The 112,631-nt window shown below is 48.5% G+C and carries 114 protein-coding genes and 2 tRNA genes (1 of these 116 only partly in view); 34 read left to right on the forward strand and 82 right to left on the reverse strand.

Translation table 11 applies throughout. From position 1 onward, the window contains the following. Together ICT70_RS01005 and ICT70_RS01010 are read left to right on the forward strand one after the other, a co-directional pair. Positions 1 to 162, forward strand: partial view of a 7-carboxy-7-deazaguanine synthase QueE gene (locus tag ICT70_RS01005; RefSeq protein ID WP_191153516.1) — the 3' end only. It extends 588 nt beyond the left edge of the window; 162 of the gene's 750 nt are visible here — the last part of the coding sequence; its start codon lies off the left edge, out of view; the stop codon is at positions 160 to 162. Between the two features lie 36 nt (positions 163 to 198). Beyond that, a complete protein-coding gene (locus ICT70_RS01010; RefSeq protein WP_191153517.1) occupies positions 199 to 918 on the forward strand; it encodes a creatininase family protein in 720 nt (239 codons plus the stop codon). Positions 919 to 1,014: 96 nt separating this feature from the next. Here the strand turns inward: ICT70_RS01010 and coaD are convergent, their stop codons facing one another. After that, a complete protein-coding gene (coaD, locus tag ICT70_RS01015; RefSeq protein ID WP_191153518.1) occupies positions 1,015 to 1,503 on the reverse strand; it encodes a pantetheine-phosphate adenylyltransferase in 489 nt (162 codons plus the stop codon). Positions 1,504 to 1,512: 9 nt separating this feature from the next. Beyond that, positions 1,513 to 2,067, reverse strand: a complete 555-nt coding sequence (gene rsmD / locus ICT70_RS01020; RefSeq protein ID WP_191153519.1) for a 16S rRNA (guanine(966)-N(2))-methyltransferase RsmD — start codon at positions 2,065 to 2,067, stop codon at positions 1,513 to 1,515. Positions 2,068 to 2,412: 345 nt separating this feature from the next. Here rsmD and ICT70_RS01025 point away from each other — a divergent pair, with 345 nt between their 5' ends. Beyond that, a complete protein-coding gene (locus ICT70_RS01025; protein WP_191153520.1) occupies positions 2,413 to 3,546 on the forward strand; it encodes a deoxyguanosinetriphosphate triphosphohydrolase in 1,134 nt (377 codons plus the stop codon). 21 nt (positions 3,547 to 3,567) lie between these two features. Here the strand turns inward: ICT70_RS01025 and ICT70_RS01030 are convergent, their stop codons facing one another. The 10 genes from ICT70_RS01030 to ICT70_RS01075 form a co-directional block, all read right to left on the reverse strand. Beyond that, positions 3,568 to 5,610 carry a M1 family metallopeptidase gene (locus ICT70_RS01030; RefSeq protein ID WP_191153521.1) on the reverse strand — a complete coding sequence of 681 codons (2,043 nt, stop codon included), beginning with the start codon at positions 5,608 to 5,610 and terminating at the stop codon, positions 3,568 to 3,570. Positions 5,611 to 5,695: 85 nt separating this feature from the next. Continuing rightward, entirely contained in the window at positions 5,696 to 6,343 is a 648-nt protein-coding gene (locus ICT70_RS01035; protein WP_191153522.1) for a hypothetical protein, read from the reverse strand. A gap of 94 nt (positions 6,344 to 6,437) precedes the next feature. After that, positions 6,438 to 7,526: a KamA family radical SAM protein gene (locus ICT70_RS01040; protein ID WP_191153523.1), complete on the reverse strand. Its 1,089-nt coding sequence runs from the start codon at positions 7,524 to 7,526 to the stop codon at positions 6,438 to 6,440. Positions 7,527 to 7,531: 5 nt separating this feature from the next. Beyond that, entirely contained in the window at positions 7,532 to 8,008 is a 477-nt protein-coding gene (locus tag ICT70_RS01045) for a GNAT family N-acetyltransferase (protein WP_191153524.1), read from the reverse strand. After that, entirely contained in the window at positions 8,001 to 9,008 is a 1,008-nt protein-coding gene (locus ICT70_RS01050; protein WP_191153525.1) for a D-alanine--D-alanine ligase family protein, read from the reverse strand. The genes ICT70_RS01045 and ICT70_RS01050 overlap by 8 nt, the downstream gene beginning before the upstream one ends. Then, on the reverse strand, positions 8,986 to 10,053 hold the full coding sequence (locus tag ICT70_RS01055) for a D-alanine--D-alanine ligase family protein (protein ID WP_191153526.1): 1,068 nt from the start codon (positions 10,051 to 10,053) through the stop codon (positions 8,986 to 8,988). Before ICT70_RS01055 ends, ICT70_RS01050 begins: the two co-directional genes overlap by 23 nt. A 264-nt stretch (positions 10,054 to 10,317) precedes the next feature. Beyond that, positions 10,318 to 10,617, reverse strand: coding sequence for a ribosome assembly RNA-binding protein YhbY (gene yhbY / locus ICT70_RS01060; RefSeq protein WP_191153527.1), 300 nt, complete (start codon positions 10,615 to 10,617; stop codon positions 10,318 to 10,320). 21 nt (positions 10,618 to 10,638) lie between these two features. Further along, complete coding sequence (locus ICT70_RS01065; protein ID WP_191153528.1) at positions 10,639 to 10,962, reverse strand: AzlD domain-containing protein; 324 nt, start codon at positions 10,960 to 10,962, stop codon at positions 10,639 to 10,641. After that, a complete protein-coding gene (locus ICT70_RS01070; RefSeq protein ID WP_191153529.1) occupies positions 10,959 to 11,660 on the reverse strand; it encodes an AzlC family ABC transporter permease in 702 nt (233 codons plus the stop codon). Before ICT70_RS01070 ends, ICT70_RS01065 begins: the two co-directional genes overlap by 4 nt. Positions 11,661 to 11,719: 59 nt before the next feature. Then, on the reverse strand, positions 11,720 to 11,884 hold the full coding sequence (locus ICT70_RS01075; protein WP_191153530.1) for a hypothetical protein: 165 nt from the start codon (positions 11,882 to 11,884) through the stop codon (positions 11,720 to 11,722). A gap of 162 nt (positions 11,885 to 12,046) precedes the next feature. Between ICT70_RS01075 and ICT70_RS01080 the strand changes: the two genes are divergently transcribed. Continuing rightward, positions 12,047 to 13,009 (forward strand): LysR family transcriptional regulator, encoded by a 963-nt coding sequence (locus ICT70_RS01080; RefSeq protein WP_191153531.1) that lies wholly within the window; start codon positions 12,047 to 12,049, stop codon positions 13,007 to 13,009. 24 nt (positions 13,010 to 13,033) lie between these two features. On the opposite strand, the gene ICT70_RS01085 is transcribed toward ICT70_RS01080, so the two are convergent. Further along, complete coding sequence (locus tag ICT70_RS01085; protein ID WP_191153532.1) at positions 13,034 to 14,692, reverse strand: Na/Pi cotransporter family protein; 1,659 nt, start codon at positions 14,690 to 14,692, stop codon at positions 13,034 to 13,036. 300 nt (positions 14,693 to 14,992) lie between these two features. Between ICT70_RS01085 and pfkA the strand changes: the two genes are divergently transcribed. Next, complete coding sequence (gene pfkA / locus ICT70_RS01090) at positions 14,993 to 15,958, forward strand: 6-phosphofructokinase (protein ID WP_191153533.1); 966 nt, start codon at positions 14,993 to 14,995, stop codon at positions 15,956 to 15,958. A gap of 251 nt (positions 15,959 to 16,209) precedes the next feature. Further along, entirely contained in the window at positions 16,210 to 16,503 is a 294-nt protein-coding gene (locus ICT70_RS01095; protein ID WP_191153534.1) for a rhodanese-like domain-containing protein, read from the forward strand. Between the two features lie 147 nt (positions 16,504 to 16,650). Here ICT70_RS01095 and ICT70_RS01100 read toward each other — a convergent pair whose 3' ends face one another. The 3 genes from ICT70_RS01100 to ICT70_RS01110 form a co-directional block, all read right to left on the reverse strand. After that, positions 16,651 to 17,334, reverse strand: a complete 684-nt coding sequence (locus ICT70_RS01100; RefSeq protein WP_475597473.1) for an ATP-binding cassette domain-containing protein — start codon at positions 17,332 to 17,334, stop codon at positions 16,651 to 16,653. Positions 17,335 to 17,377: 43 nt separating this feature from the next. Then, positions 17,378 to 18,337, reverse strand: coding sequence for an amino acid ABC transporter permease (locus tag ICT70_RS01105; RefSeq protein WP_337906491.1), 960 nt, complete (start codon positions 18,335 to 18,337; stop codon positions 17,378 to 17,380). A gap of 94 nt (positions 18,338 to 18,431) precedes the next feature. Continuing rightward, complete coding sequence (locus ICT70_RS01110; RefSeq protein ID WP_191153537.1) at positions 18,432 to 19,235, reverse strand: transporter substrate-binding domain-containing protein; 804 nt, start codon at positions 19,233 to 19,235, stop codon at positions 18,432 to 18,434. A gap of 409 nt (positions 19,236 to 19,644) precedes the next feature. Here ICT70_RS01110 and ICT70_RS01115 point away from each other — a divergent pair, with 409 nt between their 5' ends. From ICT70_RS01115 to recG, 12 genes are all read left to right on the forward strand, one after another. Further along, positions 19,645 to 20,577 (forward strand): DMT family transporter, encoded by a 933-nt coding sequence (locus tag ICT70_RS01115; protein ID WP_191153538.1) that lies wholly within the window; start codon positions 19,645 to 19,647, stop codon positions 20,575 to 20,577. Between the two features lie 95 nt (positions 20,578 to 20,672). After that, positions 20,673 to 22,472, forward strand: a complete 1,800-nt coding sequence (lepA, locus tag ICT70_RS01120; protein ID WP_191153539.1) for a translation elongation factor 4 — start codon at positions 20,673 to 20,675, stop codon at positions 22,470 to 22,472. Next, on the forward strand, positions 22,473 to 23,153 hold the full coding sequence (gene lepB / locus ICT70_RS01125) for a signal peptidase I (protein WP_420488569.1): 681 nt from the start codon (positions 22,473 to 22,475) through the stop codon (positions 23,151 to 23,153). Between the two features lie 206 nt (positions 23,154 to 23,359). Beyond that, positions 23,360 to 23,893 carry a bifunctional pyr operon transcriptional regulator/uracil phosphoribosyltransferase PyrR gene (gene pyrR / locus ICT70_RS01130; RefSeq protein ID WP_337906516.1) on the forward strand — a complete coding sequence of 178 codons (534 nt, stop codon included), beginning with the start codon at positions 23,360 to 23,362 and terminating at the stop codon, positions 23,891 to 23,893. A gap of 15 nt (positions 23,894 to 23,908) precedes the next feature. After that, on the forward strand, positions 23,909 to 24,844 hold the full coding sequence (locus ICT70_RS01135; RefSeq protein ID WP_191153541.1) for an aspartate carbamoyltransferase catalytic subunit: 936 nt from the start codon (positions 23,909 to 23,911) through the stop codon (positions 24,842 to 24,844). Between the two features lie 21 nt (positions 24,845 to 24,865). Then, positions 24,866 to 26,137, forward strand: coding sequence for a dihydroorotase (locus ICT70_RS01140; RefSeq protein ID WP_191153542.1), 1,272 nt, complete (start codon positions 24,866 to 24,868; stop codon positions 26,135 to 26,137). A 28-nt stretch (positions 26,138 to 26,165) separates the two neighbouring features. Beyond that, positions 26,166 to 27,290, forward strand: coding sequence for a glutamine-hydrolyzing carbamoyl-phosphate synthase small subunit (carA, locus tag ICT70_RS01145; protein ID WP_191153543.1), 1,125 nt, complete (start codon positions 26,166 to 26,168; stop codon positions 27,288 to 27,290). 20 nt (positions 27,291 to 27,310) lie between these two features. Continuing rightward, positions 27,311 to 30,508, forward strand: coding sequence for a carbamoyl-phosphate synthase large subunit (carB, locus tag ICT70_RS01150; RefSeq protein ID WP_191153544.1), 3,198 nt, complete (start codon positions 27,311 to 27,313; stop codon positions 30,506 to 30,508). Between the two features lie 103 nt (positions 30,509 to 30,611). After that, positions 30,612 to 33,869 (forward strand): carbamoyl-phosphate synthase large subunit, encoded by a 3,258-nt coding sequence (carB, locus tag ICT70_RS01155; protein WP_191153545.1) that lies wholly within the window; start codon positions 30,612 to 30,614, stop codon positions 33,867 to 33,869. Between the two features lie 73 nt (positions 33,870 to 33,942). Next, entirely contained in the window at positions 33,943 to 34,419 is a 477-nt protein-coding gene (gene greA / locus ICT70_RS01160; protein ID WP_191153546.1) for a transcription elongation factor GreA, read from the forward strand. Positions 34,420 to 34,531: 112 nt separating this feature from the next. Next, entirely contained in the window at positions 34,532 to 34,732 is a 201-nt protein-coding gene (locus ICT70_RS01165) for a DUF1858 domain-containing protein (protein ID WP_191153547.1), read from the forward strand. Positions 34,733 to 34,744: 12 nt separating this feature from the next. Then, positions 34,745 to 36,892 carry an ATP-dependent DNA helicase RecG gene (recG, locus tag ICT70_RS01170; protein ID WP_191153548.1) on the forward strand — a complete coding sequence of 716 codons (2,148 nt, stop codon included), beginning with the start codon at positions 34,745 to 34,747 and terminating at the stop codon, positions 36,890 to 36,892. A gap of 120 nt (positions 36,893 to 37,012) precedes the next feature. Here recG and ICT70_RS01175 read toward each other — a convergent pair whose 3' ends face one another. The 14 genes from ICT70_RS01175 to ICT70_RS01240 form a co-directional block, all read right to left on the reverse strand. Continuing rightward, the gene (locus tag ICT70_RS01175) at positions 37,013 to 37,483 is read right to left on the reverse strand and encodes a hypothetical protein (RefSeq protein ID WP_191153549.1); all 471 of its coding nucleotides are present in this window, start codon (positions 37,481 to 37,483) and stop codon (positions 37,013 to 37,015) included. A gap of 222 nt (positions 37,484 to 37,705) precedes the next feature. Further along, a tRNA-Pro gene (locus ICT70_RS01180) sits at positions 37,706 to 37,782 on the reverse strand. A gap of 72 nt (positions 37,783 to 37,854) precedes the next feature. Beyond that, a complete protein-coding gene (locus tag ICT70_RS01185; protein WP_191153550.1) occupies positions 37,855 to 39,168 on the reverse strand; it encodes a phenylacetate--CoA ligase family protein in 1,314 nt (437 codons plus the stop codon). A gap of 40 nt (positions 39,169 to 39,208) precedes the next feature. Further along, positions 39,209 to 39,640, reverse strand: a complete 432-nt coding sequence (locus tag ICT70_RS01190; protein WP_191153551.1) for an ACT domain-containing protein — start codon at positions 39,638 to 39,640, stop codon at positions 39,209 to 39,211. A 14-nt stretch (positions 39,641 to 39,654) separates the two neighbouring features. Further along, positions 39,655 to 40,965 carry a phenylacetate--CoA ligase family protein gene (locus ICT70_RS01195; protein ID WP_191153552.1) on the reverse strand — a complete coding sequence of 437 codons (1,311 nt, stop codon included), beginning with the start codon at positions 40,963 to 40,965 and terminating at the stop codon, positions 39,655 to 39,657. 24 nt (positions 40,966 to 40,989) lie between these two features. After that, positions 40,990 to 41,568, reverse strand: a complete 579-nt coding sequence (locus ICT70_RS01200) for an indolepyruvate oxidoreductase subunit beta (RefSeq protein WP_191153553.1) — start codon at positions 41,566 to 41,568, stop codon at positions 40,990 to 40,992. 4 nt (positions 41,569 to 41,572) lie between these two features. Next, a complete protein-coding gene (iorA, locus tag ICT70_RS01205; RefSeq protein WP_191153554.1) occupies positions 41,573 to 43,324 on the reverse strand; it encodes an indolepyruvate ferredoxin oxidoreductase subunit alpha in 1,752 nt (583 codons plus the stop codon). 81 nt (positions 43,325 to 43,405) lie between these two features. Continuing rightward, positions 43,406 to 44,308 carry a Ppx/GppA phosphatase family protein gene (locus tag ICT70_RS01210; RefSeq protein ID WP_191153555.1) on the reverse strand — a complete coding sequence of 301 codons (903 nt, stop codon included), beginning with the start codon at positions 44,306 to 44,308 and terminating at the stop codon, positions 43,406 to 43,408. After that, positions 44,308 to 45,996 (reverse strand): Na/Pi cotransporter family protein, encoded by a 1,689-nt coding sequence (locus ICT70_RS01215; RefSeq protein WP_191153556.1) that lies wholly within the window; start codon positions 45,994 to 45,996, stop codon positions 44,308 to 44,310. Before ICT70_RS01215 ends, ICT70_RS01210 begins: the two co-directional genes overlap by 1 nt. A 102-nt stretch (positions 45,997 to 46,098) precedes the next feature. Beyond that, on the reverse strand, positions 46,099 to 46,569 hold the full coding sequence (locus ICT70_RS01220; protein ID WP_191153557.1) for a cyclic nucleotide-binding domain-containing protein: 471 nt from the start codon (positions 46,567 to 46,569) through the stop codon (positions 46,099 to 46,101). A 50-nt stretch (positions 46,570 to 46,619) separates the two neighbouring features. After that, positions 46,620 to 47,126 carry a gamma carbonic anhydrase family protein gene (locus ICT70_RS01225; RefSeq protein WP_191153558.1) on the reverse strand — a complete coding sequence of 169 codons (507 nt, stop codon included), beginning with the start codon at positions 47,124 to 47,126 and terminating at the stop codon, positions 46,620 to 46,622. A gap of 114 nt (positions 47,127 to 47,240) precedes the next feature. Continuing rightward, positions 47,241 to 47,516, reverse strand: a complete 276-nt coding sequence (locus tag ICT70_RS01230) for an HU family DNA-binding protein (protein ID WP_191153559.1) — start codon at positions 47,514 to 47,516, stop codon at positions 47,241 to 47,243. Between the two features lie 97 nt (positions 47,517 to 47,613). After that, positions 47,614 to 48,180, reverse strand: a complete 567-nt coding sequence (locus ICT70_RS01235; RefSeq protein WP_191153560.1) for a helix-turn-helix domain-containing protein — start codon at positions 48,178 to 48,180, stop codon at positions 47,614 to 47,616. Positions 48,181 to 48,202: 22 nt separating this feature from the next. After that, positions 48,203 to 48,763 carry a helix-turn-helix domain-containing protein gene (locus ICT70_RS01240; protein WP_191153561.1) on the reverse strand — a complete coding sequence of 187 codons (561 nt, stop codon included), beginning with the start codon at positions 48,761 to 48,763 and terminating at the stop codon, positions 48,203 to 48,205. Positions 48,764 to 48,972: 209 nt separating this feature from the next. Here ICT70_RS01240 and secG point away from each other — a divergent pair, with 209 nt between their 5' ends. After that, on the forward strand, positions 48,973 to 49,290 hold the full coding sequence (secG, locus tag ICT70_RS01245) for a preprotein translocase subunit SecG (RefSeq protein ID WP_191153562.1): 318 nt from the start codon (positions 48,973 to 48,975) through the stop codon (positions 49,288 to 49,290). A gap of 63 nt (positions 49,291 to 49,353) precedes the next feature. Beyond that, positions 49,354 to 49,440 (forward strand) — tRNA-Leu (locus ICT70_RS01250). Positions 49,441 to 49,554: 114 nt separating this feature from the next. Here ICT70_RS01250 and ICT70_RS01255 read toward each other — a convergent pair. The 23 genes from ICT70_RS01255 to ICT70_RS01365 all read right to left on the reverse strand — a co-directional run bounded on the left by ICT70_RS01255 (position 49,555) and on the right by ICT70_RS01365 (position 70,997). After that, positions 49,555 to 50,163: an L-threonylcarbamoyladenylate synthase gene (locus ICT70_RS01255; RefSeq protein ID WP_191153563.1), complete on the reverse strand. Its 609-nt coding sequence runs from the start codon at positions 50,161 to 50,163 to the stop codon at positions 49,555 to 49,557. Positions 50,164 to 50,179: 16 nt separating this feature from the next. Continuing rightward, the gene (locus ICT70_RS01260; protein ID WP_191153564.1) at positions 50,180 to 50,452 is read right to left on the reverse strand and encodes an HP0495 family protein; all 273 of its coding nucleotides are present in this window, start codon (positions 50,450 to 50,452) and stop codon (positions 50,180 to 50,182) included. Continuing rightward, positions 50,452 to 50,910, reverse strand: coding sequence for a dUTP diphosphatase (dut, locus tag ICT70_RS01265; protein WP_191153565.1), 459 nt, complete (start codon positions 50,908 to 50,910; stop codon positions 50,452 to 50,454). The genes ICT70_RS01260 and dut overlap by 1 nt, the downstream gene beginning before the upstream one ends. Before the next feature lie 92 nt (positions 50,911 to 51,002). Then, positions 51,003 to 53,102, reverse strand: a complete 2,100-nt coding sequence (gene pnp / locus ICT70_RS01270) for a polyribonucleotide nucleotidyltransferase (protein WP_191153566.1) — start codon at positions 53,100 to 53,102, stop codon at positions 51,003 to 51,005. A gap of 178 nt (positions 53,103 to 53,280) precedes the next feature. After that, positions 53,281 to 53,547, reverse strand: coding sequence for a 30S ribosomal protein S15 (gene rpsO, locus ICT70_RS01275; RefSeq protein ID WP_191153567.1), 267 nt, complete (start codon positions 53,545 to 53,547; stop codon positions 53,281 to 53,283). A 224-nt stretch (positions 53,548 to 53,771) separates the two neighbouring features. Then, positions 53,772 to 54,671: a tRNA pseudouridine(55) synthase TruB gene (gene truB / locus ICT70_RS01280; RefSeq protein ID WP_191153568.1), complete on the reverse strand. Its 900-nt coding sequence runs from the start codon at positions 54,669 to 54,671 to the stop codon at positions 53,772 to 53,774. A 7-nt stretch (positions 54,672 to 54,678) separates the two neighbouring features. Further along, a complete protein-coding gene (locus ICT70_RS01285) occupies positions 54,679 to 55,632 on the reverse strand; it encodes a DHH family phosphoesterase (protein WP_224746723.1) in 954 nt (317 codons plus the stop codon). After that, on the reverse strand, positions 55,619 to 55,975 hold the full coding sequence (gene rbfA, locus ICT70_RS01290; protein ID WP_191153569.1) for a 30S ribosome-binding factor RbfA: 357 nt from the start codon (positions 55,973 to 55,975) through the stop codon (positions 55,619 to 55,621). The genes ICT70_RS01285 and rbfA overlap by 14 nt, the downstream gene beginning before the upstream one ends. After that, a complete protein-coding gene (locus ICT70_RS01295; protein WP_191153570.1) occupies positions 55,972 to 56,274 on the reverse strand; it encodes a DUF503 domain-containing protein in 303 nt (100 codons plus the stop codon). The genes rbfA and ICT70_RS01295 overlap by 4 nt, the downstream gene beginning before the upstream one ends. 15 nt (positions 56,275 to 56,289) lie before the next feature. Continuing rightward, a complete protein-coding gene (infB, locus tag ICT70_RS01300; protein WP_191153571.1) occupies positions 56,290 to 59,058 on the reverse strand; it encodes a translation initiation factor IF-2 in 2,769 nt (922 codons plus the stop codon). Next, positions 59,058 to 59,645, reverse strand: coding sequence for a DUF448 domain-containing protein (locus ICT70_RS01305; protein ID WP_191153572.1), 588 nt, complete (start codon positions 59,643 to 59,645; stop codon positions 59,058 to 59,060). Before ICT70_RS01305 ends, infB begins: the two co-directional genes overlap by 1 nt. Before the next feature lie 9 nt (positions 59,646 to 59,654). After that, complete coding sequence (gene nusA, locus ICT70_RS01310) at positions 59,655 to 60,851, reverse strand: transcription termination factor NusA (RefSeq protein ID WP_191153573.1); 1,197 nt, start codon at positions 60,849 to 60,851, stop codon at positions 59,655 to 59,657. Between the two features lie 211 nt (positions 60,852 to 61,062). After that, positions 61,063 to 61,539: a ribosome maturation factor RimP gene (gene rimP, locus ICT70_RS15060; RefSeq protein ID WP_191153574.1), complete on the reverse strand. Its 477-nt coding sequence runs from the start codon at positions 61,537 to 61,539 to the stop codon at positions 61,063 to 61,065. A 189-nt stretch (positions 61,540 to 61,728) separates the two neighbouring features. Next, positions 61,729 to 62,493 (reverse strand): RNA methyltransferase, encoded by a 765-nt coding sequence (locus tag ICT70_RS01320; RefSeq protein ID WP_191153575.1) that lies wholly within the window; start codon positions 62,491 to 62,493, stop codon positions 61,729 to 61,731. A gap of 27 nt (positions 62,494 to 62,520) precedes the next feature. After that, positions 62,521 to 62,904, reverse strand: coding sequence for a RidA family protein (locus ICT70_RS01325; RefSeq protein ID WP_191153576.1), 384 nt, complete (start codon positions 62,902 to 62,904; stop codon positions 62,521 to 62,523). Positions 62,905 to 62,922: 18 nt separating this feature from the next. Next, positions 62,923 to 65,073 carry a RelA/SpoT family protein gene (locus ICT70_RS01330; protein WP_191153577.1) on the reverse strand — a complete coding sequence of 717 codons (2,151 nt, stop codon included), beginning with the start codon at positions 65,071 to 65,073 and terminating at the stop codon, positions 62,923 to 62,925. A 95-nt stretch (positions 65,074 to 65,168) separates the two neighbouring features. After that, complete coding sequence (rpoZ, locus tag ICT70_RS01335) at positions 65,169 to 65,375, reverse strand: DNA-directed RNA polymerase subunit omega (protein WP_191153578.1); 207 nt, start codon at positions 65,373 to 65,375, stop codon at positions 65,169 to 65,171. A gap of 175 nt (positions 65,376 to 65,550) precedes the next feature. Beyond that, on the reverse strand, positions 65,551 to 66,186 hold the full coding sequence (gmk, locus tag ICT70_RS01340; protein ID WP_224746724.1) for a guanylate kinase: 636 nt from the start codon (positions 66,184 to 66,186) through the stop codon (positions 65,551 to 65,553). Then, positions 66,179 to 67,057, reverse strand: a complete 879-nt coding sequence (locus ICT70_RS01345) for a YicC/YloC family endoribonuclease (RefSeq protein WP_191153579.1) — start codon at positions 67,055 to 67,057, stop codon at positions 66,179 to 66,181. Before ICT70_RS01345 ends, gmk begins: the two co-directional genes overlap by 8 nt. A gap of 66 nt (positions 67,058 to 67,123) precedes the next feature. Then, on the reverse strand, positions 67,124 to 68,461 hold the full coding sequence (locus ICT70_RS01350) for a UDP-glucose dehydrogenase family protein (protein WP_191153580.1): 1,338 nt from the start codon (positions 68,459 to 68,461) through the stop codon (positions 67,124 to 67,126). 270 nt (positions 68,462 to 68,731) lie between these two features. Further along, the gene (locus ICT70_RS01355) at positions 68,732 to 70,099 is read right to left on the reverse strand and encodes an MBL fold metallo-hydrolase RNA specificity domain-containing protein (protein WP_191153581.1); all 1,368 of its coding nucleotides are present in this window, start codon (positions 70,097 to 70,099) and stop codon (positions 68,732 to 68,734) included. Between the two features lie 257 nt (positions 70,100 to 70,356). Further along, entirely contained in the window at positions 70,357 to 70,779 is a 423-nt protein-coding gene (locus ICT70_RS01360) for a putative toxin-antitoxin system toxin component, PIN family (RefSeq protein ID WP_191153582.1), read from the reverse strand. Beyond that, entirely contained in the window at positions 70,776 to 70,997 is a 222-nt protein-coding gene (locus ICT70_RS01365; RefSeq protein ID WP_191153583.1) for an AbrB/MazE/SpoVT family DNA-binding domain-containing protein, read from the reverse strand. Before ICT70_RS01365 ends, ICT70_RS01360 begins: the two co-directional genes overlap by 4 nt. Before the next feature lie 434 nt (positions 70,998 to 71,431). On the opposite strand from ICT70_RS01365, the gene ICT70_RS01370 reads away from it, so the two are divergent. The 6 genes from ICT70_RS01370 (at position 71,432) to ICT70_RS01395 (ending at position 73,904) form a co-directional block, all read left to right on the forward strand. Then, positions 71,432 to 71,656 (forward strand): type II toxin-antitoxin system Phd/YefM family antitoxin, encoded by a 225-nt coding sequence (locus ICT70_RS01370; protein ID WP_191153584.1) that lies wholly within the window; start codon positions 71,432 to 71,434, stop codon positions 71,654 to 71,656. Further along, a complete protein-coding gene (locus ICT70_RS01375; RefSeq protein WP_191153585.1) occupies positions 71,644 to 72,042 on the forward strand; it encodes a type II toxin-antitoxin system VapC family toxin in 399 nt (132 codons plus the stop codon). The genes ICT70_RS01370 and ICT70_RS01375 overlap by 13 nt, the downstream gene beginning before the upstream one ends. A 390-nt stretch (positions 72,043 to 72,432) precedes the next feature. Then, positions 72,433 to 72,669, forward strand: a complete 237-nt coding sequence (locus ICT70_RS01380) for a DUF6364 family protein (protein ID WP_224746725.1) — start codon at positions 72,433 to 72,435, stop codon at positions 72,667 to 72,669. After that, the gene (locus ICT70_RS01385) at positions 72,666 to 73,070 is read left to right on the forward strand and encodes a PIN domain-containing protein (protein WP_337906499.1); all 405 of its coding nucleotides are present in this window, start codon (positions 72,666 to 72,668) and stop codon (positions 73,068 to 73,070) included. Before ICT70_RS01380 ends, ICT70_RS01385 begins: the two co-directional genes overlap by 4 nt. Positions 73,071 to 73,342: 272 nt before the next feature. Beyond that, positions 73,343 to 73,573, forward strand: coding sequence for an AbrB/MazE/SpoVT family DNA-binding domain-containing protein (locus ICT70_RS01390; protein ID WP_191153587.1), 231 nt, complete (start codon positions 73,343 to 73,345; stop codon positions 73,571 to 73,573). Then, positions 73,563 to 73,904, forward strand: a complete 342-nt coding sequence (locus ICT70_RS01395; protein WP_337906501.1) for a type II toxin-antitoxin system PemK/MazF family toxin — start codon at positions 73,563 to 73,565, stop codon at positions 73,902 to 73,904. The genes ICT70_RS01390 and ICT70_RS01395 overlap by 11 nt, the downstream gene beginning before the upstream one ends. A 261-nt stretch (positions 73,905 to 74,165) precedes the next feature. Here ICT70_RS01395 and ICT70_RS01400 read toward each other — a convergent pair whose 3' ends face one another. Both ICT70_RS01400 and ICT70_RS01405 read right to left on the reverse strand, forming a co-directional pair. After that, positions 74,166 to 74,444: an addiction module antidote protein gene (locus tag ICT70_RS01400; protein WP_191153589.1), complete on the reverse strand. Its 279-nt coding sequence runs from the start codon at positions 74,442 to 74,444 to the stop codon at positions 74,166 to 74,168. 3 nt (positions 74,445 to 74,447) lie between these two features. Then, complete coding sequence (locus tag ICT70_RS01405; RefSeq protein WP_191153590.1) at positions 74,448 to 74,747, reverse strand: type II toxin-antitoxin system RelE/ParE family toxin; 300 nt, start codon at positions 74,745 to 74,747, stop codon at positions 74,448 to 74,450. A 528-nt stretch (positions 74,748 to 75,275) separates the two neighbouring features. Between ICT70_RS01405 and ICT70_RS01410 the strand changes: the two genes are divergently transcribed. Together ICT70_RS01410 and ICT70_RS15215 are read left to right on the forward strand one after the other, a co-directional pair. Next, positions 75,276 to 75,536, forward strand: a complete 261-nt coding sequence (locus ICT70_RS01410; protein ID WP_191153591.1) for a type II toxin-antitoxin system Phd/YefM family antitoxin — start codon at positions 75,276 to 75,278, stop codon at positions 75,534 to 75,536. Next, on the forward strand, positions 75,536 to 75,853 hold the full coding sequence (locus ICT70_RS15215) for a type II toxin-antitoxin system RelE/ParE family toxin (RefSeq protein WP_191153639.1): 318 nt from the start codon (positions 75,536 to 75,538) through the stop codon (positions 75,851 to 75,853). The genes ICT70_RS01410 and ICT70_RS15215 overlap by 1 nt, the downstream gene beginning before the upstream one ends. Before the next feature lie 299 nt (positions 75,854 to 76,152). On the opposite strand, the gene ICT70_RS01420 is transcribed toward ICT70_RS15215, so the two are convergent. From ICT70_RS01420 to ICT70_RS01440, 5 genes are all read right to left on the reverse strand, one after another. Next, entirely contained in the window at positions 76,153 to 76,431 is a 279-nt protein-coding gene (locus ICT70_RS01420) for a type II toxin-antitoxin system RelE/ParE family toxin (RefSeq protein WP_191153592.1), read from the reverse strand. Continuing rightward, positions 76,428 to 76,685: a type II toxin-antitoxin system Phd/YefM family antitoxin gene (locus ICT70_RS01425; protein ID WP_191153593.1), complete on the reverse strand. Its 258-nt coding sequence runs from the start codon at positions 76,683 to 76,685 to the stop codon at positions 76,428 to 76,430. The genes ICT70_RS01420 and ICT70_RS01425 overlap by 4 nt, the downstream gene beginning before the upstream one ends. Positions 76,686 to 77,267: 582 nt before the next feature. Further along, positions 77,268 to 78,791: an exosortase C-terminal domain/associated protein EpsI gene (locus ICT70_RS01430; protein WP_191153594.1), complete on the reverse strand. Its 1,524-nt coding sequence runs from the start codon at positions 78,789 to 78,791 to the stop codon at positions 77,268 to 77,270. 357 nt (positions 78,792 to 79,148) lie between these two features. After that, on the reverse strand, positions 79,149 to 79,766 hold the full coding sequence (locus tag ICT70_RS01435) for an ElyC/SanA/YdcF family protein (RefSeq protein ID WP_191153595.1): 618 nt from the start codon (positions 79,764 to 79,766) through the stop codon (positions 79,149 to 79,151). Beyond that, positions 79,745 to 80,872 carry a glycosyltransferase family 2 protein gene (locus ICT70_RS01440; protein WP_191153596.1) on the reverse strand — a complete coding sequence of 376 codons (1,128 nt, stop codon included), beginning with the start codon at positions 80,870 to 80,872 and terminating at the stop codon, positions 79,745 to 79,747. The genes ICT70_RS01435 and ICT70_RS01440 overlap by 22 nt, the downstream gene beginning before the upstream one ends. 138 nt (positions 80,873 to 81,010) lie before the next feature. On the opposite strand from ICT70_RS01440, the gene ICT70_RS01445 reads away from it, so the two are divergent. Beyond that, entirely contained in the window at positions 81,011 to 82,405 is a 1,395-nt protein-coding gene (locus tag ICT70_RS01445) for a phenylacetate--CoA ligase family protein (protein ID WP_191153597.1), read from the forward strand. 6 nt (positions 82,406 to 82,411) lie between these two features. Here the strand turns inward: ICT70_RS01445 and ICT70_RS01450 are convergent, their stop codons facing one another. The 4 genes from ICT70_RS01450 to ICT70_RS01460 all read right to left on the reverse strand — a co-directional run bounded on the left by ICT70_RS01450 (position 82,412) and on the right by ICT70_RS01460 (position 85,464). Beyond that, complete coding sequence (locus ICT70_RS01450) at positions 82,412 to 83,770, reverse strand: DUF362 domain-containing protein (protein WP_191153598.1); 1,359 nt, start codon at positions 83,768 to 83,770, stop codon at positions 82,412 to 82,414. Beyond that, positions 83,767 to 84,753: a glycosyltransferase family 2 protein gene (locus ICT70_RS01455; RefSeq protein ID WP_191153599.1), complete on the reverse strand. Its 987-nt coding sequence runs from the start codon at positions 84,751 to 84,753 to the stop codon at positions 83,767 to 83,769. Before ICT70_RS01455 ends, ICT70_RS01450 begins: the two co-directional genes overlap by 4 nt. A gap of 22 nt (positions 84,754 to 84,775) precedes the next feature. Further along, positions 84,776 to 84,910: a hypothetical protein gene (locus ICT70_RS15065; protein WP_272977221.1), complete on the reverse strand. Its 135-nt coding sequence runs from the start codon at positions 84,908 to 84,910 to the stop codon at positions 84,776 to 84,778. Between the two features lie 176 nt (positions 84,911 to 85,086). Further along, positions 85,087 to 85,464: a GxxExxY protein gene (locus ICT70_RS01460; RefSeq protein ID WP_191153600.1), complete on the reverse strand. Its 378-nt coding sequence runs from the start codon at positions 85,462 to 85,464 to the stop codon at positions 85,087 to 85,089. A 397-nt stretch (positions 85,465 to 85,861) separates the two neighbouring features. On the opposite strand from ICT70_RS01460, the gene ICT70_RS01465 reads away from it, so the two are divergent. Then, on the forward strand, positions 85,862 to 86,137 hold the full coding sequence (locus ICT70_RS01465) for a type II toxin-antitoxin system RelE/ParE family toxin (protein WP_191153601.1): 276 nt from the start codon (positions 85,862 to 85,864) through the stop codon (positions 86,135 to 86,137). A 12-nt stretch (positions 86,138 to 86,149) separates the two neighbouring features. Beyond that, positions 86,150 to 86,443, forward strand: coding sequence for a HigA family addiction module antitoxin (locus tag ICT70_RS01470; protein WP_191153602.1), 294 nt, complete (start codon positions 86,150 to 86,152; stop codon positions 86,441 to 86,443). Positions 86,444 to 86,782: 339 nt separating this feature from the next. Here ICT70_RS01470 and ICT70_RS01475 read toward each other — a convergent pair whose 3' ends face one another. Then, positions 86,783 to 87,151, reverse strand: coding sequence for a GxxExxY protein (locus tag ICT70_RS01475; protein ID WP_191153603.1), 369 nt, complete (start codon positions 87,149 to 87,151; stop codon positions 86,783 to 86,785). Between the two features lie 362 nt (positions 87,152 to 87,513). On the opposite strand from ICT70_RS01475, the gene ICT70_RS01480 reads away from it, so the two are divergent. After that, a complete protein-coding gene (locus ICT70_RS01480) occupies positions 87,514 to 87,795 on the forward strand; it encodes a nucleotidyltransferase family protein (protein ID WP_191153604.1) in 282 nt (93 codons plus the stop codon). Continuing rightward, positions 87,792 to 88,136 carry a HepT-like ribonuclease domain-containing protein gene (locus ICT70_RS01485; RefSeq protein WP_191153605.1) on the forward strand — a complete coding sequence of 115 codons (345 nt, stop codon included), beginning with the start codon at positions 87,792 to 87,794 and terminating at the stop codon, positions 88,134 to 88,136. The genes ICT70_RS01480 and ICT70_RS01485 overlap by 4 nt, the downstream gene beginning before the upstream one ends. A gap of 351 nt (positions 88,137 to 88,487) precedes the next feature. On the opposite strand, the gene ICT70_RS01490 is transcribed toward ICT70_RS01485, so the two are convergent. Then, on the reverse strand, positions 88,488 to 89,504 hold the full coding sequence (locus ICT70_RS01490; RefSeq protein ID WP_191153606.1) for an NAD-dependent epimerase/dehydratase family protein: 1,017 nt from the start codon (positions 89,502 to 89,504) through the stop codon (positions 88,488 to 88,490). Positions 89,505 to 89,911: 407 nt separating this feature from the next. On the opposite strand from ICT70_RS01490, the gene ICT70_RS01495 reads away from it, so the two are divergent. Next, positions 89,912 to 90,121, forward strand: a complete 210-nt coding sequence (locus ICT70_RS01495; protein ID WP_191153607.1) for a hypothetical protein — start codon at positions 89,912 to 89,914, stop codon at positions 90,119 to 90,121. Between the two features lie 423 nt (positions 90,122 to 90,544). Here the strand turns inward: ICT70_RS01495 and ICT70_RS15150 are convergent, their stop codons facing one another. From ICT70_RS15150 to ICT70_RS01575, 16 genes are all read right to left on the reverse strand, one after another. Further along, the gene (locus ICT70_RS15150; protein WP_191153608.1) at positions 90,545 to 91,990 is read right to left on the reverse strand and encodes a GMC oxidoreductase; all 1,446 of its coding nucleotides are present in this window, start codon (positions 91,988 to 91,990) and stop codon (positions 90,545 to 90,547) included. Between the two features lie 202 nt (positions 91,991 to 92,192). Next, positions 92,193 to 93,737: a hypothetical protein gene (locus tag ICT70_RS01505; protein WP_191153609.1), complete on the reverse strand. Its 1,545-nt coding sequence runs from the start codon at positions 93,735 to 93,737 to the stop codon at positions 92,193 to 92,195. A 272-nt stretch (positions 93,738 to 94,009) separates the two neighbouring features. Continuing rightward, a complete protein-coding gene (locus ICT70_RS01510; RefSeq protein ID WP_191153610.1) occupies positions 94,010 to 95,890 on the reverse strand; it encodes a hypothetical protein in 1,881 nt (626 codons plus the stop codon). A 453-nt stretch (positions 95,891 to 96,343) separates the two neighbouring features. Beyond that, a complete protein-coding gene (locus ICT70_RS01515; protein WP_191153611.1) occupies positions 96,344 to 97,612 on the reverse strand; it encodes a hypothetical protein in 1,269 nt (422 codons plus the stop codon). A 58-nt stretch (positions 97,613 to 97,670) separates the two neighbouring features. After that, positions 97,671 to 98,756 carry a lipid II:glycine glycyltransferase FemX gene (locus ICT70_RS01520; RefSeq protein WP_191153612.1) on the reverse strand — a complete coding sequence of 362 codons (1,086 nt, stop codon included), beginning with the start codon at positions 98,754 to 98,756 and terminating at the stop codon, positions 97,671 to 97,673. Positions 98,757 to 98,770: 14 nt separating this feature from the next. Further along, complete coding sequence (locus tag ICT70_RS01525; RefSeq protein WP_191153613.1) at positions 98,771 to 99,967, reverse strand: carboxylate--amine ligase; 1,197 nt, start codon at positions 99,965 to 99,967, stop codon at positions 98,771 to 98,773. A gap of 22 nt (positions 99,968 to 99,989) precedes the next feature. Continuing rightward, entirely contained in the window at positions 99,990 to 101,153 is a 1,164-nt protein-coding gene (locus ICT70_RS01530) for a polysaccharide deacetylase family protein (protein ID WP_191153614.1), read from the reverse strand. Between the two features lie 5 nt (positions 101,154 to 101,158). Then, complete coding sequence (locus ICT70_RS01535) at positions 101,159 to 102,493, reverse strand: phenylacetate--CoA ligase family protein (protein WP_191153615.1); 1,335 nt, start codon at positions 102,491 to 102,493, stop codon at positions 101,159 to 101,161. Further along, positions 102,474 to 103,598, reverse strand: coding sequence for a glycosyltransferase (locus ICT70_RS01540; RefSeq protein ID WP_191153616.1), 1,125 nt, complete (start codon positions 103,596 to 103,598; stop codon positions 102,474 to 102,476). Before ICT70_RS01540 ends, ICT70_RS01535 begins: the two co-directional genes overlap by 20 nt. Further along, positions 103,591 to 104,763: a glycosyltransferase family 4 protein gene (locus ICT70_RS01545; protein WP_191153617.1), complete on the reverse strand. Its 1,173-nt coding sequence runs from the start codon at positions 104,761 to 104,763 to the stop codon at positions 103,591 to 103,593. The genes ICT70_RS01540 and ICT70_RS01545 overlap by 8 nt, the downstream gene beginning before the upstream one ends. 4 nt (positions 104,764 to 104,767) lie before the next feature. After that, positions 104,768 to 105,997, reverse strand: a complete 1,230-nt coding sequence (locus tag ICT70_RS01550; RefSeq protein ID WP_191153618.1) for an O-antigen ligase family protein — start codon at positions 105,995 to 105,997, stop codon at positions 104,768 to 104,770. 4 nt (positions 105,998 to 106,001) lie between these two features. Further along, complete coding sequence (locus ICT70_RS01555; RefSeq protein WP_191153619.1) at positions 106,002 to 107,717, reverse strand: asparagine synthase-related protein; 1,716 nt, start codon at positions 107,715 to 107,717, stop codon at positions 106,002 to 106,004. 13 nt (positions 107,718 to 107,730) lie between these two features. Continuing rightward, the gene (locus tag ICT70_RS01560; RefSeq protein WP_191153620.1) at positions 107,731 to 109,161 is read right to left on the reverse strand and encodes a lipopolysaccharide biosynthesis protein; all 1,431 of its coding nucleotides are present in this window, start codon (positions 109,159 to 109,161) and stop codon (positions 107,731 to 107,733) included. Positions 109,162 to 109,218: 57 nt separating this feature from the next. After that, positions 109,219 to 110,565, reverse strand: a complete 1,347-nt coding sequence (locus ICT70_RS01565) for a glycosyltransferase (RefSeq protein WP_191153621.1) — start codon at positions 110,563 to 110,565, stop codon at positions 109,219 to 109,221. Then, entirely contained in the window at positions 110,559 to 111,767 is a 1,209-nt protein-coding gene (locus ICT70_RS01570; protein WP_191153622.1) for a polysaccharide deacetylase family protein, read from the reverse strand. Before ICT70_RS01570 ends, ICT70_RS01565 begins: the two co-directional genes overlap by 7 nt. A gap of 225 nt (positions 111,768 to 111,992) precedes the next feature. Continuing rightward, positions 111,993 to 112,385, reverse strand: a complete 393-nt coding sequence (locus tag ICT70_RS01575; RefSeq protein ID WP_337906512.1) for a GNAT family N-acetyltransferase — start codon at positions 112,383 to 112,385, stop codon at positions 111,993 to 111,995. Positions 112,386 to 112,631: the final 246 nt, after the last annotated feature.

The following is a 112,631-nucleotide window of genomic DNA, read 5'->3' on the forward strand; positions in this document are numbered from 1 at the left end:
GACCTCTGCGCTGCGACCCCGATTATTCTGCAACCGGTCACCCGCGATAACAAGGTCGCTGTTTCGGTACGGCGCTTACTGGCACTGCAGGCGCTGGTTTCAGCAACCCATTCAGAAACCTTTGTCGTTCCACAAACTCATATATTTATGGGGGTTAGATAGACCTACCTCGAATTAAGATGATATTTTGGAGTATCCATGATAATGGAAGAAATGACCATGGTGGACTTTGCTGCGGGCTTGCAGCTCACCCGAACGGTTATTATCCCCCTTGGTTCGACTGAGCAGCACGGCAATCATCTCCCTCTCGCCACCGATACCCTCCAGGCCATCGATATCGCCCGAGTCGTTGCTCAAAGACGTCCGCTGTTTGTTGCCCCGCCGGTGCATTATGGTGTGTGCCGCTCTACCGCGCAGCATCCCGGTACCATCGGCATTTCTACTGCCGCCTTAAAGCTGCTGATTACCGATCTGGTCTCTTCCCTCTATGCCCAGGGGCTGCGATATGTTGTTCTGCTCAGTGGCCACGCCGGAACTACCCATATGGCGACCCTGGTCGATGCCGGAGAAGAACTGCTCGGGCATTTTGATGATATCCAGATTGCGGTGATCAAAGAATATGACCTGGCTCTCGCGGCAGGACACAGTCTACTCGAAACTCCAGGGGATTCCCATGCCGGGGAGATCGAAACCTCGCGCCTGCTGCATTCACATCCTGATCTGGTAAGGGGCACATCGCCGGCAGAATATCCATCGTTTCCAATGGGGATTCTGGTGCGCGACAAGCAAAAATACTGGCCGGGCGGGGTTTGGGGCGATCCGTCAAAAGCTCGTGCTGCCAAAGGTGAGCTACTGCAACAGCGAATGGCGGATAAGCTTTGTGAGGTGATTGCTGAGCTGGAAAGAATGGAGACTTGAGACTTGGGGACACAGAGAAAATCCGATGTTGAACAATTTCTCTGTGCCTCTTGTGACTCTGTGGTAAAGACAGAGGTAATAAAACATCTCCTTTGGTCAGCGATGGCCGAACTTATCTATCAGTTTTTCGGCCACCAGTGGCGGCACAAATTTACTGATATCCCCCTTAAGGCGGCCAACCTCCTTGACAATGGATGAGCTTAAATATGCGCACTCGGGGGAGGTCATCATAAAGAGGGTTTCAACTTGCTCACACACGGTACGATTCATCTGCGCCAACTGGAACTCAAATTCGAAGTCGGTAACTGCTCGCAACCCGCGCAGAATGACCCGGGCCTTTTTGCTGACCACATAATCCACCAGCAACCCACTGAAGGTTTCAACCTGGATGCGCGGATTGTCAGCAACCAGTTGATTAATCATATCGATACGCTCAGTGATTGAAAATAGACCCTTTTTTTCATTGTTGCAGGCCACAGCAACAACAACCGTATCGAATATCTCCAGGCCGCGACTGATAATATCAAGATGACCATTGGTTAACGGGTCGAATGAGCCGGGATAGATGGCAATATGTCGATTCATGATGTTTCCTTAAGGTAAACCAAATAAGTGGATTGCGGTTGAGCCATAGTAGCGACGGTCAAGCAGGGTCAAGGTGCCTTGAGGCGGTGGCAGTTCACTGCGTTGTGTCTCGACGCAGATTATTCCACCTTCGGCTAAAAGATTCAATGATGCGACCTTTGTCATGACCAGATCCGTTAAGCCGGCATGGTAGGGTGGATCAAGAAGGATCAGGTCAAATGGTGCATACCGGCATACTTGATCAAGACAAGCTGGAAGCTCACCGATGATCAATCTCACTTGATCCTCATACCCGCAAGCCGCAGTGTTGTCCTTGATCAGCTTGATCGCATAGGGACTATGATCGATCATCACGGCCTTTGCTGCCCCGCGGCTTAAAGCTTCGAGGGACTGGGCGCCGGTCCCGGCAAAGAGTTCCAGCACCGTCAGCCCATTGAGTCCACCAAAGCGACTGGTCAGCATGCTGAACAGGGCTTCACGTACACGGTCCGGGGTGGGACGAATCTGCCTGCCGTCAAAGGCAGCCAGTTTTTTCCCGCGGGCTGAGCCGGCGATAATGCGCATGGCTGATCAAGGCTCCTGTTCATTGTCAAAAATCTTTATCAGATCGGTTTTTTAACAGTCGCAGAGGACTCAGTGCAAGGTTAAATTTGTTGAAACTGTTCAGCACTGGGTCGGAAATCCTATGTCAAGGGACGCGATTGTTTCCCGTTGGGTCATCCATGACCGCTTTTTGTCGCCGTCCATGGCGACAAAAAACCTTGCCACAGGATCCAAAGGCCCAGTGCAAGGATAGAGCTGAAAAGATACAATTTTTTTAATCTTCATACGGCACTCAGTGTGACTTTGATTGTCTTACTTGTTATTTATTCTGCAAATAATCCATTTATTTGCCAGGGGAGGAACGTTATGCATGAAGAGTATTTAGCTGAATATGCTACCAGAAGTGAAACCAGCCGCGGGCGTAAACATGTTGAGGCCTTCAAGGATGACCGCTTACCGTTCGAACGGGACCGGGACCGGATCATCCACTGCGCTGCTTTCCGTCGGCTGGAGTATAAAACCCAGGTATTTGTTAATCACGAAGGGGACTATTACCGCACGCGACTGACCCACTCTCTGGAAGTGGCCCAGATCGCCCGTGGTATTGCCCGCAAATTGAGACTTAATGAAGATCTGGTCGAAGCTCTGGCCCTTTCCCATGACCTGGGTCATACCCCGTTTGGTCATACCGGCGAGCATGTGCTCGACCGCCTGATGAAAGATCATGGCGGGTTTGAACATAATCAGCAATCGCTGCGCATTGTTGAGGTGTTGGAGCAACGCTACCCTGATTTTGACGGCTTGAATTTAAGCTACGAAACCCGCGAAGGGATTATCAAACACACTACGTCCTACGATCAAACGGGCGTCTCTGCTGTCACTCATTATTGTCCGGCCGAACAGCCGACCCTCGAAGCTCAGATCATTGATCTCGCTGATGAAATTGCCTACAACAATCACGATATTGATGATGGACTCAAGGCCGGATACATTCACCTGGACGACCTGGCCGGAGTAGAACTCTGGCAACGTACCTGGGCTGATATCAGGCGTCGATTTCCCGGGATCAGCGAAAAGCGCCAGATCCTCCAGACGGTCAGCCGTTTAATCGGCGAACTGATTCAGGATCTGGTCATCACAACCTCAGCTCAGCTGCAGAACCACAGGATTACCAACCTGGACAATGTTCGTAGTCAGCCAGGCAGGCTGGTGACTTTCAGTAGTGCTATGAAAGAACGCAACAAGGAGCTTAAAGCCTTCTTATTCAGAAAACTGTATCGGCATCACAAAGTCGAGCGGATGCGGGTCAAGGCCGAACGCTTTTTAACCTTGCTGTTTGAAAATTATATGGATAATCCCTTGCTGTTGCCGGAAAAGTACCAGCGTCGCTACGAGCAGCACGGTCGCGAGCGGGTCATTTGCGACTATATCGCCAGCATGACTGACCGCTATGCCCAGGACGAATACAAGCGTTTGTATGAGCCATTTGAGCGCGCCTGAACAGATTGGGTTACAAGGGTACTAGTTGTCTTGAGTCAAGGTTTTCTGCAGGGGGGATGTTGTTGGCAGATTAAGTTCTTTGAGCTGATTATTGCCATCACTGAAAAAAAGCTGTCCATAACGCCCATAGTGGGGGATTCTGCGGGCCACGGAAGCAACATATTCTGATCCATCACTGACAAACCAGGCAGCATGCCGCTCGGGTTGGTAGGGGTTGCGGGTGACGATAACCCCCGCGCTTTCTGTCGTCAAGGCGGTCCCGGCGGACTGAAGGCCTAGCAGTTTAGTGAGGCTCTCGCCCGTGTTGACGGTCGGCATCAACCAATCGTTAACGCCAAAAATCAACAAATCGTGGCGGGACAGTTGTTCCGTGGTTACCTGATCAGCAGCAACTACCGGGATGTCGGCCTGGCGTAGTCCAGCAAGTAGAGTCCGGCGCGCTGCCGGTACGGGTGACAAGCGATCAGCGATAACGGCCATCAGCTTCGTGCTGCCACGGATGGAGGCAACGGTTGACGGAATCTCCGCAGGATCCATCAGGCGAAACAGGTCGATATTCGGATCAATGGTGATATGTTCCGGTCGCCATGGAGTGGTGATGGAGAAATTGTGTTGCTCGCTGGTGATACGGATGGTCTGGCGGTGTTGTTCCTGATGGTTTTCCAGACGGATAGTGATCAGCAGTTGGTAGGGTTCGGCATTTTGCTGTAATACGCCGCGGGTGAGCCAGCCATTGTCGGTTTGTTCCAGCGTTACCTGGGCAAGCTGCAGGTGCAGATCGTCGGTTCTACTGATCCATTGGTCAAAGAAGGGGCGTAGATCACGCCCGGTTGCAATGCTGAAATACTTTGCAAAATGACCCCATCCAATGCGGGAAAACATGTGCTTTTCCGACATCTTGGCCAACACCTGCCAAAAGATTTCATCCCCCACCTCATGGCGCAACATGTGAAAAATCATCATCGCCTTACCATAGCCAATAGCTTGCCCCGGCCGATCGCTGCGATACAGGAAGTTTTTCACGGCAAAGCGATTGGTCGGATTGGTGAGGTTGGCGTAGGTCATCAAGTGGTTAAGGCGATAGCTGCGTGCCTGTTCACTGTTGTTATATTCTTCATAGAGGTGATCCGCGATATAGGTGACCAGCCCTTCAGACCAGTTGCCCTGCTTGAAATCTACCCAGACACCGTTTCCCCACCAGGAGTGGGCAATTTCATGACCAAGGCTGGTGGTAACAACAAAAGGCAGGCGGATAACGGTACTGCCCAGCAAGGTCCAGCCCGGCAGGCCGTAGCCGGTGGGGAAAAAGTTTTCGACAATGGCAAAATGAGCAAAGGGATAGGGGCCAAACAAACGTTCATAGAGATCGAGATAACGACGTGATTCCTTGAGATAGGTTGGTGCCAACTCGGCTGATTCTTCATAGAAATAGGCAAAGATCGGAACGGAGCCGCTGATATCTTCAACCACCTGATAAGGCCCTGCTGAAAGAGTCAGTCCACGCAACGGAGTGTCAATTTTCCAGGCCGAGGTACTGAAGGAACCATCATGATGACGATAAAGCCGTTCACCGGAGGTCACCGCTTCGGTGTTGCCGGGGGCGCTGATGCGCAGATGGTAACTGATATCAGACTCATTGAGTTGTGGATACCAGGCCGTTGAGGCCGAGAGGTAGCTGCCGGCTGGGCTGATTGTCGCTGAAATGCCAAAGCTCGGATCTTCAGTATGAACTGCAGTGGCAGGGACGGGATCATTGAAGGTGGCGGAATAATCAATTTTAACCGGATCCTCGCTGACAAGAAACAGGGTTAAACGGCCATTATTGAACTGATAGTTGATAACCCGTTGACCTTGTCGAACCTGATGAACGCTTGCCTCAGGGGAAAGACGCAGCTGCAGTTGCTGCCCGTCAAACTCTTTGATGCGGATCGTTGCCGTTCCATCCAGCTGGTGCTGAGCTGGATGGAGATGCAGGTCAAGATGATACTCGACAGCCGCCCAGGACGGATGTGAAAGAGTGAACAGGATCGTTGTCAGCACAAACAGCAGAAATCGTTTCATCATCACCCTTACCAGACGAATTCCTTTTCAGTGTAACCTCTGTCGCAAGACAGATTCAAGATGCCGGCAGAAGCTCTCTGTTCACTGTTCACCGCTCACCGTTCATTTGCTGTTGATGCCAGTCGCGCATGGCAAATAGTTCACCATAGGTCAGGCGGGGGCGAAGATTGCGTGATGCCTGTTCACGGTAATGCCGTAAGTCCGGATAGCGTTGGCAGAAAAAGTTGACCTCCTCAACCACCGGGTCATCATCCGGGATTGACGTTAACTGCTCGATAGCAAACATGATCTTTTTCAGCTCACGCCCTAAAATAGTACCGGAGGTGACGATGGTAGCGGCAAGCAGACCGGCAATCATGCTTGCGCCCCAGGGCTGATTCATCGAGATGGCGAGCAGCAGGGTTGAGGCTGCCGCTGTGGTGATAATGGTGACAGCAATGGCAATCAGATCGCTGAACAACAATGATTCACGGGTCGAGGTGGCAAGAATAATGGCAATGACCAGGCTCAAGGCAATCAGCACCAGGATGGCAGGACCGCTGAGGAAATGACCAAAATATAGTAACAACAGCAGCAAAATATGGATTCCGTCGGAAAGACAGGAACGGAACATCAATTTCCGGCGATGTTGCTTCAGCTCGGACATGACACTGTCAAGTTCCTTGCCGGTAGGTGGATCAAGGGTCAAATCAAAGGGATACATGGGAGGAAACCAGTAATGAGTTAGTGGCTGCATTGTTCTACCTGCGTCCATCATTCCTGTTTTGCGGCGGGAAAGCAACCCCTTCTGCCTGCTGAGGGCAAAAGGGGTTGCTCGATTGTTCGCTTGCTTAGTAGCTACGGTTAACCTCTTGTTCAAGGGGCTCATCCAGTTCACGTTCTGCAGCGTTGGCGTAGTGAAATTCTTTTCCCTGGTAATTTTTCAATACAACATCAGCGCCAAGTGACTGCAGATAATCTGGTAGCAGTGGAATTTTACCTCCACCGCCCGGCGCATCAATAACGTAAGCCGGTACCGCCATGCCACTGGTGTGACCGCGCAAAGCCTTGATAATCTCCAGTCCTTCTTCCACCGTGGTACGAAAGTGATCGGTACCCTGTACCATATCAGCCTGATAGATATAGTAGGGACGTACGCGGATCTGCAATAATTTATGCATCAGTTGTTTCATCACCTGAGGGTCGTCATTCACTCCACGTAGCAGTACACACTGATTGCCTAAAGGGATCCCGACGTTAGCCAGGCGTTCACAAGCCTTGGCTGATTGGCTGGTGATCTCGGCCGGATGATTAAAGTGGGTATTCAAATACAAGGGGTGATGCTTGCGCAGCACCCGGATCAGCCCGGAAGTAATCCGCATCGGCAACACCACCGGTACCCTGGTACCGATCCGGATAATCTGGACATGAGGGATAGCACGCACGCGCGTCAGAATGTCATCAAGCTTCTCATCACTGAGCAACAACGGATCGCCACCGGAAACAATGACATCGCGAATTTCGGGGTGGGCAGCAATGTACTCAATCCCGGCACTGATGGTGCTGGCGGTTATCTGCATATCGGCCCCACCAACCTTACGTTTGCGGGTACAGAACCGGCAGTACATGGCACATTCTGAACAGACCAGAAACAGCACCCGGTCGGGATAGCGGTGGACCAGATGGGGCACCGGGCTTTGATTGTCCTCGTCCAGCGGGTCTTCAACGCAGACACTGTCATGACATTCGCGCTCATCCGGAACCGCCTGATTCCAGATCGGATCACCGACATATTTGATCAGGTCGCGGTAATAGGGGGTCACACGCATCGGATATTTTGCAGCAACAGCTTCAAGTGGTGCCGGATCAATACCGTAAGCGCGGGTCAGTTTTTGTGGGTCGGTAATGCTTGCCTGCAACTGTTTTTGCCAGATTTCCATCGTGTTCACCTAGAATCAAAGAAACGTTTAACATAGGTAATGCGGTCATCACCCGGGCGATAAAAGTCACGAATGCGCGCTTCTTCCTGGTAGCCACCCTGCACGTAAAAATGGCGGGTACGCTGATAAAATTCCTGGGACGAGGTTTCCAGACACAGCATCCGGGCTCCCCGCGCCCGTAGGCGTCTTTCAGTCTCTTCCATCAATTGACGCCCGAATCCTTTGCCGTGCAGTTCCGGATCAGTAGCAATCCAGTAGAGATCATAATTCCCTTGGGTCAGGGGGACTGCTCCGAACAACACATAACCCGCGACCCGGCTCTGAGCTTCGGCAATAATGACTTCGTAATCCTGCTGATCCGGGTCAGTCAAAACATTGTCCAGCAGTTCCAGCGCGCAGGCGACCTCGGCACTGGTAAAAGCATTGCAGCCGATCAGGATTTTTTCGAGTTCAGGCCGATCGCCGGGCTGTAAGTTACGCATGACTATCTCCTTTGCGTGCCAGGGCCATATTAAGAATGCGCTGAATCAGAGCCGGGTACTCATGTCCGGCGACGCCAGCTGAACCTGCAAAACCGGCATCGGGACAAATATCGGGATTGGCATTGATTTCCAGGATATAGGGGGTATCGCCCTGCAGGCGGATGTCTACCCGGGCATAATCGCGACAACCAAACAGCCGACAAGCGTCGATGGCAATCTGTTCAATTTTTTTACGGAGTTTTTCGTCAATTACTGCCGGACACTGAGGTGTCGTACCCTGGTAGTCTGCCGATGTTGTCTCCCATTTGCCGGCATAACTGACAATCGGAGCCTTAAGGTGTTTGGCAAAGACAATCTCGGAAAGAGGCAGGGCAGCTGTGGGAGGGTTACCGAGCACTGCAACATTGAATTCACGCCCAAAAATGAAACGTTCAACCAAGGCATCCTGGCAATAGCGATCATGGATATAGCGAACCCGCTTTTTCAGGGCCGTTTCGTTGTGGACAATACTGTCGGGGCCGATGCTTAGGGAGGCATCTTCACTACAGGGTTTAACGATCAGGGGATAACCGATGGTCAACCTGGGAACCGCGTCATTGCGCTTAACACAATAATATTCCGGGGTCGGCAGGCCATGACGTACCAGAATATCCTTAGTCAATCGTTTATTCTGGGTCAGAGCCAGACACAGGGACGGTGAGCCGGTATAGGGGATATCCAATAACTCGTAAAGAGCGGCAACGTGCATCTCTTTCGCACTGTCACCGCGAAATCCTTCACACAGGTTGAAAATAACCGCCGGACGGAGCAGCTGAAGTTTGCCAATAAAGGAAACGACTTCTGATCCCAGCGGGACCATAGCGGCAACATGACCTAAATGTCGCAGAGCCTCTGCAACCGCCTGGGCTTCTACTTCGGCCCCCGCTTCGGAGATCAGGTCCTGACGCTCGCCACGGATCGGCGCTGGTGCAACAAGGTTATAACAGATTGCGACTTTCATCCCTGAACTCCTGAACAAGATTGTAGCGTTGTGATGCGATATCAACCACCTGCAGGATCATCTCGGTATAGGATAATCCTGCCGCTCGAGCTGCTTTGGGGAAGCAGCTGTTCTGTTCGGGCCGAGGAAGAATTCCCGGCAACGGGTTCAGTTCAATAACCTGTGGGCGCCCTAACACATCCAGACGTAGATCAACGCGACACCAGTCACGGCAAGCAAGAGCGCGAAATGCCTTGCGACACAGCTGTTCAATCTGTTGCTGGAGGAAGGGGTCGAGCTTCGCCGGGCAATTAAAAATCTGCAGAGGAGACGCTTCTGTATCCCACACCCACTTGGCTTCATAGGAATAAATCGGGTTACAACCTGCCGGTAAGCTGGAAAAATTGATCTCAACAATCGGCAGAACCTCGATATCGGCGCCATTACCAAGCAAGGCGACAGTGAATTCGCGACCAGGGAGGAATTCTTCGATGATGGCTTTTTGCGCATAGGTCGCGGTAATCCACTCCAGCTGATGGACAAGTTCCTTGCGATTGTAGACCAGGGCATTGTTGGTAACCCCCTTGCTGGAACCTTCCAGACAGGGTTTGACCATTAAAGGGTAACGCAGGTTGCGCGGGATTTCGAGAGGGTTTGCGACAATCCAGAAACGCGGAGAGGGGACCCGATGCTGTTTCAAGATTTCTTTGGTCCGTTGTTTGTCCAGACACAACCCAAGGGTTATAGGATCGCTGCCGGTGTAAGGGATCTGCAGCATCTCCAGCAGCGCAGGAATCTGTGCTTCACGACTCGCGCCATGCAGGCCTTCGGCGATATTGAAAACAAGGTCGGGTTTTAATTCACGTAGTTTGTTGAAAGCATCCAGATCAGCATTGATCAGGGTCACCTGATGGCGTGTCGACAAGGCGGCTTCGACCGCCGCAATGGTATTGATATCATCCCATTCGGCATAGATGTCGTCGGTATTTTCGCTGGGAGGTTGCGAGGGAGGCTCGTCGTCGTTGACGGACTCCTCGCGCAGATTAAAGACAAGCGCAACGTTCATGATAACCCCTTTTTACGTAGCCTGAAAAAATGGAACTCTTGACCAAATGACAGCAAATTCCAGATTCGGGTGCCTGGCGGCAATGGCTATAAAAAGGGGTTACTTTTTAAGCTTGGGTCGTTACGCATTTCCGAACATGAATGCTGTTTTATTTAGCATATACGCTCATGATCGAGCTTCGTCAATAAAAAAAGTATGTCCTCTTAATTAAAAGGAAAAGCGTATACGTCTTAGCATGTTAGAGCTATGTTCGGGGAAGAGCACTCAGGGTTTTGGTAAGGAAATTTGAGGGTTTTCCGGGTGTCTACGATAGAGCAGAAAAGTACGGCCGAGGACCTGGGCGACGCTGGAAGAGGTTGCCTGGGCCAGTTCACTGGCAATCTCGCGGCGGTCGCTGAGGCAACCATCCTGCAACTTCACCTTGATCAACTCGTGGCTGGTCAAGGCTTCGTCGGTAGCGGCAACCACTCTGTCAGTCAATTCATCTTTACCAATCATCACAATCGCCTGCAGATGGTGACCGAGGCCACGTAAATATCTTGCTTGCTTACCTGTCAATTTCATTGTTAATTCCATGGAGAGTGCTTATAAAAAAATGCCGGCCAACCAGTAAAAGAACATCCCGACCAGCACGGTGCCGCCAAGACTACGGGTTTTTACGGCAAAGATCAATGTCGGAATGGCGACCAGAAATTCCAGTTTGCCAAAGGTGATAGCTGCACTGGTGGTATCGATAAAAAGAATCGGGGCCAGTAATGCGCCAAGGACAGCGACCGGAATGTAACCAAGCCAGTCAATCAACCCTTGCGGCATCTTTTTATGGGACAGATAGAGCAAGGGCAGGGCGCGGGGCAGGTAGGTGACCAGCCCCATGCCGATAAAAAGAAACAGATATTCAGCAGTACTCATGAGCTTTTATCGCGTTTTATTTGAAACAGATAGCCGCAGGTTGCCGCACAGACAGCTCCGCCGACAATATAGGAATCGCCTGGAATCAACCAGGCCCAAAGGACAGCGACAATGGCAGCAATAAGCGCGGTGATGACATAGAGTCGGCCATGAAGCTGAAAGACCAACAAACAGATAAACATGCCGACCAGAGCATAGTCGATACCAAAGGCCCCGGCAGGGACAAGCTGTCCGATCAAGACCCCACTGACAGTAGCCAGGATCCAGACGCTGTTGGCCAGATGATTAACGATCAGGGCCTGAAAGCGTGTCCAGCCACCGGCGCGAAATCGCGCCATGTTGACGGCAAAACTCTCATCCGTAATCCCATAGGCAAATAACGACAGAAATGAGCGCCTGACACCATGGAGATAAACGGCCAGGGCAGAGCTCATCAACAGGTGGCGCAAATTCACGATAAAGGTCGTGCCGATGATCGCTCCCAGTGAACTACCGGCGGCAATCATAGCAACGCAGATGAACTGCGCACTACCGGCAAACACCAGTACTGACATCATCGCCATCGCCCACCAGGGGATAGCCGCTTGCTCGGCAAGAACACCAAGGGCCAGACCGATAGGAACGTACCCGAGACAGATCGGCCAGGCGGCATAGATTGCCGACTTAATCGCAGCGGATGAAGGTAGTTGATGATCCATGGAGGGAGGGTTTATCACTAACAGCGAAACAGTTCAAGAACAGGTTTTTTTTGGCCGGATCAATAGCCGGCACCCCAGCGGCTCATCAGGTGAAGACGTTCCTCTTCCGTGATCCAGTTACCGTTAACGACGCGCCCGTGATGCTCCCACACTTTGAGACGGACTGAGCCGATAATCGTCAGCACTGCAACAACCACAAAAATGGTCAAAATCAGATATGTCATGATGGACTCCTGTTAGCCTTGGTCTGGTCGATTATTCATCTCATCCTCAACCAAACACCCCATTTTTTGAAGGTTTACCAGAAAAAGTATTCTGTATGGCTGGATTATTCCATCATCATGATGTATAAGTAAATTACTTAAATATGAACTACAGGATAAGTCATGATTAACCTGCCAGATATGAATCGTTTAAAGATATTTTACTTTGTTTATAAGCTTGGTAGCAGCGTAGCTGCATCTCAGAAATTAAATCTGACCCAGCCGGCGGTCAGTCAACAGCTGAAAAAACTTGAGGAAGAATTAAAAACACCGCTGTTTATTCGAATGCATAAACAATTGGTGCCGACAGCCGCTGCCCAACATCTCTATCGCTTGGTTGCACCACTGATCGAGAGGCTGATCAGTGAAATTGAAGCGATACGCTTGCCCCATGACCGGCCGGCCGGTAAATTGCGCATCGGGGCTCCGCGAGAATTCGGCAAGGAGTATTTGCCGCGTTTTTGTCAGCGATTTCGAATGATTTATCCGGATGTTAGCTTTGAGCTGAAACTCAAGGAAGCCGTACCCCTTTTATCCATGCTGCAAAAAGGTGAACTCGATTTTGCTCTGGTCGATGTCTATTACGAACCGGGGGAATTGCCCGGGTTTCCGGCTGTTTTCAGTATGGAGCCGTTATTGCGGGAAGAAATGATGCTGGTGTCATCGCGAGGTTACTATTATCAGGAGATTTGCGGTGATCACAGTCTGACCAATCTGGTTGGCAAGGATTTTGTTACCGATGAGGATGATCCGTCGATCCTTGATCTCTGGTTTCGTCATCATTTTAACAAACGTCCAGAAAGCTTGGCGGTGGTCATGACGCTGGATACGCATGAGGCCCTGCTGAACAGTTTGCGATTGGGAATGGGGCTGGGGGTTGCCACCGCCCATCTGATCTGGGAGGAAATTCAGCGCGGAGATATTGTTCCGATTACCACGGCGAAAAACAACATGGTCAATATGATTTCCCTGGTGCAGCTACTGGATAAAATTCCCACCTTGACGGAGAAAGTCTTCCGCGAATTTCTCCTGCAGGAAGTTCAGCAACATGAAGTGACAGGGCGTTTTCAGTGTATATCAGGATGATTGCTGCGCGCCGTTTTGCTTGCCTCATTCGTCTTCTTCAGCCAGGGCTTCGTAGAGGTTAACAGTATGGTTTTTGATGCGGCGCATAGCGACCGCCATGTCGCTGAAGGTTAAAGCGGGCAGGGCATTGCAGGATCCGGCCTTCATCCGGTCAAGATGGGCCCTACGGATAGAATCTGCCAGGTCGTTAAGGCGTTTTGCCTCATTGCGAATAAGGCTTTTATTGATTTCAGCCTCGCTATGAAAAACCTTGCAGACCAGGTTATAAAAAGCGAAGAGTTCATGATGAAAATTGTGCAGATCATTCCAGGCATCAGCACTGTAGTCGAGATCGTTCTTTTCCAGGCGGCGCATATAGGAGCATAAAGAAAGGGCATAATCGGCAATGGATTCCAGTTCGTCCGCCGCACGAACATAGGCATAGGCACGATCGGATTGTTCCTTGGTGGATTTGCCCCCTTGCATCAGTGCAACCGTAAATGTCGTAATTTCGTGTTGAATAATATCTGTCTGTTCCTCAATTGCCTTCACCTTACGGTAAAACTTTTCGTGTCCCTTAAGGTCACGCTGGAGAAAACTGCCGGCATGTCGTAGAGCTTTATGGACTCGCCCCTGCATTTTTTTCAACTCCTCAAAAACCATACCGACACCAATAGCGATGGGCATGGAACCCGGAGCACCGACATACTTAAAGGAACCTTTGGGGCCACCTTCCTTATCCGGAACCATGTTAATGACCAGCTTGGCTAATAGTCCGAGAAACGGTAAGACAATAAGAGTAGCCGTGATATTGAACATGCTGTGGGCAAAAGCAATGTGGGCGGCAATATAAGGTCGATCACCGACTTCGTTGGCAAAATTGGCAGTGCCGGGGACCAGTGACTCAACCAGAGCGACGAAGGGGGAGAAGATGATGACGATAATGCATACCCCCACGACATTAAATACACTATGAGCCATTGCCGTGCGTCGCGCAGCGACCGAGCCACCGATAGCTGCTAATTGGGCGGTGATGGTTGTGCCGATATTTTCCCCCATAACCAGCGCGACAGCGGTATGGAAGGGGATAGCGCCGGTTGCCGCCAGAGCAATGGTGATGCCGAGCATGGCCGAGCTGCTCTGAACCGCCATAGTGAGGAGACAACCGATGAAAACACAACCGAGAATGCTGATCAAGGACTGAGCGTCAAGAAGCAGCATCAGGTTCATAAAACGTTCGTCGCTTCGGAGTGGCCGAAACGCATCGCTCATGATTTCCAGTCCAAAAAAAATCAGGCCCAGGGCAACAATGACTCGGGCCGTCGCGGTGATCCGATCATTTTTTGAAAAGAGCATGGGGAAAATGCCGAGGCCGACAAGAAGCAGTCCGTATTTGCCAATTTTTATGGCCAGGATCCAGCCGGTAACCGTGGTGCCGATGTTGGCACCGAGAATAAAACCGATAGCCTGGGTTAACTGCATCAGGCCGGCGTTGACCAGACCAACCACCATGACGGTTGAAATGGTCGATGACTGGACAAATGCTGTTACCGAAATGCCGACAAGAACTGCCAAAAAACGATTACTGGTCAGTGATGAGATGACCTTGCGGATAACACCGCCCGACAGCAACTGCAGGCTGTCAGAGAGAAACTTCATACCAAGAATAAAGATGCCAAGGCCACCGATTGCGGTGTAGGCCATTGTGAAGGGATCAATCATATAGTTTTGTTCAGCTCGTTGGTAGTCTGATAGAGTATGATAGCTGTCGGCAATTTAGAACCCTTTTTTTTTACAGTCAAGGATAACGACCATAGAAAATTTATTTTTTTTGTGAGCTGGAAAAACCTCTTTAAGCTATTACTATCTATGTGAAACAAATGAGAGCAACGCAGCAGTTGGCGAGTTTTTGCGACGCTATCTTCATTGCTAACGTGGGCAAATGCTATTTATATCTTTTATGGTTAACCATCTGGCATTATTTCAACGTGAAAGGGAAACATCATGCTTAAACGAATAGCTGTATTGACCAGCGGTGGCGACTCATCCGGAATGAATGCCGCAGTCAGAGCCGTGGTGCGCGCCGGTCTGGTATCCGGTATCGAGGTCTTCGGTGTGCAAAAGGGGTATCAGGGACTGATCGACCGGCTGTACGAAAAATTGACGACGAAATCGGTCAGCGGTGTGTTGCAACGCGGCGGCACCTTCCTGCAAAGTGCCCGGTGCAAGGAAATGCGCACCGAGGCCGGTCTGCGCCTGGCCTGCGACAACTTGAAGGGGCTCGGGGTCGAGGGATTGGTGGTCATTGGCGGTGATGGCTCTTTGGCTGGGGGGCTGGCTATTCACCAGCAGGGTATTCCGGTCGTCGGCATCCCAGCGTCAATTGATAACGATATACCATATACCGATCTCTCTCTGGGAGTTGATACCGCACTGAACAATATCGTCCGGGCGGTTGACAACCTTAAGGACACGGCATCCTCCCATACCCGCGCCTTTGTCGTTGAAATCATGGGGCGTAATTGCGGCTATCTGACGGTAGCTTCAACTATTGCCAGCGGTGCCGAGTTCAGTCTGATTCCTGAAGAACCTTACGACCTGGGACAAATTTGTAAGGACTTGCGCAAGCGTTATCAGGAAGGGCGTAATAACAGTATCATCATGGTGGCCGAGGGTGCAGGCCGCGCCGAGGATATCGCGGCTCAAATCAAAGACAGTATCGGCTTTGAAACCAGGGTTATTGTTCTTGGCCACTATCAGCGTGGTGGTTCCCCTTCGGCCTTTGACCGTCTGCTGGGGGCACGTTTCGGCCGTGCGGCGGTTGATGGACTGATTCAGGGTCACACCGGTACCATGACTGGTTTGAAAGGTACGGCTATTGCGTTAACAGATCTAAAAAAAGTGACACAGGCCGGAATTCGACCGATTAATCCCATGTTCCCCTATCTGGCCAATAGCCTTTCTGTTTAAACTCTTTGTATCTGTTCAGCACCGGATCGGGGGTCCTGTGTCAAGGGGCGCAAGGATAGAGCTGAATAGTTACCAACTCATTTTGTTGAAACACCTGTTGCGAGTGGTACCTTTTTGGCGCAATCTCTGATATGTTTTGCAAATGGGTAGGACCGGCCCAGTTTGAGGATCGGCCACTTTTTTTTGGCGTATTTGAAAGAAAACTTACAATTAGCCCAACTATCACTCAAAGAATCAAGGAGCAGGTGAAGATGTTACGGAAAACAATTCATGTTATTTTTGTCCTGGGCCTGGTCTTTTCCTCATCAGCTGCACTGGCTGCAATACCAACTCATCCTGATCAGGTTCAGCGGATCAATGTTATCGATCTTCTCGCCCTGCAACGTCAGCACTCAGTGATATTTGTTGATACGCGAACGCCCGGTCAGTGGCAGCAGGCTGTTGATAAGATTCCCGGCGCGCTGCGTATCACATCACAAGCTGAATTTGACGAGTTTAAGCGCACGGTGCCGAGCGATTCGGTCGTTGTCACTTATTGTACCTGACCGAATGAGTCCTCCAGCGCCGGTCTGGCGCTGATTCTTGCCAATAATGGCTACGCACGGGTCTATGCACTCTTAGGTGGGTATGCTGCCTGGCAGGCAATGAAACTGCCGGTGGAGATCAAATAGAAAGGTTGAATCAGGAAAAACCTAAAGCACCTGCTTTAGAAAGAGCTGTGCACGTTCTTCCTGCGGATTGGTGAAAAAATGCTCCGGCGTGCCTTCTTCGACCAGTTTACCGTGGTCCATAAACAGTACCCGATCAGCAACCTCACGGGCAAAACCCATCTCATGGGTGACGACCACCATGGTCATTCCTTCGCGCGCCAGCTGTTTCATGACCTCAAGGACCTCACCCACCATTTCCGGGTCAAGAGCACTGGTTGGTTCATCAAACAGCATGACTTTCGGATCCATCGCCAAAGCTCTGGCGATGGCGACCCGTTGCTGCTGCCCCCCTGACAGTCGAATCGGGTATTCCATCTCCTTCTCGGCTATCCCGACCTTTTTCAACAGTCCCCGCGCTTTTTCTGCCGCAGCGACTTTTTTCCTTTTGCGCACAACCGTTTGCGCCAGAACAAGATTCTCCAGCACGGTTTTGTGTGGAAAAAGGTTGAACTGCTGGAAGACCATCCCAACTTCGCGACGCACCTTGTTCATGTCGGTTTTACGATCCGCCAGGTCGACCCCATCTATATAAATATGCCCGCAAGTCAGTTCTTCAAGGCCGTTTAAACAGCGTAGATAGGTTGATTTTCCTGATCCTGAGGGACCGATGACAACAACTACTTCGCCGGCCTTAATATGAGTAGTAATGCCGTCAACGGCGTGCACGACCTGCCCACGGCCATGAAAAGTTTTCTTCAGATCGATGGTCTTAATCACTGACTGCTAGCCTCCGTTCAACCCAGGCAATCACCTGAGAAAGGACCGACGTGAGGGTAAGATAAAGGAATGCGACAACAAACCAGATTTCAAAGGTGGCAAAGGTCGAGGTGATAACTTCGCGACCGGCTTTGGTCAAGTCGGTGATGGCAATGACCGACACCAGTGACGAGTCTTTGATCAGGCTGATAAACTGACCGGCCAAGGGAGGGAGCGTTCGTTTGAAAGCCTGAGGCAGAATGATGTGGACCATTGCCTGAGGTGTGTTCATGCCCAGAGAGCGGGCGGCCTCCATCTGACCTTTGGGAATCGACTGAATCCCTGCACGGATGATTTCCGCAACATAAGCACCGGCAAAGATGGATAACGCCGCTATGCCCGCAGCCATACGATCAATGTTAAGCACCGTGCCGAAAAAGAAGTAAACAATGAAAATCTGCACCAGTAAAGGTGTTCCGCGGATAATTTCAATATAAATAATCGATAATTGCCGCAGCGTAACGTTTTTGGCCAAGCGACAGAGGCCGGTAATCAGGCCGATGATGAGACCAATGATGCTGGAAATGGCGGATATCCATAGGGTGACCCCGAGGCCGTACAATAATGGGCCTATTTCCCACTTAAACGTCGAGCCGATAAGATCCCCGGCAAAAATATTTTCATCGGGAAAAACCTTTAACGTATCAGAATCGATGACAAAGGACTCCACCTCATCAAATTGATTGCGGATGGTTACGGTGGTTGAGTCACCGATAGCTTCAATCTCGATAACACGACTGTCGTAATGTGCCCGCTTGACGAATTCATGATGGTAAACGAAATATTGGGGAACACGGTTCCAGCGCCAGGCATAATTGACTTTACTGGTTGCGACCCAGAGCCCAGCGCCAATGGTACCCAGGATTAATATCGTCAATAACCGCCAATGCCAGTCTTTACGATAGCTGTTCACGTGAATGTTCACCCTTTTTGGTACGTTAAAAGATGGGAAAGAGCGGACATCCATTGTCAGCGTCGATCAGGATGCCCGCCCCTTAAGGAAAAAATCAGTTCTGGATCTGCTTCAACCACTCATCACTGACGAACCACTTGTTGTAGATCTGCTCATAGGTGCCGTCGCTTTTAATCTGGTTGAGGAAGTTGTTGAGCCAGTTAAGAAAATCGTAATTGCCGCGGCGGATTGCCCAGGCCAGGGGCTCATGGGTGAAAGGCTCATCAAGAAACACCAGACTACCATCATTACGCTGAGCGTTAGTAATAGAGAGCAGCGGAAGGTCATAAACAACCGCGTGAACCTTGCCGTTGAGCATGTCGAGTACTGCTTCCTGCTCGGTTTCAAAAGAAACGTACTGAGCGCGCGGGATCATCCGCTGAACCGCTTGCTCGCCGGTCGTGCCGAGTTTTGACGAGACCTTGTATTTGGGATCGTTCAGATCGCGGTACGACTTGACCTCATCAGCGATTTCCTTACGGATCAGCACAGTCTGGCCGACAACGATGTAGGGATCGGCAAAGTTAACCGACAGGTTACGCTGCTGGGTCAGGGTCATGCCGCTCATGATGATATCAAACTTGTCGGTCAGCAGGGCGGGAATGATACCATCCCAGGCGGTGCTGACCAATTCCAGCTTGACCCCCATGGCATTGGCCATGCGGCGGGCGATATCCACATCGAAGCCGATAATCTCACCACGCTGGTTGGTTAATTCAAACGGCATGTACCCGGGTTCCATGCCGACCCGCAACACGCCGCGCTTTACTATCTCGTCAAGGACGTCGGCAGTAGCGAGGGCAGGAGCCAGTAAACTGACAGACAACAGACAAGCCAGCATGATTTTTACAATGTTCATCGATCATCCTCCATACTTAATCTAATGTTATGTCAGAAGCGTCCTGGACCTCATCTGACGACGAAAAACTCCGTAAGGTATTCAATAGGATTTGCCTTCATCGAGAAGTTCAGATATAGACATGCGGATTCCACACTGTGGGCACAGAGGCAGGTCTTCAACGGGTAGATAGATGATCTCAGTATAACGGCAGCGCGGGCAGACAACCTCGACGGGTTCCCGTTTTGATCGATCCTGGTGGTTCATCAAGGATCCCTTCTAGGTCAAGTAAGCCTGCCGCTTATTAAAGGTTGGTGGTATGAATGTGTTTTGATGGATTTTCGGCAGTCATTGTACATCGTTCTTTTTTTTCTTATATCATGTGAATTTCAATATAAACAAGCCCCTTCCGTTAACGAAGTACAATTTCATGTCACTTTTTGATCCAGCTAAAATCAATCGGCGCCAACTGAACGCTGAATTGATGTTAATTTCAGTGACCCTGTTCTGGGGGGCCACTTTCCCCATTGTTAAGGATGCGATTACCGAAGTACCGGTTTTGTGCTTTTTGTGGGTTCGTTTTGCTATAGCCGCCTTGTTGCTTGCACCACTGGCGGGGCGATCAGGCTTTACTACCCTCGATCGGCGCGGCTGGTTGGCAGGACTTATCCTCGGGGGATTGTTGTTCTTGTCCTATTTGTTTCAAACCTACGGTCTGGCCCTGACCAGTTCTTCAAACGCCGGATTTCTAACTGGCCTCAATGTTATCTGGGTGCCGCTGTTGACCGGCCCGCTACTGAAAAAACCGGCAGCAACCGGTTCTAAAATCGGCGTTGTTCTGGCAATTATTGGACTGTTCATGCTGACCTGGCGATCTCCCTGGAGTGTTAATCCCGGCGATCTGCTGGTGTTGATCTGTTCGCTGTTTATTGCCCTGCATATCCTCGGTCTGGATGTGTTTACCCGTGGCTATGATGGCCGTGCTTTAACCTGTGTCCAGATTGGGACAATGGCCCTTCTGGCAGGGGCAGGCAGTCTGGTATTTGAACCGGTGTCCTGGCCACGAACCTGGACCCTTTCCTTGTTGTCCGCGCTGATGATAACCGCGGTGTTTGCGACAGCCTATGCTTTTTGGGCCATGACCACCTTTCAGAACCGCACGACACCAACGCGCGCGGCTCTTATTTATACCCTTGAACCGGTCTTTGCGGCAATTTTTTCCATCTGGCTGGCAGGTGACCGATTATCAACCTTAGCCTGGTTCGGCGGTGCCCTGATCCTCGCGGGAATGATAGTTGCGGAAGGGTGGAGTCTGACGGCTCGCCATCGCCGCCAACGACGCTCCCCTAACAGCAGTCCATAACAATGGTGTAGGGCTTTTTCGTTTATTCTTTACAAGCAGAACATTACTGCTTAGGATGATAAACTTTTTAAATTTTAACTATTAATCGAGCCAACATGGACCTTACTAAAATTCGCAATTTTTCCATCATTGCCCACATTGATCATGGTAAATCCACCCTTGCTGACCGTCTGCTGGAAGCAACCGGCGCTCTGACTGATCGAGAAAAATCAGACCAGTATCTGGATAAAATGGAGCTGGAAAAAGAACGCGGGATTACCATTAAAGCTCAGGCAGTAAGGCTGACTTATAAGGCTCAGGACGGTCAGACCTATATCCTCAACCTGATTGATACCCCGGGGCATGTTGATTTTTCCTATGAAGTTAGTCGCTCCCTCTCTGCCTGCGAAGGCGCTCTACTGGTGGTTGATGCGGCCCAGGGGGTCGAGGCCCAGACCCTGGCCAATGTGTATATGGCTATTGACCAGAATCTGGAAGTTTTTCCGGTACTGAACAAGGTCGATCTGCCCAGCGCAGATCCGCACCGCGTCTGTGAAGAGATCGAAGAAATCATTGGTATCGATACCAGTGACGCTATTTTTGCCAGCGCCAAAGAAGGGAAGGGGATTCCCGAAATTCTTGAGGCCCTGGTGAAAAAAATTCCGCCACCGAAAGGAAACCCGCAGGGTTTGCTGCAGGGGTTGATCTTCGACTCCTGGTATGATTCCTATCAGGGCGTTATTATCCTGGTGCGCATTTTTGAAGGTACCGTAAAAAAGGGGGACAAAATCCGCCTGATGCAAACCGGCGGCATCTATGAGGTGAACAAGGTCGGGGCCTTCAGTCCGCATCCAGTCGAATTACAGGATCTTGCAGCCGGCGAGGTGGGGTTCGTTATCGCCGGTATCAAGGTGGTAGAAGATGCCAAGGTCGGTGATACCCTGACCCACCACCATCAGCCGGCGGCAAAAGCTCTTCCTGGTTATCAGGTGGTCAAGCCCATGGTCTTTTCGGGTCTTTATCCCATCGACAGTGGTGAGTATGACGCCCTGCGTGATGCGCTGGAAAAGCTACGCCTGAATGATTCTGCTTTTTCCTTTGAACCGGAAAACTCTCTCGCCTTGGGTTTTGGTTTCCGTTGCGGTTTCCTCGGTCTGCTCCACATGGAGATCATCCAGGAACGCCTGGAACGTGAATTCAATGTTGAACTGATAACCACAGCACCTACGGTTGTTTACCGGGTGACTACGGTCAAAGGGGAGGTGTTAAACGTTGAAAGCGCCAACATGCTCCCTGATGTCCAGATGATCCAGCAGATTGAAGAACCCTTTGTGCTGGCTTCGATCCACGTTCCCAATGAATTTGTCGGAGCGGTGTTGGGACTGTGTATTGAGAAGCGCGGTATTCAGCGTGAAATCAAATATCTGACAGCTAATCGCGTGATGATTGTGTTTGAATTGCCGCTGAACGAGATCGTCCTCGATTTCTTTGATCGACTCAAATCCATCAGTCGCGGCTATGCCTCGCTTGATTATGACCATCTGGACTTCCGAACCAGTCGTCTGGTGCGCCTGAATGTTCTGATCAATGGCGACGTTGTCGATGCCCTATCGTTGATTGTTCACAATGACAAAGCCCAATACCGTGGACGTGATCTGGTGGCAACAATGAAGGAATTTATCCCCCGACAGCAATACGAGGTTGCAATTCAGGCGGCAATCGGCAATAAGGTTATAGCCCGTTCAACTGTCAAGGCGCTGCGCAAGGATGTGACCGCTAAATGTTATGGTGGCGATATTACCCGAAAACGCAAATTGCTGGAAAAGCAGAAGGCGGGAAAAAAACGGATGAAACAGGTAGGTAGTGTCGAGTTGCCGCAGGAGGCATTTCTGGCAATCCTCAAAATCAAAGAGTAAATGAGTAAATACATGGCCTTTTTCCGTAAGAAAAAAAAACAGGTTGAATCAAATAAACCCTGGTATCGCGAATGGTCTGAAGCCCTGATTATCGCTGTCGTTCTGGCACTGATTATTCGCACCTTCGTTTTTCAGGCGTTCAAAATTCCTTCCGGCTCAATGCTCGATACCCTGCTGATTGGCGATCATCTACTGGTCAACAAGTTTATTTATGGCACCAAATTGCCCTTTAGTAATAAGCGCCATCTGGCTTTGCGCAGTCCGGAACGTGGTGATGTCATCGTCTTTGAATTCCCCGAGGATGAAGGGAAATCGTACTTTCAGCGCCGTGATTTCATCAAACGCTTAATTGGCTTGCCTGGCGATGTGGTCGAAATTCGCGCCAAGCAGGTTTTTGTCAATGGCGAATTGCTGCAGTTTGAGCAGGAAATCTATCGGGACAGCCAGGTGCTGCCGGCTGCTGTCGGCCCACGCGACTACATGGCCCCATTCAAGGTGCCTGAAAATCAGTATTTTGTTTTAGGAGATAATCGCGATTTTTCCTTTGATGGTCGCTTCTGGGGGTTCGTTGACAATTCCAAGGTCAAGGGGCTGGCCTTTATTAAATACTGGTCTTGGGATGCCGAGGCGAGCCTGCCAGGCAAAATTCGCTTTAATCGTATTGGCCGTCCTATTCATTAAATAAAACTCGTCGTTTGCCCTATTGACAAGATATTAGCAGCATTGTAGCTTTCAAAAATTACTTCACTTTTACCCTTTAAACTGATCCGAGAGGTCGGCAAGGGAGAACCCATGTTTTACAATTCCCAAAAAAGATCCCGAACGCCTGTGCACATCAGCTGTACAGGTGTTTTTTTATGTCCTTTTTGTGGCAGGAGGTACTTGTGGTGACTGTAGCTGTTGAAATACTCGATCAGGACGGAGTGAATCGGGCACTGACCCGAATTGCTCACGAAATTATTGAAAAAAACAAAGGGGTCGAGGATCTGGTAGTGATTGGAATTCGCACCGGGGGGGCCTATCTCGGCGAGCAGATTCAACAACGTATCAATATGATTGAATCCGTAACTGTGCCCTTCGGTAGCATTGATATCACTATGTACCGCGATGATCTGGCCTCGCGTGGGCATCTAGCCGTCGGACAGACTGATATTCGCTTTAATCTTGATGGTAAGCGGGTCGTGCTGGTCGATGATGTTCTTTTCACCGGTCGAACGATTCGTGCCGCTATGGACGCGGTGATGGATCTTGGGCGACCACAGAGCATCCAGTTGGCCATCCTGATTGATCGTGGCCATCGAGAACTGCCGATTCGTCCGGATTATGTCGGTCGTAATCTGCCAACATCCCGCAATGAGCAGATCAAGGTTGATTTTGACGAACAGAACATTCCCCGAGCAATTTATCTGCTCAAAGGCTAACGGCGGAGGATCATCATGAATTTTAATCCAAAACATATTCTGGGCATCAAAGATCTATCAGCGGCTGAAATCCATTTTATTCTCGATAGCGCTGCCAGCTTCAAAGAGATCAACAGCCGCCAGATCAAGAAAGTACCGACCCTGCGTGGCAAAACCATCGTCAACCTGTTTTTCGAAGCCAGTACCCGCACCCGCACTTCCTTTGAGATCGCCGGCAAACGTCTTTCCGCCGATACCATTAACATCAGCGCGTCATCTTCATCCGTGGTTAAAGGGGAAACCCTCGAAGATACGGCCAAAAATATTGAAGCTATGCACCCTGATATCATCGTGATGCGCCACAGTGCTTCCGGTGCCTGTGACTATCTTGCCCAACGCCTAAAGTGCTCGGTCATTAATGCCGGCGATGGTACCCATGAGCATCCCAGTCAGGCGCTGCTTGATGTCTTTACTATCCGTCAGCACAAAGAGAAGATCGAGGGTCTTACCGTAACCATCGCCGGCGATGTTACCCACAGCCGGGTGGTACGCTCTAATATCTATTGCCTGACCAAGCTCGGTGCCAAAGTACGGGTGGCCGGTCCGCGTACCATGTTGCCGCCGGGGTTGGAAAAGCTGGGGTGTGAAGTTTATACCGATCTGCGTGAAGCCATTCGTGACGTTGACTGTATCATGATGCTACGCATTCAACGCGAACGTCAGGGCAAAACCCTGATTCCGTCATTACGCGAATATGCCCGCTTTTATGGTTTAAATCCGGAAAACATCAAACTCGCCAAACCGGATGTCATTGTCCTGCATCCGGGGCCGATGAATCGTGGCGTGGAGATTTCATCCCAGGTTGCCGACGGTCCTCACAATGTTATTCTCGATCAGGTTGAAAATGGTGTTGCTGTGCGCATGGCACTTTTATACCTGGTTTCCGGTGGTGAACCCCTTCAGCAGAATTAAATAATAACTTGAGGTATTGACATGAGAATACTTGTTATAAATGGGCATTTGATCGATCCAAAAAACAATATCGATGGTCAATCTGATCTGTTGATTGACCAGGGCAGGGTTGCTGCGGTTGGTACTGGCCTGCATGCTGATGATGCCGAGATCATCGATGCGGCCGGCCTCCTGGTGACCCCGGGACTGATTGACATCCATGTTCATCTGCGTGATCCGGGCCTTGAGTATAAGGAAGATATTATCAGCGGCACCCGTGCTGCCGCTGCCGGAGGTGTTACCTCGCTGGCCTGCATGCCTAATACCAAGCCGGTGATCGATAACGCTCCTATTGTTGAATACATCATCAATAAGGCGCGCCGCCATGGCAGCGCCAATGTCTATCCGGTAGCGTCGATCAGCCAGGCGATGAAGGGGGATGTCCTGTCGGAGATGGGTGAACTCAAGGCTGCCGGTTGTGTGGCTTTTTCCGATGATGGGATACCGGTGGTCAATGGTGAACTGATGCGCCGCGCTTTTGAATATGCTGACACCTTTGGCGCCCCCATTATCTCCCATGCTGAAGATTTGAGTCTGGTGGGGGAGGGGTGTATGAATGAAGGGGAAGTGGCTACCGAATTGGGGCTCAAGGGAATTCCCTGGGTTGCTGAAGATGCCGCCACCGCGCGAGACATTATGCTGGCGGAATTTACCAACAGCCGTCTCCATGTTGCCCATGTCTCGACCAAAGGAAGCGTCGAGCTGGTCCGGCAAGCCAAGGCGCGCGGGGTCAAGGTGACCTGCGAAGTGACCCCGCACCACTTTACCCTGACGGATGAGGCGGTCCGAGGTTACAATACCAACGCCAAGATGAATCCGCCCCTGCGCCGTCAGGCTGACGTTGATGCGGTGCGCGTCGGTCTGGCTGATGGCACCATCGATGCCATTGCGACGGATCATGCCCCGCATCATTACGATGAAAAGAATGTCGAGTTTGCCGTTGCCCTCAATGGCATCGTCGGGCTTGAAACCCTGCTGCCCTTGACCATGAATCTGGTCAGGGATGGCATCATCAGTCGTCAGCAGGCGATTGCCCTGATGACCTGCCAACCTGCTGCCATTATCGGTATTGATCGAGGTTCTCTTGCCGTTGGAGCGGTTGCCGATTTAACCCTCATTGATCCGGAACTTGAATGGACGCTGGTCGCCAAAGAACTCAAATCCAAAAGTAAAAACACCCCCTTTGATGGTTGGACCATGCGCGGTGCAGCCATAAGAACCTTGCTGGCCGGACGGACGGTTTATCAGCGTTAACGCCAAACAACATTCCATAGAGGCGCAAATGAAAGCAGTATTGGCATTGGCCGACGGCAAGTATTTTGTCGGCACCTCCCTCGGCGTTGCCGGAGAGGTAACCGGCGAGGTGGTTTTTAACACCAGCATGACCGGCTATCAGGAAATCCTAACCGACCCCTCTTACCATGGTGAAATTGTCACCATGACCTATCCGCAGATCGGCAACTACGGCATCAACGACGAGGACGTCGAATCGAGCAAGCCCCACCTGTCGGGCTTTGTCGTGCGCGAAGCCTGCCCTTTTCCGAGTAACTTCCGTTCGCAAATGACCCTCGATACCTACCTCAAGCAGAACAATATCGTTGCCATCGAAGGCATTGATACCCGAGCATTGGTGCGCCACATTCGCACGACCGGCGCTCAGACCGGAGTCATTTCAACCATTGATACGGACCCACACAGTCTGACCAAGAAGGCGCAAGCAGCACCCGGCTTGGTCGGGCGCGATCTGGTGCGCGAGGTAACCTGTGATGCTCCCTATCAGTTTCACCAGGGGCTTTGGGATTTAGCAACGGGATACACTGAGGTGGATCCGGCAGCCGCCCAATATCAGGTGGTGGCTTTTGATTTTGGTATCAAGCGCAATATTCTGCGTAACCTGACATCACGTGGGTGCAAGGTTACTGTTGTTCCTGCTGCTACGCGTGCCGCCGAGGTGTTGAAGCTCCATCCGGACGGCGTATTTTTAAGTAATGGCCCTGGTGATCCTGAACCACTGTATTATGTGCAAGAGACAATCCGTGAACTACTTGGCAAGGTACCTATCTTCGGTATTTGTCTGGGACATCAGCTCTTGTCCATCGCCTGTGGTGGTCAGACCTATAAATTGAAATTCGGGCATCGCGGCGGTAACCAGCCGGTTTTAAACTGTCAGCGCCAACAGGTAGAAATTACCTCACAGAATCATGGTTTTGCCGTTGACGCCCGAACCCTCAAGGCGGATATGGTCAAGGTGACCCATTTCAATCTTAACGACCAGACCGTCGAGGGGATAACCCATCTGGAGTATCCGGCTTTTTCTGTTCAGTACCATCCGGAAGCATCACCCGGACCTCACGATGCCGCCTATCTGTTTGACCAGTTCATTGCAATGATGCAGGAACACAAGTAATTGCCAACGAAGGAGAAATCATGCCCAAACGCGAAGACATTGAAAGCATCTTAATTATCGGCTCCGGCCCGATTATCATCGGCCAGGCCTGTGAGTTTGATTATTCCGGTACTCAGGCATGTAAAGCCCTGCGTAAGCTCGGTTATCGTATTATTTTGGTCAATTCCAACCCGGCGACCATCATGACCGATCCGGGAATGGCCGATGCCACCTATATTGAGCCCCTCAATGTGCCGACCCTGACGGAGATCATCGCCAAAGAGCGTCCTGATGCCCTGCTTCCCAACCTTGGCGGCCAGACGGCCCTGAACCTGTCCATGGCTCTGTCGGAGGCCGGCATTCTCGACAAATACCATGTCGAGGTCATTGGCGTGAATCTTGATGCCATCAAACGCGGCGAAGATCGTGAAACATTTAAACAAACCATGGCGTCACTCAACATTGAAACGGCCGCCAGTGAAATAGCCACCACCATGGACGAGGCGCGTGAGATTATTGGACGCACCGGACTGCCGGTGGTTATCCGTCCCGCCTATACCATGGGTGGAACCGGTGGCGGTTTTGCCTATAACCTCGAAGAATTTGAGGAGATTGCTTCCCGTGGTTTATCGTTAAGCCCGGTCAGCCAGATCCTTATCGAAGAGTCGGTACGCGGCTGGGAAGAGCTCGAAGTGGAAGTGGTGCGTGACGCCAAAAACCAGAAGGTCACTGTCTGTTTTATTGAAAACGTCGATGCCATGGGGGTTCATACCGGCGACTCTTTCTGCACCGCTCCTTTTCTCACAGTGCCCCAGGAATTGCAGGAGCGTCTGGAGGATTACGCCCACCGCATTGTTGAAGCGATTGAGGTAATCGGTGGCACCAATGTGCAGTTTGCTCACGATCCGGTCAGCGACCGTGTCGTCGTCATTGAGATCAATCCACGCACCTCGCGCTCTTCAGCGTTGGCGAGCAAGGCGACAGGCTTCCCCATCGCCCTGGTCTCGGCCATGCTGGCCGCCGGCCTGACCCTGGATGAGATTCCTTATTGGCGCGACGGCAGCCTGGAAAAATACACGCCATCCGGTGACTATGTGGTGGTTAAATTTGCTCGCTGGGCCTTTGAAAAATTCAAAGGGGTGAAAGATCGTCTCGGCACCCAGATGCGCGCCGTCGGTGAGGTGATGAGCATCGGCAAAAACTACAAAGAGGCGCTGAACAAGGCCATTCGTTCCCTGGAAAATGGTCGTTATGGTCTGGGATTTGCTGCCGACTTCAACAAGAAAAACCTTGCTGAATTACTGGAACTGCTGGTCGAACCGAGCAGCGAGCGCCATTACATCCTGTATGAAGCGCTGCGCAAAGGCGCGACGATTGAGATGTTGCACCAGCGCACCCATATTAAAGCGTATTTTCTTGAGCAGATGAAGGAATTGGTTGAGCTTGAGGAGAAGATCCTTGCCCATCGTGGCCAATTGCCACCGGATGAATTGTTGATTCAGGCTAAAAAGGACGGCTTTGCTGACCGTTATCTTGCCCAGATTCTGGGCATAACCGAAACGACTGTGCGTGAAAAACGCCAAGCCCTTGGGGCAGAAGAAGCCTGGGAAGCGGTACCGGTCAGCGGCGTTGAAGATGCCGCTTATTATTATTCAAGCTACAACATCACCGACTCGGTGCCGGTCAGTGATCGCAAAAAGATTATGGTCTTAGGTGGTGGGCCGAACCGGATCGGCCAGGGGATCGAATTTGACTACTGCTGCGTACATACGGCCTTTGCCCTGCGCGATGCCGGTTATGAAACCATCATGGTCAACTGCAACCCGGAAACCGTATCAACTGACTACGATACCTCGGACAAACTCTATTTTGAACCCCTCACGGTAGAGGATGTGCTGGCGATCTATCATAAAGAACAACCGGAAGGGGTGGTAGTCCAGTTCGGTGGCCAGACCCCGTTGAATATCGCTGCAGAGCTGCAAGCCGCTGGGGTCAAAATTATCGGCACCAGTCCAGAAACCATCGACATGGCTGAAGACCGCGAACAATTTAACGCCATCATGGTCAAGCTGGGAATCCCACAGCCGGCTTCCGGTATGGCCTCCAGCATTGATGAAGCCATCCGCATCGCTGCGCGTATCGGCTATCCGCTGATTGTTCGTCCTTCATACGTGCTGGGTGGCCGGGCGATGGAGATCGTTCATGATGAGCAGATGCTGCTTGAATATCTGCAAAAAGCAGTCGACATCTCGCCGGGACGACCGATTCTGATCGATAGCTTCCTCGATAATGCGGTTGAAGCCGAAGCCGACGCCATCTGTGACGGTCATACCGCCTTTGTGCCGGCGGTAATGGAGCATATCGAAATGGCCGGGGTGCATTCCGGCGACTCAGCTTGTGTCATTCCCCCGGTTAATATCCCGGCGCAGCATATCGACACCATCAGCGAATATACTCGTCGCATTGCCGTGGAAATGGGTGTAGTCGGTCTGATGAATATCCAGTATGCCATTTATCAGGATCAGGTTTATATCCTTGAGGCAAATCCTCGCGCCAGCCGTACCGTTCCCCTGGTCTCCAAGGTTTGTGCCATTCCCATGCCACGTCTGGCGGTTCAGGCGATGCTGGGTAAGTCGCTGGATATTCCGGCCTCACTCAAACAACATATTCCTTACTTTGGCGTTAAAGAAGCGGTTTTCCCGTTTAATATGTTTCCCGAAGTCGATCCGGTATTGGGCCCTGAGATGCGCTCCACTGGAGAGGTGCTCGGTCTGGCAAGCAGCTATGGGCTAGCCTTCTACCGGGCACAAGAAGCCACCGGCACCAGCCTGCCCTTAAGTGGCAGGGTCCTGATGACCGTCACTGAAGCGGATAAATCAGCGATTCTTGGGGCTGCGCGAACCTTTGCTGCCAACGGTTTTACGCTGCTCGCCACCTCCGGCACGGCGGCGTATCTGCAACAGCATGGGGTGGACGTTGAACCCGTCCAAAAGATGCATGAAGGACGTCCCAATATTGCCGATCTGCTCAAGAATGGAGAGATTCAGCTGGTGATCAATACCCCGATCGGCAGACAGAGTTTGCATGATGACTCATATATCCGTAAAACCGCTATCCGCTACAAGGTGCCCTATATCACCACAGCCGCTGCAGCGCAGGCGGCAGCGCAGGGAATTGCCGCACGAATTCAGGGGAAAGAACAGATTCATTCATTGCAGGAATATCATGTCACGCTTTAAAACATTTGGTTTTTTGTAACTATTCAGCGCTATCCTTGCCACAGGATTCCCGACCCGGTGTTGAGCAGATACGGTTTCATAACAATTTCTCCAAGGGATCAGCATGCCAAAACGTCAAGACCTTAAAAAAATATTAATTATCGGTGCCGGACCCATTGTCATCGGTCAGGCTTGTGAATTTGATTATTCCGGCACCCAGGCCTGCAAGGCGTTAAAAGAAGAAGGGTACGAGGTTATCCTGCTCAACTCAAACCCGGCGACCATTATGACCGACCCTGATTTTGCTGATCGTACCTATGTAGAGCCGGTTAATCCCGAGGTACTTGAACGGATTATCGAACAAGAACGTCCCGATGCCATACTACCCACATTAGGTGGACAAACTGCTTTGAATACCGCCCTGGCAGTAGCCCAGCGGGGAGTGCTGAAAAAATTCGGGGTGGAACTGATTGGTGCTAACCAGGAGTCAATTGAAAAAGCTGAAGATCGTACCCTGTTCAAGCGGGCGATGGATAAAATCGGTCTGGAGGTTCCACGTTCCGGATTGGCTCATAACTATCAGGAAGCGATGGAGATTCTCGAGTATGTTGGCTTTCCCACCATTATCCGACCATCTTTCACCCTCGGCGGCAGTGGCGGTGGTATTGCCTACAACCGCGAAGAATATGAAGAGATGGTGATGGCCGGGATTGAGGCGTCGCCAACCAATGAAGTGCTGGTCGATGAGTCCATCCTGGGATGGAAAGAATACGAATTGGAGGTAATGCGCGACTGTGCTGATAATGTCGTCATCATCTGTTCTATTGAAAATTTCGACGCCATGGGGGTTCATACCGGCGACTCCATTACCGTCGCACCGGCCCAGACCCTGACTGACAAGGAATACCAGATCCTGCGCGATGCCTCCTTGAAGATCATCCGTGAAATCGGCGTTGATACCGGCGGTTCCAACATTCAGTTCGGCATCAATCCGGTTGATGGGCGCCTGGTCGTCATCGAAATGAACCCGCGGGTGTCGCGTTCATCGGCACTGGCGAGTAAAGCTACCGGCTTTCCCATCGCCAAAATTGCCGCCAAGTTGTCGGTCGGATATCGTCTGGATGAAATCACCAATGATATCACCAGAGAAACCCTGGCATCCTTTGAACCGACTATTGATTATGTGGTCACCAAGATTCCCCGCTTCACCTTTGAAAAATTTCCTCAGGCCGATGCGACCCTGACGACGCAGATGAAGTCGGTAGGGGAGGCCATGGCCATTGGCCGGACCTTCAAGGAAAGCTTTCATAAGGCCCTGCGGTCCATGGAGATTGGCTCTTATGGTCTGGAAAGTCGAATTTTTGCCGATCCGGCGGACGATAAAACACCCTTAACCGAGGAACAACAGGCGCTGCTCTGCAATAAGCTCCAGGTTCCCGGCTGGGAACGGGTCTGGTATCTGGCCGATGCCCTGCGCGCCGGATTTAGCGTTGACAAAATATACCAGCTCAGTGGAATCGATCCCTGGTTCGTTTCCAACATCGCCCAACTGATTCAGATGGAAGGGGATCTACTTGCCGGCAAGTTGCCGACCAACGAAGACAACCCTGCCTTTAGCGATCTGTTGCGTCAGGCCAAACAGTACGGTTTTTCTGACCGACGCCTGGCGACCCTACTGAACAGTTCGGAAAAAACTGTGCGTGAGTATCGGCACGCTCGCAACATTCGTCCGGTGTACAAGCGCGTGGATACCTGTGGTGCAGAATTTGAAGCCTATACACCCTATTTTTATTCAACTTATGAAACCGAGTGTGAAGCGGAGCCTACCGACAAACGCAAAATCATTATCTTAGGCGGCGGCCCGAACCGCATCGGTCAGGGAATTGAGTTTGATTACTGCTGCGTTCACGGTGCATTTGCCCTGTCGGCTGCAGGTTTTGAAACCATTATGGTCAATTGTAATCCGGAAACCGTTTCTACCGATTATGACACCTCCGATCGTCTCTACTTTGAACCCTTGACCCTGGAAGATGTCCTCGAGATTGTTGCCGTTGAGAAACCCGAAGGCGTGATTGTTCAGTATGGTGGTCAAACACCATTGAAGTTGGCTGTCGCCCTGGAGCAAGCCGGTGTGCCGGTGATCGGCACATCTCCGGATGCCATCGACCGGGCCGAAGATCGAGAGCGTTTTCAGGCCCTGCTCAACAAGCTTGAACTGCTGCAACCGGACAATGGCATTGCCCGCTCCTGTGAAGAAGCCGAGGTCATTGCCGAGCGAATCAGCTATCCGGTGGTGGTTCGCCCTTCCTACGTGCTCGGCGGCCGCGCGATGGAAATTGTTTATGATGTCGAGCGTCTGCGCAATTACATGAAGTTTGCGGTAGAAGCCTCTCCCGAACATCCTGTCTTGATTGATAAATTCCTGCAGGATGCCATCGAGGTGGATGTCGATGCGATCGCTGATGGTGCCGATGTGGTCATTGGTGGCATCATGCAGCATATTGAAGAAGCCGGCATCCATTCCGGCGATTCGGCCTGTGCTTTACCGGCCATTTCCTTGTCACAGCAATTGCTCGATGAAATTCGTCGGCAGACCCGGGAACTGGCGCTGGAGTTGAAGGTTGTTGGCCTGATGAACATCCAGTATGCCATCAAGGACAACGCCATCTATCTGCTGGAGGTCAATCCACGCGCCAGCCGTACCGTTCCTTTTGTCTCCAAAGCTACTGGTCGACCGCTGGCCCAAATTGCGGCGCTGGTTATGGCAGGGCAGTCGTTGGCAGAGCAGGGGATATCAGGTGAAATTATCCCCCCTTATATTTCCGTTAAAGAAGCGGTTTTCCCCTTCGTCAAGTTCCCCGGGGTTGACACCCTGTTGGGACCGGAAATGAAATCAACCGGCGAGGTCATGGGCATCGACTTCGACTTTGGTCGCGCCTTTGCAAAGGCCCAAGTGGCAGCAGGGGTCAAGTTGCCAACTGCCGGGGCGGTTTTTGTCAGTGTCAAAGATGCTGACAAACAACCCGCTCTAGCTGCCATCAAACGGTTGGCAGACGCCGGGTTCAAGATTGTTGCCACCGCCGGAACGGCCCGATTCTTCAGCAACCACGGAATTCCGGTTACCTTCATCAATAAAGTCAAAGAAGGGCGACCGCACTGTGTTGACGCCATTAAAAACCGTGAGTTTGCTATGGTGTTCAATACCACCCTGGGTGCCGCTTCGGTTGCCGACTCCTACTCCATCAGACGGGCAGCATTAATGAACGAGATAGCCTATTTCACAACAGTTGCCGGTATTAATGCAGTAACCGACGGGGTGCTGGCAATGCAGCGAGAAACCCTTGACGTTAAACCGTTGCAAGAGTATTATAAAAACCTGTAAGTGAAACAATACATACTTAATTAACCAGTGGGCGGTGAATCACCGCCCGCTGTTTTTTTTTAGGAGAGGACCTATGAGCAATTCGGTACCAATGACCGTTGAAGGGCATCGGCGACTGCAGGAAGAATTGAAAACCTTGATTCGGGTAGAACGACCCAAGGTCGTTCAGGATATAGCAGAAGCGCGCAGCCACGGTGATTTATCAGAAAATGCGGAATATGATGCGGCCAAAGAACGTCAAGGGTTTGTCGAGGGGCGCATTCAGGAGCTTAACGATAAAATAGCCCGTGCTCAGGTAATTGATCCGGCCACCATCAAGAGCGACAAAATTGTTTTTGGAGCGACGGTCACTGTCTTTGATGTCGATACCGAAAAAGAAGCAACCTATCAGATTGTCGGGGAAGATGAAGCAGATATCAAGCACGGCAAAATATCCATCACCTCACCGGTTGGTAAGGCTCTGATCGGTCACCAGGTTGATGAAGAGGTCAGAATCGTGGTGCCTTCAGGAGTGCGAGTCTATGAAATAACCCGCATTTCTTATACTTGATCAATCCAGACTTCAGTTACCAATTATTGACATCAGCAGGATCTAACACCTTGCTTTTTCGCATATTTTCTGGGAGAATTCTAAGGTTACTCTACGGAACTGGAGGTTCTCAATGAATCAGGTTATCACCAAAGACATGACCTTTAACCAGTTGTTGCAGATGCACCCGGATGCAGCGAAAATACTGGCCAACTTTAACCTGGGCTGTGTTGGCTGTTTGGGTGCCCCTACCGAGACCCTTGCTCAGGGGGCGCGTGCCCACGGTCTGGATATTGAGGACCTACTGGCAGCTCTGAACGAGGGCAGCCAGTGATTTTTACGGATCATGCCTGATCTTAAATCGGCAGATCCAGCCTGGATCTTGTCCCAACCTCTAAGTGTCCTGCCGGGGGTTGGTCCAAAAGTACAAACCCGCCTGCAAAAGCTTGGGCTATCCTCCCTTGAAGATGCTATTTATCACCTACCGTACCGCTACGAGGATCGCCGCCAACTTAAACCGATACGTCAGTTAAGCGACGGTTCCACTGAAGTATTCAAAGGAACCGTTCTTGCTTCAGGGGAATCCCGCACCAAACGAACTTCGCGCCGGATCTATGAGGTGATCGTCGGGGATGACAGCGGTACCATTTCGCTTAAATGGTTCCATTATCGTAAAAACTGGCTGGAAAAACGCTTACCCATTGGCCAGACTGCCATTTTTATCGGTGATGTCAAACGTTTTGGCGCCACCCGCGAGGTCCATCATCCTGATGCTGAACTGATTCAGGGTAATGATGATATGGCGCTTTTAAGCCGTAAGGATCCTGTCTCTTTTGGCCGCATCGTCCCGGTATACCCTTTGACCGAAGGGATCAGCCAGAAGCAGATACGCTCAATCTGGTTTCCGCTGATCCGCGATTATGCCCACTATCTGTCGACAACCACTCCTGACTTTATCCGAAAACAATATCAATTACTGGATCGTCAGGACGCCATCCGCCAGATTCATTGGCCGGATAAACAATCAAATCTCTACCAGCTCGAGCAAGGACGTCATCCTGGACGCAAGTCGCTTGTTTTTGATGAATTTTTTTATCTGGAAATGGGGTTAGCCTTAAAACGGGCAGGGGTGCAGCTGCAACAGGGCAGCAGGATGCCCTGCGAACATCGCTATACCTTGCCGCTGAGCAAGATGCTTCCCTTTAAACTGACCGCAGCCCAACGCCGGGTACTGGGTGAGATAAAGGACGACATGGCATCGCCACACCCCATGAACCGGTTGTTACAGGGTGATGTCGGCAGTGGCAAAACCGTTGTAGCCCTGATGGCGGCGTTGATTGCTATTGAAAACGACTTTCAAGTGGCCGTTGTTGCGCCCACAGAGATCCTGGCTGAGCAGCATTATCGCACCTTTGCCCCCTGGCTGGAGAGGTTGGGGCTGACATGCTGCCTGCTGCAGGGGAGCACCAGCCAGGCAGAGAAAAAAAATACCTACGCGCGGATCACCGCCGGTGACATCAATCTAGTGGCCGGTACCCACGCTGTTTTGCAGGAAGGTGTGGAATTTCAGCGACTTGGCCTCGGAATAGTCGATGAACAGCACCGTTTTGGGGTGCGTCAACGGGGCATTCTCAAGACCAAGGGCAATAACCCCGATATTCTGGTCATGACGGCAACACCCATCCCGCGAACCCTGTCCATGACCCTTTATGGTGATCTGTCCGTTTCTGTTATCGATGAACTGCCGCCCGGCAGAAAAACCATCACCACCAGAATAATTCACCAGCGCAATCGTGCCCAGGCCCATGAGCTTATCCATGCGGAACTCAAAAAAGGGCGTCAGGCTTATATTGTTTATCCGCTGGTAGAAGAATCAGAAAAAAGTGACCTGCAAGCAGCAACTATTGCAGCGCAACAGCTCATCGAGACATTTCCTGAGCACCAGATAGGGCTGCTGCATGGCCAAATGAAGTCAGCAGAAAAAGAAGCGGTGATGAACGATTTTCGGTCCGGCAAAATTGCCGTGCTGGTTGCAACAACGGTGATCGAGGTTGGAGTTGATGTGCCAAACGCAACCTTAATGGTCATTGAGCATGCTGATCGTTTTGGCCTGGCGCAACTACATCAGTTACGTGGGCGCGTTGGCCGGGGTGCTGAGCAGAGCTACTGCATTCTGATTCCGTCCGAACATTATAGCGAGGATGCCCAAAAACGATTGGACGTTATGATCAAAACAGACGATGGCTTTAGAATTGCCGAAGCGGATCTCGAGATTCGTGGTCCGGGTGATTTTCTTGGAACCCGGCAAGCAGGGTTGCCGGACTTTCGGGTCGCCAGTCTGACGCGAGACGTATCAATTCTTGAGGCAGCAAGGCAGGCGGCATTTAATTATATCGAGCAGACCGACCACTTGACCACACCAGAAGCCCGACCGGTAAGAGAAGAGCTGATCAAGCGCTGGGGGAGTCGTCTGGAACTGGCCAATATCGGCTAAACAGAAGTTGATGTCTGGAATTCTTCATCTCTTTCTTAGTTTACATAATATATATTATGCGACACACGATTAAATAGTGCGTCCCGTGACGTCGCGATGCTCTGTCCACAGGATCTGCCCTTAACCATTTATAAGCCTGGTGATTCTCTCAATGAGCTGTTGAATGATTGAAGCATCAGTCGCAACCCAAACAACTAACGGCACCAAAGCCCCAAGCAGAAATACGATGAACAATTTACTGCGCTCATGTTTTTTATAGAATTTATCGATTGCAACTGCGATTGAACCGTCATCGTGCACTTGCAAAATTGAAAAGAACTGTTCCACCAGGCTGTCGACCTTCTGGACATGCTTGGCCTGTTCAATGATTGACTCGATATGCTGTTTATCGCTTAGCTTGCGCTGCTCATATGCAGTAATTTTCTCCTTGAGATGCGTTATGTCTTCATCTGGAGTTGCCAGTTCCCTGAGATGGTCAAGTTCCCGGCATTGTGTATCCAATTCTTCCTGTAAAGATTTTATCTTTTGGTTCAGTTCGGTATTGATCTTATTTGCCTCAGCAATTTTCGCTTTATTGATCCATTCTGACATGGCACCTCCCGGAGAGAAACGATCTCATATTACTTATATTCAAGCATTACAGATCTTTATGATCCGGACTAGGTTAAAAGTGTATTCTGAACCGTCGTCAGAAACCCATTGTTTTGTTTGATCAGTCCGTCTTCTGCTGATGATACGCCAGATGTGTGCAATTGTGTGCAATAAAACGCAAAAACGGGGAGCCAGCTTTTTAGCTAACTCCCCGTTTTTATTTGGTCGGGATGACTGGATTTGAACCAGCGGCCCCTTGACCCCCAGTCAAGTGCGCTACCAGACTGCGCCACATCCCGTTGTTGACAGCGAGGCGCATTATCAGTGATTGACCTGCGCATGTCAAGAATTTTGACGATTGATCTAGCCGGTTATTGTTTGCGTTTATCGAGAACGCGTGAAGCTTTGCCTTCGTGCCGCATGATTGATGAAGGTTCAACCAATTTAACCCTGGCACTGACGCCCAGAACCGTTGCCAGACGTTTTTCGGCTTCATTAACAAACTGGCGCTGCCGTTTCATCTCATCAAAGAAGATGTGTTCATTCACTTCGACCTGGACTTCCAGTTGATCCATATTGTTGACTCGATCAACGATCAGTTGGTAGTGCGGCTGACATCCTTCAATTTGCAGCAACACTTCCTCGATCTGGGTCGGGAATACATTGACACCTTTGATAATCAGCATATCATCGGTACGGCCACTGGTTTTTGCCATACGTGCCAGCGAGCGTCCGCATTCACAAGGCTGGTAAATAATTCGGGTGATATCACGGGTACGATAACGGATCATCGGGAATGCCTGCTTGGTCAGGCTGGTGATGACCAATTCCCCTGTTGAGCCCCTCGGTAACACCTGACCGGTATCCGGGTCGATAATCTCAAAGACAAAATGATCTTCAGCCAGATGCATGCCGCACTTTGCCAGACAGTCTCCGGCAACCCCCGGACCCATGATTTCCGACAGGCCGTAATTGTCGGTAGCGATAATCCCCAGCCGCGATTCCAGCTCACAGCGCATCTGCTCGCTCCAGGGTTCGGCGCCGAACAGCCCGACTCGCAACGCCAGACTCGCCGGATCAATCCCCTTTTTCTCCAGTCGATCGGCAATGGTCAGACCATAGGATGGCGTACAAACCAGCGCGGAAGAACGATAATCCTGCATGATCATAATCTGTTTATCGGTGTTGCCGCCGGAGATTGGTATGACCGAGGCGCCGATCGCTTCTGAGCCGTAATGCAGGCCAAAGGCACCGGTAAACAAACCATAACCAAAGGCGATATGGACAATGTCTTCGCGGGTCACCCCGGCTGCCGTCATAAAACGTGCCACCAGTTCCGTCCAGGTACTGATGTCCTGTTTGGTGTAACCAACCACGGTAGGTTTACCGGTGGTGCCCGAGGACGAGTGAATGCGCACCACATCACTCATGGGAACCGCAAACATGCCATAGGGGTAATTCAGGCGCAGATCTTCCTTGGTAGTGAACGGCAGATGTCGGATATCATCCAGTGACTTTAAATCGCCGGGGTTAAAACCACAATCCTTGAACTTGTGTTGATAACAGGGAACATTTCTACAAACTCGTTGCAGGGTCTGCTGCAGCCGTACGAGTTGCAACTGCTCCAATTGCTCACGCGGCATGCACTCGGCTTCGCTGTTCCAGATCAGGGGATGACCAGACATTATAGGCATACTGCTTTCACTGTTAGATCTTAAGTACATATTATATAGATGTTATTTTTTTACCATCAAGAATATTGACGCCATTATTGAGCAATACCTTGATCGCTTGATCGATATTATCAAAGCGGAAAATAATGACCGCATTACTGCCGGAGCGCTCAACAAAGGCATACATGTATTCAACGTTGATCTGATTGTTGTCAAGGATTTTCAGGATAGAAGACAATCCGCCCGGTATGTCAGGAACTTCCACCCCGATGACTTCGGTTTTATTAACGGTAAAATGCTTGTCACGCAGGACACTGAGGGCTTTTTCACTGTCATCAACAATTAGCCGCAGAATGCCGAAGTCCGAGGTATCTGCCAGTGAAAGAGCACGAATATTGACATTGGCATCACCCAGCACACCTGAAACCTCTGCCAGACGACCGGATTTGTTTTCTATAAAAACCGAAATCTGCTCGACTTTCATGGCTTGCTCCTTGGTTATGATGAAATTTTAGTGCGGTTGTCGATAACACGCTGCGCCTTGCCTTCACTGCGGGCCAGGGTTTTGGGTTCAACCAGCCGTACCTTGCAGGTAACACCGAGCAGATCCTTAATCTGTTTCTGAATCATACCGGAAAGTTGCTGCAGCTTACGTACCTCATCGGAAAATGTCTGCTCGTCAACTTCAACCAATACTTCCAGAGTATCCAGGGTCCCTTCACGATCAACCAGCAACTGATAATGGGGTTCGATCCCCTTGATATTGAACAATACCGATTCAATCTGGCTGGGAAAGACGTTAACCCCACGGATAATCAGCATGTCATCACTGCGACCGCTTAGACGTTCAATACGCGCATGGGTCCTGCCGCAGATACAGGGTTCGCGGTTTAAACGGGTAATGTCGCGGGTGCGGTAGCGGATCAGAGGTATCCCCTCTTTGGTAATGGTGGTGATAACCAACTCACCTTTTTCACCGTCCGGCAACACTTCTTGCGTGTCAGGATCAATAATTTCCAGCAGAAAATGATCTTCCCAGACATGCAGACCGTTCTGGGCTTCAATGCACTCAATGCCGACGCCGGGCCCGAGAATTTCGGACAGTCCGTAAATGTCGATAGCCTTGATATGAAGTTTGGCTTCGATTTCCTGGCGCATTTTTTCGCTCCAGGGCTCGGCACCGAGGATACCGACCTTGAGCTTGAGCTTACGGATATCGATCCCCTCTTCAGCTGCGACTTCGGCAAGGAACAGGCTGTAGGACGGCGTGCAGGTCAGCACGGTGGAACCAAAATCCTGCATGATCATCAACTGCTTTTTGGTGTTGCCGCCCGACATGGGGATGACCGAAGCCCCGATCCGCTCAGCACCATAGTGGGCACCCAGGCCTCCAGTGAACAAGCCGTAACCGTAGGCGTTATGAATAATATCCCCTTGGTGGGCACCGGCAGCGTAGAATGAACGCGCCATCAGTTCAGTCCATGTCTCTATGTCGCGTTTCGTATAACCAACAACCGTCGGCTTGCCGGTCGTCCCCGAAGAGGCATGAATACGGACAATCTGCTCCAGGGGCACAGCAAACAGTCCGTAAGGGTAGTTGTCGCGCATATCCTTTTTTAAGGTAAAAGGCAGGCGCTGCAAATCTTCGAGCCTTTTGATATCTTTTGGTTTGACCCCGAGCTGATTAAATGCCTCACGATAAAAAGGGACAGTAGCGTAAACCCGCTCCAGTGTTTGTTGCAGGCGGCGTAACTGTAACGATTCGATCGCCTCTCGAGGTAATGTTTCAAAATCGTCGTTCCAGATCATCCGGGCTCTCCCTGTAGTTTATTTTTAGCCGTTGATTCCGCGTCCTGCCGCAAACGCTTGAAGATTGATATCAACAAGTTTTTCCGGAACCATTTTTTTCAGGGCAGTCAACCACATCTCATGGTCAAAATCGAGAATATTGGACAGTGCGCCGAGCAGAACCGAGTTGACGGTTTTAGCGTTGCCGGTTTCCAGCGCCAGGGTCAGGCCGTCAACCACAGTTGTTAAAGGAAATTGCTGCGCAATTGTAGCAATTAGATTTTCCGGATAAGATTGCTTACCCAGAGCAACAGAAGGTGGAGCGATCTTCCAGTCGTTCACCACAACGCGACCGTTCTTGCGAAGCAAAGGCAGGTAGCGACAGGTCTCCATTAATTCAAAGCTGAAAATAATGTCAACCTCTCCTTCCGGGATAATCGACGAGTAAACTTTTTCGCCATAACGCACATGGGAAACGACACTGCCACCACGCTGGGACATGCCGTGGATCTCATTTTTCTTAACGTCAAGTCCGGCCATCAGACAGACCTCTGATAACACCTCGCTGGCAAGCAGAATGCCTTGACCACCCACCCCGGCAATAAGAATATTGGTTGTCTTCATCTTATTAGGCCTCTATTTCCTTGAAAGCGTTAAAGCCGCAGGTTTGCTGGCAAACCTTACAACCAACGCAGATGATCTTGTCAATATTGGATTTCTGTGACGTCTCATCCCAGGCAATCGCCGGGCAACCTAAGCGCAAACAAGCTTTGCAGCCGGTACAGGCATCATGATCAACATAAAGTGACGGACGCCGCTCAAGATTGTCTCTGGGCACCAAAACGCACGGTCTGGTGGTGATGATGACGGAAACTTCCGGTCGGGCCATCTCCTCACGCAGAGTTTTGCGGGTCAGGGCAATGTTATAGGGATCGATACTCCGCACATGCTTCACGCCAACAGCGCGACAGAGTTGTTCCAAATCGACACGAAAAGCCGGATTGTTGTCGAGGGTGTAACCGGAAGCCGGATTTTCCTGGCGACCAGTCATGGCAGTGATGCGATTATCAAGGATAATGACGGTCGCCGTTGAATTATTGTAGACCATGTCCATCAGACCATTGATACCGGTATGCAGGAAAGTAGAATCCCCGATAACGGCAACGACCTTGCGTTGGTCCTCTTCACTTAATACTTTGGATATACCCGTTGCATTACCGATACTTGCCCCCATACAGACGCAGGTATCCATGGCCGACAGGGGGGGCATGAAGCCCAGAGTATAACAACCGATATCCCCGGCAACAAAGGCTTTGGCCCGGTTGAGTTCCATAAAAACCCCGCGATGCGGGCACCCCGGACACATGTTAGGTGGGCGCTGTGGTAGTTTCAGCGTGGCGCTTTCATCCGGCAATTCAGTACCGAAAAGCTCCTTAGCCAGGCGGCCGGGGGTCAATTCACCGCAGATGGGAATCTTTGCTTTGCCGATAACAGCAATACCCATGGCCAGAACCTGTTCTTCAATGAAAGGGTCCAGTTCTTCCACTACATAGAGAGTTGTGTACTTGGCAGCAAAGTCACGGATCAGTTGTTTGGGCAGAGGATAAATCATGCCAAGTTTGAGAACATCGGCATCGGGCAGGACCTCTTTGACGTACTGATAAGAAACCCCAGCGGTGATAACGCCCACCTCCCCTTTGCCTTTTTCAACCCGGTTGAATGACTGACTGCATCCCCACTCTTCCAGCTTGAGAATACGCTCTTCGACATCGTAGTGACGCTTGCGGGCATTGCCGGGGAGCATCACCAGTTTAGCCGGATTACGTTCAAGGGATGGGGTCGGTATATGGTCAGGTCGCGCACCCAGAGTAACAACCGATTTGGAGTGCGAAATCCGGGTCGTGCTGCGTAAAAAAACCGGCGTATCAAACTGTTCACTGACCTCAAAGGCCAGCTTGGTGTAATCGAGAGCGTCCTGACTGTCAGCCGGTTCAAACATCGGCATTTTAGCAAATTTGGCAAAGTTACGATTATCCTGCTCGTTCTGCGATGAATGAAGCTCAGGATCATCTGCGGTGACCAATACCAGACCTCCCCGCACACCGGTATAGGTGAGGGTAAACAGAGGGTCGGCAGCCACATTAACCCCAACGTGTTTCATCGACACCAGGGCTCTGGCACCACCAAAACAGGCACCAATACCAACTTCAAGGGCGACCTTTTCGTTCGGTGCCCAGGATGAGTTGACTTCTTTATAGCGCGTCATGTTTTCGAGGATTTCGGTACTGGGGGTGCCGGGATAGGCACAAGCGACCAATGCGCCTGCCTCATACGTTCCCCGGGCAATCGCTTCGTTTCCAGAGAGCAGAACTTTATTCATGATCAGCCTTGGTAATGTGAGTAATTGAGAGGTTGATGGAGAAAAATGGAATGGCGATAATAGGCAAAGCTCGAACATCTGTCAATCACGACATGCATCCAGAAAGGTCCCTTCCAGCAGGCCGGCATCAGCAACTTTAAGCTGAGTAATCTCAAAGCTTTTAGCAATAGTTGAGGCCAACTGCAGACCGGGTAAAATCAGATCCCCCCTGCCCTGCTCCATTCCTGTCCATTGCTCACGTTCAGGCGTCGACAAAGTTTCAAGTTGAGCATAAAGAGAGGCCATCCATTCTACTGATAAAACGTGATTATTGATTACGGATGGGTTATAGGAGGTAAGCTTTAAGTCGATAGCAGCCAGGGTAGTCATCGTCCCTGCCGTGCCAATCAGTTCCGGCGGTTCAGAGGAGGAAAACGTGTGCCGTAAATTGCTGCAATAGTCCATCAGTGTTGTTTCAATGGCGTGCTGACGTCGTTCGTGATCGGAATATTCTTCGGCCAGGCGCACTACCCCGAGGGGAAAACTCTGTTGCGCGCAGATGCGTCCCCCATGGATACAGACGACTTCGGTGCTGCCGCCACCGATATCAAAGATCACCACATTTTCCGGCTGAGGGCTGATCACTGACAGGGCACCAAGGGTGGTAAGGCGCGCCTCTTCATCACCCTCGATCACGTCAATACGAATACCCGTCTGTTGCAGGACCTGCTCGATAAACTCCCGGCGGTTGACTGCACGGCGCAGCGCTGCCGTACCTACCGCGCGCAAGAGCTGAGCCTGATGGCCTTCAAGAGCGGCTGAAAAATCTTTGAGAGTGGCTATAGTTCTTGCCATAGCCACCGGCGAGAGCCCCCGGGTTGGGGAAAATCCACCGCCAAGACGAGTGATGCGGCGTTGGTAGACAGAAGGAAGCAATACGCCATCAGCAGATGAACCGATCAGCATCCTAACCGTATTACTGCCGATGTCAATCGTGGCCAACATTACTGGCCACCAACGAGGGTATCAGAAATTTTGAACGTATGATCGCCAATTTTTTCGTAACATTGAAGCATGTCAATGAAAATCAATCCCGGCTGGACTGCACATTCGCCGGTATTAAGCCGGGTAATGTGGTTCATGCGCAGGGAGTCTTCAAGGGCATCGATGCTGTCTTCGTATTCCATAGAGCGCTGCATAATATCTTGATTATCCTGCTCCATAGCATCAATGACAAAACGCAGGAATTCATAAGTTCGATCAGCAATTCCTGCGACCTCATTGGCACCAGTGTGTGAAAATTTTATTTTGTCGTTAATTTTACGGGTATTCAGTTCCCACAGGGTCTGGCAGTGATCACCAATGCGCTCAAGATGATCGACGATGTTCATCAGTTTCTTGATCTGTTCCGAGGTGTCGGCAGATATTGAGCGGTGGGAAAGCTTGGTCAAAAAATTCATGATCTCCTGCTGAAGAAGATCGAGAGTCGCTTCATTTTTTTCTAATTCCGGAATCCGCCGCAGATCATTATCATCTAAAAAGCGGTTCGTTTCTTCGAGCATGGTGAAGGCAAGCTGTGCCATGCGTCGGGTTTCACGGCGGGCCTGGCCGATAGCGATCGGTGGTGTGTTCAGCACCCGATCATCAATAAACCTGACCTGGACAATCTCCTGACGCCCTTCTCCCCGAATAAAATAGGTTGAAAGTTTCGCCAGCACGCCGATAAAAGGCAGGAATATCAGGGTATTGATCACATTGAACAAGGTATGGGCATTGGCTATGTAGCGTGCGATGTGGGGCTTGTCGCCAATGGCCGTGGCGTACTGGTCAGCCTGTGCCTGGGTTTGCACCACAAAATCGGCTTCCCCCGGGGTAATGGAGGTAATCAGCTTGAGGTACAGTTGAAAGAATATCAACATCAGAATCACGCCGATAAAATTGAAGAGAAAATGAGCGAAAGCCGCCCGTCTGGCGGCAATATTGGTGCCGATGGCGGAGATATTAGCCGTAATGGTCGTGCCGATATTTTCCCCGAGAATCAAGGCGACGCCGGCCTCGAAGCTGATCAGGCCGGAGGTCGCCAGCGCCAGGGTCAGCCCCAGCGTGGCGATGCTGCTCTGGGTAATGATGGTCAGGATGGTGCCGATCAGAATACCCAGTGATTTATAATCGCCGACCAGCATAAAAAGTTGCTGGAACCCTTCACTGGTACGTAACGGATCAAACCCCTGGCGCATGATGGTCAGGCCCAAAAAAACCAGACCAAAGCCTAAAACAATCTCACCAAGATAACTGACCCTGCGTTTTTTACTGAAGAGCCTAAGGGCTGCACCAACGCCGATAGCCGGCAAGGCATATTGTGTGACATTAAAAGCAATGATCTGGGCAGTGATGGTCGAACCAATGTTGACACCGAGGATTACCCCAATCGCCTGCATCAGGCTAAGCAGACCCGCATTGACGAAGCCGACAACCATGACAGTCGTTGCGCTGGAGGATTGAATAAGTGCGGTAACGCTGATGCCAACCAATGCGGCAACCAGGCGATGGCTGGTCAAAGAGGAAAGAATCTGCCGCATTTTTTCACCGGCAATCTTTTGCAAACCTTCCGACATGATCTTCATGCCGAACAGAAACAGCCCAAGACCGCCAATTAATCCGAACATCAATTGCTGGTTAAACAGAAAAGACATTATTTCTCCGTGGGTGAAACATCTGAGCAACCATCAAACCGCAGGCAAATGAAAAAAGGGGCCACTAACGGCACCCCTAGAACCTGCTTGATCGTTGAATAATCAACTTTTTTTTCTATTCATACCAGCAATCAGCATGTTGCGATAATCCAGCTTGGAGCGCCGCAAGCGTTCACTAAACGACCTGAAAATATTTAGTGTTAACTGCATGCCAAGGCGCGGATTATTGGCGCAGATCTGATTGTAGTTGTTACGGGACAGAGAAAAAAGGTTCACATCCTCGATCACGCGTGCCGTCGCTGCACGCGGCCCGCCATCAATGACCGCCAGCTCGCCGAAGGTATCACCCGGACCAAGAACAACAAGGGTCTGTTCGTCCCCTTCCGCCAGCATCTGGGAAATACGAACCGACCCTCTTTTAATCAGATAGAGGGATTCTCCGGTCATATTCTCGATATAAATGGTCTTGCCGGCAGACATCTGCTGTTGCCCCAGAGCTGTGCCGAAAAACTCAATTTCTTTCTCAGCGAGGCCATGAAAGAGCGGACTGTCCTTTAATGTATCTAAATTCACATTGTTCACAGGGATCCTGCCACTTAAAGTTAATTGGTTTTTGTCTAATTTTAGCTTTCGTAGGTCTTTACATATTCAAGGTAGTTGTTCGCCGATTGAAGTAAAAAAGCCACTTCTTTGTCCGTCAATTGCCTTTTATAGCGCGCCGGCGAACCGGCATAAAGGGTGCCGGAAGGAACACGTGTGCCGGGGGTTACCAGAGCACCGGCAGCAATCATGGCATCGTCTTCAATAACAACCCCATCCATGACAATCGCTCCCATGCCGATCAGACAACGATTACCGATAGTGCATCCGTGCAGGGTCACATTGTGGCCGATGGTTACATCATTACCTATGATCGTCGGATGGGTTTTATTGGTTACATGAATGACGGTTCCGTCCTGCACGTTGGTGCGCTCACCGATCCGAATATGATGAACATCTCCGCGCACCACAACGTGGTACCAAAGACTGGAGTATTCGCCAATTTCAACGTCGCCAATAATTTCGCTTGAGCCAACCCGAAAAACCGTATCGTGAAGGCGCGGGATAACACCCTGGTAGTGATGCAACATAAGAAAATAACTCCTTGAAATAAAAAAGACTTACAAAAACAACAGGGCCCGATCACAACCGTGATTGGGCCCAATATTGAAGGTCAATGCGCAAGGATATGGCGACTCGATCGACTAACGATCTACTCGTTCTCGCAATCCTTTACCGGCCTTAAAAAAGGGCAGCTTTTTTTCTTCAACCTTGATGATTTCTCCAGTTTTTGGATTGCGCCCCAGATAGGATTTATAATCCTTCACCATGAAGCTACCAAAACCCCTGATTTCGATGCGATCTCGATCGACCAGGGACTGGGACATTGAATCGAAAATAAGATTGACGATTTGCTCAGCCTTTTTATAGGTAAGATTCTTTTTCTGCGATAAAGCCTCAACCAGTTCTGATTTGTTCATTGACCCCCCTTAAAGAATCATGGCATCGATGAATGGGCGGATTTATTGAAAATTTTATTAAACTATACACCAAGTTGCGGCGCTTCTCAACCATCATTCAAATTATGGTAAAGGGGGATAAGGTCCAGATAACCTTGGCGTCAGCATCGCCACAATTTTCCCAGCGATGGGGCAAATGGGACTTAAAACACAGGCTGTCACCACGCGTAAGGATAAATTCCTCATCAACAATGGTCATTCTGAGTTGCCCCTCCAGGATATAAATCAACTCGTCACCAGGGTGATACATGTTTTTGACACCGCTTTGTCCCCCCTTTTTTACGGTACAGTAAAACGACATAAACTGCGGATCACGCAACCTCGAGGTGAAGGATTCCGTGTGCATGTTGTATTCATCATCATAGACGGTCTTATCACGATCACCTGGTCGGGTAAAAACAACTTCGTGGGACGTACTGACATCTTCCACAAAATAATTGATACTTTTATCGAAAACGGTTGCCAGACGCATGAGAATTTCAACCGAGGGGGTGGTCAAGCCACGTTCGATCCGCGAAATCATATTGGATGAAACCTGTGATTTTTCTGCCAGCATCTGGATCGTCATGTTTTGCTTTAAGCGAATTTCTTTGAGTTTCTTCCCGACAATTTTTTTTATCTGCATATAATCCGTTCCATTTTATTATTCATACATTGGGAGGCGGTGAAACAACCCACAGCACCCTGGAATGATGCGAACTGTTGTTTTTCCAGCGATGGGGTATAGAGGCTTTAAAAGCAATCGAATCACCTTCGTTAAGCACATACATGTTGCCATCGATAAAAAACTCCAACGAGCCCTCAAGAACCATCGCAAACTCCTCTCCGGTATGAATCATTCCTCCTTCGCCACTATCACAAAAAGGTTCCAGCATATCAATAAACACTGAAAAACCGGGATCGCGTAATCCTTGCATTAAACTGCTGATCTGATGTTTGTCTTCAAAGAAAAAAACCGGCTCACCCCGTCCGGCTGGGGTAAAAACGACCCCACTGCCCTTTTCCGCCTCTTCGACAAAGTAACTCAAGCTCATCCCGAGGGCGTCGGCTAGTTTCATCAGGATTTCTACTGAAGGCGTTGTCAAACCACGTTCAATCCGTGAAATCATGTTTGAAGAAACTCGCGAAAGGTTGGCAAGTTCTTGAATTGTTTTGTCTCTTTTTAGACGTGATGATTTAAGTTTGCGACCGATAAGCTGTTTAACCATGACAGGCGACTCCAGTGAAAATAGAATAGGGTTCTATCACTGCCAACAAGGCTTGTCAACCCCTATATGAGACAATCCTTACCTCTTCTGGTATGAGGTTGTAAAAAGAATGAAAAAAACGGAAGATACTTGAAACAAAGGTTTGCATCAATGATGATGTTTATGATAGTTTTCTGCGGTTGCGTGGATTCAATGGAGGAATTCTTTTCATGATCAGTATTTTGATTGGCATACACATTCTGGTTTCTATTGCTCTGGTTGTTATTGTTTTGCTGCAGATGGGCAAAGGGGCACAAGCTGGCGCATCTTTTGGAGCCGGCAGCAGTCAAACCATGTTCGGGTCATCCGGTGGCAATGTCATGACGAAAATAACCGCTACCGTTGCAGTAATTTTTATGCTCACAAGTCTTTCCCTGGCATATTATTATGGTTCGTCAGCTTCTAAAACCATCATGCCCGGAACAGTGACAGCCCCGGCATCAAGTGCCCCGATCCAACCGACAACAAATGCGACACCCCAGCAATAGAACAATGCATTGCAAGTTTTTGGTTGACAACAAAAGAAGCAATTCAGTATAAAACCTGCGCTTGCCGAAGTGGTGGAACTGGTAGACACGCCATCTTGAGGGGGTGGTGACCAACTGGTCGTGCGAGTTCGAGTCTCGCCTTCGGCACCAACAGACAAAAAAACCCGATCACGAGAGTGGCCGGGTTTTTTTATTTTGTATCTGTTCTGCGCAGGGTCCGTGAATAATTACATTTTTTTCATATCCTGATTTTTACTGTGAGCGCTACTCAATCCAGGAGGTGTCACCACACCCTTGGCGCAGAACCTCGATCTTGTCGTCAAGCAGGCTGATTACCGTTGAAGCCTCATCCATCAGGATTCCTCCATCAACCACCATATCGACCAATCGCCCCATACTGTTGTTGATTTCGTAGGGATCGGCAGGTGTTGTTTCTCCGGTAACATTGGCGCTGGTTGTCACCAGCGGCTGCCCCAGTGCATTAACAATGGCATGACAGATGGCATTATCGGGAATTCTAACGCCGACGGTTTTCTGCTTGGTACTCAATGAATCAGGAACAATCTTGGAGGCTTCAAGCACAAAGGTATAGGGACCGGGAAGATGGCGCTTCATGATTTTAAAGGCAAAATTGCTGACCTGGGCATAGTTGGAAATTTCCGCCAGATCCTTACAGATAAAGGAAAAAGGCTTGCGGCTGTCGCGCTGTTTTATCTGAAAAATCTTTTTGACCGCCCTGCGATTAAATATGTCACAGCCGATACCATAGGTGGTATCGGTCGGATAGACGATAACCCCGCCCTGCTTCAGGCAGGTAACAACTTGATCAATTAACCGTGCCTGCGGATTTTCCGGATTAATAGACAAATACATGTTTCACTCCTTAGGCTCATAACAACATTTTCAATCCAGCAATCGTCTTTAACTCTGAGTAGATAGCAGTTAATTGGTTGGGGCTGTAAACAGTCAACACAACAGAGACCGATTGGTAGGTGCCATGACGGCTTGACTGGCTCCGTACAGCTTCCGTCGTTACCGGCGCGTGAACCCTGATGGCCTCAACCACAGCGCGACAAAAAACCTCACCACCCTCACCGATCGCCTTAAACTGATAATGACAAGGGAACTCCATCAAATCTTCGGGACCAGATGGACCACTCATCAGTTATTCCGATCCGTTGTGCCTGTGTGACCAAACCCTCCAGACCCACGCTCGGTCGAATCCAGATTTGAGACTTCGAGCAGTTGCGCCTGAACCACTGGGGCCACAACCAGTTGCGCGATACGATCCCCGGGTTTTATTTCAAATACATCACGGCCATGATTGATCACAATGATTTTAATTTCCCCTCGATAATCGGCATCAATGGTTCCCGGGCTGTTGACCAAGGCAATGCCATGGTTGATTGCCAGGCCCGAACGCGGACGCACCTGAATTTCAAAGCCAACCGGTATCGCTACAGCAATACCGGTTGAGATCAGGCAGCGTTCACCCGGCGCCAGCAAGATCGGCTCATCAGGTTCGGCACAGATATCCATACCTGCTGACAGGTGCGTCATATAGCGTGGCAACTGGGCCGAAGGTTTTATCCTTTTAATTTCAATCACCGGGTTTTTCACAGATGGCACCCTCAAATAAACGATGGCCGCAAAAAAAGTCAATTCTTCTGCGGCCATCGATGCTGATGTTATATTGCTACTGCGGACGCAGATTAGCCCTCTTCAGGCATGTCGGCTCCAAGGGCCGCTTTGCGGGACAACTTGATCTTGCCCTGACGATCGACACCGATACATTTAACCAGAACCTGATCTCCTTCTTTGATTACATCGGTTACATTGCGAACACGCTCATTGGCGAGTTCTGATACATGAATCAGGCCGTCGGTACCTGGGAAAATTTCAACAAAAGCACCAAATTCCATGATCTTTTTGACCGTCCCCATATAGAGCTTGTCGACTTCAGCTTCCTGGGTCAGATCACGAATCATCTTGATTGCCATCTTGGCTGCCGCTCCATCAGCTGAAGCAATGTTGATGGTACCATCATCCTGGATATCGATGGAACAACCAGTCACTTCAATAATGCCACGAATATTTTTACCACCCGAACCGATAACCGTACGTACCTGATCCTGCTTGACGCGGATACTGGTGATTTGTGGCGCATATTTGGACAGCTCCGTGCGCGGTGCCGATATGGCCTTGGCCATTTCTCCCAAAATATGGATACGACCGGCTTTAGCCTGCTCAAGCGCCTGCTGCATAATTTCTTTGGTCACACCGGAAATCTTGATATCCATCTGCAGGGCGGTAATGCCACGGGCCGACCCGGTCACTTTGAAATCCATGTCACCAAGATGATCTTCATCACCGAGGATGTCCGACAGGACCGCAATGTCATCGCCCTCCTTAATCAGTCCCATGGCGATCCCGGCGATCGGCTCTGAAACCGGCACGCCGGCATCCATCAGGGCCATGGAGGCACCACAAACCGATGCCATGGACGATGAACCGTTTGATTCGAGAACCTCGGAAACGATCCTCATGGTGTAAGGGAATTTTTCATATTCAGGCAAAATCTGGGCAGTACTGCGTTCAGCAAGCATTCCGTGACCGATTTCACGCCGGCCGGGGAACAGGCGCATGCTGGTTTCACCTACACAGAAGGGGGGGAAGTTGTAATGCAACATGAATTTCTTGAATTCCATCCCCTGGACGTTATCCATGCGCTGCTCATCAGATGAGGTGCCCAGGGTAGCGGCAACCAGAGCCTGAGTTTCACCGCGGGTAAACAGAGCACTGCCATGGGCACGCGGCAAAACACCAACTTCACAGCTGATCGGGCGAATATCTTCCATCCCGCGACCATCGATACGTACCCGGTCTTTAGTAACACTGCGGCGTACAACGGTTTTTTCCAGGGAACCAAGAGCAGCGGAAATTTCTTCTTCACGCCCTTCAAATTCACCGGCCAGTTGCTCTTTAATCTCAGTGCGAATTACACCAAGGGCAGCATAGCGTTCCTGCTTGCTGCGAATGGCAACCGCTTCAACAATACGTGGCTCAGCCAAACTTTTTACCTTGTCGATCAACACCGGGTCTTTTTCTGCGACAACAAATTCACGTTTTTTCTGACCTACCAGTTTGGCAAGCTCCAGTTGCAGATCAATTAAAGGTTGTAAGGCATTGTGACCAAAGAAAATAGCGTCGAGCACTTCCTGCTCTGAGAGGAATTTTGACTCCCCTTCCACCATCATCACCGCATCACGGGAACCAGCCACAACCAGTTCGACATCACTGACAAGCATCTGCTCAAGGGTCGGATTGGCAACAAATTGACCTTCTACCCGACCAACCCGCACAGCCGCAATCGGGCCGGCAAAAGGAATATCAGAGACCTCTACGGCGGCCGATGCCGCCACCATTGCCAGAGTATCCGGATCGTTAATCAGATCGGCTGAAATAACCGTAGGCATAATCTGGGTTTCGTAGAGATAGCCTTTAGGAAACAGCGGGCGCATGGGGCGATCGATCAAACGACAGATCAGGGTTTCGCGTTCGCTGGAGCCACGCTCACGCCGGAAGAAAGATCCTGGAATCCGTCCACTGGCGTAGAATTTCTCTGAATAGTTGACGGTCAGTGGGAAAAAGTCCTGACCGGGGCGGATACTGTGACCTGACACCACGGTACAGAGCACCTTGGTCTCGCCATAGGTGACAATGACTGCGCCATGTGCCTGACGTGCCATTTTTCCTGTTTCAATCGTCAGAGGTTGACCATTGAAGGTTACTTCTACTTTATGATAAGCCATAAAACAACTCCTTGTTAGCACCGACCGGCAGCAGCCGGACGGTACCTTATGTGGTTATACGAAAAGGAGGATGGCCTGAGACAGCAACCGAATAAAGGTCGGATACTCTCTCCGGACAACCTCCACGACAAAAAACAGACTGAAGCGGCATACCTGAGATCAGGCATGCCGCTTCTTTTTAACGACGCAAGCCGAGGGACTTGATCAGGGCCCGATAGCGTTCAACATCCTGAGCGACCAGGTAGCTGAGCAGACGGCGGCGCTGGCCAACCATTTTAAGCAGACCACGACGGGAGTGGTGATCCTTTTTGTGGGTTTTGAAATGGTCGGTCAGGTAAGTGATCCGCTCTGTCAGCAGAGCTACCTGCACCTCAGGTGAACCGGTGTCACCTTCATGGCGTTTGTACTGATTAATAATTTCCTTTTTACGTTCTGTGCCGAGCACTGCTGTCTCCTTTATATTGTTGTTCAATTAAGATGGCACCGCAAAAAAGCGCCAACTGCGATGTTGCTGCAATTGCCGGTTTTTACTTTGCCATCACTTAAATGGCTTTCTTGCGAAAGCATCAATTAAGCCAGTGGCGTGGCTATTAAAAACATCCCTAAGACCTTGAAGATTTACCATAGTTAAGTTGCCAATGTAAAGATTAATCTCCGACAAACTGGTCCTTAAAAAACCCGTATCAAACGGAAATCACCACGTTTTTCGGTGGGACGCAGCGGTTGATAATCAGCCACAGCAACGAGCCGGTGTTCCTGATCTAGCAGGCGTACCCGCTCCCCATCGGTCAGTGGCTGCTGCAGCCGGCACTGCGCTTCCTGCGGGGGTATGCCGAAAGTCAGAGACACAAGCGCAGGCTCATCCAGTTCAACGGCAGGAAAATCTGCCAGGGCGTCACTGTAACTTAACAGAGCATCAGCCGGGCGATCCAATTGTTTGAGATCATCAAGGCGGCGACACTGATCGATAGTGAAGCGGCCGCTACGCAACCGACACAATTCCGTCAGATGAGCGCCACACCCAATAGCGGTCCCCAGGTCATGTGCCAATGAACGAATATAGGTTCCCTTTGAACAGTCGACCTCGATAGTAACAAAAGGGGAAGCAACAGCAACAACGGTCAGGCGTTCAATGGTGATTGAACGATTTTCCCGCTCAACCTCCAGCCCTTGACGAGCCAGCTTGTAGAGGGGCACTCCATCCCGTTTAAGAGCAGAATACATCGGGGGTTGCTGTTCAATTGGGCCGCGAAAAGCCGAGCAGAAACGATCGATAGAGTCAATGGTAAGAGGTGGCACCGGCTTTTTGATCAGTTCCCGCCCCTGAGCATCATAGGTGTCGGTAGTTTCACCAAGTTTCAGGATAGCGCGATAACTTTTATCGTCAACCAACAGAAACTGCAATATCTTTGTCGCATCCCCAACCGCAACAATCAGGACGCCGGTAGCCATCGGGTCAAGGGTGCCGGCGTGACCGACCTTGCGGGTAGAGAAAATCCGCTTTACCTGGCGAACAACATCGTAAGAAGTCAGCCCTTTTGGTTTGTCAATAAGGAGGATTCCGTGCACAAAAAAATCAATTCAGCAACAGATCAAGATGACGATAGAGTTCGCTGCGCGCGACGTCAAGTGATTCGGCAGGAATACGTGCGCCGGCGGCGTTGTGATGGCCACCGCCACCCAATTGGCGCGCCAGGGTACCAACATCAATATTCCCCCGTGAGCGAAAGCTGACCTGATAGATTCCATCAGCCTGTTCTTTGATAAACAAAGCGATCTCAACACCTTTAACCGCACGGGCATAATTCACAAAACCATCAGATTCCTCTGAGGTCGCTCCTGATTGGACAAGAAACTCCTGTTTTAAAGAGACCGACGCGTAACGACCACAGGCTGAGATATCCAGGGTGTTCAGCACCAATCCCAGCAGGCGCATGCGGGTACCGGGGAAACTTTCATAGAGACTGCTGGCAATTTGCCATGGATCAACACCGCACTCCACCAGGATCCCGGCCAGTTCAAACGCTTCCCGGTTAGCGCTGGAGTAGCGAAAGGAACCGGTATCATCAAGCACACCTACATACAGCGCCTTGGCGACATCAATATCGAGGGGCAAATGACCGGCATCAAGCAGACGATAAATCAATACCGCGGTAGCACTGGCTTCCGTGTCAAGATAACAGATATCACCAAAATCAGAATGGGGATGATGGTCGATATTAATCAGCAGATCACAATGCTGCTGCAGAGGAATACCGGCCCGCTTGAGCTCACCGGCATCCAGCAGAAAACCGACATCGAAGCTCTCATCAGGGGCAAGACAGGTGGTAACTGATTGGCTTTCGGGAAGAAAGGACAGATGGGCCGGAACCCCATCAACATTGAACGCAACAACGTCCTTTCCCATTTTTTTCAAAGCCAGGGTCAGGGCCAGGGTTGAACCGATGGCATCACCATCCGGACTTTCATGGGAAGCAATCAAAAAGCGCTGTGATGTCCGTATGCTGCGAATAATATCATTCAGAATCATGCAAATCACCCTGTACCTGACGAAGAAGTTCGTCAATCCGCTGACCCTTACTGACGGATTCATCAAACTGAAACCTGATTTCCGGCATAAAGCGCAGCCTCATGATCTGACTCAGTTCGCGACGGATAAAAGGAGCGGCGCTTTTCAGGCCGGTCTCAGCTTCCTTGCGTTCATCAGGATCGGCCAAGGTGAAATAGATTCTGGCCAGACTGATATCGCGGGAGACCTTGACCCCGGTCAGGGTCACTGCGGCAACGCGCGGATCTTTGATACGTTCAAGCAGCAGTAAGCTTGTTTCTTTGAGAATCTGCTCGCCTACGCGCTCAGGGCGAAAACTACTCAATGTAATAGTTCTCCATAGTGGATAAGTTCTGTTTCCGAATCGATCATTTCAACCGATCCGGAGGTCTCAATCTTTGTTTCAAGCCGGCGAAGCACCGAGTCAATCAATTCTTCACTGGTTGAAACGATGCAGGCACCGATAAGCGAGCGTTGCAGCAGGTCGTTATGACCGACCTCAGCTACTGAAACCGGACAAGATGTGCGCAGCTGATGAAGCAAACGCTGAATCACCGAGCGTTTCTGCTTTAACGACTGCACACCATGCAGACGCAGATCAAAGCGCGCGGTACCAACTATCATATCTGCCCCTGGTTGCTACAGTGACGTTTTTACCTCTTCAATGTCAAAGGCTTCGATCACATCACCCGTTTTTACATCGTTGTAATTTTCCAGACCAATTCCACATTCATAGCCGGTCAGGACCTCTTTGACGTCATCCTTGAAGCGCTTTAAGGAACTGAGCTTGCCTTCCCAGACCACAACATGGTCACGGATCAGGCGCACCCTGGAGTTGCGAACAATCTTGCCGTCAATAATGTAACTTCCGGCAATGGTGCCGACCCGTGAGACATGGAAGGTGTCACGTACTTCAGCCCGGCCAAGATGTCTTTCCTTGAGGGTTGGCGCCAGCAGACCTTCCATCGCATCACGCACGTCATTCACCGCATCGTAAATGACACTGTACAGACGAATATCAACCTTTTCGTTGTCGGCCAGGGTTCTGGCTTTGGTTTCCGGCCGGACGTTGAAGCCGAGAACTATAGCGTTAGACGCTGTCGCCAAGGTGATATCACTTTCAGAAATGCCGCCGACACCGGTATGGATAACATTAAGACGACAGTTGTCGGTAGCAAGCTTTTCAAGCGCATCGCGTACCGCTTCCACCGAGCCTTGAACGTCAGCTTTAATGATAACTGCCAATTCCTCGATGGCACCTTCCTGCATCCGGGCAAACAACTGCTCAAGAGAGGCCTTGCTGCTCTTGGCAAGGTCAAGTTCGCGTTGTTTCGATTGACGATGCTGGGAGACCTCCTTGGCAGATTTTTCCGATTCTACCGCATGGAAAGTATCGCCGGCATCGGGGACCCCGCCCAGACCAGTGACTTCGACCGGAAACGAGGGTCCGGCTTCTTTCACCGGGCTACCATTGGCAGCCGTCATCGAACGGACCCGACCATAGTGTAAACCGGCAATAATAGAATCGCCAACTTTGAGGGTGCCATCCTGAACCAGTACCGTTGCAACCGGACCGCGGCCCTTGTCAAGACGTGCTTCAACAATGGAGCCTTTGGCACGCTTGCCGGGACTGGCCTGAAGTTCAAGAACTTCAGCCTGAAGCAGGACCATTTCCAGCAGCGACTCAAGATTCAATTTCATCTTTGCTGAAACCTCAACAAAGATGGTCTCACCGCCCCATTCTTCAGGAACAAGCTCAAATTCGGTCAGATCCTGTTTGATTCTTTCCGGATTCGCTTCGGGCTTGTCAATCTTGTTCACCGCGATGATGATCGGTACGCCGGCGGCCTTGGCATGATTGATCGCCTCTTTGGTTTGCGGCATAACACCATCATCGGCAGCCACAACCAGGATAACGATATCGGTGACACCAGCTCCACGGGCACGCATTGCGGTAAAAGCTTCGTGGCCGGGGGTATCAAGGAACGTGATCTTACGTCCGTCGAGGTTGACATCGTAGGCACCGATATGCTGGGTAATCCCACCGGCCTCCCCTTCGGTGACATTGGCTTCACGGATAGCATCCAGCAGGCTGGTCTTGCCATGATCGACGTGACCCATAATGGTAACCACCGGAGGACGGGTCACAAGTTCTGCGCTGCTGCTCTCTTTTTCCTTCGGCAGTGCAACATCAAGTATGGTTTCTTCATCAAAAGCTATATTTTCGACCTCATAGTTGAACTCTGAAGCCAGAATCGCCGCTGACTCATAGTCAAGGGGATGGTTGATCGTCACCATCGAACCCTGCCGCATCAATTCCGCAATCAGTTCTTTTGCCTTGACGCCCATCCGTTTGGCCAGTTCACCAACGGTAATCGAATCACTGATCTTGATAATCCGTTTGATCGCTTTACTGATGGTAACTTCGGTATGCTTGGTGGTTTTTGAACCTTTGCCACCGCGTCTTTTCTTTTGACCGGCGCGACCCGGCTCAAACACCTCGACCCGACGACCACGACGCGAAACCTGACCTTCATTTTGCTCAAACTCGCCATCATTACGGCGGCCTTTTTTGCGTTTCTTGGTGTTCCTGCCTTCTTTTTCCGGCAGCGGTTGTTCTATCGGCAACGGTGTTGACAGATCGGCCCGTGTCCGTGCTTTAGCTGGTGCTGGAGCGCCAGGGCGTGTCGCGGTGCCCGGACGTGCCGGCGCACCGGGGCGAGCAGGTGCGCCAGGTCGCGCCGGACGTGCCGGACGTGCCTGCTGCACGGGACGACGCTGGCCCGCTGGAGCTTTGCGTGGCAACTCAACGTGCCCAAGAATCTTGGCACGGTCTTCAGTAGCATCCTGCGTTTCAGGCTGCATGCCGGGCTGGGGGCTGGCGGCGGCGGAAGTATCTTGTGCGGCTCCGGCACCGGCATCTGCTGTCTTTTCCGATGGTGGCGTAACTTCGGCAGCGCTGACTGTTTTTTGAACTGTTTGCGTAGCACTCGCTGATTCGGTTTTGGCAGAAGGTGCAACCGGCGGATCGTCAACCACGCTTGGCGCATCCTTGCTTCCTGCAGGTGGTGCGGGTACGTCTTCAGATGCTGCAACTGGTGCAGGGGTGATTGCGACAGAAGGTTGTTCAGAGGAGTCTTGCGCAGTTTCAGGCTCTTTTGCTGGAACCTCTTCCGGTTCTTGAGCGACAACAGTACGCCGGCGCCGGATCAGTCCTGGTTTAATTCGCTCTTCTTCAACTTTTTCCTGGGGTGGATTGTTGAATTTTTCGAATTTATGCATATCCTCATTACTCAAGGAACTGGCATGAGAGGCAACATCGACACCGGCCTCAGCGAGTTTTGCCAGTAGATCTTTGTTTTCAATGCCTAATTTTTTTGCAAGTTCGTAAACTCTGACCTTGACCATCAATTCTCCCTTACCAGTTCATACCTGTTCAATTCACTCTTGAGTAATGTTGCCAGCTCACCATCCTGGATCGCAACGACACTGCGCTCTTGTTTACCCAACATCTGCCCGAGTGATACCTTGTCAAACAACTGTGTGCAAAAAATCTGTTGCCGTTTTGCGGTACGGTCAATTTTCTGTTTCATATTTTCGGTGATATCTGTCGTCATGACCACAACCGTTGGCGGCGCGGGACCCTTTAACGTATCCAGCACCATGTTACTACCGGCGATCAGCTGCCCCGCCTTGCGCGCCATCAGGATCAACCCTTTGATGCGCTGAAAAAGTGCCCGCCGTAATTGGCCATGTAGCTCAGACAACTCAAGCGGCTGCGTGATGGCACCAAAGCCCCGATGGAAACTCTTTCTTTTAACGGCTTGCGCCGGACACTGCAGATTAAAGCAGGTGTAAAGGCCGCGGCCAGGCAATTGCTGCCGATAATCGACCACAACCTGACCCTCCGGAGCAAGGACAAATCGCAGGAGCTGTTTTTTATCGGCGACCGTGCGGCAGGCGACACAGGTGCGCTGGGGCTGACTTACGCTCATTACTGCCGGCTACACCTCATCCGTGTCGGAATCAGCCGCAGGCAACTCTTCCTCACCCTTTACCGCATCATCTTCATCCGTGACAGCGGCAGGCTTCTCTTTGTTGCTGGGTGCAAACAGATCCTCTGCGGCCTGGCGCTCAGAGGATACCGGTTCTTCATCCTGGTCCTCCTCCTGGGCACGTGACTCACTTTTAATGTCGATTTTCCAGCCGATCAACTTGGCAGCCAACCTGACATTCTGTCCCTTTTTGCCGATCGCCAGCGACAGTTGATCGTCGGGAACGATAATTTCCATCGCCTGATCTTCATCGTCAATATAAACGCGTGATACTTCTGCCGGGGCCAGAGCGGCGCAGGCAAAACGTGCCGGATCATGGGTCCAGGGAATAATATCGATACGCTCGCCCCGCAACTCAGTCACCACATTCTGAACCCGGGAACCACGCATGCCGACACAGGCACCCACCGGATCAACATCAGGATCGTGAGACAGCACCGCCATTTTGGCTCGACTGCCGGGCTCACGCACGGCGGCCTTGATCTCTACAATACCCTCGGCAATTTCCGGTACCTCAGAGGTGAACAGGGAGATCAACAGTCCTGGATGGGTACGCGACAGAATAATCTGAGGGCCCTTGGCCGACAATTTAACTTCAGAAATATAGGCACGAACCCGATCAGATTGACGGTAGTTTTCCCGCGGAACCTGTTCACGGCTGGGCAGCAAGGCCTCGGCCCGTCCCAGGTCGACAATCAGATCGCCACGCTCATAGCGACGGACAATACCGTTCACCACTTCACCGACCCGATCACTGAATTCGTTGTAAATCCCTTCGCGTTCAGCTTCACGAACCTTCTGAATAATCACCTGCTTGGCGGTCTGGGCGGCAATCCGGCTGAACGAACCGGCTTCCATCATCATTCCGAGAGAGTCACCAATTTCAACATCCGGGTCAACTTCCCGCGCTTCACTGATATCAATTTCCTTGTAGGAATCGACAACCTCATCAACGACTGTGACAAATTCAAATACTTCGACTTCACCAATCTCCGGGTTGAAGTGCGCCTCAAGATCACGGGTGTTTCTGAACTTCTTGTTAGCAGCAGACAAAACTGCAGACTCCAGCGCATCGATCAAAACATCGCGATCGATCCCTTTGTCTTTAACAACCTGATCGATGATGTGATTAAGGTTACCCACCATCCTACAATACCCCTTCAAGTGTGATGCGGATGCACAATGCATCGGCAAACGTTTAAAATTGATGGCGTCGCAAAAACTCACCAACTGCTGCGTTGCCACCATAGTCTCACTGTTTCAACGTACATAAGTACGACTCATTGCTCAACCATGGCGCGCCTTACATTTGGCGCTCTTTACCTATCCACCCAACCTGATACTTTTTACGAAAGCATCAAAATTCAGGCACCAGATGTGCCGCATCAATATTGGAAAGTGAAACGCGCACCTCAGTTTGACGATCCTGCAACGCAATCACGATATCATCCTGCTCCAGCGCGATCAGCCTGCCGCTGATGGTTTTTCTACGCTTATCCGTGCCAGCGACAGCTATCGGATCAATTGTTTTAATTTTCACCAGATGATCGGTAAAGCGTTCAAAATCAGCACGTTTTTTTAGCGGACGATCCAACCCGGGAGAGGACACCTCAAGGTTGTAGGTCGTCGGGATCACATCGTCCACATCCAGCAGGGAGCTGATCTGACGACTGGCAGCAGCACAATCGTCCAGGGTGATTCCCCCTTCCTTGTCAAGGAAGAAACGCAGCACCCAGCCTTGCGGTTCACGCCGATATTCGATATCCACCAGTTCAAGATTCATTTCCTCAAACAACGGCAGCACCAGAACTTCAATTTTTCCAATCAGGTCCATCTTGCACCTATTTTGACATAAAAAAAAGCGAGCCGCGAAGCTCACTTTACAAAATCACCGTAAAACGTAGCCCTTTTACCATGCAAAAGAGCCAAATGCAAGGAAAATCTGGATAAAAGCAGAATGCAGAAGATAGGATACAGGAGGCAGGAGGATTAACACCAATATTCCCAATTCTATATTCTTAATTCAATCTTTTGCGCCTCTTTTTCCCTTCTTAATACCCGTAGCAATATCGATCTGATTGAACATGCCGCGCAGGATTCTGACTTCGCGCTCATTGAGACCGGCGCGGCCGAGAATACGGCGATAGGTGCGCATGATGTGATCGGGGTTCTGCGGGTTAAGATAGTCGATATTCAGTAGCGATTCCGTCATGTGCCGGTAAAGGGCTTCGAGTTGCTGGTTGTTTGCCAGTTTCTTGCGTCCGTGCGGTTGGCCCGCGAGCTCCCCCGCTCTTTTGTAAACTTCATAGAGACAAACAACAACGGCTTGCGCAAGATTCATTGAAGGCAGCCGAGCGTCGGTCGGAATCGTGACAAAGTGCTGGCACAGATCAAGCTCCGAAGTAAAGAGTCCCTTGTCTTCACGCCCAAAGACCAGAGCACAGGTGCTTTCAGGCTCCAGGTTAAGCATCAGATCCGCAGCCTCATCGGGGTGGAGCATCCCCTCGCGGTAGCGGCCAAAGCGCCGGGTAGTGCCGATACTTAAGGAGCAATCAGACAGGGCCTCCGGCAGTGACGCGTAGATCGTCGCCCGCTCAAGCACCTCAGCGGCCTTGACCGCCATATTACGGGCTTCACGTCCGAGGTGATCGACCTGGGGGTTTACCAGCCGCAGATCGGTTGCCCCATAGTTGTACATGGCACGACAGACGGAACCAACATTACCGGCCCCCTGCGGTTCAACCAGAACGATGACCGGGCGGTTGGTAGCTAATAGCTGATCTGACATTTTATCGTTTTATCCCTGGAAGCTGTCTCAGCTCAATCCGGCAATGCCGTCAATTTCCACCAAAGCACCCTTCGGCAAGGCCGTCACTTCAACCGTGGCCCGCGCCGGGGGACGATCACCCAGGTAGCCGGCATAAATGTCGTTCACCACCGGAAAATAGCTAAGGTCCGTCAGATAGATAGTTGTTTTAACCAGATCGCCGTAGCCTGCTCCGGCCGCCTTCAACACTTCACCCAGGTTCTTCATGACCTGCCGCGTCTGCTCTTCAATCCCCCCGTCAATCATTGCCCCGGTGGCGGGATCAAGGGGGATCTGGCCAGAGCAGAATAGCAGATCGCCGGCCTGAATTGCCTGCGAGTATGGACCAATGGCAGCAGGTGCTGCCTCGGTGGAAACAACTTTGTTACTCATACACACCCCTTTACGTCATCAGTTTTTGAGTCGATCAACCCGCGTAACCCCCTTAACCTTCTTGATTTCGCGAATAACCCGGTTCAGGTGTTCAAGATTTTCAACATCAACAACAAACAGGTTGTTGCCTTTCTTGTCGCCGCGGGCATGAACCGTGGCACTGACAATATTGGCATCAGCCTGACTGATGGCCCCGGAAATGCCCACCAGCATGCCTTTCTGATCCTCACAAACAACCCGAATCTTGACCGGACGCAGGGTTTTGCGCTGCATATCCCACTCCACGTCAATCCGCCGCTCCGGATCACTGGTCTGAACCTGCAGACAGTCAATGGAATGGACCGTGAGGCCCCGACCGCGGGTAATAAAACCGGTAACCGGTTCCCCCGGCAGCGGATTACAGCAATGGGCAAAACGCACCATCACATTGTCGATACCACCAATCAGAATAGCACTTTGGGATGGGCGTTTTGAGGCCTTATTCTGGCCATCATCAGCACCAGTGCGCTGGGCATCACCGGCCTTTTCATCCCGCGGAATAATGTGGGAGACAACCTGCCCGGGAGAGGTTTTACCGTAGCCGACCGAGGCGAACAGATCATCGGTTGTGCGATAACCAAATTCTGAAGCCGCCTGCTCCAGCTGACCGGACATCAAGGCACGTTTGAGACTGAGGTGGTGCTTGCGCAGCGCTTTTTCCAACAATTCGCGCCCCATGAGGATACTTTTTTCGCGCTGTTCGGCTTTGACCCACTGACGAATTTTATTACGCGCTTTGGAGGTTTTGACAAAGGCCAGCCAGTCCTTGCGCGGAGTCTGGTGGCCGGCAGTCATCACCTCAACAATATCGCCATTTCTCAATTCGGTTTTCAGTGGTGACAGCTTGCCGTTGATACGTGCGCCGACACAATGGGAACCGACATCGGTATGAATAGCGTAGGCAAAATCCACCGGCGAAGATCCACGAGGCAACTCCTTTACCTCACCCTGCGGGGTAAACACATAGACTTCTTCAGGGAACAGATCGATGAAAGAGGACTCTTCAGCAGCATGATCACTGACATCCTGTTGCCACTCCATCACCTGGCGCAACCAACTGAAACGCTGGTCATCGCGACCAACCGCCGGCACCGGCCCACCTTCTTTATATTTCCAGTGGGCAGCTACCCCCTCTTCGGCAATACTATGCATCTGATGAGTACGAATCTGCACCTCCATCCGCTCGCCGAAAGGACCGAGGACCGTTGTATGCAGCGACTGGTACATATTGGATTTAGGCATGGCGATATAATCTTTAAAACGCCCGGATATGGGTTTCCAGGTCGCATGAATCAGCCCGAGAACTTCGTAACATTCCCGTACCGAATCGACCAGCACCCGAAAAGCAATCAGATCGTAGATTTCATCCAGATCAACTCCGGTGCGTTCCATTTTGCGATAGACCGAATAAAAATGTTTAAAACGTCCGGTCACATCCCCTTCAAGCTGGTTGTCAACCAGTAGTTTGCGGATCTGCTCACCAACCTTGGCAATATAATCGCCCCGTTTTTCCTTGTGGGTTGTGATGCGCCGGGTCAAGGCTGCGTACTTTTCCGGCTCAAGCACCTGGAGGGACAAATCTTCAAGTTCTGCTTTAAGCCAGCTAATGCCCAGACGATTGGCCAGGGGTGCGTAAACCTCCAGAGTCTCCCGCGAGTAGGATTCTTTTCTGGTTTGGGCACAGGCCTGAATAACACGCATGTCACTCAGTCGATCCGCCAGATACACCAGCACCACACGCAGATCCCGCGCCATGGCGACGAACATCTTGCGGAAGCTTTCAACCTGACCGCGATTTTTTTGACGATAGGGAATGCTGCTGATCTTGTGTCCAGCTTCAATCAGTTGAAACACTTCAGCACCAAAGAACTTTTCTATCTCAGTGCGGGAGGCATCGGGGGTATCGATCAGATCATGAAGAAGGCCGACCAGAATAGTCGTCTGATCAACCTTCAGACGCGTAAGAATAGCGGCGACTTCAAGGGAATGCTGCAGATAGTCGCGACCATCGGGGGTTTTCTGGTGACGGTGGGCGTGTTCAGCCAGGGCACAGGCCCGATCGAACAGGATTCGATCGGCCTGAGGGTAATAACTGGAAAACTGGGAAAAAACGGCGTCTCGTGTAAGCATATCGGAACCGGGTCAGACGCCCGACCATGGTAACCTGCCAGCCGAATCGTCTTGAAAAAGTGGCAACTGCCGTCTTCTTAACACTCAGCGTGGTGCTAGTTTCTGCGTACAGGGATATCAAACTCTATCTTATTGGCGGCAATTTCACGCAAAGCAACAACCACCTTCTTGTTGGCGGCTTTATTGTCAATCAACGGTTCTCCACCCTTATACAACTGCTTCGCGCGCTTGGCGGCCACCATGGCCAATAAAAAGCGGTTGGGAATAACTTCCAGACAATCTTCGACGGTGACGCGTGCCATATCTTTCTCCTTAATTGATGGTCTTCTTTATGCCTTTGACCCGACCTGGACATATCGGCTTTTTGTGTTGGTGTAGGGGCGCGGTTTCCGCGCGCTGGGCGGAGTTTTCCCGCCCCTAATTACCCGACAATCTGTTGCAACAACTCTCCCGAGGCTGGGCGGGGCAACCCCGCCCCTACTTAATGATTTGCTGCAACAACTCTCCCGAACGCACACTGCGACAACGCTCGGCAGTAACAATCGATTTGATTTTATCAACAGCGCTGGTGAGATCGTCGTTCACGACCAGATAATCATACCACACTGCCTGCGCGATTTCTTCACGTGCCACTTCGTGGCGACGGCGGATCACCTCATCACTATCCGTACCACGAGACCGAAGTCGCCGTTCCAGTTCGCTTAAGTCAGGGGGGAGAATAAAGATAAAGACCCCCTGTGTACAATTCTTTTTTAACTGTGCTGCGCCTTGGTAATCGATATCGAGCAGCAAATCAATCCCCTGTTCAGTAGCCTGCTCCAGGGTGTTAAGCGCTGTACCGTAGAGGTTACCGTGAACTCGCGCCCACTCGGCAAACTGGTTCGCTGCGATCATCCGTTCAAAGACCAAGTGATCAACAAAGTGATAATCAACCCCGTCCCGCTCACCGGCACGCATGGAGCGCGTTGTAAACGAGACAGACTGCCCTATTTCCGGAAAGGTGTCAATCAGTTCGCGGCACAGGGAAGTTTTTCCAGCACCTGACGGCGCCGACACGACAAACAGAATACCCTCACGCTGATCTTCATTACCCAAAGTTCTGCCATTACTCAATGTTCTGCACCTGTTCCCTGATCTTTTCAAGTTCCGACTTCAATCCAACCACATAACGGGTCAGAGTCGCATCGTTCGATTTAGAACCCATGGTATTGGCTTCACGGTTGAGTTCCTGTACCAGAAAATCCAGCTGCCTGCCGACCGGCTCAGGGGTATCCATCAACTCACTGAACTGATCAAGATGACTACGAAAACGTACCAGCTCTTCACTGATATCACAGCGGTCAGCAAAAACAGCGATTTCCTGCGCTACCCGCTGCGGATCCATTTCCGTACCGTTCTGCAAACGTGTCAGGCGCTCGTTTAATTTACGTTGCCACTCCAGCGGAACCGTCGCAGCCTGGGCTTCAATATTGCCAAGTATCTCCCTGAGCAGTCCCAATCGCTCAACCATATCGACAGCGGTTGCCGCACCTTCGGCACTACGCATGCTGACAATAGCAGCAAGAGCATCCGCCAGTGCGGCTTCAAGACAAGAGAGGATCTCCGCTTCCACGACTGATACATCTTCAAGCTTGATGACATCCGGCAGAGACGCCAGATATTCCAAAGGAACAGCGCCGGCAACCCCTTCAAGATCTCCAAGAGCCTGCAATGCCTCCAGGTAGGCCGCTGCCAGGCTCTGGTTAACTACCGGCTTGACCGTCGCTTGGGCGTTGTTATTCTGGGTTACATAAATATCAATTTTGCCGCGCTTGAGAACCGCCCCAACCTGTTTTTTAATGTGCGTTTCAAAAGGTGTCACCAGCCGCGGAGCCTTGATATTCATATCGGCATAACGGTGATTAACCGCCTTGATTTCCACCGTAAAAGACAGATTGTCCCGTTGCGCCTGCCCGCGCCCATACCCGGTCATACTTTTGATCATCTGGTTTCCTTTGTCTGAATATAATACAACGTAAGGGCGCGAATCATCGCGCCCTGCTCTGGCCGGTTACACCAAGCGCCCGACCCCCACATACCCAAAACCGGCGCTCCGAATTAATGCGGGGTCATACTGATTACGGCCGTCAAAAATCAGGCGCTGTTTCATGGTCCGGCGCATGGCATCCAGGTCCGGAATACGGAACGGTTTCCACTCGGTCACCAGCAACATGGCATCAACACCTTCAAGCGCCTGGTATTGGTTATCCACCAGCCGCAAGCGGCCGGAGGCAAACCACTCTGCGGGCAGCTCACGGGCGGCTGTTTCCATCGCCACCGGATCATAGGCCAGAACATTCGCTCCAGCGGCCATCAGATCGGCAAGCAGCACCTTGGCAGAAGCCTCGCGCATGTCATCGGTGCCGGGTTTGAACGCTAATCCCCAGACCCCGAAGGTTAAGCCGGACAAGTCATCACCAAAATGCCGGCGGATCTGACGTCCGAACCATCCCTTTTGGAACTGATTGCGATTTTCCACCGACTGCAGCACCTGCGGTTCAAAACCAACCTGCTGGGCCATGCGGATCAAGGCCTGCACATCCTTGGGAAAACAGGAACCACCATAACCGCAACCGGGATAAATAAATGAGAAACCGATCCGGCTATCCGAACCGATTCCCCGCCGGACGCTTTCGACATCAACGCCCATCAACTCACACAGGTTAGCCATCTCGTTGATAAAAGAGATTTTTGTTGCCAGCATCGAGTTGGCCGCATACTTGGTCATTTCCGCATCACGCACGCCCATATAGATGGTGCGCTCATGATTGCGATTAAAAGGCGCGTACAACTGATGCATCATTTCGCGGGCACGCGGACTGTTGGTGCCGACAACAATCCGATCCGGCTTCATAAAGTCATCAATCGCCGCCCCTTCTTTTAAAAACTCCGGGTTGCTGACAACATCAAAGGTCAGATCGAGACCGCGATTATCCAGTTCCTGCTGTAGCGCTTCGCGAACCGTATCAGCCGTTCCGACCGGCACCGTCGACTTATTAACGATAACCGCATAATCGGTCAGCAACGAACCAATCTCTTTAGCCACCGCCAGCACATATTGCAGATCAGCAGAACCATCTTCCCCCGGCGGCGTACCGACAGCGATAAAATAAAGCTGGCACTCCTCCATCGCCTCCTGCAGATTGCTGGTAAAATGTAACCGACCTTCCGCATGATTGTTTGCCACCAGCGCATCCAACCCCGGCTCGTAAATCGGCAACCGCCCCTCTTTCAACCCTTCTATCTTTTCCTGATCGATATCAACACAATAGACCTGATTGCCCATTTCGGCAAAACAGGCGCCACTGACCAGCCCGACATAGCCGGTTCCTATAATCGTCAATTTCATGAAAAACCCTCGGAATGATTTAAAATTAAATACTTAAAGAGACCAAAAAACGTTGAAAGGATACCGCGCTTTAGCATGAAAGTGAAGAAAATACTACCGCTTAAGCGGTGTCTACCGCTTTGCGGTGTCATTGGTCTGCCGCTTAAGCGGCGTCCATCGCTAAAGCGATGTCACTGAGCTATCTTCGTTTTTGAGGACACACCGTGTATCCTCAAAAACGAAGATAGCTCAAAGATAGTTCACTACCCACTACCCACTACCCACTACCCATCAACCCGTAACCACAACCTTCATCCCCTCCCCCAGCTTCTGCAATTCCGCCTGCAACGCCACCTTGGCCTCCTTGTCACCATGAACCAGGTAAATGGTCTTCGGTTGGTGACGCATGCGCTTGATGAAATTTACCAGATTCTGCTGATCGGCATGGGCAGAATAGCCACTGATGGTATGAACCTGTGCCTTGATGTCGTAACGTTTGTCATCCAGAATCACATAACCACCGCGCGGCCCGTAGCTCTGGATCGCTCGCCCGGGTGTGCCTTCGGCCTGATAGCCGACAAAAAGAACATCGGTGCGCGCATCACCCAATAACGCCTTCAGATATCCAACGATCCGCCCACCGTTACACATCCCGCTGCCGGCAATCACAATGGCCGGGCGCGCGGTGCGCTGCAGATAGTCAACGGTATGGAGATGATCCTGATGGGAGTCGATGGTGATCAATTGGTCAAACGACAGGGGATGACGCCCCGCCGCGACCTTGCGACCGGCTTCAGCATCCCATAAATCCTTGAGCTGCCGATAGGCAGCGGTAAAGCGACTGGCCAGCGGTGAATCAACGATGATTTCCAGATCATCCCAGGACATGCCGGCGGCAACCTCCTCCCGCCGGCAGCGAAAGATTAGATCTTCCAGTTCATACAACAGCTCCTGGGTCCTGCCGATACTGAATGCCGGTATCAGGATAGCGCCACGATCGGCAAATGCCCGCTTGATCACCTGACGCAATAATTGGCGCCGCTGCCGACGATTGGAATGCCGACGATCACCGTAGGTACTTTCCAGAACGACCGTATCGGCGCGATAAGGTGCTCTCGGTGCCGGCAACAGTGGCGCGTAGGGAGCGCCCAGATCACCGGAAAACAGGAATCGCCGTCCCGACACATCACACTCAATATACGCCGACCCAAGGATATGTCCGGCGCGCTTGAACTTCGCCCTGATATCGGTGTCGGCGATATTTGCCCATTGGCCAAAAGGCACAGCAACAATACGTTCTTCGATCAACCGAAGAAAACGCTCCACCAGGCGCTGATCCCTAGTAAAGCCGATCTTGACCGCATCCTCCAGGACCAGCGGCAACAGCTGCGCCGAGGCCTCGGAACAATAGATAGGACCGGCAAACCCGGCAGCCGACAGATAGGGAATCCGCCCGACATGGTCAATATGAACGTGGGTAACCAACAGCGCCCTGATGTGATCAACTGGAAAATCGATCTCCAACGGCCGCTCATCCGCCCCCTGAAACAACCCGCAGTCGATCAGGATTCCGGAATCCTGCGTAACCTGCAGCTCATAACAGGAACCGGTCACCCCGCTGGTGCCACCGTGAAAATGTAGTTGTGGATATTGACTCATTGTTTCCCCCTCTTCATTCTGCCGCTAAAGCGGTGTCCTTTGTCCTTGGTCAGCCGCTAATGCGGCGTCATTGGTATAATCTATCGTGAACAGTAATCGGTAAAAACTTTAATGAACGATAAACAGTGAGCCGTGATCGGCAACTGCTTACTGCTCACAACTCACGGTTCACTAATTTCCCATTCCCTACTACCCACTACCTACTACCCGTTTTTTCTGCCCTTCCCTCTCCGCCTCTCCGTTAATATTTTTCCTCGCTACTCGCCACTTTCACAAACATACAACCGCAACTGACCGGGCGGCAGAACCTTAAAGGGACATAAATCCACCATTGCGAGCAAGTCCTGATCACCGGAGACTAATATATCCGCATGGCCGGCATAGGCAAGGTCGATAAACATCTGATCATCAGGGTCAGAACATATTGGCACAGCGACTCCTGACGCCGGCACTTTGACAACTGTGGTTAACGGCAAATATTCACCGAGCAAACCCTCAATGTCGACAGGCTCAAGTTGAAATTTAGGGTAACTTAAAACCCGCATCAATTCAGCGACAGTGTCCCGTGATACTAACGGATGTAATTCTGCCCACAATTGACGGATCCAGGCCGATCGACCATGAGCAAATAACAATGCCGAAACAACCACATTGGTATCAAAAACGACCCTCAAACTCATTTACGCCGGGCCCATTCAATGGCAGCAGTAACATCTTCTGCCACAATGCCCAGCTCAGCCAGCTTTTCCCGAACCTGATCCGCACTGCCCGGTCGAACCGGAAACAACAGGATCTGACCTTTCTCCTCGCGAACGTCAAAGTAATTTACACCGGGAAACTTGTCGACAATCTTCTTGGGCAATGTAATCTGGTTTTTACTGGTTTTTTTCGCCAACATAAACACCCCCAAAAGAAAGGATTCCTTACATTCGACATTCTATTACATCTGGAGTTTGAACGAAATAGCAATTTTAACGCCGGCGCAATGAAGTTGGTGTTACTCTCTGTCATTGGTGGCCGATGATGCATGCAGATGTTACGCAGATAAAACCGACACAATCAGGTAGTGGGTAGTGGGTAGTGGGTAGTGGGTAGTCTTAACCCACTACCCACTACCCGTTTTTCCCGCCCTTGGCTCTCCGTTAATGTTTTTTTTCCGCTTACTGCTCACCGTTCACCGCTCACCGCTCACGGTTTACTGATTTTATTACCCGTTTTTCCGCCCTTGCTTCATCACTCATCACTCGTCACTGCTTTCACACTCCCCATATACATTGACCACAGCATCTCTTTCATAGTAGACTAAGCCACCAGACTAAGGGAGAATGTCAAATGGAAACGATCAATATCCACGAAGCGAAAACCCACCTGTCCCGACTGTTGGCACGAGTCCATGCCGGCGAAGAAGTCATTATCTCTAAATCCGGAAAACCTTACGCCAAGCTGGTTCCAATCGACCTAGCGACAAAAAGAAAACCCGGAATTGCCAAAGGAAAAGTGACTGCCGATTTTTTTGAACCACTCCCCGAAGAGGAACTGGACGCATGGGAAAGTTGAACTTGCTACTGGATACCCATATTTTTTTATGGTGGTTGTTCGACGCGCCGGACTTGTCGGAAAAAATACGGGCGATGATCAGCTCAAGGGAAAACACCGTCTACATCAGCCCGGCATCGGTCTGGGAAATAGCAACGAAATACCGAATAGGTAAATTACCCCATGCCGATGCAGTAGCCAAAAATGTTCCCTACTGGATTGATCAAGCCGGCTTTACCCCCTTGCCGATCACTCCCGACCATGCCCAGCTAGCCGGCAGCTGGCCGCAACCACACCGAGATCCTTTCGACCGCATGCTCGCAGCACAGAGCAAACTCGAAAGCATGGCTCTGATCAGTGTTGATAAGCAGATGAAAATGTTTCCGATTCAGGTGATTGATAATTAAGGTGTCATTGGTCTGCCGCTATCGCGGCGTCTACCGCTGCGCGGTGTCCCTTGTCTGCCACTTCGTGGCGTCATTTGTCTACCGCTGCGCGGTGTCTGCCGCTAGCGCGGCGTCATTTGTAAAAGCTATGAGCGGTGAACGGTGAGCGGTGAACGGTAAAATCTTTAGATCAAAGGCCGGGCGGGCACAGGGACCCGCCCCTACGGTTTTCCTACTACCTACTACCTACTACCTACTACCTACTACCTACTACCCACTCCCTACTACCCGTTTTTCCGCCCTTTCCTCTCCGCCGTTAATTTTTTTCTACTCGTCACCGCTTTTGCCTACAAAAAGCCGTACATACTTGCTATAGTTGCCGTACAGAACCTATTTCAGCAGGAGATAATGATGCCGGCTCGCAAACTAACCATTCGGTTACCTGAAGAGGAGATAGAATTCGCAAAAGAATATGCCCTACGCAACGGTATCAGCGTCACGGAGATGATAGACCGCTACCTGAAAAATCTTCGTAAACAAACCAGGGCAGAACTCCATCCTGACATACAACGTTTCAGCGGCATTATCAGCAGTAACATTGACGCTGAAATTGCCTACCACGAAGCACTGGAAGAAAAACACCGGTGAAAATTCTTCTTGATCTCAATATCCTGCTTGATGTTGTGCAAAAGCGTCAGCCCCACTACCAGGCTTCGGCAGCCATTCTGGATTTTGCCATCAGAAATCAATGCTGTTGTATATGTGCTCATCAGATAACAACCCTGTATTACCTGGTCAATAAATACGCTGACCATCAACAGGCATCTGAATTGCTGGACTGGCTGCTGCAGAATGTCACCATCATACCGGAAAACAAGGAAACCTTTTTGCAAGCCAGAGTGCTGGTTTTCAGGGATTTTGAAGATGCCGTAACGAGCGCAGCCGCTCAACAACAGCAATGTCAATTTATTATCACCCGCAATGGCAAGGACTTCAAAAAATCACCCATACCCGCCTTGAGTCCATTGGAGTTTTTGGCGATGCAGTAATCGCTGAAGCGGTGGCAGCCGCTGCGCGGGCCCTTTCCTCTCCGCCGTTAATGTTTTTCCTCGCTACTCGCTACTCGTCCCCGCTTTCAACCCTTGCCTTTTTATTCTGTAGACTAATCACCCAAAATCATATAGCTCAAAAACAGTAGCGGTGTTAGAAAGACAGGATACAGGAGTTAGAATTCAGAATTTAGTTAACTGGTATATTTCAAGTGTCAGGTTCTTGCGTGACGAAGATGGTAATGCTAGTATTACCAAAAAGGAGGTCTATTATGCCAACGGCGACGAGTAAAATCACATCCAAATATCAAGCCACGATCCCGGAACCGGTGCGTAAAGTTCTTCACCTAAAAGCTGGAGATGCCATTGCTTTTGACATTGAGAACAACCAGATTCGCCTCAGAAAAGCGCGTCCCATCGACTTCTCCTTTGCCAAAGCACTCGAAAAAACACTCAGTGAATGGGAATCAGCCACAGATGAGGAAGCATATCGTGACCTTTAATACCTTTGATATTGTTGTTGTGCCCTTTCCATTCACTGACAAAACCACAAACAAACGCCGACCCGCACTGATTCTATCCGACGCACAAGCATTTAATCTGCAGGTCGGTCAGGCTGTTATGGCGATGATCACCAGTGCTAAAAATTCAGATTGGCCACTCGATATCGATATCCAGGATTTGGATTCTGCCGGCCTGCCCGCACCTTCAATGATCCGAATGAAATTGTTCACCCTGGATGAAAAACTGATTATAAGAAAAGCAGGACAACTTGCCAAACCTGATCAGAAAAAAGTCATAGAAGCGCTTCGCCTGCTTCTTCCCTTCGTGTGATCACAATAAAGCTGAAGCCCGGCACAAACTCGATCTTTCTCAGACTGAGTTTGCCAGGGTTCTCGGAGTAGCACACGGTTTTCTGTTTTTCTCTGCGATCTCTGCGATCTTTGCGCGAGGCCGGTTTTAAAGATCTGTCTCTCGCCCGTTCGCTTCGCTCATTCACGACGCAACGACCCTACGAGGTCAAATTCTATTTTCTCGTTTCTGCCTGCTTCTTTCCATTAATGTTTTTCCGCTCACCGCTCACCGCTCACCGACTCAGGCCACGCTTAGCTTGCAACCCAGTGCCTTGGCAACTTTGCTCACGGTGGTGAAGTTTGGGTTTCCGCCATCGGCAAGTGACTTGTACAGACTGGCACGGGTGACTCCGGCCTCCCTGGCGACCTCACTCATCCCTTTGGCCCGAGCAGCCGTGTTCAGCGCATGGATAAAATCGACCTCGTCGCCGGTGTCCGCTGCTTCCTTCAAAAACTCTCGGATGTCTTCCGGGGTGTTCAGATGTTCGGCAATATCGAAAGGCTTGGTTTTAATAGCCATGGTTCACACCTCCAAATCTCGTAAAAGGGTGGTTGCTGTTTCAATGTCTTTGGCCTGCGTCGCTTTGTTGCCACCGACCAGCAGGAGAACCACCAACCCATTACGAATTGTGTAATAGACGCGCAGCCCGCCTCCGAAGAAACACCGCAGCTCATACAGGTTGCTGCTTAACTGCTTGAAATCGCCGAAATTACCATTTTCAACGCGACTCAAGCGAGCCAGCAGGCGGTTTCTCACCGACGCGTCCTTCAGACTGGTTAGCCACTTGTCGAACGTGGAAGTACTCTGCAGTTCGTATTCCATGCCCAAATTGTATCCTATAGGAAACGGTAATGCAATCAAAATGCATAAGAACAAACTTACCGCTGCGCGGTGTCATTTGTAAAAACTGTGAACGGTAAACGGTGAACCGTTAGCGGTAACTGCTTATCATAATATATTCGCGCCCGTTCGCTTCACTCTCTCATGCCCGCAAAGGGCGCCAAGAAAAGCACAACCCAAAAATCCTATGGTTTAAAAGCCTTACCCCAAAAACGGTTTTCTGTTTTCTCTGCGATCTCTGCGATCTTCGCGCGAGGCCGGTTTTAAAGATCTGTCTCTCGCCCGTTCGCTTCGCTCACTCACGACACAATGACCCTACGAGGTCAAAGGCAAATGCCTCAACCCCAGGTACTGGGGACTAGGGACTGGGGACTGGGTAATGGGTGAAAGCATTTATCCTATTTCCAACTACCTACTTCCGAGTACCAACTTCCCAACGATTAAATTGACAGATTCAATACTAATCACCTAAAATAATCAAATCGACCGATTCAGAAAGGATAACCTATAATGGATACCCTAACGGCCAATGAAGCAAAAACCCATTTTGGTGATCTGTTGTTAAAAGCACAGAGAGCCCCGGTGCATATCAACAAGAATGGAAAACCTGTTGCCGTGGTCATTTCGGCTGAGGAATATGCAAGTATTGAGGCGCTCAAGTTACGCTTATTGCAATCAAGAGCAATGCAGGCCAGGGCAGATATAGCTGCTGGCAATTTGGTCGATGGTGAATCATTTTTTGATCAACTACAAGCGGGCAATAGCGATTGATGCCATCTCCAACGTACCGCTTAACACCTGAGGCTCAAGCTGACCTGATAGAAATTCGCCGGTACACACTGCAAGAGTGGGGGATCGTACAGGCTCGAAAATACATATCGGATCTGCGAAAAACCATGAATCTCCTTGCTGAAGCGCCCTCTTTGGGGAAACTCAGGCCTGAGGTAGGGACAAATGTGATGAGCTTTCCTCATGTAAGTCATGTTGTTTACTATATCGTAGACGAACAACAAGTCGTCATATTTGGCGTACTGCACAAAACAATGGTGCCGCTCAAGCACCTGATGGAACGCAGGGAAATTTATTAGCCGCTAACGCGGTGTCATTTGTCTGCCGCTAACGCGGCGTCATTTGTTAAAAAAAGTGAACCGTGAACAGTGAGCGGTGAGCGGTAAAATCTTTAGATCAAAGGCCGGGCGGGCACAGGGACCCGCCCCTACGGTTTTCCCACTACCCACTACCCACTACCCACTACCCACTACCCACTACCCACTACCCACTCCCTACTACCCGTTTTCCCCGCCCTTTCCTCTCCGTCTCTCCGTTAATGTTTTTTTCCGCTTACGGCTCACCGCTCACCGCTCACTGATTCCCCACTCCCCGCAGACTATCTGTAAACATCATCATGGCTGCCGACATCCACCAGCAACAGTGAATTGCCCTGAATAATCATTTCAAGGGTGATGCGGTAACTGAAATTAATCGAGACCGAATGCAAACCGGCGAGCCCGCCCTTAAGCCGATGCAGACGCAATGACGGGTGAAAGGGATTCACTTCAAGCAATTGAAGCGTTTTTTCGTACTGAAGGGCCAGGTCCGGATGTTTTTTCAGAAAACGGGCTGCACGTCTATTATAGCCCGGGGTATAGATGATCTGATAATTCATACGTCCAGCTGACGGATACGCGCCATGTGGTCAGCAACCGACTCAACAATCCCCTGCCCCTCGGCAAGCTCACGTTGTGCCTGATAATAGGCGGCTTCCAATTCGCAAACACGAAGCTGATTATAGGTGTCAATATCCATCACCACATACCGTTCCCGTCCACGAACCGAGATCATCGCTTCGTCCTGGTGTTTAAGCGCCTCATGAATCGAGGCCACGCCACGGGTCTTTAATTCATTTGCCGTAATCGACATAACCGCACTCCCTATAGAACGTTAAACAGCACGATTAATAATACCAGGCAGGCTAAAAAAAGTGAACGGTAAACCGTGAGCCGTGAGCGGTGAAAATCATTAGTGAACGGTAAACAGTGAACCGTGAACAGTTTTTAGTTGGGGACAGTACTGGGGACTGGGGACTGGGAAATCTTAACCCACTCCCTACTACCCTTTTTTCACGCCCTTGGCTCTCCGTTAATGTTTTTTTCCGCTCACCGCTCACGGTTCACTGATTTCACTACCCGTTTTCCCCGCCCTTTCCTCTCCGACTCTTCGTTAATGTTTTTTTTCCGCTTACTGTTCACCGCTCACGGTTTACTGATCCCCCACTACCCACTACCCACTACCCACTACCCACTACCCACTACCCACTACCCACTACCCACTACCCACTACCCACTACCCACTCCCTACTCCCTATTCCCTACTACCCGTTTTTTGCCGTTGACCTTCACTGCGTCAATCCGCGTTCATCAGCGGCTAAAAAGATCGGTTTCTCATCAGATTTTTCAGATTGTATCTGTGTCCAAGGGTTTATCGACTTTTTTTGTTCCCAATCTATTGGATATAACCCTGCACATGAATCATCATCTCTTGCACAAATGGCCTTACGGCCTCCTCACCACTTCTACTTTGAATAATGATCACAGCGCCGTTGGTTTTTCTGTTAGTTAATCCATCCCAGAAAGTCAATACTTTACCGGTAAGACTGTCAGTAACAATCCGGTCAGCCAAGATGTACCAGAAGTACAAGCTGTTACCCTCCTCATCACGCTTATTGATAAATTCCGTCCCGGAATCAGTCACCACCGGATATCGACCGGCCCCATCAAACATCCAGGATCGACGATAATCAACAACTTTTTTGTCCCGATCCTGCTCGGCAAAATAGCCGACATATAATGCGAAGCGGTTATCTGAAGGGTCTGTATAAACCCTGATCAGTTCATCGTCAGCGGAAAAGGGTCTAATACGTTCATCAACCCAGAAAGCATCCTCGCCGTAAAAATCACCGATCTCCAGTGGAAATGTCGCAAATGATGCCGGCGGAGTGACCGGTCGCAAATGATACAGGTGCATCATGGCCAAGGTCGGTACCAATAAACTTGCCAGCAGGCAAGCGGCCACCAGATGACGCCGCCCTCCCCGACTATCAGCTGTAATTTGCAACGGTGGTATATCGTCAACTTCATCGACAGCATCTTGCTCTAGCGCAACAGGCATGACCTTCTTCCCTTTAATCAGATGACCGATCAGAAACAGCAACAGCATTCCGAAAAAGAAGATCAGACTCATCCCCATGGTTTCATAAGGGCCGTGAAGATCCGCCCCCTTGTTATAAACCGCATAAAATCCGATCAGGGCGATTCTGACGCCATTGGCAAAAATCCCTACCGGAATACTTAAAAGAACGATCAGGGCCTTTTTATAAACTGATAATTGCAGTACAAAGCCAAGAAAGATGGACAACGAAATTAATGAAACAATATTGGATACACCGGCACATTCAGGGGCAACCTCAAGAGCAATGTGGGGAAGATCGATAATAGTACCCGACAGGATCACCGGCATGCCACTCCAGCCGATCATGTTGGTAGCCAGCCAGGCTGCCGATAATTGCAGATAAATACTAAACTTACCCAGTGCCCACCAAGGTATACCAGTCTGGAAAATCAAATAACAGATGGGGATGAACAACGCCTTGAACCAACTGAACCCACGCAAGAGCAGCACGCCACCCAACAGCACCGGTATCACCGCTAGTTGCTGGGCAACAATGGTGTTGCTGAGCTTGGCGGCAAACAGCATAAAACAGCCCCCTGCCATCATCAGGGTTCCAACCATCAGGTTCGGATGTTGCGGAAGTCGCCTGATATCGTCCCGCTTAAGCCAGACAATGTAGAGAGCTGCTCCGAGGATCAGCGGCCAGTGATTTCCTTCAGGGGTAAACCATTTGTAGAAGGTATAAATGATAACATCATAGAAAAGCGCCACAAACCCGACGAACAGAAGCAAAGCAGAAGTAATCCGCCGGGGTGCGATCTGACGATGTTGATCGATTTCAGGTACTGTTTCAGTCATATGTTTATCTCACACTCAAGAATACTTAGAACCTGTTGCACGCGGATAAAATCTGAAACTTCGGATTTTCACGGATCAAAAACAACATCAAATCTTTATCGAACGCAGATAGACGCAGATGCATCTCAGATAAACCCAAAACCTGATTTTTAGTCTAAAAAACAAGGCTTTTGGTTTTTGTGTTTAAACCCAAGAGCCAGGTTTTAATCATGATTTTATCAGGTCTATCAGCGTTTATCTGCGGCTATATCAGATTTTCATCAGATTTTTCAGATTGTATCCGCGTCCAACAGGTTATCGTCCTTAGCTTTTCTCAGCGATCTCTGCGGGCTCTGCGCGAGGCAGGTTTATAAAATTTTAGTATCGCAACCAATAATACCCCAACTTCACCAGTTCCGTCGCGTAGGTCTTCAACAAATATTGCTCACTGTCCGGGTTTACAGGGACCGGATAAACCCCAATTCTGATATCACTACCATCCAGCACCCGGTTAAAACACCACAGGGTTCTTCTGGTGTGATAATCAGATGTGACTACCAGCACCGTCGAGATGGCGTTATCCGCTCTGATCGCCTGTGCGGCGTGGAGCGCGTCGAAATAAGAACCACTTGCAGTATAGTCGAGCATAGCAATGGCGTCATCTGCCACCCCTTGTTCCAGCAGAAACTCCCTGGCCCACTCAACTTCATACAGGTTGCGCTGATGTTTGGACGACCAGGACGAAAACATCCCGTCATTAGCCAGATAAATACGCTCAGACAGCCCCTGATGATACAATTGCGCTACCGCCGGAAGTCGCAACCTGCGCTCCCCAGCCATCACGACAATAACATCTGCTGAATCGAGCGGCACATCGACGACGACAAGTGCCCCAAGCAAACCGGGCCGAACCGCTACCATGACCAGCAGCAGCAAAACAACAACCACAGCAGCAAGGGCACAACGCCGGAACGTCATGACCTCTGCGGTGTCCACATGGTGTCTTTTTTGCCGGTAAAAAAACGGAACCAGCCCACCGCCTGACCGGCGCAGGTCAACAGAAAAGTCGCACAAACATCAACCAACCGTGACTGGGCATAACCCATCAACCCCAGGGAACCGGCCAGCACCAGAAGGATCATGGCCAAAAAGGCCAATCCGTAAAAGAGCGTCGAGGTCATCAGCGCCAAACCGGAGAAAAACGTCCCAACAACAAAAAACGGCACCAGAAAACGCAACAGCTTATGGGACAGCAGAAAAAAGGCAAAAGAACCAAAGTCCACCGGGACCAGATACTTCAGGTTGCGCCGCATTGCTCCCAGAGTCCTGTTGGTCATGCGCACCTGACGACGATACTCCTTGCCGGCATCCTCGGATGGTTCTTCCAGACAATAGACATCCCCATCCAGCACAACCCGTCGCCTTTGCCCGATGACATTGAGGGGGATGACAAAATCGTTGATATCCTGATCTTCCAATGGTTGGTAAAGTTCTTTGCGGATGGCAAAGATAGCACCATCAGCACCCACACAGGAGGAAATACGGCTCTCCGCATCCTTGGTGATCTTCTCCAGCCGGGCGTAGGCTCCCGGTGCCTCTTCGACATCAGAACCCGACCGCCGGTATCTGGTCCAGCCGGTCACCAGACCGACGGATTCATCGGCGAAATTACGCGTCATCATCTGCAACGCCTGAGGCGGGAACATGGAATTGGCGTCGGTAAAAACCACAATATCCCCGGAGGCTTCTGCCACGGCCCGATTCAAACAGGCCGTTTTACCGGCGCGCTGATAGGCTTTCAGGATCACACGCTCATCATCACAGGCACCAACTATCTCGTGAGTCGTATCAGTAGATCCGTCAGAGACAACCATGATCTGCAAACGTTCCGGCGGATAGTCCAGCGCCAGGGCATTATCGAGTTTGCGCTGAATAACCCCCTCCTCGTTATAAACCGAAACAATCAGAGTCACCGTTGGCTGTTCCGTGCCTTTTGTCCATGCACGCGGAGCCACTTTTGACCAGACAGAAACCAGCAACGGGTAAATCACATAGGGGTACAAGGTCAATATCAGAAAAAACCAGAAAAAATATTCAGCCAAAATTTCAATCTCCCTAAATAAGCAATTTTGCGATATAAATACAATTTGACTTCAAATGACACCATAATTAACATCTAACAACATTGACAACTACCTAAAACAAATATTTTTCTCATCGCTCACGAATCGGGGTTTCAATTGGGAAAGCTACAGAATTTATATGATAAGAGCCCTTATGTTGCGCAACATGTTCTTCTTAACTTGTACGCTTGCAGAATACACGTTGAGCGTTATGGCAAACCCTTTCATGCAGCCCTTGAGGAACTGACAAAAACACAATGGTACACCCCTGATGAAATTGCAGCATATCAACTTGAACGGCTTAAAAAAATCGTTAAACACGCCTATGAAACTGTCCCTTTTTACCGGAAACGCTTCGACGAATACCAGGTGCGTCCAATAGACATTAAAAACCTCAGCGATGTTGCAAAGTTGCCGATTTTAACGCGCGAAGATGTACGGTCCGCCGGCGATCAATTAATCAGCTCGAAATATCCCCAAAACAAGCTTTTTCATGGCCACACATCCGGAACGACCGGGTCACCTCTTTCCTGCTATTGGGATAAACACACATGCATCTACAACAATGCCGCTGATTGGCGCCAAAAAATATGGGCAGGTGTTCAATATGGGGATGGCATCGCTATGTTTCTTGGACGGACAATCGTTCCCACAAATAAAACATCCCCTCCCCTCTGGCAGCATGATCGTATCCACAACATGCTCTGGATGTCTTCATTTCACCTGAGTGAACAATATCTGCCGTATCATTTGGAAAAGCTTCGCAGTTTTCAACCAGCGGCCATTGAGGGATACCCCTCCACGACATTCATTCTTGCCCGTTATTTAAAAAAGATCGGACAAAAGTTACCACTCAAAGCCGTACTGACCTCGTCAGAAACATTGCTGCCGCAACAACGTGAGCTGATAGAAGAAAGCTTTGAAGCGCCGGTATTCGACTTTTATGGTATGGCTGAGCGTGTCGCTTTTGCTTCGCAATGCGCTGAAGCGCACGAATACCATCTTAATTTCGAGTTTGCCCTTAATGAAGTCGTTGACAACAACGGCTTCCCAGTAGAGCAAGGCAAAGAAGGCTATCTGGTCGGCACCAGCCTTCTCAATTTTGGTATGCCGTTTATTCGCTACCAAACCTCCGACATTACCGCTCTGGACAATAAACAGTGCGCCTGCGGTCGCTATATGCCCCGCTTTAAGGGAATTACAACCAAGGATGAAGATATTGTGGTAACTCCGGAAGGTAAACTTGTATCATCTTCAGTCCTTACCCACCCATTTAAACCCCTTGACGCCATCGAGGAATCTCAAATCATCCAGGAAAAGATTGATCTTTTACATATCAAAATAGTTCGTTCACAAAACTACAAAGATAGCGATTCAGCGCACCTGATTAGCGCGCTACATGAGCGGGTCGGCACAAATATGAAAATCGAGCTGGAGTTTGTTGAGTCCATCCCGCGGACCAAATCAGGCAAATTCAGATGGGTCATTTCTAAAGTGCCATTACCGCTGTAAAATAACTCATTGGTCCATACGAAATGGCGATTCCACATGCCCTTTCCAACCGACAGAGGGCTCAAAACAGAAGCTGTCCTCATCTTTTATTTTGCAAAGGAGATTGTTGAATCTATCTATAGTCGATTCAACCTGAATATCTTCGTAAGCACCATCAATAAAAGCGAAGTTTTTCACCGCGAAGGAGTTTTTAGTGATGGGTATCTTCTGCCAGTCAAAACCCATCAACTTTGCACAGACACAATCTACAGAAACCGGATCAGTACCAATAATCAGCAAGCCGGTATCTTTTCTATCTGGAGCATCCGGGCCGTTGCCATCACCCGAGATTACAGCGTCTACCAGACTGATATATTTCTTTCTGCTGGCAGGAACATCTGCGCGAAGACTGCCATCAGTATTGGCATAAAAAAGAATCTTGTTTAGATCCAGCACCATCCGCCAGAGCGTATCATTGCCGAACCAACTGCCACTGCGAATTGTTTTTCGCGTATCACCAAAAACGAATTTCCCAAACTTTTTCAGGGTAATGAAAAACTTCCCCATATGCGGATTTTTAGCAAGAAAATCATACAGAGCTCTGGTAGAACGCCCCTCGGCAAACGATCTGATGCTTTTTTCCGGGAACTGATCGCCTCCCTCGTTTGGAGAACCCCCGGTATGGTGAGGCAACCAGTTTTTATAGGTATTGATTCCAACCAGATTCTTTAACGAGCAGGTAACGCCGGATTTCTTGTGGGTTTTAAGTTTGGGTAAATTGATAAAAACGTCAGCCTCCAGAACGGTTCGTGACACTTTATACAAATGCTTACCGCCAGAATGTGCTTCGTTAGTTTCCTGCTGGTTATAGTCAGCACCAAAAAAGCCAAGTTTACCAATTTCCTTGCCAACAAATTCACTTCGAGAAGACAAATCACAGACAACAGAGCCAAGCGGATCACCCTGCAACTCTTTACGTTCGACAATAATATCACCCTTAATCGTCCACTCATGATCACGCAAATCAAGCACTGCAACGTCGATATTTGCGCTTTTACCCATTTCAATCCAACGCTCAGGCTGCATGATTTCCATCAATTTTTTCCAGCTGGAGCCGGTCATCGGGCCATCTGTGATCGTTACCTTGCCCTTACCTTGAAGCAATTCCAGAACAACCTTCAGTACAGCCTCAATAATCCGGGGATGAGTGACCACCTGAAGCCACTCTCCCTCATTGTACCTATGTGTTTCAGCAATCCAGTTCGGTTTTAAAACAACTGTATCACCCGGCTTAATAGCATCAGAAAAAACGCTTCTCCAGGAAGACACGACATGATCAATGGATGAACCGTCATAATTTTCACATTGTTCTATGTAAACATTCATACCTTTTCCCCAGACTGACCTGATTGGGCCTGCTTGTGTCCACGATGAAGTCGCTTGTTTGTATTAAGAATGTAAATCGGAATAGCAAGTCCTCTGCTGAACAGATAAACACAGGCAACAAGGCTGCGATATGTAAACTCACGCAGTCCTCCGTAGCCAAACTTGATTATATTAAATCCAGCCGGCAACAGCAGAAACGCAAAAACAGAAATGGAAAAAAGTGTCGGGGAAAAAAACAATGAGGTAATTGCCAGCAAGCCAAAAACAATAAAAGCCACGCCAAACCACACCACACGGGAGCGCAGCAGCCGCCCTATGGTGTTACAATCCCCCAAACCATGCCAGATTTCTCTTTTCAAAAAATCAGAATAGTTGTTCGGATAACCCAGATGGAAAACCTTCATATCAGGGTTACTGACAACAGCAACCCCTATTTTTTTAGCTTCGATACAGAAATAAAAATCTTCATTTGTCACCAAAGACTCGTCAAACCTACCAACCTTCTCAAAGGTTGCCCTGGAAACAATCATATGCCCCGTTCCCATATGGGTATCGCGGGTATCTTCAGACAGGCTTTTGTACCAGCAATATAGTGCAGGGCGAATATCATCAGGCACCTGTGGGTGTGAACCTGTTATGAGATTATCATCCTCCATCAGCCGCTTGTAGACATGCCCTAAATGTTGCCCCCAGCCATCCTGAACTACGATATCAGCATCAAGAAAAACCAGAACCGCACCCTGAGATTTTTTTACACCCAGGTTACGAACCGCAGCTACCGGATAGGCGTCGGTTTGAATAAAATCCACGCCATGGTCTTTAGCGACAAGATCACTGCCATCGGTAGAGCCATTATCTACAACAATGATTTCATATTGCAGGTCGGCATTATTCAGCTCGCAAACGAGTGCCGAAAGAGTTTTGCCAATTGTACCAACCTCATTCAAGCAGGGAATGACGATGGAAATATCTAATGTAGACATAAAGTTCTCACAAAAAAATCGGCTACTGCCCCAGACCGATGTGATGATCCAGATAATAACCAGCCGCATCCGGCCCACGATGGGTCAAAGTCGAAGTAGCCCGCTCCAGAAACCCCTGGTCAACCCCCCCACCCATCACCCCATAAATTCCACACATAAAAAAACAACCTCAATCTGAAAACCTTGTCTCGCGCCCGTTCGCTATGCTCACTCAAGCACGCAAAGGACGCCAAGAAATTCAAAACAAACATTCTATGGTTTAAGGCCTTGAACCAAAAAACAAGGCTCTAAGGTTTTCTTAGCGATCTCTGCGTGCTCTGCGCGAGACCGGTTTTAAAGATCATTCACCAGCCTGACAATCCCATCTATCATTCTTTCTTCACCAAAATTCAGCAGATAACCAAGTTTCAAACCAGTCAATTTTAAATATGTAAGAACCTGTTTCTTATGAACTTTTGATATTTTGTCGACCGACTTTAATTCCAGAATAACTTTGTTTTCAACAATAATATCAGCTCGAAACCCCTCGTCGAATTTAATGCCTCTATAATTTAGAGAAATAGCCATTTGTCTTGATACCTGAAATCCCCTGATTTTGAGATCATGCTCCAGGAGTGCTTCGTAAACACTTTCTAGAAGTCCAGGCCCTGTTTCACGGTGTAATTTGATAGCAACATCAACAACAATCTTTCCGATATCATTTTCATCCATATCCCCCCCCTAATTTTGTTTCGCGCCCGTTCGCTTCGTTCACTCAAGCACGCTAAGGACGCCAAGAAATGCTCTTTTTTGTGTTTTCAGGCTTTTAACCCAAAAAAAATGATTTCAAGGTTTTCTTTGCGAACCCTGCGTGCTCCGCGCGAGGCTGGTTTTAGTCTTTGCCTTCATCCGAACTTAATCAGATTTTCATCCAGTCAGAAAAAGCATTTAACAGGCTCAACGCAGATAAAGTCTGATTGTAAAATCCTTACCCCAAAAACAGGGGTTGAATTTAATCCGATTTTCATCAGATTGCCATCCTGTCAAAAAAAACTTTTGAGCCTTTTCTTTAACGGGATTTACGAACTTAACGATTGACGTTTAACGAAGAACGTTATACCATGCCTACATGATACGAAATTTTAAATGCAAGCACACGCAATCCCTTTATGAGGGTGGAAAACCAAAGCAGTTCAGATCTTTTCAGGCACAAGCTGAACGCAAGTTGCAGATGCTAGACAATGCGGTAGAGCTGTTTGATCTACGCTCACCTCCAGGCAACATGCTGGAAAAACTAAGTGGCGACCGATCAGGTCAATACAGTATCAGAATCAACAAGCAATGGCGCATCTGTTTTATTTGGCTGGATGAACCGACTGAAGTTGAAATAACCGATTATCATTAAAAGGAGCAAAATATGAATAACATGAGGCCTGTTCACCCGGGCGAAATCATCCGGGAAGAGTATCTTATTCCTTTAGGCATGAGCGCCAATGCGCTGGCAACAGCTTTGCGTGTTTCCGCTCCACGGATCAACGATATTGTCCGTGAAAAACGCGGGATAAGTGTTGATACCGCCCTTAGACTGGCAAGGTACTTCAATACCACAGCTCAGTTCTGGATGAACCTGCAAACCAGCTACGATCTGAAAGTAGCACAACAAACCATAGAGACGATTCAACAAGAAGTTCGCCCTTTAGAGGTTGCTTAAACTTTGCGTTAAAAGGAATACACTGCTTTGAACCTTTTTTTTGACAGGATAAAGGTCTGATAGAATCTGATGTAGAAGCTTTTACCCATAAAAAGGCCGAAGTTCATCAGATTTACATCCTGTCCAAAAAAAAAGCCTTTGACAGGATCAACGCAGATAAAGTCTGATTGTAAAAGCCTTTAACCAAAAAACAGACCTTGCACTAATGCATATATCCGAAGTTCATCAGATTTTTATCCTGTCAGAAAAAAAGCATTTGACGGGATTTACGCAGAAAAGTCTGATTGTAAAAGCCTTACCCCAAAAACAGGTGTTGAATTTAATCCGATTTTCATCCTGTCAAAAACGCAGTACTTTACGCCGAACCTCAACCTTATTCTCACCGAAGTTGATCAAAAGCCCTATCGTCTTCCCCGTTGCAGCCAGATAATTCACCAACTGAACCTCATGCGCTGCGGTCAAAGTGCGAACAGCTTTCAGTTCAACGATCGTTGTATCCTCAACCAAGACATCAACAACATAACTGCCAACATGTTGATTATCATAATACACATCGACGGGTTTCTGAAACTCGGCAAACACGCCAGCCTTTTGCAATTCAATAGCAAAACACTTCTCATAAACAGTCTCAAGAAAACCGGATCCCATGGTGTTGTACACCTTATAAGCGCAACCAATAATCTTCTCAGTCAGATCAGAATGATCCATTATCTCCCCCCTCCCCTTTTTTGACAGATTTAACAATGACAAAGGCTAATACTTAAATGCATTCATCCGAATTTCATCAGATTTTCATCCTGTCAGAAAAAAAACATTTGACTGGATTTACGCAGATAAAGTCTGATTGTAAAAGCCTTTAACCAAAAAAAGATCTTGCCTTCATGCCTTTATCCGAACTTAATCAGATTTTTATCCAGTCAGAAAAAGCATTTGACGGGATCAACGCAGATAAAGTCTGATGTCTAAAGCCCTAACCCAAAGAGCAACCTTATTTCAGGTTCTTATTCTAAAGCTGTTTTATCCCCTGATTTCTGTTATAAATATAAGCAAGAACCCTCTTGGAGATTATCATGACTACTCAAATGGAAAATACGTTAATTTCAATACTGAAAAAGCACGATGCTGATCGTATTGGTATTTTCGGCTCACGAGCACGTGGAGATGATCGACCCGACAGCGACCTTGATTTACTGGTCGACTTTCGCAAAACAAAGAGCCTTCTTACCCTGGTCAGCATTGAGCAAGAACTATCGGACAGCCTTGGCATCAAAGTCGATCTACTGACTGAAAAGGCTATCAGCCCCCATCTGATTGACCGGATTAAAGCAGAACTCAAGGTTGTCTATCAATGACTCAAAAAGAAGACACCGTTTATCTTCGACATATCTCTGAAGCCATTGAACAAATCAACGAGTATCTATGCGGCGTCAGCCATCAACAATTTAGTGACACAAAACTTTTTCAGGATGGCGTAATCCGACAATTGGAAATTATCGGCGAAGCAACAAAAAACCTGTCCGAACTTACCCGCAGATCAGCACCGGATGTTCCGTGGCGGAGTATGGCCGGCATGCGAGATAAACTGATTCACCAATATTTCGGTGTCGACATTGATGCCGTCTGGTCAACAGCAACACAGGACCTGCCGAACCTTCGACAGAAAATAAAAACGTTATTAGATAGGAAATCGTAATCCAGCGCATTTGTGCTTTGTCCATCGCTACGCGGTGTCATTTGTCTGCCACTTCGTGGCGTCATTGGTCCATCGCTACGCGATGTTATTTGTAAATGAGGCTTTAGTGAACGGTAAGCCGTGAACCGTCAGCAGCACCTTTGATGCGTTCACACACCAGCCTTGCCAAGAAAAACAATATTTTCAGACCTTAGACTTTTTGGTTTTCTTTGCGAACTCTGCGGTCTCTGCGCGAGGCCGATTTTGAGAATCTGGTTTCGCGCCCGCTCGTTTCACTCACTCGAGCACGCTAAGGACGCCAAGAAATGCTCTTTTTTGTGTTTTCAGGCTTTTAACCCAAAAAAAATGATTTCAAGGTTTTCTTTGCGATCTCTGCGTGCTCTGCGCGAGGCAAAATTTTAAGGTTTCCTCAACCGCCTCCCCAAACCCCACCCCCGGCTCCCACCCCAGCTCACTTTTGATTTTCGCCACATCATACACCACCGGGTTCTGCGATGATTCCAGCCGATACATACTAATCACCGGCTCCCGCCTCAACACCCCGAACACCTTCTCCTGAACCGCAACAATCGCCGCAAACAACTTATACGGAAAATACAGACATACCGCGCCCGGATGCAGCTTACGGATAAAGGTGTTCATGTAGGTTTTTTTGTCGACCTGGTCCGTATCGACAACATGGTAAACCTGCCCGCTACTGCTATCTGCTGTCATCGCCAGAATGATCGCATCGACCAGGTTATCAACATACACCAACGGCAGCACAAAGCCCTTACGATCAATCACCACAAACAACTTGTTTTTAAGGGAAAAGCCCACCATCGGTGTGTAGTTTTCACCACCGGGGCCGTAGATGGTGCCGGGGCGAAGTATCGTAGCAATAACATCCCCCTGCTCCATCGCAGCCGTCACCAGTTTTTCCGCTTCGAGTTTGGTTAAGGAATAAGCCCCCCGCAGCTGTGGCTGAGCTTCCAGCGGAGCAGACTCATCCAATAGCGCACTATCAGGTTGCCCGGCAATGCCATACACCGAGCAAGAGCTGATATAGACCAGCTTGCATGCAGCAGACCGACGGCACAGGTCAAGAATATTGCGCGTCCCTTCAATCGTCACCCGCCGCATCTGCTCTTCAGTACCGCTGGTGCCGGCGGCAGCATGGATGACGTAATCGATATCGGTAAAGGCCAGCTGCAAAGAACCCAGATTCGTAACATCCCCGTAAACAAACTCCACCCCTGGCAGATGCAAACCCTGAATATTGGATGTTTGACGGACCAGGGCACGAACGGCAAAACCCTGCTCGACAAGCTGAAGAACAACGCGCCGCCCAAGAAACCCCGTCGCGCCAGTGACTAATACTTTTTTCATTTTTAAAACCATTCCTCTCGCCCGTTCGTTTCACTCACTCAAGCACGCCAAGGGCGCCAAGAAATTCTAACCAAGGATCTCAGGGTTTAAAGCCTTTAACCCCAAAAAAGTTTTTTTCAGGTTTTCTCCGCGATCTCTGCGTGCTCTGCGCGAGGCTGGTTTTAGATCTATTACTCGCGCCCGTTCGCTACACTCACTCAAGCACGCCAAGGGCGCCAAGAAATTCAAACCAAGGAACTTATGATTTAAGGCTTTTAAACCCAAAAAAAGATTTTCAGATTTTAGCTTATCTGATTTTCTTCGCGATCTCTGCGATCTCTGCGCGAGGCTGTCTGGATTATTGCAAAAGCTATGATAGTTTACAGTTCGACATTGCTGTGGTAATTTTTCTAGATACGGAGGACACCATGGGAACAACAAACGAAAAACTTGATATATCTGCTCTCCCCCCGGCATCGCGCCGTGAACTGCTCAGCTACTATCAATACCTGTTGGAACGCCGTCCGGCCAAAAATCCCCCTCGTCAAAAAAACAAAACTTTCTCAGAATTATGCGGCAAACTCTCCTGGGACGGTGATGCTATAGCGACACAACGGAAACTAAGAGATGAATGGTAACCGCAGATATATTCTCGACACCAACGATTCTTACTTTGCCACGGCACCAACCCTGATTATTCAGAACTGCTAGACCATCAACCAAGCCTCCATCTCTCGCCCGTTCGTTTCACTTACTCAAGACTTTAAACCGGTTTTAGGTTTTAGGTTAATGGTTATAGGTTTACCCCCCCAGCAGGTTTTGACGTTGACCCAATCTGCGATAATCTGAGGTTCATCTGCGGCTAAAAACAATCAGATTCTTCAGATTGTATCCGTGCCCGCAAATGTTGCCTTTAGCCCTACGTTGCGTCGTTGCGAGAGGCAGGTTTTAAATTCTTGTTTCGCGCCCGTTCGCTACACTCACTGAAGCACGCCAAGGGCGCCAAGAAATTCAAACCAAGGATCTCAGGGCTTAAAGCCTTTAACCCCAAAAAAGTTTTTTCAGGTTTTCTCCGCGATCTCTGCGTGCTCTGCGCGAGGCAAGATTTTATTGTTCAAATGATCCGCCAACCGAAACGCTAACTGCCCAATCGCCAACCCCGTATTCGCGTAACTATGTTCCTGTAGCACCGACCCGTCACACACATACACATTGTCACAGCAATTCAGCTTCAAGTTGGTATCCACCAGATCATCCTCACCTGAACCCAACGAAATCGTCCCGGAGTGATGCGCAGCCGACCAGAGCCAGTCGCTGGTGATGTTGGTGTTGATGTTGATGGCATCAGCGATATCCCCCAGCATCCCCTCAAGGTCTTTCAACATGGCACGATAGGTTGCCAGCTCGTCGTCAGTAACCGTCCACTTCACCTGGATAGCACCATCCTCTTCATACACCCTGCTCCCCCCCCGTTTCTGCTCGGTAATCAACAGAATGTTATAGATACGGCTGGGAATATTCACACCAAAGAGATGGGCGAATATTTCCGCAATCATATCGGGGTGAAATATCTTCCAGGAAAAGATGTTCCTGATCCGTGCCATACCGTTGCTGGCGCCGAGGGAGGATTTGTATTTGTAGATTGACAGGCGGTTATCCATGGTCAAAGCCGGGCGGAAAAAAGCACAGGCGGTATACTTGCCGCAGGCACTTTTCAGACGTACCGCATTGCGGCTGACATAATCACCACGATCCCAGGCGGAAAGTTTTTTAATAACGCTCGATAGTTCTTTTTTTACTTTAACCTTACCGACAAAACCCATGGGATGATCGATAAAACCAACCCCCACCGACTCATCTGACATGCCGGCAGCTCTTACCACTTTCTGAATCACTCCCGGTGTCCCCAGCGTCCCCGCCGCGACAATAACAACATCCGGTTCCAGCGCGTGCTGCGCCCCCGCAACCCGATAGTTGACCTTGCTGATGCGTCCATCGCGATAAACAAAATCGATGGCTTCAACATCAAAGATGGCCTTCACCGCAGCTGACAGCGTTAACCTCCGGAATTTTTTCGGATATACCAGACAGTCAATGCCCTGGGATGGGGATGAGGATGGGGAATAGGTAGTGGGGAGTAGGGAGTTGGCATTGTTTACAAGCTGTCGGTGGTCTTCGCTAAAAGATGCTCCGGTGTAAAAGAGGGCTGCGGCGGTCTGATCAATGTAACTTTGTGCCTGCCCAAGCACCTCGCGAAACTCGGAACCTACAACATCGTCAGTTCTAATCGGGATCAGCCCATTGTGCCACAGATTGGTACTGCCACCGCCACCGTAACAGCAGGTATGCACTTCGGCGAATTTTTTGTGGTGAAAGTGAAGTTGCGGGTAGGTAATGCTGTTGTGCGGCCCTTTTTCAAGGAGGGTGACATCATGGTTTTTACCCAATTCATTGCCCAACAATGACCCGGCCAGGCCGCTACCGATGATGAGGATTTTTTTTTTCACTGATGACTGATCCAAATCAAAAAAACAAAGTCCGACTCATAGCTAAAGGTAATTTTCCATTTTGAAAAATAAAAAGTATCGAATTTTCCGAAGATTCTATCAATTTTTTTGATGGTTTGCTGTTAAAAACAACTTGGATTTACCCTGCCATCTCTGCTTGTACTTTGTAACAATAAGATAGGTCAAAAAATGATCATTCACGTCAGCGAAGAAAGGATTTATAGTCCTCTATGCGCTTATTAACACAGAAACAGTACAACGACCCATTTAGTCTCTTCCAAAGCGAAGGGATACGCCAATTACGCCTAATGATTCGGGAAACTATTCGTTCGAAATAGTAGATGTATTTATGTCCAGAAAAATTTCTGAATACAATCCAGGTGTTGATACGATGAACGAGAGGGAACAGGTAAAGCTGCCAGCGCGCGAGTACCCGTTCACGTACGAGGTATTCGAAATATAAATTTTTAAGTTCGGCTGAATGCGGCACCCCTGGATTCGGGAATTCTGTCACAGATGCCATCTTCCGCTGTCCGAATAACTCACGCGGCACGCCGGCTTGCTCGGCGATGCGGCGTGGAATAGGGCGATCATAGTCCGTTCCTAGCCGCCAAGGATTCATTTCCTTGGATTCAGTGATACGGACAATATCAGCCCTGCTCCGTGCACCAATGAACGGAACCGGCAACTGTACGAATCCCGCTTCTAAGCGAACCTCCGAAAGTCCATGGCATCCGAGATCCCCGAGCTTGAGTGAATCGTCAATTGGAAAAAAATGTGCCTTGAGGCGACCTTCGGGGAACCAAACTCCCCCGAGAGTACCAGTCAACAATAAAGACGAACATGTAATTTGCCGGACAATACCCAGGAAATTAGCGTCCTGGTTGCTATGGATCGCAGAATGGAAGATATATTCTTCCGGGAAGCCGTGTTCGAATGCACGACGCTCGATTTGTGTTACTTTGAGTCCCAAATGGTTGCAGATCTCCGTCCCATCATCATCCATCTCTTCTCTTTTGTCATGATAAACATAAGCACCACCACCCTTAGATTTGCTGACGGTAAAGACCTTGTCAATACCAAATTCCCTGGCAAGGCCATTAACAGCTGTCGTGTCATATCCCTGAGACTGGGTGGAGTATATTTTTAAAGGGTGTGAACGCGATGGGTCGCGCGCGTTGCTGACAATTTTGGCGTAGTTGTTACGCAAAAAATCGTAATATTCTTGAAAGCAGGAAAAGGAGGGCGTTTGGGGCTTATCGACTACGTTCACAGAATCGAGGGATACCTGCAGATTTTGGTACACCAAACGATTGATAGAGCCTTGCAAGGTTGGAATCATCTTGTTGTACTGTAAAAGACCCTTCATCATGCTTTCATTTATCTCATCGTACTGGCGAAATTTGGGATCCAGCTCGTCACCGATTTCAGCGAGAAGAAAGGGGAGCGAGTTGGATACGATAACTGCGGAATCCGTCTGGCGCCAATAGATGCTGTCCGTGGTCGAGGCGGACGTTACAAACAAGATGCTGCCTTCCTTCACAATAGCGCCCGTGCCAAACATGCAGTTGCTGTTCGCGAAGTCTCCATCGGCAAAGTGGCCGTTCCAGGCGCCTTCGACAAGAAACGAATCCGTTCGCTCCACGTATTGCCCGTGCAGGAACTCAACACGAGCTTTCACAGAGTGGACCCTGGCCAACCAAGCCAGCTTGGGCAGCTCAGTGGAGGCGGAAAAGGTTATATTCATCAGTAGAAGTACCCTTAAATATTCATAGCTAAATGGCTTGAAGTCATGTAAAAAGCGTTCGAAATTCGTTCGTCAGCAATTGCGATGCATCGTATATAAATTTTTTATCTAGGGGACGCTGGCGAACAATCAGCGGCAACAAACTTCACAACTTGACCGTTAAAGTTCGACATTCTAAACCAACAAATGCTGCTGAGCGGAATGTCGTCGAAAACATCTATAACGCAAAAGTCCGGCCAGATCAAACCAGGCCGGACTTTTGTTTCTTCGCTTTATTGAACTAACCGCAATAACGGCGTCGGTGCAACAACACCTGCAGAACCTTCGGCAACCCTCCAAACACGCATCTCATCCAACCACATGGTTTGGTTAACCGGGGAACCATTACCAATATAAGGGGCCATCATGAATTTATCCCATGTAGCACCACCATAACCACCGGCAACTAACAATGCCGATTCATTGCTTATTGCTAAAGCCTCATTGACCCAAACCTTAACAATTCCGTCATAGTTTGCCGTCCCATTAGCAACAGTGTTGGACTTAACATAATAGGTAAGTTTAACCCATTGATCATTAGGCACTACAACTGAAGGGGACCTCCACCCGCTGAATGAATAATAAGCCCCACCGCCCATACTATAACAATCGCCATAATCAGCACCTGCTGCAGCAAGGGGAGTATTACAAAGATTGGCTGACCTGTCCTCTGTTGTGGATGTCAGGTCATTTCTTGGTGTGCCAAATGATGTGTTAACGCGCATCGAATCCTGATGGCCGAATCTCGGTTGAATAGCATAGGGGGCAGATGTACCAGATACTTGCGAAAAATACAACGCACTGTTCGAGTTAGCTCCGCCCTGGTATATGGTGTCTTCAGATGAAACCATGTGCAAGGTATGTGGGTGGTACGCAAGCCCGGAACCTCGCCAACCTGAGTCATACTTGACGTAATATTCAAGAATAAATTCTTCTACAGGCTCAGCCATTATACGACGGATGGTTGAAAATCCAGTTGGCTTCGTCGCACCGGCCATCCAATCCCAACGCAGTGCATTACCAGAGTATCCGCCGGATGTAACACCGGTGGAATCAGTAGCATCATACCATCCTCTGGATGACCAGTTATTATCTTGAAAGTTTTCCGTTAAAAGGAGATCTCCTTTAGTTGGCAAACCACTAATTGTAAAAGATTTTGGTTCTGTTATCGGTTGGGCCTCAAGAGATGTAGTCACAGGAACACTACCCCAACTCATCGGGCCAATAAAAGGGTAACCGTGGGCGTCTAAGTTAGGTGGCGTTAGGTTGTAAACGACCATATCGTCATAATCAATATAAGCACGGTTTATACCTATTGGCCCTCTTTGATTGCCAACTTCAGACTGATTTTCGTTGAATCCAAAATTCATCCAGCCGCTTAAAGCATTAGCGTTGGTTCCTGAATGTTGTAGATCGTTGCGATCTAAAACCAATTCACCATTTATCCATTTCCTCGCCACACCATCTGCTACCCCCAAAGCAGAATTCATTTTAAGATAAACTTCAATTGCCAAAAACTGACCATGCGAATAAGGGCCGCCCATAACATCAGCCCATGTCTTGTTTGACATTACATTTTGACTCTGCCCGATTTGGGGCAGGCCACTTGATGCAATGTACCAAGTATCATTCAAAGCCCCGGTTATTACAGCAGGGTATCTGTCTGCGGTGTAGATATAGAGATTCTTCTCATAGTTTAAAGCTTCCCACCGATAACCCTCTTGGTATCTAATATACCAACGAATCCACAGTTCTGTTTGAGGTGAGGGGAAAATGACACCCACAGTCGGAGTGTGACTGTTTACTCCATCCCAATTCCAAAAACGTGCGCCGTAACCACCTGAATTAGCGGCACTCGCGGATATGTGTGTAAGATTTTCAATCGTGTGGTTATCTTCTTGATAAGCTTGAGGATAACCCGTCCAAGTTGCCCCATCGTTAGCAACATCCTTACAGTATCCGATCTCATCATGAAACTTCCAATGTTTGACGCATTCTTGACCATACTCAAAACTCGTACTCCATTTGCCTTCAGAATCAAAATTGATAAAGGAAAAAGAAGAATTAGTACCTAAGACAAAAAGAATAATAGTCAAAAATATAATTTTTTTCATAAATAACCTCACTTTTCATTTTTATTTACTTACTAGTCTGATTATTCATACTAATATTAAATTAGATGCCGTCGCAAAAAGTATCAATTTGGCTGGATAGGCAAAAAGCGCCAACTGAAAGGCGCGCGTTTATTGAGCAATGAGGCGTACCTACGTACGTCAAAGCGCCAAAATAAGCGCAACAACTCAGCAATTGGCGAGTTTTTGCGAGAGCATCATAGGATCAATAGAAAAGAACTCAACTAAACTATCACCCTTTATCAATTACTTCAAACGGGAGTAATATTCACACAAAAAAGCCAAGAAATTCTGAGTATAAAGTTATTCTCATTTTTTAGAAAGTTTTTTTTTAATAATTTTTGCATTAAAGGTCTGAAATCAAAATTTTGCACTTTTCAATATGACTCAGTTTCTGATTGAATTCATACATGAGCCTACCCAGGGCCAGCAGAATCAAGCAATAACAAACCTATCTGTTATTACTTTATGTATTACATCACCAAACTGCCCTAAGGCTATATTTAGCAATTTATCACTGCATAGCGGTTCAAAGTGGGCTTTTTTTGCAAAGTTGACAATATAAGGGGAGTCGCTTTTGACTATACCAAAATCCAAATTATCAGGTATAGGTGCATCACTAACAATCTGGTAGCTTGAAAGTTCTGTTGATATGCCGGGTGCTATCAACATGTGCGATCTGATTATTTGCGCAAAACCTTCATTGTTGACTTCAGGTTTAACAAACTTTTGAAATAACATTTTATGCTGCTGCCCGGCCCACCTTTTAAGGTTCATATAGAACCCAAGATTAAACAACTTGATCAGTGCTTCCTCAGAAAAACTATCAATCCCTTCGTTTGATATGTTTTTAACTTTTGCAACCTTCACAAAATCTGCAGAACCACCACCACCTAATTTGATAACCAAATTGGGCCAGTTATCAGAATCTTCGGAAATCTGCACATCAGAAAACTTTTCATAGGCATCAACAAATCCAAGACAAGAGTTATTTATGTCTATATAGTTACTAAGCCATTTACTCGTACAAGTTTGGTTTGTAATATAATAATCAAGCGGTGTGTGCTTGGGGTCAAAAACCACATATAAAGTGTCTGGGGCCAATGGGTCCGGTAGTGACAACATCTTTTTGATTCTTTTATCACCATGACGCCCTTGGCTCGCTAGGATAAATTTCACTACACTGCCCTTATTTAAAAGTTCAATTTCATCAACATAAAATTTATCCCAATGACCATCCATACATACGACGGTTTTATAATTATTATTTATTGCAACCTGTTTCAGCTTAGAAAAGAGAGGGTCTATTTCATCTTCATAAAGCACCCTTCTTTCAGTTCCAAGAAAAGCTTTCAAATTTAAATCAATAGGATAATATCTCTGATTATTTTTAATGATGTCTATCCCGACTTGCATGCCAACCGTACTATTTGTTTTTTCGTTGTGATAATACATTCGATAATTTGGATGTTGATCAATCAATATATTGTCGAGTTGAGCACATAAGTTAGGGCGAGCAAAAAATTCAACTATTTTTTTTTGTCTGACACTCTCAATCAGATCAAAACCAGCTTGAAATAATAATTCTGAAATTTTAAAATAATCAGGTTTTTCAGTTAATTTATGGAAATATCTATAAGATTTTTCCTTGAATTTCCCAGAAAATAAAATTCTCCTATTTGTCGATTGATCTTTTAAATCCATAAAAAGCCCTTGTGTAAAAATTTTACTGTTTTATTGAAAATAAATTATATTGTTTATTTCATTTCTTCTTAAAAGTACTTAAAATTCTTTGTGCCTTATAGTATATATAATTAATTTTTGGAAACAATTCCTTTTCTGCAATCCTAAATAGCCTATAGTATTTTCCCGGGACATCAAAATATCCAGGGAAATTTACAATAACAGGCCTGTAAGCTGACTTAAGCATATCTAAATTATCCTCATTGGGATTAAAACCTTCAGTCCCCTGAGTGGAACCCAAATCAAGAAATGTACATCCAGCTTTTTTTGCTATTTTTATTGATTCCCACATTAACAATTTGTTTGGCATCAGTTTTCTGTAGCTGTAGTCATTTGCTAGATAAAGAGCCCAGGCTCTGTTACCAACTATTGTAACAACAAGGCCGGAAATCACTTCATCATTGTATATGGCTTTTAAAAATGTGCCCCTGTTTTGACCGACAGTGTTCTCATAAATCGTATCATAGTAATTTTTAGAATGTATCAACGAGTGACGTCGTTCTTCAAGACCGCACATCAAATTAAAAAAAACCTCTTTATCGTCGGGCAAAGCACTACCAACAAAAGAAACGCCCAATAAACAAGCTTTATTTATATTTTGCCTGTGTGTACGTCGCATTTTATGAAACAATTGCTCCTCACTCTCATTGAGCAACACCCTCGTTGAGTAAACCGCCCTGTTCCACACTGTCACCTTTTCCGGGATGCTAAACACCTGATGTTTCTTCAATAACATCTGTTGTTTTTCAAACCATTCATCAGGTTCTGGATCAAACCTCAGGCACAAACCATTATGACGTTTAACTACCCCTCCAAGCTGACTAAAAAGTTCTTCAACAACTTCACTATTGCTCCAATCGACAATCGGTCCGCGACAGCAATACATAAGGGAGAAAGGTAATCGGCCTAGCTTGCGAATCAGGATTGTAGCCACTGCTACAATCTGAGTATCTTTTTTTAAGGCATAACATGCGCAGTGCCAGCCTGAAGCTTTTTTAATTTCACCCCAATAGGTTGTTTGCCTGAAATTATTATTTTTTGATTGGGAAATAAAACTATTTACAGCAATTTCATCTTTTTTATCAACAAGTTCAAGCTCTAACATATACCTACCTTTGATCAGTCCCACTCACCAGTCAGACTATCGTACGCGACGGGTTGGAATCCTCTATTTTTGAACATTTTATAAAGAGTATGACAAGGCCAGGCAAAGAAAGGCATAGGGTCATCCCAGTAAAATTCATCAGTTTTGGTTTTATCAATGAGAAGATGCAAGTAATGCCCTGCCGCACCAAATTTGCTTTTACTTTTATTGAAATATTCTGGAAAAACCCGCATATCCCCCCAAAACCATCTGGTCTGCACATCGGTTTTATAACAGCCTGGCATAGCTCGTTTGCCTACAGCTATGTCCAGATACATACCGACAATATCGAGGCTGGATGTAATAGCGCTATTGACCCCACCCCAGACTCTTGGATTTATTTCAATTAGATAAAATTCACCGGTTTCAGCATGACTGACATATTCAACTTCCGCCATACCATGCCACCCGATATCATCAAAAAGGTGTTTAGAAATTTCAGTCATCGGCGAAGCATCACATGTTTTTCTCAACACTCCCGATCCGCCACTGAGGGGAAAATCGCGGACATGAATATCAGCAAAATCCTGAATAAATTGTCCATTCTGGTAAATAACGACATGAGAGTACTTTTCCTGGGTTGGAATCCATTCCTGCACGAGAACTCTGGCAATATCAACATTTAAATCTTTTAAATACGGTTTTATTTGTTCGTTGTAGCAAAAAACAGGGTCAGGAAAAAATATTCCCCAGTTGCCCCCACCCTGCCTCGGTTTTAAAACAACCTTGCCAGGTAACTTCATTTTTATTTCATTGTAGTCTGAAAAATCCTTCAGATATAAGGTCTTTGGTGTCTTAATTGATTGCTGTATCAAGGCATCATAAAGCTTATCTTTATTGTGTACGGTCAGGAATGGCTCATAATCAGGTACGGCTAATCCCACATGCTTTTCGACTTCGCTTTTTCTTTTTGAAAGCAGAAAGGTTTCTTCATGTACCGGAAAAACAACATCTATATTTAGTGTTTTAACTTTTTCTAAAATAAATGAAATAAAACCATCTGGGTCAGAATACGGAGAGGGATAAATAAAATAATCTGATTTTTTATTTGAAAAAAAACACATTGAGTTTTTTATATAATCGGCTACGACGACATCATGGCCTTTTTTCTTTAATGCTCTGGTGATACAAAGGGCCATTCTACTGTTTGCATTCGTTACCAGTATTTTCATATGCACTCCGGCTATGATTTTTTTAAAAAAAACTCTTTACCAACTTAAGACTTCTTCGAAGCAATCTGTGTTTAGAGCTTCCCTGATATTCACGGATAAAGTGATACAGGTACCTACCATCGGTATAGATCACTTTACCTTTGCGCTCTATATAGGGGCAGCCAATACGCTCGATTCTGACATGACCATCTACAGGTTGAAAGGTTGAACCAGTTTTATCCCGAGAACCCACCGTAGAACCAAGGTAATACTCTTTCGATATTTCTATCGCTTCCGGATCATATCCGCCACCGGGCCAACATAAAAAAGTCACCTGTTTAGACAATTTTGACTCAATAATCTTCTTGGCCTCACCAAGCTCCCAATGCAGCCTGACGCGGCGCTCCTGATCCGTTTCATAGCGCCCTTCAGTGCGACAAGTTGACATAAACTCCACTGCTTCCTTCTGCAGCACATTTTTCCAGTTGTTATTATCGAAGAAATCAACACCCTGCTTCGCAACAAAAGCTTCGAGATGTTTCTTAACAGCACCGTCTGGATAATAACGCTTTACCTCCAGAGACTTACCGTGCTGGTAAACGGGCGTACCCAAACAATGTGGGATTTTGGAGGCATCCTTGTTCAAATAGTGACATTTTATGTCGGAATGGTCATTCCAGTCCATCCACATATAGTTGTCACCTGGATGTCGAAAATCAACAATGTCGGGTCCGGAAAAATACCAGGTATGGGTCATGGCGTGAGACTGTATATCCATCACACCATCTTCTTCCATTTTACGCATTTCAGCCCAGGATAAAAATCCCTGAGATTGAAGCTCATCTAAGGAACAACGTCCCAACCATACGTCTTCCAGGTTTTTACGTGGTGTTTCACATGGGTCAACAAACTCAGGGTTAACAAAAATGGTGCCTTTAAATCCATATTTTTTCAGGAGTGGATAGGCATAAACCCAATTGTCGAGATAACCGTCATCAAAATTCAAGAACACCGGGTTGGCAGGCAATGCTTCACCATGTAGCAGATGGCGATAATATTGGGCAAAGTCGATAGTGCTGAAATTTTTCTTTTTGAGCCAGCGAATATGATCTGCGAACAGGTCAAATGGAATAGTCAGCTGGTTCCATATCCAATCAGGGTCAGGAACGCCGACTGAATGATACATGATGGTGGGGATGTTATTCATTCATATTATCCAGTGACATCTGAGATGATATAACGGTGTTTACCGCCGATGGTTTTTGGTATTTGTTCTACATATTGCACATCTATCGTCAAATCATCCCAATCAAGAGCCTGCTTGATTTTAGACTCAATACGCAAGATCTTTTGGGCTTCAGCATCATTAAAGTTATGGTTTTTTATCAGACTAAGCCGAATAAATTGGGGATTTATCTGGTGGAACTGAAAACTTTTTATTCCTTCTATATCGTACATTTGTCTGACAAAAAAAGTTCCGTAAATCGTCTTGCCTCTTGAAGTCAAGAATCTATCAGCAATCCTGCCTATTTTCATGTCCAATAAAGGGAAACCTCTGCCACAGGAACATTGCCCAGACCCCGGCATGGCAAAATCACCGATTTCATAACGAATAAAAGGCATCGCATCGTTGACCAGCGAGGTCACAACCAATTTGCACAGGTTTTCCGGATGATCGGGCACAGGCAGGTACTCAACATAAGCGGAATGCAGAAACTGATGCATCTTTCCGGCAGGGCATTCCGAGGCAATACCCGGCACCTCCCTGCTGCCATACTGATCAAATGCCTTGCAGTTAAAGGCTTTTTGAATAAGACTCCTTTGCCAGTCGTGCAGCTTTTCTGCCGACGTCATGACCCCCTTGACGTTGGTAACGGAAATGTTGTTTTCAATGATGTGTTCGGCAACATTCTGCATGACAGACACGTAACCATAAATGAACGTATTCTTCTTTTCAAGAATCTGTTCAATCCACCCATTGATGATATCCCTGTCGTATTGATATGCATTCAAATTAAGGGTTGTTGAAAGGCTCTTTTTAAACCGTTCTTTCATTCCAGTTTTTTGCGTAAAATCACCGGGATTACCCCAGATGGAAATCAATCGTTCATTCTCGTTCCATCCGGAATTTTTTAAACCCAGCATAAACAGTGCCTGGGCCTTTTCGTAGGCTTCGAGGTGGGAATAAAAGTGCAAAGGCTCGCCGGTAGAACCACCGCTGGAAAGCTTGAACAATTGTTCCGGTTTGAAAGTGGCAGACACTAACTCCCCTCTATGCGACCTGATAATATCTTTGGTTAACACGGGCAGGCGGGCAACATCAGATCTGTTTTTGATATCCTTCGGGTGGATACCAAGGTCATCGAACACCTGACGATAGTAAGACACCGTGTCATACGCATGATTAAAGAGTTTTTTTATTCTATCAAACTGATATTGCTCAATCACTTCCAACGGTTGCCATTGCAACTGTTCATATTCACGAAGATAATCATATCTCTTCGATCCACGCCATTTCAGTAGTGCTTTACGAAGGAAGGTTTGCATGACACTTTCCCGATGGCATTAGCAGGTTCATATATTTTTCCATCATGGCTTGTTCACTGAAAGAAGATATAACTTTTTGATACCCCAGCACCGCAATCTTTGTTCTGAGACCTTCATCAGCAACCAACTTCAGTATCGCTTTTGCCAGTTCATCGCTGTTCTCCGGCGGGACAATCATCCCTTCCTCACCGTTGGAGATAATTTCACTCATACCTCCAACATTCGTCGCGACAACCGGTTTACCGCAAGCCATTGCTTCAAGGACAGCAATCGGAAAACCTTCTCTTTTTGAAGGTAAAACAAAAATATCCATTTTAACCAACAACTCAGGAATATCACTACGACGACCAAGCATGTCGACATATGATTTCAAGCCCAACTGTTGGATCATGCTTTCAATATCGGAACGCAACTCCCCATCGCCAACCAACATCAGTCGCACGTCCGGTCTTTTATTGACAACTTCAGCAAAGGCACGCAACAGGTTGCCGTGATCTTTGGGTTCGGAGAGTCTGGCCACGGTGCCGATGATCAGTTTATCCTGATTTTTTTTAACTGATTTTTCTTTATTTTCGACTTGAAAAGCGGACAGATTGACCCCGTTGTGAATCACTTCAATCTGTGAAGCACTCACACCGACATCGGTGATCATAAAGTTTTTCAGGTTTTCCGAAACACATACAACCTTATCGGCAAGGCGGCTGAGATAGCGAGTATTTCGTTTTAATTTACTGGATTGACTTAACGAATACTTGGCGTGCTCGGTGTAGATGATTCTGACACCCGCAAGCCTGGCCGGCAAGGCAGCGTACTGAAGCAGATAGGCACCATGCACCTGGACAACGGTCACATGCTGCACCCTAAACAGACGATAAAGACCCCACATCACCTGTAAGCGCCCTCTATTCTTTTGCGTAAAACAATGCACATTGACTGTGTTGTTCTCGGCATGATCTACCAAAGGGCCTCTGCCGCCAAAAAGGGCGCAGACAGATGTTTGGCATATTTTTGCACTGTTTAGATGTATGCAGATGTTAAGTGCCAGACTTTCTGCCCCGCCGAAGTCAAAAACGTTAATCAATTGCATTACATGATTATTATTCACTGCTCTCACCTTTAGTGTAACTTTTTTCTTGCTGAAACTTCATTTTTGTGGCCAGCACTTCCTCGTAAAGGGCAGCAATTTTTTTGACCCGCTCCTCAGGGTTGAACTCGCTGAGGACTCGTTCTCTACCGGAAACACCAAAATCACGAAGCATCTCAGGATGCTTAAACAACCGTATAACAGCTGCTGATAATTGTTCCGCATTCTGCGAATCGACCAATATACCTGTTTCCCCATCGACAACAACCTCCGGGACGCCGCCGACGCGTGTGGCAACCACAGGTTTGCCAAACAGCATCGCCTCCAGCGCAACGTTGGGCATACCTTCACTTAAGGATGGCAACACAAGCAGATCAATTTCACGATAGAAGTTTTGCACATTGCTCTGGTAACCGGTAAATATGACGTGAGATTTAAGGCCGGACTGATCAACCTGCTGCTGAATTTCTTCTTGTAGCGGTCCGTCACCTATAAACAACACTTTTAAACCAGGGATTTTTTTAATGATCTGGGGCAGGGCCTCGACAAAATAACAATGTCCTTTTTCGTGACTGAACCTTCCAACCACCCCTATCAAAGGGGCCGAACTGCATATTCCATATTGCTCCCTGATATTGCTGGTTGAATCAGTTAGAGCATATTCGTTGGGATCAACAGCGTTATAGATGGTGTAAATTTTATTTTTACCTATCCACCTCTTGTTCAAGCCACTGGCCATCCCATTAGAGACAACCACTACCCGATCAGCAAAACCGAAAAGGAATTTATCCAGATATTTATAAAGCTTTATTTTAAAGCCGCCTGTACACCAACCATGAAAAAAAGCAATCCAAGGGGTACCGGTAATTATTTTCAAACAAAAACAGATAACGTGGCTTTTATAACTGTGGGATTGCAAGATGTCCGGCTTAAAATCTTTTATAATTCGCAATGACTGGAATACAAGCCTTGGGTCATAAGTAATACTCTGAATAAGGCGTACAAATGGAAAATTGTAATTTTTGACAGTAGCCTCAAACACACCTGGTTGTTGATCATAACGACCGAAGCCGGTGATTAATGGGGTACATTTTTCCATCCCCCCACACTTAAAAAACTGCAGCAACCCTTTGCCCGGGCCACCTATTTCTGCTGTAGCTATACTAATAAACACCTTGGGCTTCATACCGCTAATTATTTTCCTTTAGAGTGATATTTGCCTTTAACAACAGTTGGCTCATGACAGCTGAAATTGCAACATAGAAGGCCCAATAAGTAGAATAAGCCTGACTCAAAAAAAGTCCGGCGGTAAACATCCCGGCAAAACCCACCAGGCTCATTTCGGCTATTTTAACCAGCTGAATATCCTGCGAATATTTTCGTACTTTTAAAAAGATACCAACAGCATAAAAGCAAAGCATTAAATAAAGCACTAAACCGAAGACACCTGTTTCTGTGCCAATCTGGACAACAGAATTGTGCGCAGTCTGCCAAACACGCATGGTTGAATCTCGAGATTGTCGGTCCAAACCTACAGCGATACTGTAACTACCGACACCCACTCCGGTAAGGGGGTTTTCTATGAAGGCCTTCAAGCCAATTTTCCATATATCAATCCGCCCACCTTCCAACGTAACATTATAATCTTCTTCAAGATTCAACATCGTTGAATAACGTTCAATATTCAAAGGGGCAAAAGCAATAAAAAATACGCACGCGGAAACCACTAAAAACTTTGCTGAGCGTTTTATTGTTGTGGTTATCAACAAAAAAACAACCATCGAAACACCAAAAGCAATCAATCCACCCCTTGAACCGGATAAGAGAATTAACAAAACACCAGAAGAAAAAAAAACGATCATCAATGAACGTATGATAAATTTATTTTTTTTACTGAAAAACAATAAAAAAAAGGGCAAAAAAACTAAAGCAAAATACGCAAGGTCGTTAGGGTCAAACATCGCTCCAAAAGTTAGTCGCTCTGACCCTGGTACAAATCCACGTAAAGCGTAAAAGGCGTATAGGCCATTACCAAGACAGGCGACCAGCAACACCTTATATAACCGTTCAATTGTATGCACTGTTTTATATAAGACAACGACAAAAACAACGATAATAATATATTCTGTTAACACTCGATCAAAGGACAACCTGGCATAAAGTGAAAAGGGTATGCCGAAAACCATGACTGAATAAAGAGCAAGGTAATACTTAATTTGCCGCTCACGAGACAACAGTGGGCCAGGGAGGTATTTAGATTGAAAAATTGCAACGGCTACAGTCAAAACACTAAGTACCAAGGCTGGTCGCAAAGGGGCGAGAACAGGAAAAAGATCTTGTGGACGACACAAAAGAACAAATGTCCATAGACAAAATAGGAAAAAAACAGATGTTGATTTTTCTGTTAAATCTCTATGCATTATTTTATTTTTTATTATTAAGGCTGTATATTTTACCAGCGCTGATAATATAACCGTAGTTGCGAAGCGATAATAAATGTAAAACCGTCGCTAATAAAAACTTATAACGGCACAAAGGATCTAAACCTTTTGAATGAAGACCCAACTTTATGCCTTCTATACCTTCTCTCATTTGCTTTTTAAACTTATAAGAAAATGGCACAGGTGATCTTTTCCATTGATATGTCAGGCGGCTATCTATTGGCAGAGGGCAAGGAACATGTTCTGGATATGTTTGCCAGGGGACGCTGGTAACAGAAGAAGGAAAGAGCTTGAAGATCTCGTGATACAGTTCGTGGTTTAGTCTGTAGTCAACAGGGATAGAAAAAATAAATTCAAGCAGTTTTGAATCGAAAAAAGGAAGTTGATATTCTGTAGCATGCTGGTCGATGTTTTCATATAAACTGTGAAGATGTCTGCGCTGATCATTGAACATCAGAAATAAAAAAATTTGCTGGCCCTTATCTGAACAATTAATTCTATTCAATTCTTCAGAAATAGTGTTATCGAGAAGGGTCGACATCTCATTCTGTCTATCTTTTCTCATAAATCGCAAAGGTAAACCGTGAATATTTTTTTCTCGAAAATATTGAATAGCAACTTTTTTGTCTGCATAGCGGAATTTTTCAACGATCTGTTTATTTAAATAGACGCAACCCAATCCGACACTTCCCCCATCACCAGACCATATTGTTTTAGGGCGTGTTGTTTTGATTTTTGCTTGTTCAGATATCTGTTTCACCGACGCAGCCATTTTTGGCATAGTCATTTGAGCTAATGGTTTTTCAGGTGTAGGTTTTTCGTGAAATGAGCAATTTATTTTTTTGGCAAACTCTCTGGCAAAAGTCGTGTCCTGCTGTCCTTCATCTGAAAAATTAAAAACATGGACTTGATCACATAGTTCATTAAGGACGGAAACAATTGCGCGAGAGTCCATACCACCGCTCAGATATGAAAGAGCGCATGAATCATTGTTTAACCTTAAACGTATGGAGCCTTTAAAAAGCTCAAAAACCTTAGCGGCGGCTTCCTCTTTGGTAATATTGATTTGTTCGATTTCATCCCATTGCCAATATGTTGTTGATTCACATTTGGCAGCAGCAAATCTAACAACTTCAGATTCTCTTAAAATCTTAATGTGCTTATATTTTGTTCGACTTGCTAATGGGACCCCAAAAGCATATCTCTCAGATAGCGCCAACCGATCTGCATCTTGAGGTATCATTGAGACAGCTTCTAATACCTTAAGCGCTGTAGAAAAAATTACACAATCACCATCTGTCCAATAATAAAGGGGTCTGATGCCCAACTTATCAGCACACAAAACCAATTCAGGCTCTTCCGAATCTTGAAAACTGGCAAGGCAAAAAACTCCTCTGACATCTGAAAAATCTTCGTATTTACAATCCCTCAAAGCAATTGTTAGAGCAATATGATCATTCTCAATACCTGACTGCGTAAGTAGCGGCTCGCCAGCCATCAGAGAAAAACTACCTATTTCATCATTAATAACACCTGAATATTCCGACAACGCTTTGGTACTAGCGCGGATAAAAAAAGAATTTTCACGTTTATTCTGGATAATCTCCAATTCAGAATCTGCAGGGAATACATTCTTGATTTCATTAACTGATCTATCGTCAAAACTTTTTTTATTCAAAGAGACTATGCCAGCAAACATATCATCACCTTACCTATCTTTTTAAAAGATTCATCACTTCATGAAGACCATTTCGATTAAAGATGAGTGTTGTTATCGTATAAGTAAGTGCCCCACCCAAGATCAAAAGAAGCATTTGTAATATATTTAAAGTAAAAACATTAAAGCTCCTCAAGACAAAAACCGATGCATACATTATGATACCGGAAAACAAGGGTATTGAAAATGCTTTAATAATTGATAAAGTTTCAATCTTCAAAACCCGGATTGTCAGCAGCATCTGCAATGTAAAAACCAGTGGGAACACGAATAGCCAAGCCAAACTGACACCCAATAAGCCCCATTGTGCTCCAATGAAGAAAGCGGCTGGTAAAAAAGTAGAATGGATTACAGAAAAATAAAAGGAAATATCAGCGCGCCCTACCCCAAAGACAGCCGTCGACATGATGCCACTGATCATCCGCAAGGGTATAACAATTGCGATGATCTGCATTGGCAGAACCGCTTGTAGCCATTGTTTACCCAAAAACACCTGGATAATTTCCGGTGAAACACACGAAATACCCCATAGTACAGGGATAGACACAAAACTCATAACCCTCACCGCCTTCAAAAAATGGCGATGGAATAATTCCATATCATTTTGAATGTTGGAAAAGGCAGGGAAAGCAACCTGTTTGATAATTCCGGATACCTTATCCATAGGCAAAGTTGCTAACATTAACCCAACAGAATAAAAACCCAAAAGATCTTTTCCAAGATTTTTTCCGACGATCAAGGCATCGGAATTAGAAGATATATACCAAACGATACCCCCCGCTGTAACATAGCTCCCAAATGTTATAAAAGACTTCATTCCCTTAAAATTCGTACTCGGCAAACAGAAAAAAGGGTTAGCTATGTTGAAACCAACAGTGGATATTAACCGAATAGTCAACATACCCCAAGCCAGTGCCCAAACACCTAAACCCATCCAGGCAAGGACAAGGGTTACAATAGAACCGGATATTGCAGAAGAAAAATCCACAATCGCAATTTGCCTAAATTGCATGTCGCGTTGCAATTGTGCCCTTGGTATCAGAGCAAAAATATTAATCAAAAAACCTAGAGCTACAACCCTTAACAAAAGCACTAATCGTGGTTCATTATAAAAATCTGCAACCAAATGTGCAGAGAAAAATAATGCTAAATACAGTAGCAAGCTAACTAACAAAACAAGTCCGAATAAAGACCTTAGTGTCGACAGTTCTATATCTTTTCGCTGCACAATAGCAGCACCTAACCCCATCTCATTCAATAACGCGAGAAACCCTACAAAAACAGCGGCAAGAGCCATCAGCCCATAATCTTCAGGCGATAGCAACCGTATGACCACAATGGTGACACACCAGGTGAACAATTGTGCCAGCAATCTACCTGCTGCTGACCAGGCAAGCCCGGACATAACTTTTTGTTTTAAATTCATGAAAGTTCTGTTCTGCAATTATCAAATGAGGTGAATTTTTTAAAAAAACACATGCCGTCAGGCACAATAAGGTCGGTTGTTAGAAAATTTATCGATGATCTTCATCAATTGCCTTGCGGTCGCCTCGCGGGAAAAATCATTCAGAAAATCGGCATTTGGCTGAAATTGCAATTTCTGACGATCTACAGGCTTGGCCATGGCAGTGATAATAGCTGCAGCTACCTTGTCGGCGTCCTGTGTTCCGACCAGGTAGGACTCAGGGCTGTACTTGCGGACGATATCGCTGGGCTCACCCTCGGGAATGGTTGCCAGCATGGGCACATTGAGAGCCAACCCGTCAAAAATTTTGGTCCCCATGTTGGCCTCGACAATGCGCAACAACTGCAAATCCGCCCCGGCCAGGATATTGAGCATTTTTTGATAGGGTATCATCCCGCCAGTGATGACCAGGTCTTCTATACCGTACTCTTTGGCTTTGTCGCTGATCCGTTGTCCATCGCCACCGTAATAAAGAAACTGAAAGTTGTCAGCGGCAAGATTACCAGCAGTTTTCAAGTAAGCCAGCGCCTGAAAAAACACATCGGACTTGATATAGTCAAAATAAAAGTTGCCACCGTAGACGATGGTGAATTTTGAAAATTCTTCGCGTTCATTCACCTTGACATCATCAGGTTCAATGCCGTTGTAGATGGTACTGATTTTATCGCGGATCCAGGGATACTGCTGGATGTAACGTTGCCTGATCTCATCCGGCGTGACCACAAAAACATCGACATGGCGCAGCAACCAGGCTTCCAGCTTGCGGTTGATCTTGCGCCGATAGGTCGGCACATCGTTGAGAGGGAACGGTGGCACCTCCAGGGCAAAGGGGTCGCGAAAATCGAGAACCAGTGGCTTGCCGGTGAGTTTTTTGAGCAATACGCCGGCAACGGCGGAGCTGAAGGGCGAGCAGGAGACATAAATCAGGTCGATGTCCCGTTTCCTGATCAGCCGATAACCTGTGATGGTTGCCGCAGGTATCCACCCCCAGAACAGATCGGGTATATGGATCAGGTCGTAAAAATGGTTGCGTTTTAGCTGAATACCGAACGGCCGCAGAATTTTTGCCAACAGGCCATTTATTTTTCCAAGAACCCAGTAGGTATTAAACCATGAACGACAATAATGAACATCAACACCTTGCGGGGGAGCATCAGCACCAACCCGGCAGAAGATCGGGTCAGGGTTACTGACACTCAACACCGTCGGGTCCCAGCCGTATTTTTTAAAATAGCGGGAGAAAGCCACGCTGCGACGGCAGCCGACATCCGTTAAGGGTGGATAATAGTAACAGAGCATCAGGATGTTATGTTCTGTTACGCCAGCTTCGCTGTCTGTTTTATCCCCCTCCCCTGCTACTACCATCGTTCACTCCACTTGCGCGCCAGATCATTCGCGGTAGAAAAAACCGCATTTTTTTCGATCAGATAATCCAGACTGTTTTCGTACACATTTCTCCATCCCGGCTCTTCGGCCAGGAGAAAGGTATTGTGCCAGTTAAACACGATGGTTCCATGGATATCGGCCACATGATCGATCATGGCTTTGATCCGCACTTCGGCCTCCGCCGGTTGCAGGTGCTGATAATCACGAAAAGTGCCGTCCATGATCGCCATGGGGATTTCGAGCATATCGACGGTTTGACGTTGCTGCAAATCGAAGGGCTTGAAGGGCGAGCAAAAGCCGGCGCGAAACCCCTCGCGCTCAGCAAAGCCCAGGGTGGAATCGTACGTCAATCCGGTGTCATAACTAACCCGATAGGATTCCGGGATCTTGAAGCGAAGAAAATGGCTTCTTGCCCCGGTGATGAGGCTACCGGAAAGTTGTTCTATCGCTTTTTTTTCAGCGCTGCGTTTTTCCGGGTTCAAATACGAATCGTAACCGGGGTGCAAACCGATCTCATGACCGGCAGCAGCGATACCCTGTAACTGTTTAGCGTACTTTTTATGATCCAACCCCCAGAGGTTGTCGGAGAGCAGAATAAACCAGGTGGATTTGATGCCACGCTGGGCCTGGGTCTGCATGATGTAATCGAAGGTCGCATAGCGGTCTTTTTCCAACCCGGAACGAACCTTGACATAGCTCAACAGGTGGTCAGCACAACTCCCTACCCCCTCTGAATTCAGCCTTGCTTTCGCACCTGACAGCACCGATCTGGCCTTACCGAAATAGTAGGGCACATCAATATCGTGGCTGATGACCGCTTCCATCCCCTCGGAACGCAACGGAATGCTGATGCCGTATTGCTCCTTTATCCATAGCGCTAACTGTTTAGCATAAAGATGCACCAGGGATTTGCCGAGATCTTCATATAACAGGCTGTTGGTATATTTAAAACGTTCATGCTGATCAAGTTCTTCGGTACTTGTATATTCTTCGAACCTGCTTAACAGCCAGAAGCTTGACAGGACAATGTCCTGGCTCGTTGCAAAACCAGACTCATCACAAACATCTTGACGTGTGTTTCTGACCGATTGAAAAATTGAATAATCATTTACTTCTCGTTTGATTATTTCAACCTGATTGCCGTTCGCGTAGCTCTCCCAGAAATCCGTATCCGGTAACATCTTCACTTTGGTTGACTTTGGAAGAAGATGTTCGTTTTTTTTATCTACATAGCCAACAGAAATTTCGCCATCAGCAAGTGGCACATCGCATGATTGAACTATAATTTCTGCTACTAAAATTGATGAAAACAATTTAGCTATGTATTCAATTTCTACAAGGCAAAGAAAATCGTTTGTTAAAATTTTGATTTGCATAAAGATCTCAAAAATAAAAACTATTCAACACTAGTACTTAATAGTAATAGTGCGCCAATTTAATTTAGTCCTTAACACCAAAATCCTATATATTTTTTTAAACCCAATTTTATTTATTCCCCGTAATGCTGCTATGTTATTTATTTCAACATCAGTATAAAGGTTTACTATGCCCTGTTCATATGCATGATCAATTAAAAATGTCAACATAAGCTTTTGCAAACCCAATCCTCTCATATCTTTTTTAACTCTAGCCCAATGAAGGTGTGAGCATTTTCCTGAAATGGGAAGATAGCCATCAGACTTGATAATCTTCGAAGTATTAAAATCTTTTCTCCAGTTATAACCAACTACAATATCATTGTGCATTACGAAAACACCCACATCTTCACTAGATAACATATCTAGGAAAGGGTCTTTCATATGAGGAAAATTAACTAGGACTTTTTCTAAATTATCAATACTTATTTTCTCAAGGGTTATAGTTCCGATTTTGCTATAAAACGGTTTGTAATCATTTTTACTTATAGAAAAAACAATGCCCCTAGTACCTTGTAACAGTTATAAATTCGGATAAAGTCGCGTCAGCTTGATCCTGGCGTCAGCGGTTGTGAACTGCCAGTTAATTTTCTTCGTTTTGCTGTTGCGGTGACTTTCCCAGGCCGCGAC

The sequence above is a fragment of the Pelovirga terrestris genome, assembly GCF_014773365.1.
GTDB lineage: Bacteria > Desulfobacterota > Desulfuromonadia > Desulfuromonadales > Geopsychrobacteraceae > Pelovirga > Pelovirga terrestris.

What these genes read in the sequence shown, in the direction of transcription:
- ICT70_RS01010 (WP_191153517.1), top strand. Translation starts at nt 199, where the DNA reads ATGATAATGGAAGAAATGACCATGGTGGACTTTGCTGCGGGCTTGCAG.
- coaD (WP_191153518.1), bottom strand. Translation starts at nt 1,503, where the DNA reads ATGAATCGACATATTGCCATCTATCCCGGCTCATTCGACCCGTTAACC.
- rsmD (WP_191153519.1), bottom strand. Translation starts at nt 2,067, where the DNA reads ATGCGCATTATCGCCGGCTCAGCCCGCGGGAAAAAACTGGCTGCCTTT.
- ICT70_RS01025 (WP_191153520.1), top strand. Translation starts at nt 2,413, where the DNA reads ATGCATGAAGAGTATTTAGCTGAATATGCTACCAGAAGTGAAACCAGC.
- ICT70_RS01030 (WP_191153521.1), bottom strand. Translation starts at nt 5,610, where the DNA reads ATGATGAAACGATTTCTGCTGTTTGTGCTGACAACGATCCTGTTCACT.
- ICT70_RS01035 (WP_191153522.1), bottom strand. Translation starts at nt 6,343, where the DNA reads ATGCAGCCACTAACTCATTACTGGTTTCCTCCCATGTATCCCTTTGAT.
- ICT70_RS01040 (WP_191153523.1), bottom strand. Translation starts at nt 7,526, where the DNA reads ATGGAAATCTGGCAAAAACAGTTGCAGGCAAGCATTACCGACCCACAA.
- ICT70_RS01045 (WP_191153524.1), bottom strand. Translation starts at nt 8,008, where the DNA reads ATGCGTAACTTACAGCCCGGCGATCGGCCTGAACTCGAAAAAATCCTG.
- ICT70_RS01050 (WP_191153525.1), bottom strand. Translation starts at nt 9,008, where the DNA reads ATGAAAGTCGCAATCTGTTATAACCTTGTTGCACCAGCGCCGATCCGT.
- ICT70_RS01055 (WP_191153526.1), bottom strand. Translation starts at nt 10,053, where the DNA reads ATGAACGTTGCGCTTGTCTTTAATCTGCGCGAGGAGTCCGTCAACGAC.
- yhbY (WP_191153527.1), bottom strand. Translation starts at nt 10,617, where the DNA reads ATGAAATTGACAGGTAAGCAAGCAAGATATTTACGTGGCCTCGGTCAC.
- ICT70_RS01065 (WP_191153528.1), bottom strand. Translation starts at nt 10,962, where the DNA reads ATGAGTACTGCTGAATATCTGTTTCTTTTTATCGGCATGGGGCTGGTC.
- ICT70_RS01070 (WP_191153529.1), bottom strand. Translation starts at nt 11,660, where the DNA reads ATGGATCATCAACTACCTTCATCCGCTGCGATTAAGTCGGCAATCTAT.
- ICT70_RS01075 (WP_191153530.1), bottom strand. Translation starts at nt 11,884, where the DNA reads ATGACATATCTGATTTTGACCATTTTTGTGGTTGTTGCAGTGCTGACG.
- ICT70_RS01080 (WP_191153531.1), top strand. Translation starts at nt 12,047, where the DNA reads ATGATTAACCTGCCAGATATGAATCGTTTAAAGATATTTTACTTTGTT.
- ICT70_RS01085 (WP_191153532.1), bottom strand. Translation starts at nt 14,692, where the DNA reads ATGGCCTACACCGCAATCGGTGGCCTTGGCATCTTTATTCTTGGTATG.
- pfkA (WP_191153533.1), top strand. Translation starts at nt 14,993, where the DNA reads ATGCTTAAACGAATAGCTGTATTGACCAGCGGTGGCGACTCATCCGGA.
- ICT70_RS01095 (WP_191153534.1), top strand. Translation starts at nt 16,210, where the DNA reads ATGTTACGGAAAACAATTCATGTTATTTTTGTCCTGGGCCTGGTCTTT.
- ICT70_RS01110 (WP_191153537.1), bottom strand. Translation starts at nt 19,235, where the DNA reads ATGAACATTGTAAAAATCATGCTGGCTTGTCTGTTGTCTGTCAGTTTA.
- ICT70_RS01115 (WP_191153538.1), top strand. Translation starts at nt 19,645, where the DNA reads ATGTCACTTTTTGATCCAGCTAAAATCAATCGGCGCCAACTGAACGCT.
- lepA (WP_191153539.1), top strand. Translation starts at nt 20,673, where the DNA reads ATGGACCTTACTAAAATTCGCAATTTTTCCATCATTGCCCACATTGAT.
- lepB (WP_420488569.1), top strand. Translation starts at nt 22,473, where the DNA reads ATGAGTAAATACATGGCCTTTTTCCGTAAGAAAAAAAAACAGGTTGAA.
- ICT70_RS01135 (WP_191153541.1), top strand. Translation starts at nt 23,909, where the DNA reads ATGAATTTTAATCCAAAACATATTCTGGGCATCAAAGATCTATCAGCG.
- ICT70_RS01140 (WP_191153542.1), top strand. Translation starts at nt 24,866, where the DNA reads ATGAGAATACTTGTTATAAATGGGCATTTGATCGATCCAAAAAACAAT.
- carA (WP_191153543.1), top strand. Translation starts at nt 26,166, where the DNA reads ATGAAAGCAGTATTGGCATTGGCCGACGGCAAGTATTTTGTCGGCACC.
- carB (WP_191153544.1), top strand. Translation starts at nt 27,311, where the DNA reads ATGCCCAAACGCGAAGACATTGAAAGCATCTTAATTATCGGCTCCGGC.
- carB (WP_191153545.1), top strand. Translation starts at nt 30,612, where the DNA reads ATGCCAAAACGTCAAGACCTTAAAAAAATATTAATTATCGGTGCCGGA.
- greA (WP_191153546.1), top strand. Translation starts at nt 33,943, where the DNA reads ATGAGCAATTCGGTACCAATGACCGTTGAAGGGCATCGGCGACTGCAG.
- ICT70_RS01165 (WP_191153547.1), top strand. Translation starts at nt 34,532, where the DNA reads ATGAATCAGGTTATCACCAAAGACATGACCTTTAACCAGTTGTTGCAG.
- recG (WP_191153548.1), top strand. Translation starts at nt 34,745, where the DNA reads ATGCCTGATCTTAAATCGGCAGATCCAGCCTGGATCTTGTCCCAACCT.
- ICT70_RS01175 (WP_191153549.1), bottom strand. Translation starts at nt 37,483, where the DNA reads ATGTCAGAATGGATCAATAAAGCGAAAATTGCTGAGGCAAATAAGATC.
- ICT70_RS01185 (WP_191153550.1), bottom strand. Translation starts at nt 39,168, where the DNA reads ATGTCTGGTCATCCCCTGATCTGGAACAGCGAAGCCGAGTGCATGCCG.
- ICT70_RS01190 (WP_191153551.1), bottom strand. Translation starts at nt 39,640, where the DNA reads ATGAAAGTCGAGCAGATTTCGGTTTTTATAGAAAACAAATCCGGTCGT.
- ICT70_RS01195 (WP_191153552.1), bottom strand. Translation starts at nt 40,965, where the DNA reads ATGATCTGGAACGACGATTTTGAAACATTACCTCGAGAGGCGATCGAA.
- ICT70_RS01200 (WP_191153553.1), bottom strand. Translation starts at nt 41,568, where the DNA reads ATGAAGACAACCAATATTCTTATTGCCGGGGTGGGTGGTCAAGGCATT.
- iorA (WP_191153554.1), bottom strand. Translation starts at nt 43,324, where the DNA reads ATGAATAAAGTTCTGCTCTCTGGAAACGAAGCGATTGCCCGGGGAACG.
- ICT70_RS01210 (WP_191153555.1), bottom strand. Translation starts at nt 44,308, where the DNA reads ATGTTGGCCACGATTGACATCGGCAGTAATACGGTTAGGATGCTGATC.
- ICT70_RS01215 (WP_191153556.1), bottom strand. Translation starts at nt 45,996, where the DNA reads ATGTCTTTTCTGTTTAACCAGCAATTGATGTTCGGATTAATTGGCGGT.
- ICT70_RS01225 (WP_191153558.1), bottom strand. Translation starts at nt 47,126, where the DNA reads ATGTTGCATCACTACCAGGGTGTTATCCCGCGCCTTCACGATACGGTT.
- ICT70_RS01230 (WP_191153559.1), bottom strand. Translation starts at nt 47,516, where the DNA reads ATGAACAAATCAGAACTGGTTGAGGCTTTATCGCAGAAAAAGAATCTT.
- ICT70_RS01235 (WP_191153560.1), bottom strand. Translation starts at nt 48,180, where the DNA reads ATGCAGATAAAAAAAATTGTCGGGAAGAAACTCAAAGAAATTCGCTTA.
- ICT70_RS01240 (WP_191153561.1), bottom strand. Translation starts at nt 48,763, where the DNA reads ATGGTTAAACAGCTTATCGGTCGCAAACTTAAATCATCACGTCTAAAA.
- secG (WP_191153562.1), top strand. Translation starts at nt 48,973, where the DNA reads ATGATCAGTATTTTGATTGGCATACACATTCTGGTTTCTATTGCTCTG.
- ICT70_RS01255 (WP_191153563.1), bottom strand. Translation starts at nt 50,163, where the DNA reads ATGTATTTGTCTATTAATCCGGAAAATCCGCAGGCACGGTTAATTGAT.
- ICT70_RS01260 (WP_191153564.1), bottom strand. Translation starts at nt 50,452, where the DNA reads ATGAGTGGTCCATCTGGTCCCGAAGATTTGATGGAGTTCCCTTGTCAT.
- pnp (WP_191153566.1), bottom strand. Translation starts at nt 53,102, where the DNA reads ATGGCTTATCATAAAGTAGAAGTAACCTTCAATGGTCAACCTCTGACG.
- ICT70_RS01285 (WP_224746723.1), bottom strand. Translation starts at nt 55,632, where the DNA reads ATGATTCTGAATGATATTATTCGCAGCATACGGACATCACAGCGCTTT.
- ICT70_RS01295 (WP_191153570.1), bottom strand. Translation starts at nt 56,274, where the DNA reads ATGATAGTTGGTACCGCGCGCTTTGATCTGCGTCTGCATGGTGTGCAG.
- infB (WP_191153571.1), bottom strand. Translation starts at nt 59,058, where the DNA reads ATGGTCAAGGTCAGAGTTTACGAACTTGCAAAAAAATTAGGCATTGAA.
- ICT70_RS01305 (WP_191153572.1), bottom strand. Translation starts at nt 59,645, where the DNA reads ATGAGCGTAAGTCAGCCCCAGCGCACCTGTGTCGCCTGCCGCACGGTC.
- nusA (WP_191153573.1), bottom strand. Translation starts at nt 60,851, where the DNA reads ATGGTGGGTAACCTTAATCACATCATCGATCAGGTTGTTAAAGACAAA.
- rimP (WP_191153574.1), bottom strand. Translation starts at nt 61,539, where the DNA reads ATGGACCTGATTGGAAAAATTGAAGTTCTGGTGCTGCCGTTGTTTGAG.
- ICT70_RS01320 (WP_191153575.1), bottom strand. Translation starts at nt 62,493, where the DNA reads ATGTCAGATCAGCTATTAGCTACCAACCGCCCGGTCATCGTTCTGGTT.
- ICT70_RS01325 (WP_191153576.1), bottom strand. Translation starts at nt 62,904, where the DNA reads ATGAGTAACAAAGTTGTTTCCACCGAGGCAGCACCTGCTGCCATTGGT.
- ICT70_RS01330 (WP_191153577.1), bottom strand. Translation starts at nt 65,073, where the DNA reads ATGCTTACACGAGACGCCGTTTTTTCCCAGTTTTCCAGTTATTACCCT.
- rpoZ (WP_191153578.1), bottom strand. Translation starts at nt 65,375, where the DNA reads ATGGCACGCGTCACCGTCGAAGATTGTCTGGAAGTTATTCCCAACCGC.
- ICT70_RS01345 (WP_191153579.1), bottom strand. Translation starts at nt 67,057, where the DNA reads ATGATCAAAAGTATGACCGGGTATGGGCGCGGGCAGGCGCAACGGGAC.
- ICT70_RS01350 (WP_191153580.1), bottom strand. Translation starts at nt 68,461, where the DNA reads ATGAAATTGACGATTATAGGAACCGGCTATGTCGGGCTGGTCAGTGGC.
- ICT70_RS01355 (WP_191153581.1), bottom strand. Translation starts at nt 70,099, where the DNA reads ATGAGTCAATATCCACAACTACATTTTCACGGTGGCACCAGCGGGGTG.
- ICT70_RS01360 (WP_191153582.1), bottom strand. Translation starts at nt 70,779, where the DNA reads ATGAGTTTGAGGGTCGTTTTTGATACCAATGTGGTTGTTTCGGCATTG.
- ICT70_RS01365 (WP_191153583.1), bottom strand. Translation starts at nt 70,997, where the DNA reads ATGTTGGCGAAAAAAACCAGTAAAAACCAGATTACATTGCCCAAGAAG.
- ICT70_RS01370 (WP_191153584.1), top strand. Translation starts at nt 71,432, where the DNA reads ATGGAAACGATCAATATCCACGAAGCGAAAACCCACCTGTCCCGACTG.
- ICT70_RS01375 (WP_191153585.1), top strand. Translation starts at nt 71,644, where the DNA reads ATGGGAAAGTTGAACTTGCTACTGGATACCCATATTTTTTTATGGTGG.
- ICT70_RS01380 (WP_224746725.1), top strand. Translation starts at nt 72,433, where the DNA reads ATGCCGGCTCGCAAACTAACCATTCGGTTACCTGAAGAGGAGATAGAA.
- ICT70_RS01390 (WP_191153587.1), top strand. Translation starts at nt 73,343, where the DNA reads ATGCCAACGGCGACGAGTAAAATCACATCCAAATATCAAGCCACGATC.
- ICT70_RS01400 (WP_191153589.1), bottom strand. Translation starts at nt 74,444, where the DNA reads ATGGCTATTAAAACCAAGCCTTTCGATATTGCCGAACATCTGAACACC.
- ICT70_RS01405 (WP_191153590.1), bottom strand. Translation starts at nt 74,747, where the DNA reads ATGGAATACGAACTGCAGAGTACTTCCACGTTCGACAAGTGGCTAACC.
- ICT70_RS01410 (WP_191153591.1), top strand. Translation starts at nt 75,276, where the DNA reads ATGGATACCCTAACGGCCAATGAAGCAAAAACCCATTTTGGTGATCTG.
- ICT70_RS15215 (WP_191153639.1), top strand. Translation starts at nt 75,536, where the DNA reads ATGCCATCTCCAACGTACCGCTTAACACCTGAGGCTCAAGCTGACCTG.
- ICT70_RS01420 (WP_191153592.1), bottom strand. Translation starts at nt 76,431, where the DNA reads ATGAATTATCAGATCATCTATACCCCGGGCTATAATAGACGTGCAGCC.
- ICT70_RS01425 (WP_191153593.1), bottom strand. Translation starts at nt 76,685, where the DNA reads ATGTCGATTACGGCAAATGAATTAAAGACCCGTGGCGTGGCCTCGATT.
- ICT70_RS01430 (WP_191153594.1), bottom strand. Translation starts at nt 78,791, where the DNA reads ATGACTGAAACAGTACCTGAAATCGATCAACATCGTCAGATCGCACCC.
- ICT70_RS01450 (WP_191153598.1), bottom strand. Translation starts at nt 83,770, where the DNA reads ATGAATGTTTACATAGAACAATGTGAAAATTATGACGGTTCATCCATT.
- ICT70_RS01455 (WP_191153599.1), bottom strand. Translation starts at nt 84,753, where the DNA reads ATGTCTACATTAGATATTTCCATCGTCATTCCCTGCTTGAATGAGGTT.
- ICT70_RS15065 (WP_272977221.1), bottom strand. Translation starts at nt 84,910, where the DNA reads ATGTGTGGAATTTATGGGGTGATGGGTGGGGGGGTTGACCAGGGGTTT.
- ICT70_RS01460 (WP_191153600.1), bottom strand. Translation starts at nt 85,464, where the DNA reads ATGGATGAAAATGATATCGGAAAGATTGTTGTTGATGTTGCTATCAAA.
- ICT70_RS01465 (WP_191153601.1), top strand. Translation starts at nt 85,862, where the DNA reads ATGATACGAAATTTTAAATGCAAGCACACGCAATCCCTTTATGAGGGT.
- ICT70_RS01470 (WP_191153602.1), top strand. Translation starts at nt 86,150, where the DNA reads ATGAATAACATGAGGCCTGTTCACCCGGGCGAAATCATCCGGGAAGAG.
- ICT70_RS01475 (WP_191153603.1), bottom strand. Translation starts at nt 87,151, where the DNA reads ATGGATCATTCTGATCTGACTGAGAAGATTATTGGTTGCGCTTATAAG.
- ICT70_RS01480 (WP_191153604.1), top strand. Translation starts at nt 87,514, where the DNA reads ATGACTACTCAAATGGAAAATACGTTAATTTCAATACTGAAAAAGCAC.
- ICT70_RS01485 (WP_191153605.1), top strand. Translation starts at nt 87,792, where the DNA reads ATGACTCAAAAAGAAGACACCGTTTATCTTCGACATATCTCTGAAGCC.
- ICT70_RS01490 (WP_191153606.1), bottom strand. Translation starts at nt 89,504, where the DNA reads ATGAAAAAAGTATTAGTCACTGGCGCGACGGGGTTTCTTGGGCGGCGC.
- ICT70_RS01495 (WP_191153607.1), top strand. Translation starts at nt 89,912, where the DNA reads ATGGGAACAACAAACGAAAAACTTGATATATCTGCTCTCCCCCCGGCA.
- ICT70_RS01505 (WP_191153609.1), bottom strand. Translation starts at nt 93,737, where the DNA reads ATGAATATAACCTTTTCCGCCTCCACTGAGCTGCCCAAGCTGGCTTGG.
- ICT70_RS01510 (WP_191153610.1), bottom strand. Translation starts at nt 95,890, where the DNA reads ATGAAAAAAATTATATTTTTGACTATTATTCTTTTTGTCTTAGGTACT.
- ICT70_RS01515 (WP_191153611.1), bottom strand. Translation starts at nt 97,612, where the DNA reads ATGGATTTAAAAGATCAATCGACAAATAGGAGAATTTTATTTTCTGGG.
- ICT70_RS01520 (WP_191153612.1), bottom strand. Translation starts at nt 98,756, where the DNA reads ATGTTAGAGCTTGAACTTGTTGATAAAAAAGATGAAATTGCTGTAAAT.
- ICT70_RS01525 (WP_191153613.1), bottom strand. Translation starts at nt 99,967, where the DNA reads ATGAAAATACTGGTAACGAATGCAAACAGTAGAATGGCCCTTTGTATC.
- ICT70_RS01530 (WP_191153614.1), bottom strand. Translation starts at nt 101,153, where the DNA reads ATGAATAACATCCCCACCATCATGTATCATTCAGTCGGCGTTCCTGAC.
- ICT70_RS01535 (WP_191153615.1), bottom strand. Translation starts at nt 102,493, where the DNA reads ATGCAAACCTTCCTTCGTAAAGCACTACTGAAATGGCGTGGATCGAAG.
- ICT70_RS01545 (WP_191153617.1), bottom strand. Translation starts at nt 104,763, where the DNA reads ATGAAGCCCAAGGTGTTTATTAGTATAGCTACAGCAGAAATAGGTGGC.
- ICT70_RS01550 (WP_191153618.1), bottom strand. Translation starts at nt 105,997, where the DNA reads ATGCATAGAGATTTAACAGAAAAATCAACATCTGTTTTTTTCCTATTT.
- ICT70_RS01555 (WP_191153619.1), bottom strand. Translation starts at nt 107,717, where the DNA reads ATGTTTGCTGGCATAGTCTCTTTGAATAAAAAAAGTTTTGACGATAGA.
- ICT70_RS01560 (WP_191153620.1), bottom strand. Translation starts at nt 109,161, where the DNA reads ATGAATTTAAAACAAAAAGTTATGTCCGGGCTTGCCTGGTCAGCAGCA.
- ICT70_RS01565 (WP_191153621.1), bottom strand. Translation starts at nt 110,565, where the DNA reads ATGGTAGTAGCAGGGGAGGGGGATAAAACAGACAGCGAAGCTGGCGTA.
- ICT70_RS01570 (WP_191153622.1), bottom strand. Translation starts at nt 111,767, where the DNA reads ATGTTACCGGATACGGATTTCTGGGAGAGCTACGCGAACGGCAATCAG.
- ICT70_RS01575 (WP_337906512.1), bottom strand. Translation starts at nt 112,385, where the DNA reads ATGAAAGACCCTTTCCTAGATATGTTATCTAGTGAAGATGTGGGTGTT.